Origin of the sequence: Chitinibacter sp. ZOR0017, assembly GCF_000799095.1 — a bacterium.
GTDB classification, from domain to species: Bacteria; Pseudomonadota; Gammaproteobacteria; order Burkholderiales; family Chitinibacteraceae; genus Chitinibacter; species Chitinibacter tainanensis.
This window is the reverse complement of sequence record NZ_JTLG01000021.1, coordinates 113,395-228,737: the sequence shown is the minus strand read 5'-3', so window position 1 is coordinate 228,737 and position 115,343 is coordinate 113,395. Positions and strand designations below refer to the sequence as shown.

Sequence of the window (115,343 nt, the reverse complement as noted above, 5' to 3'; positions counted from 1 at the left end):
GCCGCTACACCGGGCGAGTAGGCGAGCGCCAGATCACGCTGGCTGGAGAGCGCCTTGGTGGGCATAACCTGAATTTTGCCCGGCTTGGGAAAGCGGTGGTATTCGAGTGCTTTTTTACGAAGTTCTTCATCCATGCTGCACCTGCGCCCCTGAGTGGTGATGGCTTCATTCTAGACGCAGTGAGGGATGAGCGTATTGCCGAAATGCTTTATTTCGCAGCGCAGCAATTCACGGCAGTGCGGCCGTGAATCCAGCTGACCTTATGTCGTGCGATGCAAATAGCCCGTGAGAATGTCTGGAGTGATTTTGACCGGTGATTTGCCACCTTCACTGATAATCCGCCCAATTTGCCCGCGGTGGTAGCTGGCGTGGGTCAGAACATGCAGCAAGATGTCGCCCACCGTCATCCGCGCCGGCTTGCCGTCGGTGAAGACAAATTCAATCACCCGGCTGAGATCTTGGCAGGCGGGCTGGACAAGTAGCGCGAGCCAGGCTTGATCCAGCTGGGTTTGTAGAGCGATGAGTTCGGCTAAGGTTGGTGTTGCGGGGGTGTTGGTGGCGGTAAATCCATGTTCCTCGCTGCGCAAATGCGCCAAGAAAATCTGATCGATCACCGCCAGATGATTGAGTAGCCGCGTAGCAAGGTGCAGATTTTTGGGCGGCAGTTGCTCGCCATGCTGTTGCAATTGCGCCAATAATTCTTGGGTGGCAGCCGCTTTGTGGGCGAACGCCGCATGCATAAAGTGTGTGCTCATCTCTTTGCCTTGGTGTATGGGCTGAAAGCCTATTATTTGTATGATCTGCTGGCAGATACCGGCATGGGTATCTGCACAAAAGCTATTCTTGCCACAACATGCTACTCAGCAATTAAAAGTAGTACATGCCCATGGCTGTTTTAACTTTATGCAGTGTCAACACTGCGGTTTGCCGCGCCTTGGCCGAGCCGCACAGTAGCATCGACAAAATCGCATCCGGCTCTTTGGCAAGCTCTTGGCGGCGGGCGCGTATCGGCGCCAGCAGGGCTTGCAGTACCTCATTCAAGCGTGCCTTCACCACGCTATCGGCCAGCCCACCATGTTGATAATGCGCTTTGAGCTCGGCCACTTTGGCGTTATCCGGGTCAAAAGCATCGAGGAAGCTAAATACCACATTGCCCTCGACCTGCCCGGGGCTGCCCACGGTGAGATGCTGCGCATCGGTGTACATGCGATTGACGGCTGTGGTGATCTCATCGGCGCTGGCCGAGAGCGATAGATGGTTGCCCGCCGCACGGCTCATTTTGCCTTTGCCATCCAGCCCCGGCAGGCGGGTGGTGTTCGACAACAGCGCTTCGCATTCGCGCAAAATCGGTTCGCCAACCATGCGATTAAAGCGACGCACGATTTCATTGGTTTGCTCAATCATCGGCAGCTGATCTTCGCCCACCGGAATTAAGGTGCCACGCAAGGCGGTGATATCGGCAGCCTGGCTAATCGGGTAGGTGAGAAAACCGGCGGCTACATCACGTTCTTGCCCCTTGTGGCGAAGTTCGTTTTTAACCGTAGGGTTACGCTCCAGCCGCGCCACGGTGACCAGATTCATCAGGTAAAACGAGAGCTCGGCCAGCTCGGGCACCATTGATTGGATCAGGATGGTAGATTTTTGTGGATCGATCCCCACGGCAAGATAATCCAGCGCAATATCAATCACAGCCTGGCGCACGCCATGGTAATCACCCTGATGATCAGCCAGTGCCTGAGTGTCGGCCAACAGGATAAATTGCTGGTGCTGATCTTGCAGTTGCAAGCGGGTTTGCAATGAGCCGGCAAAGTGGCCCAAATGCAAAGGGCCGGTGGTGCGATCACCGGTGACCACAACGGTCGATTGGGGGGTAGTCATGATGCAGCTCCTGGATTTTGCTGAGCCGCCGGAAGATGGTGGGGTAGAAAACAAAAAACCTGTCACCGTTTCCGGCGGCAGGTTTTGTCTGGACGAACAAAACTAGTGCCGCCTAAGGGCGCCACCAGTAATAATACGCAAATGAAAAGGTGCGAATGTTCGTATTCATAAATCAATGATGCACCAGCTCGCGTTAAGTCGTCAAGTTAGCGCTGTCATGCAGCTAATGCGCAAGGGCGCCACATTGAGAATGGACATAAATCAATGCAACAAGGCTGACAGCTTGTTAGTGCCGCCTTTTGTGTTCTTGTATGATGGCTTATTTGCTTTGCAATCCGGTGGCTTTCTCTGTCGCTTGGGTATTGCTGAATGAGTCAAATTTAAAGAAGTATTTATGTCGAAATCCAGTTGGGTACTCTTGGTGGGTACAAGTTTTAGTGCGGTACCCATTTTGCACACGCTGCAGGCTGCTGGTTGGGCAGTCGCTGTTTGTGGCAACCATCCTAGCGATCCCTGTGTGGCGCAGGCCGATGCGTATTATCAGCTTGATTATTCAAACCACGAGCAGTTACTAGCCTTAGTCAAGCGAGAGGGCTTTGGCTATCTGTGCCCTAGTTGTAATGACTATGCTTATTTGTCAGCAGCCTATGTCGCAAATAGTTTAGGGCTGCCGGGATTTGATGCGCCTAATAACATTGAGGTGATTGCAAATAAGGCCAGTTTTCGTTCTTTTGCCCATGCTGCGGGCCTACCAGTCCCGCGTGTTTGGCAGCTAGAGTTTGAACGCGAGCTGATCCAATACCCAGTGTTAGTTAAACCAGTGGATAGCTTCAGTGGTCGCGGCGTCACTAAGGTGCTTAGTTCGCTTGGTTTAGACGTGGCCATCGCGGAGGCGCAAGAAGAGTCTCGGAGTCAACGCTATGTAGTCGAGCAATTTATTGAGGGTAGCTTGCATAGCCATTCGGCGTTCATACAAGAAGGCAAAATCGCATTTGATTTCTTTGTTGATGAATACTGCCAAGCATACCCCTATCAGGTAGATTGCTCTCACCATCCGTCGCAATTGCCACAAGAAGCACGAGGGCAGCTGCGCGCGCTTATCCAACAGATGGTGCAAAGTTTAGGCTTAGTCGACGGATTACTGCATACCCAATTTATGTTTAGTCCCGATGGGCCGATATTAATAGAGAGTATGCGCCGCTGCCCTGGCGACCTTTACTATCACTTAATCCACCTTTCGACCGGGCAAGCCTATCTTCAACACTATGTTGCCCCCTTTCTTGGGCAAACAACCCGTGTTGTGCCTTCAGCTGTTGAGCGATTCTGGATGCGTCATACGCTCAGCCAGGCAAAGGATAGTATTTATATAGGCGTGAATACTCAGTTAGATGGGTGGAAAGGATTTAAAGTTTTTCCACTGCTCGAAGCTGGGCAGATTGTGAAGGCAGCCCCATTTGGTAAGGCAGCTATTGCTTTTATTGAAGTGAGTAGCTTTGCCGAGATGGTAGAACAAACCCCGCGGTTGGCGGATCGATTTCAAGGAAGTTTCATGAGCCCTGAGCTAGGAATGCAACTAGACGCTGGAGACTGCTGATGAGCCGATTAAAGCTTGCTTTTGTTGGCGGTGGTGTGAATTCTGCGGTTGGGCGTGCTCACTTTGCTGCTTTAAATATGGATGGGGTTTTTGAACTGGTAGCTGGTTGCTTTAGTAAAAACCCGCAGATTAACCTACAAAGCGCACAGGCGTACGGAGTAAGTCAAGATCGCATCTACTCTGACTTTGCGGATCTCTATCGTTTAGAAAAGGGAAAAATTGACGCTGTTGTTATTTTGACGCCCACTTCAGCCCATTTTGAACCCGTAATGGCAGCAATTCAGGCTGAGATCCCGGTGATCTGTGAAAAAGCGCTAGTGAGTACAGTTGCCGATGCTGAAACTATACGCGCGGCGGTAGTGGAAAAGAATGGATTTCTGGTTACAACTTATAACTACACTGGATATCCAGCCTTGCGCGAGATGAGGCAACGTATTCAAAACGGTCTATTAGGTCGCTTGTGTCACTTTAATGCAGAAATGCCACAAGAAGGGTATGTACGTGTAACTGCTGATGGTAAAACGATTCAGCCTCAGCCATGGCGATTGAGCGATGGGGAAATTCCAACTATCTATTTGGATTTGGGCTCGCATTTGCACCAGATTTCGCATTATTTACTGGGGTTGGCACCTGAAGAAATAACTGCACATCATCAATCATTTGGTCATTTTACGGATGTAATTGATTATGTGGACGGTTCTGTGATTTATAAAGATAAGGTGTTTGGTAAATTCATCTTTGGCAAATCGTTTTTAGGTAAGCGGAATGGTCTAAAGATTAGTATTTACGGGTCTGATGCCAGCATTGAGTGGGTTCAAACTGATCCAGAGCAGTTAAAAATCGCATATCGTGACGGACGGATTGAGTTTATTGATCGCGCCTATGACATGGATGCAGGAGCTGCGATTGAAAATTGTCGATTCAAAGCCGGGCACCCTGCGGGTTACGTAGAGGCTTTCGCAAACTTGTATTTGAATATTGCTGTGGCGTTGAAAGACTATAAGAAACAAGGTTGCTGGAGTAGTTATGAGCTATTTGGGGCTGACTACTCGGTAGAAAATTTGCAGTTTCTGAGTGCAATGGCGAAAGCTGCTGCAAAAGTGAATACTAAGCTAGAGTCAAGTGGAGCTTGAATCTGCTGGTGCTGTGAAAATAGCTTTCCAAAAAGGCGTGCGAATGAAAGTTACTACTGTTGATTTGCAAGTGCATGGTGATGAGCGCGGGTCTTTGGTTGCCTTAGAGGACCAAAAAAATATTCCTTTCGCAATACGGCGGGTTTATTACTTATTTGCGACTAAGCCAGGAGTTCGCCGCGGCATGCATGCGCACAGAAATCTTCAGCAGCTTGTAGTTGCGGTGCGAGGGTCGTGCCACTTTTTGCTTGACGATGGCAAAGAGCGTATTAAGTTATTGCTCGATGATCCAGAAAAAGGCCTACTTGTCGATTCCATGGTGTGGCGGGAGATGTACGACTTTTCGACCGATTGTGTTTTGATGGTGCTAGCAAGTGCACACTATGATGCCAATGATTATATCCGCGATTATGATCAATTCAGACGGGAAATAGATGCAGAGGCCAATCGATAAATTGATCAAGTTTCTTGATTTGCAAAAAATTAATGCCCCCTATGCCGATGATTTTAAGATGGCAAGTGGTCGGGTGATTGACCGTGGCTGGTATCTTCTCGGTGAGGAACTCGAATCTTTTGAAGCTCAGTTTGCCGATTATGTTGGCGCCCAGTTTGCGATTGGTGTTAGTAACGGGTTTGATGCTCTAGTTTTGGTCCTGCAAGCCTGGGGCATCAAGCCTGGCGACGAAGTAATTGTACCTGCGCATACATTCATAGCTACATGGTTGGCTGTTTCAGAGCTTGGCGCGACGCCTATACCCGTTGATGTTTGCCCCGATACCTATTGCATAGACGTCAATAAAATTGAGGGTGCGATAAACGCAAAGACTAAAGCAATTATACCCGTCCATCTGTATGGCCAGCCTGCAGATATGCAGGCGATTTTAGCGCTGTCCAGTAAATATGGCATACCTGTTTTAGAGGATGCAGCGCAGGCACACGGTGCAAAATGGTTTGAGCATAAAGTGGGCTCTATCGGCACCGCGACTGCTTTTAGTTTTTATCCAGGGAAAAATCTTGGGGCCTTAGGTGATGCAGGGGCGGTGACTACAAATGATGCTCAATTAGCATTTCGCTTGAAGTCATTAAGAAATTACGGCTCGATCAAGAAGTATCAGCATGATGATTTGGGTCGAAATTGTCGAATGGATGAGCTGCAAGCAGCTTTTCTTAAAGTAAAGTTACCTTTTTTGCAAAAGGAAATTGAAGCTAGATCTCGCCAAATTAGAATTTATGAAAGCCGTTTAAGTGGCTTAGCTATTCGCTTGCCTTTGATCCGAGAAAATTGTACCCCTGTATGGCATTTGTATGTTGTGCAATGTGAATGTCGTGATGATTTGCAGCAATTTTTGTTTGAGCAAGGTATTGAAACATTGGTGCATTATCCGACGCCGCCACATTTGCAAACGGCTTATCACTGCTTAGGCTATAAGGTAGGTGACTTTCCTATGGCTGAGCAGTTGGCGCGTAGGGTGATCAGTTTGCCAATTGGGTCGCATTTACTTGATTCTGATATAGAGTTTATTTGTCAAAAGATTGCGCTTTTTTTTAATGGTATTGTCGCTAGTTCAGCATGGGTGAGTGGTCGTGGATCTTGAGTGGCTTGAAAGCCTAAATGACTATGTTTGGAGCGATGCAGCAAAGAAATTTTGTGCTGATTTCTGCTCTGATGGCGCACAACAGCGATTTGTGTTTGGTCGCAACATTTATACAAAGAGTTTGATTGATACTTTTGATATAGATGGTGTTATTGATGATTTCTGTTTAGATGAATTTTATGAGGGTGTACCTATCATCAGAGCGGAGGAAATTCCCAGTGGCGCTTTGGTGATTAATGCGGTTGGTGGAAGGGTGCTTACGGCTCAGAAGCGATTAGCTGAGCTGGGAGTTCGTAATTTAGATTTTTTTGCTTTCTCTGTGATGGCTAATAAACCTTTGCCTGAAATTAGGTTTAATGAAGGTTTTGTTGCCGACTTTCTCAGTCATACATCTAGATATCTTGAAGTCTACCATGCTTTAGCTGATGCTGAGTCTAAAGCAGTTTTTCAAAAGGTAATTCAGTTTCGTGTGACCAAAGATATTCAGTATTTGAGTGGATTTAAGTCGCGTGAAGAACGTCAATATTTTGAAGACTTTTTAAATTTGAAACCGGCAGGCGAAGTATTTGTTGATGTTGGTGGTTACGACGGCTTTACTACCCAAGAGTTTATACAGCGATGTCCAGAGTATTCAGCTATCTATTTGTTTGAGCCTGATGCTGCGAATATGCAGAAGTGTCGTGAACGATTAAAATCGACGCAGAGAATTTATTTTAATCAATGTGGCTTGTCAGATTTTGTAGGTGAACTTAGATCGGATTCCGCAGGCTCCGAAACAAAACTAGGCAATGCAGGTTGTTGGGTGGTTGAGGTCAAGTGCTTAGATTCATTTTCAACGGAGATACCTAGTTTTATTAAAATTGATGTAGAGGGTTCGGAAAAAGAAGTTTTGCTGGGTGCGCGAGATGTTATCACAAAATATCACCCACGGATTGCAGTGGCGATCTATCATTGTGCCGGAGATTTTTGGAAAATACCTGCTCTAATTCAGTCCTTTGGCGTTCAATATAGGATCTATATTCGCCATTACACCGAATCTATTTATGAAACGGTGATGTTTTTTGTTCCCGAGGCTTCTGCGCAGACTTTATCATGAGGTTTTGTGATGTTTTATAGCTTTAATCCAGTAAAATTAATCCATGGTGAGGGCGCGCTAGCGCGAATCGGGTATGAACTCCCTTCTTCGGGTAACGTGCTGGTGATACATGGCCTGACATTTTCAAGTTATGAAGATGCGTTCCTATCAGCCATTAAAACGGCACATCAAGATCTACGTTTAAGTTTTCTACAGCTCGACGAGGGGGAGCCAACCTTTAGCTCTGTTGAGCATGGCGCGCAAACAATTGATTCACGACCAGATTTTATTCTTGGCTTTGGTGGTGGTCGGATATTGGATGCTACAAAAGCATTGGCGGTTTGTATTGGCAATCAGCTTTCGGTCGAGCAACTGCCATCAATACCCCCAAATCAATGGCAACAAACAATACCGTTCGGCTTGATATGTACTAAGCCAGGTTCTGGATCAGAAGGAAATAATGCTTTCGTGCTTATGGAGCAAGACAGCTTTAAAAAATTATCATTTTTTAGTATTCATAGTTATCCTAGGTTTGCAGTTCATGATCCTATTTTGTTTTCGTCATTGAGTTCCCATGATTATCGGGCTGGTATTGCAGATGTAGTCTCGCATATTATTGATCAGTATTTAGTTGAACGGACACCAAGCCTGATTCAAGATTCGATGAGTTTGAATTATCTGCGCATTGCTGCAGAGTTAAGTTTGCATGCTGTTGCCCCAAGTCACCAAAATTTCTCGGATTTAGCTTGGTTAGGTAGTCTAAGCTCATCGGGTATTTTGTCCCGAGGTGTAAAAACTAGCTGGCTTGTACATGAAGTCGCACATGCACTAGCCAGCTTAAATGGAACCTCTCATGCCATCAGTATTGCAACGGTTATGGGGGTTGTGCTGTCTTTTAATCGGCATCCACTTGATCGTCTTGTCATGGTGGCTAGGTGCTTGAACGTTCGGCCTGAACAAGAGGATTTGTCTCGAGAGCAGGCTGTTTCAGCGATCACTGAATTTTATCGAAATCTTGAACTTGTGAACGAACCTATCTGCAACTTAATCCCTCAATTAGCAGAGCTTAAAAATCAGCTTCAAGAATATTGCCCTAATCTCAATCCAGAAGAAGTAAATGTGCTATGCAAATTCCTCTTAAAGTGATTCAGAGTTCGGGCATGGTTTTGCGTGATGATGCCAAGATTGAATCAGCACCAGTTAGTAGCGATGATTTTTTAAAATTAGCTGCTGGCAAAAGAATCTTTTTGCTTTCAGTAAATCTAGAGGGGATCGGGCTTTCGCGTCGTTTGTCCGCTTTGGGAATGAAGGTCGCCGCATTTTTAGATTCAAGGTTTGCTGGGCAAAAAAGGCATGGTGTCGATGTCATTGATCCAAACCAGTATTTTCAAATGTTGGATTTAAATAATGATTTACTCATTATCTGCACAAAAGATCGACAGTGGAAGAGAGTGTTTTTAGAGCGAGCGGCGAATTCAGGGTTGCAACGATATGTTAATCTATTTACGCCGCTGGATATTTGCCGATTTTTTCCAACAATAGAAATTGAGGGAAAATGTAATCTTCAGTGTAAGACTTGTGACATGGGTTTACCAAGCGCCAATAAAGGGCGAGGGCATATGAGTCATGGCTTGTTCACTGAAGTGCTCAGCAAGATGTTGACTGAGATTCCATTAATGAACTCACTGGCGTTATATACGTGGGGGGAACCATTGCTTAACCCCGATATCGCTAAAATTGTTCGTTCATGTCGTGAGCATGGTGTCGCTTGTGAAGTTTCAACTAACCTTGATTTTCACAAGTATTTGGATGAATTTCTGCTTGCAGAGCCGGATCAGATTGTTGCGCCCTGTGCAGGTGTCGGCGCCCGCTATGAGCGCGGCAGGACTGGTGGGAGTTGGGATAATTATTTAGCAGGTTTGTATCGAATTGCAGAGATTAAACGCAAGCATAACCTCGACTACAATGTTCGGATTATGTATCACTTATATAATGACAACTTGTATGAAGACTTGGATTACATGTTGCAATTGTCTAAAGAGTTGGGGTTTTCGCTAATTCCAATTGTTGCACATATATTCCCAGGGCAGGTTTATCAGTATGCCGTCAATGGGCAAGAAATTCCTGAGGTGATGCGACAGGCATCTGAACATTTGATTTTTTCCTTAGATGATCAGTTGGCATATTGCCAAACAATCAAGGATAGCAAATGTCATATTATTAATGCGTTTCCAACTGTGACTTGGGATGCAAAGGTTTTGCACTGCTGTAATATGCAACGCCCATTAGTAGGCGGTGGAGTAGATTTTCGTCAAACGTCGCTTGAAGATTTAATCGCTATGCGTAATGGTTCACCATTTTGTACAAAGTGTATGAATCATGGGGTTCATCGTTTTTTCGATGTGAATGTGAAAATCGATGAGGAAAGTGGAGACCGTCGTGTTGTACGACTCTGACTTTGCCGCTTTCTCAAGCCCTATTGATCTGTCTTGGTTGCAATATTTGGCCCAAATTCAGCTAGAGAAGTGCATTTATGTAGTGGGTTCTGGCGTCACGGCAAGCGAATATGCTTTTATTCTTCTGCGAGCCGGTATTCGGCATGATCTTGTTGACGTTGAAGAATTAGAAAATATTTTATTGGTTAAGCAGAACATCTTTGTGCTGGTGGCAAGCCCAGGTGCGCGGAAAGAAATTGAGGCAATGCTAATTGCTCATGGCGTCCAAAAAGATATCGATTATTTAAATCATCTACACGCGTTACGTAACCGTGCGGTAATCGATTTTCGTGGCTGGACCTATTTTGATGCGGGTTTTTTGGCCTTAGTTTTAAGTCGTTTGATCAAGATGCCAACAGTTGGTGGTGTTGACTTCTTGATCGATGAGCCTCTTCTTGTGGATAAAATTGAATCGGTACTTGCGGGGGCTGTATATGGTATTCATACCAAAGTCACTTACTATCCCCGCAATTTAGAAAGTTGGGATTTCTCTGGTATTAAAAAGCTACAATCGCTAGAGATAAATTTGCTTGATTTTCCAAATCCGACTGTACACGAATTTGTCGCTAGCACTGAAGCTCGCATAGTTCTCAGTCGTTCTGAAAAAATCTATCTAATGTTATCTCGGGAAATGGTCATGGATGATCTGCAAATGCAGCGAGTGTATTTTGAGAATAAATATCCGTGGTATTTTGATCGGGAACTAACTGGCGCTGCGGTTGAGGTAGATTCGGCGTCATATGCAGATCATCAGCGCTGTCTTTCGCGGCGAATGTTTCCAATCTTTGCTGGTGATTTTTCATTGAAGCTGTGTTCGCTTTATGATGAACTGGCTAAAACAAGCATAAGTTTTGATCGATGTTTTTCTGCTGAATATGTCGCAGCACGCAATGCACTTTGTGTTCGATGTGCACAAAAAGGATTACATCGATTGTCGTAGTGGTGCTGAAACAAAGATTATATGACTTTGCTTTATTTTGACAAAGTAGAATGCCCATCTTGAGAATACAATGACTACTGAACATACGCTTAACAATACCAGTTTGGATCCGGCATCAGTTCCGCTAGTGACTGTGACCATTATGTCGTACAACAATGCACAGTTTATTGTTGAAACAGTAAAGTCAGTCCTAGCGCAAGAAGGGGTTTCTTTTGAATTAATTGTTCATGATGATTGTTCGACTGATCAAAGTGTGGCGCTCTTGCAGCAATTTAGTGTCGATCCACGCTTCAAACTGTCAGTTAATCCAAAAAACTTGGGGCAAAATGAAAATGGCAATCGTTGTTTTCATTCTGCGCGAGGAAAATACTATGTTGTGATGGGCTCGGACGATATTTTATATCCCGGGCATTTAGCTAAGCTAACAGCCGCTCTTGAGGCTAACCCGCAGTGTGCATTGGCTTTCTCGCAGTGCAATTGGATCGATGCCAACAATCATATTCTGCAATATGCAATCCATCCTGGCCATAAACAATCAAGCTATGTTGGTGGGAGAGATGAAGTTATCGACTTGTTGAGCTTTGATAACTACATCACGCCTTCGGCAGTGATGTTGCGTCTTAGTATGGCCAAACAAGTCTGCTTAGCTGATGGTAATTTAGCTCGCCTTGATATGCAGGCTAGTGATTGGGAAATGTGGATCCGTGTGGCACGTAGTTTCCCTGACTTTGTCTTTTTATGCGAAGCAACTGTGGGTTATCGGGTTCATGGTGGCCAGGTATCGCAAAATTTTTATACTTCAGAGCGCCCTTTAGTTGAGCACCTTGAAATCTTGGAAATGAATATGTCATTTCCAGATGTTTGGGCACGAATGCGTAAAGCCGCAGTCGATATTTGGCAATTATTTGAAGGCAGATTGGCTCAGTATCCAGTCGAGGTGGTTGAACGTTTCCGTGACCGAATTGAAGGTGTCCGCCATAAACTCTTTGCACCCGAGCAAAGCAATGGTTTTGCATCGCTCGTGCGCTCGCAAACCGAACAGGCGCCTTTTTTCTCGGTTGTTTTAACCACTTACAATCGTCCGGCCATGCTGCGCGATACATTGCATAGTTTAGCGCAACAAACCATGCCAGAGTTTGAGGTGGTCTTGGTTAATGACTGCGGCTCGCTCGTTGAAGATGTTCTGGCAGATTTTCCGAGCTTAACTATTGCATATCAGCGCTTAGCAAAAAATAGTGGTCTCTCTGCTGCGCGAAATGCGGGCTTGATGGTTGCTCGTGGGCGCTACATTACCTATTTGGATGATGATGATTTTTATCTACCAGATCATCTAGCGGTATTGCGCCAACAGTTTGAAAAGACACCGCAGGCTTTGGTGTATACCGATTCGATTACGGTCCAGGAGGATTTGATTGATGGGGTTCGCTATCCACTAGGGGGCCAAAATCTATATGCCCATCAAGGATTTTCGCGCGAACGTCTCTTGGTGCATAACTATATCCCGGTGAATACCTGGAGCCATCCCGCCGAATTGATTTCGCAGGTGGGCGGATTTGATATATCGCTGCCTTCGTTTGAAGATTGGGATATGTTACTGCGGCTCACTGAACGCACTGAGGTTGTGCACATTGAGCAAGTGACTGCCGAAGTGCGGCAGCGCCGCCAGCGCTCGTCTGATCAGATGACGAGTCAAAACCGTTCCAAATTCCCTCTCTTGTATCGGCGGATTTATGGTCGCTATCCAGTTGAGCAGGCTGATATTAAGGCGCAGCGACAAGCTCAGCTGGCTGCTTTGGAAGTGCCGCCGCAGCCGACTGTAGAAGAAGTCTATCGAGAGTTTCTCAGTAAACGTAAGCTAAATCAGGCTGAGCTTGATGCATATGCTGATAGCTTGCGCGGCTATGTATTGCCGCAGTTTACGGTCGTGATCACGGATAGTGAGTTGAATGATCAGGCCTTGGTTGCAAGTTTGAAATCGATTACGGCGCAGTATTATCAGCAGCATCAAGTTTGGGTGGTGAGCGCGCGCGATGCTACGCCAGCTAATTCTGTGCAAATCCGTTGGCTGAAATGGGCTGAACTCGATGCGGCCTTGGCGGCACTACCTGCTGAAGGGCTGGTAGGGGTGTTCACTGCGGGCGATACATTTGAGCAGCACGCCTTGCTGTTGCTGGCGCATCAGCACCTCACGCAATCCAAATCGCTGCTGACTTTCGATGCTGACCAAATTGACGCGACGGGCCGTTGCCATTCGCCGCAGTTCCGGGCGCAATTTGATGCAGTATTGCAGCTCGGTACGGCGTATCTTGGCCGCTCATTGATTGTGCCAAGCGACGTCTTGCAAAGCCTGGCGCTAGATACGCAGCTGTTACAGGCCCCGCACCTTGGCTGGTGGCAGTTGGTGGTGTTGTCGGTCTTTTTACAGCATGGGGCGCAGGCGATTGCCCACTTGCCATTTGTGCTGCATCACCAAGCACGCGTGCTAGAGGCTGATGCGGACTACAGCCAGTTATTGCAGCAAGACTATTATCAGCTGCGCAATAAACCCGGCCAGCCGTTGAATCACAATGGCGTGCAGCGCATGGTGGCGAAGTCGCTTGATAGTCAGACCTTGATTGCGATCGAAGCTGGGCTTGAGTCTGAACGCTTGCTCACTAGCATTGAAAATCTATTAACTGGTATCGCTGGCTTGCCCGCAGTTGTAGTGGTGCTGGATCGGGGTGCTGATGCGGTGGCGCCGGCAGTGCAGTCCTTGAGCGATATTGCCCATCCGCAGCTGCAAATTTTATCGTGTCCGGCTGAATTTGATGTCTTAACGTGGTTGCGCAGCATGGCGAGCCAGGTTGAGTGGCTGGCCTATATTGCCGGTGACGTGTGTATCAATCAGCCAGAATGCATGCCGATGTTACTCTCGACCATGGCAATGAATGATGCGCAGTGGGTCGCGCCTCGGCTGGTAGATGGGCAGGGGCGGAATACGGGTGCCCCGCTGGTGGCGGGATTTGATGACGGTATCAAATCGCCACTGCAAGCGCTGCCAGTGGCTGAAGTAGGTTATCAGCAGCGTAATCAAGCTTTGCAACAATCACTGCTGCTCGATCCGCGTTGCGTGTTAATGCACCGCGACGTGTTGTTTGCGGATGTGCTCAGTGGTGCGGCAGGCTGGTCCTTGCAGTTGATTGAATTGCAATTGGCGAGTTTTGCTAATGGGGGTATGACTCTGTGGGAGCCGGTTGCTATAGCTTCTGTGGATATACCCTTTGCACTTGAGTTGAATGATGTCGCGTCACTCATTCCGCGCTATCGCGATTTATTCGCTAACGACCCATTCTATAGTCCAAACTTTCAGCGCACTGGGCAATTCCTGCTTGAGCGCAATCGTTTGGCTGGCCCCGATCTATTGGCCTGGAGTCGCTTGCCGAAGGTCTTGGTCTTTCCGGCCGATGAGTTTGGCTGCGGCTATTATCGCTTGATTCATCCTTACCATGTGATGGAGCAGGCGGGCTTCATTCGTGGTGGTGTCGGTTTTGAGCACTTCTCGGTCTGTGATCTGCAACGGATCAAACCCGATCTAATACTGGTGCAGCGCCAAATCTCGCCCGAGCAGATTGCTAGTCTGGCGCGCTATAAAGCCTGGGCCAACTGCCCGATCGTATTCGAGCTAGATGACTACATTCTTAACTTACCAGTGAAGAGCCTGCATCGGGATGAAATGCCGCAAGGCATGGCCGCAAGTTTGCGCAAAGCCCTGTCGTATTGTGATCGCTTGGTGGTTAGTACGCCGCCGCTGGCCGAGGCATTGCAAGGTTTTCATTCTGACATCCGGGTGGCAACCAATCGATTGCCGCCTAGCTGGTGGAGTTTTGCGGCAACGCCTAAATTGCTGGGTGAGGGTAAACCACGCGTGGGTTGGGCTGGTGGCGTGGGGCATACGGGTGATTTGCTCTTGGTGGCGGATGTGGTGGCAGAGCTGGCCAACGAAGTGGATTGGGTTTTCTTCGGTCATTGTCCCGAGGCGCTGCAGCCATATGTGAAAGAGTTTCACCCCGGGGTTGAAATCACTCAATATCCGGCCAAGCTCGCTGCGCTGAATCTGGATCTGGCGATTGCGCCACTAGAAGAAAATTTATTCAACCGCTGCAAAAGCAATCTGAAGCTACTGGAGTACGGTGCTTGCGGATATCCAGTGGTCTGTACGGACTTTGGTCCTTATCAAGGTGATATGCCCGTAGTGCGGGTGAAAAATCGCTTCAAAGACTGGGTGGATGCGATCCGCTTGATGCTGGCAAATCACGACTTACGCCTGGATATGGCACAACGCTTGCAGACTGAAGTGCGCGCCAACTGGATGTTGGATCAGGCTGCTGCTGCGGCATGGTGTCGCGCTTGGTTTGGACAATAATTTTTCATTTTTTTCCTAAAGTTATCCGGAGCAGGGACGATAGATGCTACAAGGACGCGGCGGTGCGTCCGTAAGCGAAAGCAATAACGCTCTCCAAGGAGAACAATCATGCAAGTAATCAACACCAACGTACCGTCGCTCAATTCGCAGCGTAATCTGGCGCAAACTGGTACTGCGCTTTCAACCTCGCTGACTCGCCTGTCTTCAGGTCTGCGCATTAACTCTGCTAAAGATGATGCTGCTGGTCTGGCGATTTCTGAACGGATGACGAGCCAGATCAAAGGTCTGGACCAAGCCCGTCGTAATGCCAATGACGGTATCTCACTCTCGCAAACTGCCGAGGGTGCACTGCAATCATCAGGCGACATCCTGCAACGTATTCGTGAGCTGGCTGTTCAGTCTGTGAATGGTTCGAACTCGGGTTCAGACCGTCAGGCACTGAATTCTGAAGTGTCTCAGCTGGTTACCGAGCTGGATCGTATTTCTAATACCACTGAGTTCAACGGCTTGAAATTGTTGAATGGCTCTTTTGGCTCAATGTCATTCCAAGTGGGTGCCAATGCCAATCAAACCATCAACGTGGGCACTGCTGACGTTCGTACCGATAAATACGGTCTGAGTACTTTTGCCTCTGCTTCTGCAGCTGCTCCAACCAGTGCCACAGCCTATACTTCGGGCACCGTAACCGTCGGTGGTATTAAATCTAAAGACGTTGCCGTTACTGCAACTGATACAGCTAAAACACTGGCTGACAAAATCAACGCAGTGAATGGTGAAACCGGCGTTAGTGCATCGGCTCGTACCTTGGCGACTCTGGATTTTAGTGCCTCTGGTGCTTACAGCTTGGAAGTAACTTCAAGCAATACTTCAGCAGTAACTGTGTCGTTCTCTGTGAGCAATACCAATACTTCTGAAGGTCTGGCGCAAGCGGTTTCTGAAATCAATAAAGTTTCTTCACAAACTGGTGTGACTGCAAAAGTTTCTGAAGATGGCACTGAGATTCGTCTGGAAAACTCGACTGGTGCTAATCTGCAGATTGGTAGCAAAGCCAGCAGTGCATCTGGCCTGGTGTTCTCAGCTGACCGTATTCAAAACGATGGTACCTACCAGAAAGGCGCTTCAGCATCGATTGCAGCAGGTACTTCAGGTACCGCAGGTCTGAAAGCTATGGGTTATGTGGCACTGGATTCTGCAAACGGCTTCAGTATCACCGATGCTGCGACCGGCATTTTTGGTACCGGTGTTGCGGATCAAACGAACAAAGTGAATACACTGGATATCTCTACCGCAGAAAAAGCGACTAGCGCGATCCGGATTGTCGATGCGGCGATTCAAACGATCAATAGTAGTCGTGCCACCTACGGTGCAGCCCAGTCTCGCTTTGAAACTACCATCAAAAACCTGCAGACTACTTCTGAAAACTTGTCAGCATCTCGCAGCCGGATTCGTGATACCGACTTCGCGAATGAGACCGCCAATCTGACTCGTGCTCAGGTGCTGCAACAGGCCGGTACTGCAATGCTGGCACAGGCAAATGCCTTGCCGAACCAGGTGCTGAGCTTGCTGCGTGGCTAATCAGCCCTGAGTATGCTGTGAAGTAGTACGCTGCGTGCCCCGGGATTTCGGTCTCGGGGCATATCCGCATAAGGAGTGATGATCATGCAAATCAATTCTGTGAACGGCTTAAGCCAAACACCCGGAATGCTTAAAGACGAAGGTCAGCGCCAGGTGGCTGTATCTGGACTACGCTCGGAGTCTGCCGCACCTGCAGTTGCAGTCGCTTCCGATGCGGTGCAAGCCCTAGATCCTAAGCAACAAGCCAAGCAACTGGATGACGCGGTTAAAAAAATCAATGAGACGATTAGCTCAATGAATCGCGATGTTGGCTTGGAATTCTCAACTGACGAAGCAACCAAGATGCGGACGGTCAAAATTATTGACATTGCCTCGAAAGAAATTCTGCGGCAAATTCCGTCTGAAGAAGTTTTAAATATCGCCAAAGCAATTGATCGTTTGCAGGGTTTATTAGTTCGCGATAAAGCCTAATGCAAACCAGCTCAGCAGGAGACTAAATCATGGCTATTACCACGGGTGGTATGAGCGGGATTGATATCAACGGCCTTGTGAGTCAGTTGATGTCGATTGAGCGGCAGCCGCTGCAGAAAATGACAGTCAAAGAGGTCGGCCTGCAAGCAAAACTGAGTGCTTATGGCACCATTAAAGGTTCTCTTTCCAGCTTTCAAACTTCGCTGGGCAAACTGAATAATATTGCCTCCTACACCGGTTCGACCTCCGCCAGTTCATCTGATGACGCATCAGTTAAGATTTCGGCGGGTAACACTGCGCAAGCGAGTAAATACGATATCGAAGTTAGCCAACTGGCAACTTCGCAAAAGCTGGCTAGCCAGATTTACGGTAAAGCCACCGATGTGGTGGGTGAAGGCGTTTTGACCTTTGATTTTGGCTCGTATAGCAGTGGTTTTTCACCAAATACTAAACGCACTTCTTTTTCGGTGACGATTGACGCTACCAATAACACCCTCGAAGGGGTGCGTGATGCGATCAATAAGGCCAAAGGCGGTGTCACAGCCAGTATTGTTAATGATGGCACCGGCTATCGCTTGGCTTTATCAAGTAACGAAAGTGGTTCGGCAAATAGCATGCGCATTACCGTGGCTGAAGCGGGTGGTGCTCCCACCAATACGGATGCTACGGGCTTATCCGCGCTAGCCTACAACCCAGCCGCCACTGTGCCAGTCAATAATATGACGCAAAATCAGGCGGCTAAAGATTCGATTTTTAAGCTGGATGGCATTACCATCACCAAGCCTGGCAATAGTATTACTGATGCCATTGATGGCATCACCCTCACGCTGCAAAAAGTAACCACCGCGCCAGTGCGGCTAGAAGTGAATAAATCCGCAGCCTCAATCAGCGCACCGCTGAAAGAGATGGTTAAGTCTTACAATGATCTCATCAAGACCATGCGGGATTTGACCAAAGCTGATACCTCTAAGACTCAAGTCGGGCAGTCGAATAACGCCCAAGTGCTCAATGGTGAATCTACTCCGCGCCTCATCGAGATGGAATTGCGTGAGGTGATGAATCAAGTCTTGGAATTCACTGGCGGTGATATGAAGCGCCTGAGTCAGGTTGGGATTTCAATCGACAAAAATGGGGTGATGCAGCTGGATGAAACCAAGCTAAATAAAGCCATGGCAGATGATCCGGAAGGGGTGACTAGCCTGTTTGCTACCAATGGGCGCTTGTCAGATAGCCAGATTAAGGTCGACTCACTGGGCAAATATGCCGCTGGTAATTACGACCTGAAAATCACTAGCCTTGCGACTCAGGGCAAGTTTGTGGGTGCTAGCCCAGTGAATCTTACCGCTGGATCCATTGCGATTACCAGTGCGAATAAATCCATTTCGCTGCAAGTTGATGATAAGTCGGTTAGCGTCGATTTGGCAGAAGGTACCTATACTGCTGCACAATTGCAGGCAGAAATCCAGACGCGGATTAACTCTGATGCGACTTTAAAAGCGGCCAGTGCTTCGGTGGTGGTCTCGATGGATGCGAGTAATCAGCTTAGCATTACGTCCAACCGCTATGGCCAAAGCTCGAAAGTACTAGTGACGACGGCTAGTAGTGATCTGGGGCTAGCCACAGGTGCGAGTACCCAGGGTACGGATGTCGCTGGTACCGTAAATGGGGTTGTGCTGAAAGGGGATGGCCAAAAGCTGTATAACGATGATGGTTTTAAGCTCACCGTGCTGGGTGGTGCAATCGGTGAGCGTGGCTCCTTATCAATATCGCAAGGTTTTGCTGCCCAGTTAAGCCAGGCAGTGACCAAAATGCTAGATGGTAAAGGCACCATTGGCACTAAGCTGGATGCTTTGAATAAATCAGTCAAAGACGTGCAGACTCAAAAAGTAGCTTTTGAGCGACGCATGACTGCTATTGAGGCGCGTTATCGGGCACAATATGTAGCGCTGGATACCATGCTGACTCAAATGCAGCAAACCAGTAGCTCGCTGGCCCAGCAATTGGCCAATTTGCCAAAGTTTAGTTAAAGCAGGAGGCCTTGCATGAGTGCCAATATGCGCCGGGCCATGATGGCCTATGGCAGTCAAAGCTTGGATGCGGATGTGAATACGGCCTCGCCGCATCGCCTCATCGTGCTGTTATTTGAAGGGGCCATCAAAGCAATTCATTTGGCGAAATTGCATCTGAATAATAAAGACATTGCCGCCAAAGGGGCATCGATATCTAAAGCCATCGCCATTATCGAAGATGGCCTGCGCCTTAGTTTGGATCGCGAAGCGGGTGGCGAAATGGCGGCTAATTTAGATGCGCTCTACGAGTTCATCGCCTACAGTCTGCTCGAAGCCAATTTGCACAATGATGTAGAAAAACTCGATCTGTCAGCCCAGCTACTCAGTGATTTGAAAGAGTCATGGGAAAAAATTGGCAACGACCCGGCCTTAAACCAGCAAACCACGACGCCTGATGTGCAATATGGCCGTGTTTGAACAAACCATCGCGGCGCACTACGCACTGCAGCAGCAGTTGGAACACACCTTAACCTTGGCACTTACAGAGCAATGGGATGAGCTGCATGAGCGCGTGCCTGGACTCGTCGCGCAAATGCAATCCCTGCCGGTAGCATTGGGTGGACTCAATCCTGCGCAACAGCAAGAGCTGGCTGTTTGCATCCAACGAACCGACGAGCTTATTCAAGCTCTACAGCCCGTCTTGCAAAATTGGCAAACCGAATTAGCTCGTCTACTGTCTAATCTGAACACGGAACAAAAAGTCCACAACGCCTATCAAGTCCGATTCTGAGGCTGTCATGACCACTATCACTCTTGATCTGCCCAGTGCTGCACTGTTACTCCTGTTAGTGGTTCTGGTGTATACGGCAGAGGTGCTGTGGTTTTGGTGGAAGTTGCGGCGACAAACTAGCTGGCAAGAGCTGGCTGGCCAAGTGCAAGAGCTGCAAGAAGAAGTGCAGTTTCTTAAAGTCCGATTAAGTGCCATGCAGGCCGCCGCATCGCCGCTTGCAGAACCTGAGCTCGCCCCTGCTCCCACAGCTCAGGCGGAGTCCAGTTACAACCAGGCGATCCGCATGGCCCAGCTTGGCGCCGATGCGGATGCCTTGATGGTTGAATGCCAACTGTCACGGGCCGAGGCAGATTTAATTGTGGCCATTTACCGAGGCGTTTATAAGGGCTGATTATGTTCCCGGCTAACGCAGCCTCAACTCTGGTTGGCAATTATCTCCGCGCTCAGCAGGGGGTGCTGGAGTCTGTTCAGGTCGCGCCAGATGATATTCGCCTCAGCGTCGGCGAAAAAGTGCAGGCCTTAGTCACCAATCAGCTCAATAATGGCCGTTTTGCTGTGCTGATTAAAAATCAGCTGCTCGATCTGAATCTCCCCCGCAATACCCAACCCGGCCAGCAGTTTGAACTCACGGTACTGGCAAAGAGCCCCGAGCTGACTTTTCGTCTTGAAGCCCAGCAATTAGCCAAACCGATATTAGAGCAGCCCGCTAATGTAGCGCTTAGCAAAGGGGCCACGCTGATCAGTAGCCTATTTGCGCAGTCTGGGGGCGGAGCGCAAGCGGCCGCATTGATTGAAGGTGCGGACCCTTTGTTTACACAGGCGCCCGACCCCAAAGCCCTGGCAGGGCAACTGGCGCAGCGCTTAGCAACAAGCGGTTTGTTTTATGAATCACATCAGGCGCAATGGGTGAATGGTGAGCGTGCTTTGCCGCAGATCTTGGCGGAGCCCCAAGCACGGTTGCATAGTATGGCCTCAGCGGACCCAGCCCAGCCCGTTGCGACCAAAGAAACGCTGACCATACCTGCCGCCAACAACCCACAATCCAGACCCGAGGCCATGGCCGCGAGTGCTGGTTCGCCAAGCGATAAGGTCGCGGAAGCGAATTTGCAGCAACTCGTGCGGCAGCAGCTCGAGCTAGTCGAAAACAAGCCTTTGATTTGGCAAGGCGCAGCTTGGCCCGGTCAGCCGCTACGTTGGGAGCTGGAGCTGGCAAACGACAAAGAAGCGCAAGGTGCCGCGGCAGCTAGCCGGCAATGGCAAACCCGTCTGCAACTGGATTTACCACGCCTTGGCAGTGTAACGGTCATCGCACAATTGCAAGATGGTCAGTTTAATTTGCGCTTTCAGGCGGAAAACCCTGCAACTTTGCAATTACTCCGTGCACAGCAACCGGAAGTGATGCGCCGTTTTGCCGCAGCGGGCTTAAGCTTGGCTGCGGCTCAATATCAGGCGTGGGAGGCAAGCAATGAAGAAGCCTCCTGAACGATTGGCGCGCGCAGTAGCCCTGGCATATCGCGAAGGGCAGAGCGCCCCACGTGTGGTGGCCAAGGGTAATGGGCTGTTGGCCGAGCGTATCATTGCCAAAGCCAAAGAGGCCGGTGTATTTGTCCATGATTCGCCAGAAATGGTAGCGCTGCTGATGCAGGTGGATCTGGATAGCCAGATTCCTCCGCAACTGTATCGGGCTGTGGCAGAATTACTGGCTTTTATTTACATGCTGGAGCGGGGTGAAGACATCCTGCCGCCAGATTTTAGCCATTTAGCTGAGCAAAACCAGGCCGAGCCACCTGCGGCTGGAGCCGCATCTCAATCAACGGATCATTCGTGACTCATTCCCCTCTCGCTGCACACAGCGGCAATCTTCGTCGCAGCCAGCTGGCTGTCGCTACCTTATTTCTGGTGTTGGGTTTCAACTTTGGCACTTGGGCCTCGCGGATTCCCGATCTGAAATTACAATTGGGCCTCACTACGGCCGAAGTCGGCTTTTTGCTGCTAGCCAGTGGCTTAGGAGCGGTGTTTTCCTTTCCGCTTACTGCCAAAATTTTGCAACGCTATGGTGCGAAAACCGCCTGCCTCATTAGCGGCACTCTGATTCCATTGGTGTTGCTGGGTTTAGCGGCGGCGCCAAGCTACCCCTTGGCGATTGCCGTGATGGCGGTAGAAGGCGTGTTGGCAAGCTTGCTGAATGTCGGGATGAATGCACAAGGCGTGCTGCTGGAAGCCAGTGGCAAGCAAGCGATTATGTCGCGGCTGCATGCGGTGTTTAGCCTCGGTGGTTTGCTGGCGGCACTGTTTGCCAGTGGTCTGAGTAAATTTGGCGCTGGGGTGTGGCCCCATTTTCTGGCTGGGGCGCTTATTTTATGGGCGGCTGTAGCGGTATCGATTCCGCATCTGCATCCGGATCAAGCGCAAGCACAGCAAGGTGGCAAGCGTTTTGCCTTACCCACCGGGATTGCACTATGGCTGGGTTTGATGGCGCTGTTTGGCACCATCGTGGAGGGGTCGATGTCTGATTGGTCGGCCTTGTATCTGAAAGAAGAAACCGGAGCATCGGCCCAATGGGCGCCATTGGGCATCGCCTTTTTTTCGGTCACGATGTTTATTGCTCGCTGGTTCGGTGATCAGTGGCGCACGCAATTTGGTGCGGCCCGACTGTTGCTCTGGGGAGGCTCATTGGCCGGCGGCGGCCTATTAGTGGCGCTGTTGATCGGTGGTATGGTGCCCGCGCTGCTGGGCTTTGCCTTGGTCGGCATCGGCATGGCGGCCGTTTCGCCGTGCGTGTACGCCGCGGCCGCGCAACAAGGGGCGGTATCTCTCGCTGCTGTGACGACGATGGGCTCAATTGGTGCGCTGATGGGGCCGCCAGTGATTGGTTTTGTGGCCCATCATTCCAGCATGGCGTGGGGGATGGCGGTGGTTGGCGTGGCAGCGCTGCTCATCGCGGTGCTAACACCCCGGATTCGTTGGTAATCTAGTGGCTTAGTTTTGGGTATTGGGCTGCAAGCTTGGGATAATATGGCTTGCAGCGCTATACCTGCTGTACTGATCGGTGGTTGGGGTGCGATAGTTTAAGTCGCCCCCATTAACCGAGCAGGGCTTTTTTCTCTCGTTCCAGCTGGACCATTAGCCGCTGCAAGGCTGATTCCTGTCCGCGGCTTAATTCCATAAAGCTCACGCCCAGCATCCAGCGTGGCGCGCCTTGGCGCAATTGCACCGGGTGCAGATTGCGCACTAGCAAATCAGCTGGAAAGCGGCCAGTGGGGCCTAAGTCGATACTGGCTTGCTGCAAAATCTGCCCAGTTTCAAATAGCCCCACCTGATCATCTTTTAGCCAGATACCCATCCCACCCAGTGAGATATCATGCAGCTCAAGCGTGAGGGCATTGCCGGCCCGATTAAGGCTCACGGTATACGGGCTAGTAATCGGCGTGGTGAGACGGAAATACTCGCGCCGCTGCAGTTTGATCATGTCGGCCGGGAAATGTAGCTGCAGCGCTGGTTTGCCTTCAAAATTCACCCGGCGCGGGGTATCAGTGCTGAATTGGATTTTCACCCCATCCAGGTCGGTGACAAACAGCACTTTGGTGGTGCCTAACAAAGCCTGATTGGTCGGTTCGTGGCTGCCAATATCAATGATGAAGACTTTCTCTTTTACATCAACCTGCAGCACACGGCTAATCATCATGTCTCGGCCGGCATTGAAATACAGGCCAACATTGGTTTTGGCTTGAATCAGGGCGCGGAATACATGCGCAATTTCCAGCGGCGTGCGCAACAGAAACTGGGCGATGTCTTCTTTGTCGCTAATCGGCTGATGGACGATGGGTTCTTGTTCGCTCATGGCTTACTGTTCCAGCAGCTGGCGGATATCGTGGGTAAAGACGGCGGCACCCGCACCATAATTGACCAGTACGCGCGTCTGGCCATTGCGATCGATCAGATAAGTGCCGGCGGTATGGTCCACAGTGTAATGCGGGCCGTTACCTTGTTTTTGATAGACCGCACGAAAGGCTTTGACGGTCTCATCAATCTGCGCCTTACTGCCGGTTAAACCAATAAAACTGGGGTTAAATGCCGGCACATATTGCGCCAGCAGTTGCGGCGTATCGCGTTCGGGGTCAACGCTCACAAACAAGACCTGGACTTCTTTGGCGGCATCACCCAGTTGCTGCATGCTGGTGCGCAGCTCGGCCAGCGTAGTGGGGCAGACATCCGGGCAGGAGGTATAGCCAAAAAACAGCACCACCACTTTGCCTTGAAAGTCGCTCAGTTGACGCGGCTTGCCGTGCTGATCTTGCAGGGTGAAATTTTGGCCGATTTGCGAGTCGCTAATGTCGCTCCCCTGAAAGGTGAGTTTTTTAGCACAGGCGCTGAGCAGCAAAGCCGCAGCCAGCAAGGAAAACAGAGACAACAAACGGCGCATGTAAACAGTCATCGGTAAGGCGTTAAATTGATGGTAAGCGAGCTTTACAGCTTGTGCAATTTTAGTCGGTCGATTGCTTGTGGATTGAGACAAGCCTGCGCCGCCATTGGGCTGTGCTCGATTTCGGCCAGCAGCGGGGAGGCGATATTTGCCTGCAAATAGGCCAGATTATCGCTATAGCGCTGCATGTTGGGATCGACCCGATTGGCAATCCAGCCGGCGAGCGGCAAACCGCTGGCCGCAATCGCAGCTTGGCTGAGCAGGGCATGATTAATACAGCCCAGCCGCATACCCACCACCAGAATCACCGGCGCCTTGAGGGCCACGGCCAGATCGGCGATGCGCGCCTGCGTGCTCAGTGGTGCAAACCAGCCCCCCGCACCTTCAATCAGTACCGTGTGGGCGTAGGTTTGCAGTTGCTCAGCGCAGGCCAAGAGATGAGCTAGATCGATATTCACGCCGGCTTCGGCCGCCGCCAAATGCGGCGAAATCGGTGGCACAAAACGATAGGGGTTGCTGAGCTCGGCCGGCGCTGCAATAGGGCTGGCGGCGCGGTGTAGTTCAACATCTTCATTGACCAGTATGTCGCCCTGAGGCACACAGCCTGAGGCGACTGGCTTCATACCTACCGCAGGTATATTGGCCTGATTGAGTGCGCGCAAGAGTTGCGCGGTGGCCACGGTTTTACCCACTTCAGTGTCGGTGCCGGTGATGAAATAGCGAGGAGCAATAGCCATGATCGATGGTGGGGGCAAGTAATAAACCCGAGCGCCGTTTAGCGCGGCGGGCGGGGACGAAATTCGATGATTTGGCTGCCGTCGGCGCGCTGACCTTGTGGCCGTTGGCGTTCGTTTTTCCAGGCGTGACCGTAAACCACTTCATAGGTGCAAGGCAGTTTGCCATCGCGGCGCAGCGGCTCGTACTGCGCTTGTACGCGCTGCCAGGCGGTTTTGCCCAGCAGGCCGCTACGACGGCCTAGCATGTGATTGCTAGCGCCAATGCTCTTGAGGTCTTGCATCACCGATTTGGCGTCTTGGTAGGTGAGGGTGAGGTATTCCATATCCATCACCGGGGTGGCAAAGCCTTGCTGCACCAGCGCATCACCCAAATCATGCATATCGATAAAGCGATTCACATGTTCATGGCCATCAATGCCGGCAAAGGCGGTGCGCAACTCTTTGAGCGTATCGGGGCCCAGCGTGGCAAACATCAGCAGGCCACCGGGTTTGAGTACGCGCTGAAATTCGGCAAAGGCCTGATCCGGTGTATTGCACCATTGCAGCGTGAGGCTAGACCAGATCAGATCGACCGAATTATCTGCCAGCGGCAGTCGTTCGATATCGGCGCAGAGAGGCCAAGGCCGCTGTTTATCCAAAAGGCCAAACAGGCTGCTCAGGCCCGTCTGGCTGTGTTTGTTCAGTGCCGTGCGCACCATAGCGGGAGCGAGATCCAGGGCCAGGGTATGGGCTTGAGGATATTGCTGTTTAAGACCTGTCAGGGCATACCCCGTGCCGCAGCCGGCATCCACGACGATGTTGGGTTGCAAGCGGATCAGCGCCAGCCGCTCCAGCATGCGTTCAACCACTTCACGCTGCAATACGGCGGCCGCGTCATAGGTGGCCGCAGCTTTGTCAAAGGCGGCGCGTACGGCCGCCTTATCGGTGTAAAAGTCTTCAGCCATAGTTCTCGTCAAGCTTGGGCTTTACCCAGCTTGTGTTTTGCGATTTCAATCAGACCCGGCAAGATGGAGACGAAAATAATCCCCAAGATGATGATGGTCAGATTTTTTTGGATGAACTGAATACTGCCCAGCAAATACCCCGCGTAGCTGAGCGAGCCCACCCACAGTGCCGCCCCAATCACGTTGTAGGCAAAGAACTTGCGGTAGGTCATCTCTGCCATGCCGGCTACAAATGGGGCAAAGGTGCGCACGATCGGCACAAAGCGGGCAATGATAATGGTTTTGCCGCCATATTTTTCAAAGAATTCATGCGTTTTGTGCAGGTATTCCTGCCGGAAAATCTTCGAGTTTGGCCGGGCGAATAATTTATGCCCGAAATAGCGGCCAATGGTGTAGTTGAGTGCATCACCGAGTACTGCGGCGATAAACAGCAACACGACCATAAAGTGAATATTCATGGCGCCAGTGCCGGCCAGCATGCCAGCCACAAACAGCAGTGAATCTCCGGGCAGAAATGGTGTTACCACTAAGCCGGTTTCGCAGAAAATCACCGCAAACAGAATGGCGTAAATCCAAGGGCCGTATTGCTGGGCAAGCTGGGCTAGGTACACATCCAGATGCAGGAAGATATCGATAAAGTGTTCCATCATTGATCCTTGTGCGATACATAAACAAAACGCCGACCACAGCCGGCGTTCGGTCTATTAAATCAGCTGCAGATTAAACGACTGCTTCTTCTTTTACGGTCACTGGCTTCACCATGCTATCGCGGGTTACACCAAACATCAGCAGCAGAGGCGAGGCCACCAGTACGGATGAATAAATCCCGAAGACGATACCAATGGTCAGGGCCATTGCAAAGCCATGCAGCGCAGCGCCACCAAACAGCAACATCGCCAGTACCATGGCCTCGGTTGAGCCGTGGGTAATGATGGTCCGGCTCATAGTGGCGGTAATGGCGTTGTCGATAATTTCGGGTACGGTTTTGCCGCGTAGATTCGGTTTGCGGAAATTCTCGCGAATCCGGTCAAACACCACCACCGACTCATTCACCGAATAGCCCAATACCGCCAGAATCCCGGCCAGTACGGTCAGGCTGAACTCCCACTGGAAGAAGGCAAACACGCCCAGAATAATCACCACGTCGTGCATATTGGCGATGATGGCCGAGAAGGCAAAGCGCCATTCAAAGCGGATCATCAGATAGGCAATAATGCCCACGCACACCAGCGCCAGCGCAGTCAGACCGTGGCTAAACAGCTCGTCACCCACTGATGGGCCAATAAACTCGACTTTGCGCAGCTCGACATCTGGACGCTCTTTTTTCAAGGAATTGAGTACTTCGTTTGAAAGCTGAGCGCTGGATTTGTCTTTGATATTGGGGATGCGCACCATCACGTCTTTGGTGGTACCCAGCGATTGCACCTGTACTTCACCGTATTTCAGCGCTTCTACCCCATGGCGTACTTGCTGGATCTCCACGGATTGCTGATAGCGCAGCTCCATCACCGTGCCGCCGGTGAATTCCACCCCGAAATTCAGACCCTTGGTGATCAAAAAGAACACCGCCACTACAAAAGTCGCCAGAGAAATCGCCGTGGTGAGCTTGCCATAGCTCATAAACGGGATGTCGCGTTTTACATGGAAAAATTCAATCATGATGCTTTCCCGTCCTTACACAGCCAGCGTAGCCAGGCGGCGACGATAACCATAAATCAGATTCACCAGTGCGCGTGATACAAATACGGCACTAAACATGGAAGTCAGAATCCCTAGGCAATGCACCCAGGCGAAGCCGCGCACCGCGCCCGAACCGAAGATCAGCAAGGCCAAGCCGGCAATCAGCGTGGTGATGTTGGAATCCAGAATCGTATCCCAAGCGTGCTTGTAGCCGTTGGTGATTGCCGCTTGTGGGCTCTGGCCTTCACGCAATTCTTCACGTACCCGTTCGTTAATCAGTACGTTCGAGTCAATCGCCATGCCGAGGGTCAGTGCAATCGCGGCAATCCCAGGCAAGGTGAGCGTTACGCCCAGCAGTGACAGCAACGCAATCAGGAACAACAAGTTCGCGCCCAGCGCCAGTACCGATACCACCCCAAACACGCGATAGTAGATCACCATGAAGACGGCAATCGCTAGGAAACCATACAGCGTGGAGTTAAAGCCTTTGCTGATGTTTTCTTTACCCAGTGATGGGCCGATGGTGCGCTCTTCAACGATATTCATTGGCGCAGCCAGCGAGCCCGCGCGCAGCAGCAGGGCGGTATCGTTGGCTTCGGCAGTATTCATCGATCCGGAAATCTGTACGCGGCCACCACCAATCTCGCCGCGCACCACTGGCGCTGTCACCACTTCACCCACGCCTTTTTCTACCAAGATCATCGCGATGCGTTTGTTCACGTTTTCACGGGTCAGGTCTTTAAAGATGCGGGCGCCGGTTGAATCCAGATTCAAATGCACAGCAGCGCCGTTGTTTTCATCAAAGCCGGCTTGCGCGTCATTGATGTTTTCACCAGTTAGCTCAACTTCTTTGCGCACCAGGATTGGGGTGCTTTTGCCTTCACCGCGACGCTCTGTCATCAGCTCGAAACCGGCAGGTACATTGCCATTCAGGGCTTCGGTCAGCTTGGCTTGATCGTCTTCAACCAGACGCACTTCCAGTGTGGCGGTGCGGCCGAGAATGTCTTTGGCCTTGGCGGTGTCTTGCACGCCCGGCAGCTGCACCACGATCCGGCCTTCGCCTTGCTGTTGGATCACTGGCTCAGCGACGCCCAGCTCATTTACCCGATTGTGCAGGGTGGTGATATTTTGTTTAACCGCGTCGTTTTTCAGTTGCAGCAGGGTTGCGGCTGGATAGCTAATCACCAGTTTGTAATTGCCATCGGCGCTAACTGGGCTCACCGTCAGATTGGCCAATACCGGCGTCAGCGCTTTATTGGCGGCCACCAGCGTTTCGGCATCGCGTAATTGCACTTCCACCCGATCACGCTCTTTGCTGATTTTGCCGTAGCGGATTTTCTTGTCTTTCAACTCGCGGCGCACATCGCCGGCGGTTTTTTCCAGCGCTTTATCCACGGCGGCTTTCATGTCTACTTCCAGCAGGAAGTGCACCCCGCCGCGCAAGTCCAGGCCGAGTACCATCGGTTTGGCGTGCAGTTTGCTCAGCCAGGCCGGAGTGTCCGATACCAGATTGAGCGCAATCACATAATCGTTGCCCAGTTTGGCTTGAATCGCATCCTTGGCCTTGATCTGGCTGTCGGTGTCTTTAAAGCGCAACTTGACCGAGCCAGCTTCAAAGTAGGCATCGATCGGTTTAACCCCGGCGGCGGTGGCGATCTCGGTAGCCTGCTGGATCATCGCGTCGGTGACTTTGACGGTCACGCGGGCGCTAGAGACCTGTACGGCAGGGCTTTCACCAAAGAAGTTGGGGAGGGTATAGAGCGTTGCGGCAATAAGCGTAACGACGAGGAGGATATACTTCCAGAGCGGATAGCGATTCATGCTGTGCCCCTGCGCGGCAGCAGGGCGCTGCCGCGTTGGTTGGTATTATTGTTTTTCGGTATTACTTGCTGTTTTTCAGCGTGCCTTTTTCCACGCGCAAGGCGATGGCAGCACGTTGAATCACAATCTCAACGCCGTCAGCGATTTCGATGCTGAGGTATTGCTCTTGTTCTTTGATTTTGACGATGCGGCCAACAATCCCGCCATTGGTCACAACTTCATCGCCTTTTTGCAGGGCGGTGAGCATGGCTTGGTGCTCTTTGGCCTTTTTCTGCTGAGGGCGGATCATCAGGAACCAGAAAATCACGAAGATCACGATCATTGGCAAGAATGACATGAAAGCGCTTGGTTCTGCCGGCGCAGCAGCGGCGTATGCAGGAGTGATAAACATAGGTTTATTTCGTTTCCGTGTGTAAAGCCCAACAAAGGCGGATCATTCTAGCCTTTGAGCCAGCGAAAATCTACCAGCCGGCCGCCTTTTGTCCGTCCGAAGTGATGTGGGCTTGATTTGTGATAAAGGCGAACCGCCTCTGAGTCGCTTGGCGCGAAAAAGGTTCCCGCGCTCAGCGGCGGCTGCGGGCTGGCAATGCAGCTATGGCGCGGCGGAGTGCGCCTAGTTTCTCGGCTTGCTCGGCATAGCGGCAAGCCAGATACAGCGCGCCGATTTGCTGCAGCCTGCGCGCTAGGCTGGGTCGCTGGCGGCTGGCTCGGGCCAGATAGTCACTCACGGTTTCGCTGGGCTCGCGTGGTAGTTGCAGTTTACGCTCGAGCTGGCGCAAGGCGCGGCTAGGGGCATCAAGCCGTGCCGGGCGGTGTTTGTAGAGTAACCAGCCGGCAAAGCCGCCCAAGGTCAGCAGCAATCCGCCAAATAGCCAGGCGAGAAAACTGAGCGACAGAAAATCCTCAATCCCCAGTTTTTTCAGCAAATCTTGCTGCTTTTGCTGATCAAAGCCGACCACCCATTGATTCCAGTGATTGACCAGTACATCCAGCCGTAAGCGGGCCAGCCGCAGCCAGGCATTGTCATTGCGCAGCATAAACGGCAGCTCGGCGGTATTGACGGCATTGGCTAGCCCCTCGTTAATCCGGCTAGGGGCCACGACAAATGTGGGGTCGACCCGCTGCCAGCCTTGCTCGGCCAGCCATACTTCCACCCAGGCATGGGCTTCGGCTTGGCGCACAATCCAGTAATCACCATTGGCTTTACCGCCCTGATAACCGGTCACCACCCGTGCTGGTACTTGTGCGGCGCGCATTAAAAAGGCAAAAGCACTAGCGTAATGCTCGCAAAACCCCAGTTTGCTCTGAAATAAAAATTCATCCACCCGGTCGCGACTTTGCAACAGTGGTGGGCTGAGCGTGTAGCGATAACCCTGCGTTTGCAGCCATTGCAAACCGGCCTGCACCCGCGCGGCGGGCGGTAAGCTGGCCCAGCGACTGGCCAGCGCGCGTGCTTGCGGGTTACCCGCCACCGGCAGGGTGAGGCTGCGCATGATTTGCTCGTCAGTATCGTGCCGGGTTTGCCAGCGCAGCAATGAGGTGGCGGTATAGCGCTTACGTTCGGTGATCGGGGTGGGGTTGATCAGCTGCAGGCGATTACTCAGCGCCGTGCCCGCAGGAATCTGCACCGGCATATCCAGCGCGAGCAACCATGGCTGCTGATTGGGCTCGAGCGTAATGGTGTACTGAATGGCGGGGCCTTCACCGCTGATTTGTGGCACCTGGGTAAAGCGAATCGCCGCCTGCGGGGCGGTCTCGGCGTAGGCGGGTTTCCACTGTTCGCCATCAAAATCATCAAAAACCGGGCCGCGCCAATACAGGGCGGCACTATCCGGGGCTGGGCCTTGAAAACTCACCCTGAAAGCAATGCTGTCGTCTTGTATCAGATTGGCAATATTACCCGGGGTCATTGCTTCGCCAGATAGACCGGTGCGCGCTTGCTGGCTATCGGGTACGGCCCACAGTGGCGAAGGCAGGCGTGGAAATAATACGAACAGTAAGATGGCGATGGGTATGCCCTCCAGGAGTATTCTGCCTGAGGCTTTTAGATTATTACCCAGTGGGAGTATCTGGTTTTCAATGTGTTGCGCACAGGCAATGATCGCCACGCTGGCCAAGAGGGCATAGGCAGCTTGCCACGGCTCTTGCCCGTGCAAAAAAGCCACTCCCGTCAGTAAAAACATCAGTAGCAATAAAGCCCGCGCATCGCGCCGTGTGCGGGTCTCGAGGAGCTTGACGATGGCCAGTGCTAATAGCACGGCCACACCGCCTTCACGCCCCACGAGTGTGTTGTGCGCCTGCCAAACCAGGGTGGCAACTACCCCGGCCAGTAGCCAGGTGCTCCAGCGTGGAATGCGGCTGCGCCAATCGGGACTGAGGCTGCTGAATACCAATAACACCAGCGTCAGGCAAGCGGCTAGCCACGGTGGCTGTTGCGCCAGATGCGGCAAGCTACAAATAGCCAGGGTGATACTCAGCCATTGTTGTTGTTGCAACGTGAGCAGGGTGTGCGCTTTGGCCATGGCTTACCCCGCGTACTCGGCCAGCGCGCGCAGGCATTGATGTAAATGGGCGTGGCCATGCCCGGGCGGGATTTGCTGGCTACCTAGCTTTAAGCCGTAGCTGCGCCCGGCGGCATGCGCCTGCATGGCCCAGGCGCACAGTCGGGACAGCCGCCCCTCAAGCGGGAGCTGGGTGAGCGCCGATAGCGACAGCCATAGCTGTTCGCTTTGCGGGCTTTGATACTGGCGAATCAGCAGCTCATTACTGCGGGCGGATTGTTTCCAGGCGATGTCATGCAGCGCATCGCCGCGCTGAAAACTGCGCAGCCCGGCAAAATCATCCTGCCCGGCCGCGACCAACTGTTGCCCGTCACCTTGCTGGCCACCCACGGGTAGTGGCGGTGGGTTTTCTTCCGGTTGAGGGTATACCAGCACTTGGCTGGTCACTTCGGCGTAAGTCCAGCAGCGAAACAAGCCCAGCGGGGCGCTGCTGGCGATAGTAAAACGCGGCAGGCTCAGCCAGCCACGCTGGCGCGTGGCCAGAGGTAACAGGAGTTGCTGATGGCTTTGGCCGGCCAGCAGCGCGCACTGCACCGGCTCACCTTGGCCTAGCTGCAAGGTAATGCCCAAGCGCGGCTGGGTTTTGTCGTTATGCAGCAAAATCGGAAACAGCGCATCTTCGCCGGCAAAGACCGCTTGCGCTTCACCCGCGCTGATCGCCATGCCGAGCAAATTGGCATAGCTGCGCAGCAAAATAGCGTGGGCAATACCCAGCAATAAAAAGCAGAAAAAAAAGCCCAGGCTCAATTGATAATTCAGCGCCCCCACCAGCATGGTCAGCGCCACCAGCCCATAGCCCACACCATACACGCTGGGCAGGATATAAAGCCGCTGGTGGCGAATGATCAGCCGGCCGGCCTGTGCGGGGTGCTGGCGGCTCAAAAAACGCTGCCAGTAAGCCAGCAGGGCGGCTTTTAGATTGGCCCACATCAGGGAATGGCTACCGCACGCAGTAATTGCAAGGCGCAATGCGGATCAGCGCGGCCGCTTTGCCGCAGCAGCAGGCGATGGCCGGCCAGAGCAGGGAAGACCTGCTGCACATCTTCCGGGATAACCATGCTGCGGTTGGCAAGCCATGCTGCGGCTTTGCACGCTTGCACCAAGCCCAGCGCCGCCCGTGGCGAAAGCCCGCAGCTAAAGCGTTGGTCTTCGCGAGTGGCAGCGATCAAGGCCTGAATATAATCGAGCACCGGCTCGGCCAGTTTGATGTCTTCAATGGTGCGCTGGGCGGCCAACAGCTGCGCTGGTGTCAGCGCTGGCTGCAAGCCGGCGAGCAGATCGCGGCGGCTTTGGCCGGTAAGCAAGGCGCGTTCGGCCCGCGCATCGGGATAGCCTAATTCCAGCCGCAGCAAAAACCGATCCAGCTGCGATTCGGGCAGGGCGAAAGTGCCGATCTGGTTTTGCGGGTTCTGGGTGGCGATGACAAAAAACGGCTTGGGTAGCGGATTGCTTTGCCCATCGATCGTGACTTGCTGTTCGGCCATGGCTTCCAGTAGCGCCGATTGGGTTTTGGGCGTAGCGCGGTTGATTTCATCCGCCAGCAGCACCTGGGTAAATATCGGGCCCGGGTGAAAGCGAAACTGCTCGGTTTGCCGCTCATATACCGATACGCCCAGCAAATCTGCCGGCAGCAGATCGCTGGTAAATTGCACCCGGGCAAATTTCAGCCCCAGTACCGTCGCCAGCGCGTGGGCCAGTGTGGTTTTGCCTACGCCGGGCACATCTTCGATCAGTAAATGCCCTTGCGCCAGCAGGCACACCAGCGCCAGCCGCAAGGTAGGCGCTTTGCCCAGAATAATGTCATTGAGCTGTTGTTCGGCGGCGTGTAGCCGTTGTAATAATTCGCGACTTTGCGGGCTCATTCTTTTCCTTGCTGGCGCTGAGGCGTAAACTTTTGCAACAGAATAGTTTCAATCATAGGTAAACCGATTGTACGGGTCTAGCGGCGCAACGGCATTAATTGGGCATCCAGCGTGCAGTTTGCACGATATGGGCAAGGGGCATCCGGAGTGTCCGGAGCGGATTGCCGCGATTCAAGATCGGCTGATGGCCTCGGGTATCTGGGATTACCTCTTGCATGTGCAGGCCCAGCCGGCCGAACGCGAGCAATTATTGCGCGTGCATCCGGCCGAATATCTCGACAAGCTGGCGCTGATGAGTCCGGCGCAAGGCCATGTCCACCTCGAGCCCGACACCGCCATGAATCCGTATTCGCTCAATGCGGCCTATTATGCGGCCGGCGCTGGCGTGCAGGCGGTAGATATGCTGATGCAAGGGCGGGCGGGGAATGTGTTTTGTCTGGTGCGCCCGCCAGGCCACCATGCCGAGCGCTGCCGCGGAATGGGGTTTTGTTTTTTGAATAATATCGCTGTCGCCGCCCGGCATGCACTGGAGCACTACGGCCTGAGTCGAGTGGCGATTGTGGATTTTGACGTTCACCACGGCAATGGCACCGAAGACGCTTTTTTTGATGAGCCGCGAGTGCAGATGGTCAGCATCTTCCAGCACCCGTTTTTTCCCTATTCGGGTGATGTACCCAAAGGCTCGAATATGCTGAATGTGCCGATGCCGCGCGCCAGCCGCGGGGCTGAGTTTCGCGAAGTCGTGACGGAGCAATGGTTGCCGGCCTTGAATGCCTTTGCGCCCGAATTAATTTTTATCTCGGCCGGCTTTGATGCGCATTTAGAAGACGATATGGGCTCAATGGGGCTGGTGGAAGCCGATTATGCGTGGGTCACCCGCCAGCTGATGAAAGTGGCTGCCACGCATGCGCAGGGGCGGATTGTGTCGATGCTGGAAGGTGGCTACGAGCTATCGGCGCTGGCCCGAAGCGTGACCGAACATATTAAGGTGTTGGCCGATGCTTAAATTGCTGCGGCCGCACCAATCGGCGGTCATCATCATTGCAATCCTCGCCATACTGGGTGGGTGTACCTCAACCAAGCCTAATACCAGTAAGCCTTCTGGCTCAATACCCGCCAAACCATCATTGAGTAAAATCGAAGTGTCGGGTGACGCTCGCGAAGTGGTGATGGTGGCGCTGGGCTTACTGGATACCGGCTACCAGTTCGGCGGCAACAATCCCGAAGCCGGGCTCGATTGCAGTGGCTTGGTGCGTTATGTGTACCAAAATGCGCTGAATGTCTTGCTGCCCCGCACCGCGGCCGAAATGGCGCAGGCCGCACGGCCAGTGAGCCGGCAGCAGCTGCAGGCCGGTGACTTGGTGTTTTTTAATACCCTAGGCACGCCGTTTTCGCATGTGGGCATTTATCTGGGGGATGGGCAATTTATCCATGCGCCGTCCAGCAAAGGGCGAGTGCGGATCGAATCACTGGATAAAGCCTATTTCGCCACCCGATTTGAAGGTGGCCGCTCTCTGTTTGCCACACGCTAAGCCACTGATCGGCCGCTAAACCGCACGGCGGCTGGGGATAGACCCAATACGTTTTGCCATAACCCTTTGCTACATTGAAAAAGTCGTTTGTTGCCCTGCGGGCAAAGGCTTGGCCAATGTTGATTCGTCCTACCCGATTAGCCGATCTTGAGGCGATTCTGGCGCTGGCCAGTTCGGCCGGTGTCGGGGTTACTACTTTGCAACCTGATCCGGCGCGCTTTACCCGCCGGATTGAGGCCAGCCTTAATAGCTTGGTGGCCGAATTGCCGCTGGGGCAGGCCAGCTATCTCTTTGCGCTGGAAGACGATACCACCGGGGCGCTGGCCGGTATTTGCGGCATTGAAGGCGCCGTGGGCATGGATGACACCTGGTACAACTACCGGGTGGGCCTATCGGTGCATGCTTCGCGCGAGCTGGATATCTACAAACAGCTTCCCACGCTGTTTCTAACCTCCGATCTAACCGGCGCCAGTGAGCTGTGTACGCTATTTCTGAATCCCGAATACCGTAAAAACGGCAATGGGGCGCTGCTGTCCAAATCGCGTTTTCTGTTTATGGCGGAGCACCCACAGCGCTTTAGCCCGCAGGTGATCGCCGAAATGCGTGGGGTGTCGGATGAAGCCGGCCGCTCGCCGTTCTGGGAAAGCCTGGGCCGGCATTTCTTTAAGATGGATTTCGCGCAGGCCGATTTCCTTTCCTACGTCGGCAGTAAATCGTTTATTGCCGAATTAATGCCCAAATACCCGATTTACACCTGCTTGCTCTCGGATGAGGCGCAGGCCGTGATTGGCCACGTGCATCCGGCCACTGCGCCCGCGCGCGCCATGCTGGAAAGCGAAGGCTTTGCCTACCAGGGCTATATCGATATTTTTGATGCCGGCCCAAGTCTGGCCTGCCAGCGCGACAATATCCGCGCGGTACGCGAAAGCCGTATCTATCAAACGCTCACGGTGGCGGCCGAGCCGAAAAATGGCACGCCATGGCTAGTCAGTAACGGTGGCTTGGCCGATTTTCGCGCCACCATCGCCATCACCCGCCCACTGGAAGACAGCTTGCCGCTGACCAGTGCCGTGCTGGCCCGATTGAATCTTGACGACGGCGCCAGCGTGCGCGCCGTTCCATTGTCTGCAAAGGGGTAATTCATGAATGTGATTCACGGCAACCTGATTGATGGTCAGTGGCAACCGGGGCAGGGCGCGGCATTTGCTTCGCGCAATCCGGTCACCCAGGCGCCGGTCTGGGAAGGGCAAGCGGCCACCGCCGCGGATATTGATGCCGCCGTGGCCAGTGCCCGCCGCGCTTTTGCGGGCTGGCGCGATCTGGATCTGGCCGCGCGGCTGGCGATTATTCGCAATTTTGCCGAGCTACTTAAAGCCAATCAGGCGGAGCTGGCGGCCACCATCGGGCGCGAAACCGGCAAGCCACGCTGGGAAGCGCTGACCGAAGTCACCACCATGGTGAATAAGATCGATATTTCGATCAAAAGCTACGAAGAGCGCACCGGCTACAAAGAAGCGCCGCAAGGCGATGCGCTGGCGGTGCTGCGCCATCGCCCTCACGGCGTGGTAGCAGTATTTGGCCCGTATAACTTCCCCGGCCATTTGCCCAACGGCCATATCGTGCCGGCACTGATCGCCGGCAACTGTGTGGTGTTTAAGCCCTCGGAGCTGGCACCACTGACCGCACAAAAAACCGCCGAGCTGTGGCTGGCCGCCGGTCTGCCTGCCGGGGTATTGAATGTGGTGCAAGGCGCACGCGACACCGGTGTGGCGCTGGCGGCGCATAAGCAAGTTGATGGCCTGTATTTCACCGGCAGCGCGGCAACGGGCTATGCGCTGCATCAGCAGTTCGCCGGGCAGCCGGATAAAATCCTGGCGCTGGAAATGGGCGGCAATAATCCGCTGATCGTACGCGAAGTGGCCGATATCAACGCCGCTTTGCATCATGTGATTCAATCGGCCTTTATTTCCGCCGGTCAGCGCTGCACCTGCTCGCGTCGCCTGTTGGTGCCGGTTGGCGAGTGGGGCGATGCCTTCTTGGCACGCCTGGTGCAAGTAGCCGATGCGCTGCAAGTGGGCGCGTGGGATGCCGAGCCGCAGCCGTTTATGGGCGCGGTGGTATCGCTGCAGGCTGCCGAGCAACTATTGCGCGCGCAAGAGCGGCTGTTGGCGGCGGGCGCGACTACGCTGCTACCGCTGCGCCGCTTGCAGCCGGATACCGCCTTGCTCTCAGCCGGGATTTTGGATGTGAGCGCTGTGCGTGAGTTGCCCGATGAAGAATACTTCGGCCCCTTGCTGCAAGTGCAACGTTATGGCGAATTCACCGAGGCCATCACTCTGGCCAATGCCACCCGCTTTGGGCTGGCGGCAGGGCTATTGAGCGATGCGCGTGCTGATTATGATTATTTCTGGCGCGAAGCCCGTGCCGGCATCGTGAACTGGAATAAACCGCTGACCGGTGCCTCCAGCGCCGCACCATTTGGCGGCGTGGGCGCTTCGGGTAATCACCGCGCCAGTGCCTATTACGCTGCGGATTATTGCGCCTATCCGGTCGCCTCGATCGAAGCCGAACAACTGAGCTGCCCAAGTCAGCTACCACCTGGGATGACCCTGTAAATGAGCGAGCAAACAAGTCGCCTCGCCGGCGCCACCGCGCCCGGCGTTGAAGCCAATTTTGACGGGCTGGTCGGCCCCACGCACCATTACGGTGGACATTCTTTTGGTAATGTCGCCTCCACCGGTAATGCCAAGCAATTGGCGAATCCCCGCGAAGCTGCTTTGCAGGGGCTGGCGAAAATGAAAGCGCTGGCCGATCTGGGCTACCGGCAGGGCGTGTTTCCGCCGCAAGAGCGCCCAGCCGTGTGGATGTTGCGTGAGCTGGGGTATAGCGGTAGCGATAGCGAAATCATTGCCGCTGTGGGCAATACGCAACCCGGGTATCTGTCGGCCATGTGTTCGGCTTCGTCCATGTGGACGGCCAATGCCGCCACCGTGAGCCCCTCGGGCGATACCGCCGATGGCCGGGTGCATTTCACCGTAGCCAATTTGCAGAATAAATTTCACCGCGCTCTTGAGCACCGCCAAACGGCCCGCACGCTGCGCGCGATGTTTCCCGACAGTAGCCGCTTTGCGGTGCACGAAGCCTTGCCAATGCTGGCGGCGCTGGGCGATGAAGGCGCGGCCAATCACACCCGCTTTTGCCGCGACTATGCCGGCGCGGGGGTCGAATTTTTTGTTTATGGTCGTCAGCACTGGGGGGGCCGGCATGAGCCAAGCCGTTTCCCCGCGCGCCATACGCTGGAAGCGAGCCAGGCCGTCGCGCGTCGGCATGGCCTGACTGCAGCGGGCACGGTGTTTGCCCAACAAAATCCGGCGGTGATCGATGCCGGCGTGTTTCACAATGACGTGATTTCGGTCGGCAATCAGCAGGTGCTGTTTACCCATCAGGATGCGTTTTTGGATAGCGCCAGCGTGTATGCCGAGCTGCGCGCCAAATGCGGGCCTGATTTTCAGATTATCGAAGTGCCCCGCAGCGCCGTGAGCGTGGCCGAGGCGGTGAAATCGTATTTGTTTAATAGCCAGCTGTTGGCCAAAGGCGATGGTCGCCAGCGCTTGGTGGTGCCGGAAGAGTGCCGCAATACGCCGGCGGTGTGGGCGTATCTGCAAGATTTGCTGAGCCGCAATACCGCGATTGATGAAGTACTGGTGTTCGATCTTAAGCAAAGTATGCAAAACGGCGGCGGCCCCGCGTGCTTACGCTTGCGCGTGGCACTGAACGAGGCTGAAATCGCCGCAGTCAACCCCGCGCTGTGGATGAACGATGCGCTGTATACCCGACTAACGGGCTGGGTGCAGCAGCATTACCGCGATCGCCTGGGCGAGGCGGATTTGGTCGATCCACAGCTGGTGGTGGAAGTGCGCACGGCGCTGGATGAGCTGACGCAAATCCTGCAGCTGGGCTCGATTTATCCATTCCAGCGTGCTGGTTCCGATCTGTAAACAGCGCTTGGCCGCCGGTGAATGCGTGTTGCGGCGGGTAGGGCGACGCTGAGTCGCTGCCTGCCGCTACATACCGGCGCGGTTGCCGCTCTGAGCGTCGCTTTTGCGCTGCGTGGCAGGTCAGCCCAAGCTGGCTTGGATGTAAGCCACCGCGCAGCCTGCTACACTGGCGGGCTTTCCCGCGTCACCTATCATCAGTAGGTGCCCTGTATTTGAGAATTGAGGCCCGCCATGTCGACCTTCTTGCAAAAAACTCTGGCCGGTGAAACCGCACTGGCGCTGCCCTATTGTTTGCCCCACGGGCCATCGGTGCAGGTGCTGGATGAAGGGGTGATCCGCTTTGAGCCAAGCCAGCAGCCGCATAATCCGCTCGATCTGGTGATTTCTTGCGGCATTCATGGCAATGAAACTGCGCCGGTCGAGCTGGTGGAAGCGCTGATCGAGCGCATTATGGCCGGCAGCCTGAAAGTTAAAGCGCGGGTGTTGTTTATCTTTGGCAATGTGGCGGCGCTGCGTAGCGGTAAACGCTTTGTTGAAGAAGACATGAATCGCCTGTTTAACCGCGCCCCGCAAGTGGAAGACGGGCTGGAAAAACGCCGCGCGCTGATGCTGGAAATGCACGTAGGCCGCTTTTTTAGCGATTCCACCGCGCCACGCCTGCACTATGATTTGCACACCGCCATTCATGGCTCGCTGATCGAAAAATTCGCGATTTACCCGCTGCCCAAACCGGGTAAGCGTTTTGAAGCGCAAGCCATTGCCCGCCTCAGCCTTGCTGGCGTGGATACCGTGCTGCTGCAGTCCACCAGCTCCAGCACGTTTTCGTATTCATCCAGCTTTAAATATGATGCCGAAGCCTTTACCGTCGAGCTGGGTAGCGCGCGGCCATTTGGGCACAATCAGGGGATCGATCTCTCCAAACTCGATGGCTACCTTAGTGCGCTGATTGCGGGCGAGCTGCCCCAGCCTGAGCTGGTGCCACCGCAGGTGCAGATTTTCCGCGTATCGCGCGAAATCCCCAAAACCAGCCATGATTTCAGCTTTGCCATTGATGGCAAAACCGATAACTTCACGCCACTGACCCAAGGCATGACATTGGCCGTCGATGCCGGTGTGCCCTTTGTGATTGATGAAGCGCAGGCGCGGATTATTTTTCCCAACCCCGATGTGCCGCCCGGCCAGCGGGCAGGGCTGATTATTGTGCCCGCACGCGACTTTCTGGCAGAGATTAAATAGGGGTATTGGCCTTTAGGCATTGATTTAAAAGCCATATAGGCTGATACATCGATAGGGTACACAAACACAGGCAGTGTTGAGCTGCCTGTGTGCTTTTGGGCGGGCGCAAATTCTGTCGCAAATGACAAAAGCATGACAAATCACCCGTAAATGCTGATAGCCCACCCCGGCAAACTGCGGTGAGCTGACATCAGCCTGCAAATGCCCAGCGTTAGCATCCGCTCCATCGCCCGTATGTGGGCGCATTTTCCCCAAAAATCGATGGAGCAAGACCCGATGTGGCAACCTAAAACCCCCACTTTGCTGTTGCAGGCGCTGTGCCTGGCCATCAGCAGTGGCACTGTGTTCGCGGCCGAGCCTTGGCAAGAAGGCGTGACTTACCCGGCGGGTAGCACGGTGCAGTATGGCAACCGCGAATACACCGCTTTGCTGACGCACACTGCATTTCATGGCGCAAACTGGAATCCGGCCGCAACCCCTGTGCTGTGGCAAACCAAAGCCGGCACGCCAACCTTGCCGCCTAGCCCACAGCCGAGCTTGAATCCGACTGCACAGCCGACGCTGAGCCCCACTCAGCCCCCGGCTGCGGGTGAATGTGCCGCCCCTTGGCTCGCCAGCAGCGTTTATACCGCTGGCCAGCGCGTAGTCGTTGGTGGGCAAGTATACGAAGCCAAGTGGTGGACGCGTGGCGATCAGCCAGCGACCAGCGGCCAATGGGGCCCGTGGCGCGCGCTGGGGCCTTGCGCGACGCCTAGCCCGACGGTAAACCCGACTGCCACCCCGGCATTAACGCCAAGCCCAACGCTGGCGCCGACCGCGACGCCAGCACCAAGTGCGACTCCGGTGCCAACGGCGACTCCGACTGCCGTACCAACCGTAGCCCCAACGGCCGCCCCCACCATCGCACCGACGCCAACTGCCACGCCCGTCGTCACCCCGGTGGTTACGCCAAACCCAACCCCGGCCCCAACGCCAAGCCTGCCGCCGCTGACCCCACCGCTGGCATCGCTCACGCAAGGCTTGGTGCATTACTATCCGCTGGAGCAGGGCGCAGGCGATAGCGTCGCCGGCATTACCTTGCAAGCGGTAGGCCCGCAGCAGCGTAGCACCGGCCGCTTTGCCAATGGTGTGTTGCTCGATGCCAAGCAAGGTGCAGCGCTCTTTTTGCCGCGTGCTTTGAGCGGCACTTACACTATCGGTTTCTGGTTGCGCATGCCGGAAGACATGGGCAATAAGCTGGCTAGCATCCTGACCAATAAAGATTGGGAAACCGGCCTCAACCCCGGGGTTTCGATTGGCCGCAATAATGATGGCCGACTGAAAATCAATATTGGCGATGGCAGCAAGCGACTGGATGGCTATCTGCCCGGCGCCGGCAAAGGCTGGGCCTATATTGCGCTCACCGTCGATGAGCAGGCCAAGGTGCTGACTGCCGCCGCTACCGACGACAAAGGCTTTGTGAATCGCATCAAGCTCAATTTCGCGGCGCTGGGAAATATCTTGCCAAGCTTCAATCGCTGGGCGCTGAATGAAGATGCGCGCGGTGATTATTACAGCCGCTATCCGGCCGAACGTTTTGCGCTGGAATACGACGAGCTGGCGGTGTGGCAGCGCGCATTGTCGGATGCCGAGGTGCAAAGTCTGGCCAAGGCCGAAGCGCCGCTGGCCGTGCTGAAACCGCAGCCGACCACCTTGCCACCAAGCCCAACGCCGAGCGTGACCCCAAGCCCAACGGCCACCCCGCAGCCAAGCGTTACGCCCCAACCTACTGTCACGCCAAGCCCCGATCCTCAGCAGCCACCGAGCGGCGCCGGCGTGCCAACCTTCAGCATCGCGCCATCACTGCAAGGCCCCGGCCCCGATCGCATGACGGTGATGTTTGAAAGCGCGCAAGTGCAGGGCGAAGTCTGGGTGCGGCCATTTGGCAGTGGCGAAGTATTCCGCCGCTTTGCCGCCGTGCCACATCCCAAAGACGCCACCGTGCAGCATGCGGCGCTCACCGAGCTCAAATCAAATACCCTGTATGAGTATTACGTGAGAACGCATAGCGCGGATGGCCTAACAGCCTATACCTCGCAGCGGTACGCCTTCAAAACCTGGCCGAAAGCGGGTGATGGCGTGGAGCAGGCCAAGTTTGTGCTGTTTAGCGATACCCAGGATGGCCGTGGCACAATCTTTACCGATATCGTGAACAAAGGCGTGATTCCGCTTGAATGTGAAAGCACCGATCCGGTGCAATGTAGCGAGAAAATCGCCGGCATTATCCACCATGGCGATATTGTGGCCAGTGGCGGTTCGCGCGATCAGTGGCGCAATCAGTTCTTTGGCCGTATGCAGGCGCTCAGCCCGTACGTGCCGATTATTCCGGCGCCGGGTAATCATGAATATTTCGCCGAAGAGATGGGCAACCCGGCCAAGGTCACCCAGCCAGATCTGAATAAGGCCATGCAAAGCTATCGCAAATACTTTGCTGGCGTGCCGGATAATGGCTCGGCGCTGTATCGCGGCTTCTGGTACAGCACCGATTATCTGGGCCTGAAATTGATTAGTCTGGATACCACGCCGATTTCTGGCCGCCATGCCCATGGCAACTGGACGCCGATGTCGATGTATTGGGATCAATTCCGTGTGGCACAGCTTGATTGGTTCAAGCAGCAAATCGCCAGCGCCGAGCAGCAAGCCAAGCCGTATGTCTTCAGCATCAACCACGGCCCGTGTCTGTCGGAAAAATGGCGCAATGGCGAAGTGATGGCCACCTGCGAGTTTGTGTCCGAGCTGGATGACTACAGCCGCCGCACACAGGCCATCACCGGTAATCTGTTCGGCCACGTGCATAGCTATGCGCGCGGGCATTCGATGGATGTCAAACACCTGTGGTTGAATGCCGCCAGCGCCAGTGGCGGGCTGGAAGGGGGCGGTAATCAAGGGAGTGATGGCAAAGATCTCGATATCTTCACCATTACCCGCGATGAATTTGGCTACAACACGCTCACTTTCCGCTTCGGGCCGCAGCAAAGCCTGGCCGTGGTACGGCGTTCCAGCGGTGTGAGTGGCACCAATACCACCTTCCCGGTGACCGATCAGGCGCAGATTACCCAGCAGCCGCTGGTGGTGCCACCAAGCCTGCCGCAACGTGATCTGGGCGAAGTGGCGCTAGCGGATCTAACGCTGCAATTTGTGCCACCAGCAGGGCTGGATGGGCTGGAAGCGCATTGGCAACTGGCGAAAAATGCCGACTTTAGCGATGCCTTTGACATCTGGGGCAACCAGACGCGCAAAGAAAACTGGTTCTACACCGGCAGTACTGAGGCTAGCTTCACCAATACCCGCGCCGGTAAGTCGATTACTGAGCTTGCACTCGCGAATGCCCTGCAAGCACGCGAGATCTTGCAAGACGGTGGCAATGAAGCCTTCGAGCGCTGGTCGCTCTCCAAAGGCGCTAGTTGCACCACACTCACCGGCCCACGTGGCGGGCAGTGTACGCATGTATCAAGCTACGATCGCTTCGCCAGCAAACCAGCCGCCTTGCAGCTGGCCAGTGGTGAAACCTGGTACTACCGCGTGCGCGTGCGCGATAGCGGTCTGAACTGGACACCGTGGAGTATGACAGGCAGCGTGAAAATCAAATAAGCCCCAGCCCACGGTACTGCCGTGGGCATAAATGGGCATTGCAGTACACCACGCCGGGCAATGCCCGGCGTTTGTTTTTCTGAGGCTTGGGCTGCGGAGTTAGGCAAGGCGAATTTGGGGCGAAACTCAAAGGTTGCACCGCGCTGATTGGGGCGCTAGGTGGGTATAGTTTTAGGCCTTCGCCGTTACAGCTGCTTGCGGAAGCAACTGCAAAAAGCTGCGAATCGCGCGCATTTCGGCGCGCTGGCGCAGCAGATATAGATATTCATGCACCGCCACCTGACTATCGCTGAGCTGCAGTGCGCGCAGGCGCGGATGTTCGCCCACTTCGCCGGCGGCCATCAAGGCCCAGCCCAGACCCTGCGCTACGCCTTCGCGCACGGCTTCGCGGCTACCGAGCTGCAGCCGGCGTTGCAGGCGGATTTGATGATCGGTCAGCAAGGTATCGACGGCCTGCTGGGTGACCGAGCCGGCTTCCCGCGTGAGCAGGGTGGCGCCGTGTAATTGCTGGCAAAGCACTGACTTGTGATGAGCGAGCGGATCGCTACTGGGCACCAGCAATACCAGCGGGCTGCTGGCCAGCGGGCGACACATCAGACGGGGATCGTCTAGCGTTTGCGAGGTGACGGCCAGATCAACCTGATAATTCAGCAGGGCTTCGAGCATTACCGCCGAATTGCCAAACTGCACATCCACTTGCAGCGCTGGCTGAGCGGTGCGCAGGCGGGCGAGTAGCGGCAGCAGATAAAATGGCCCGGTGGCGCCAATGCGCAGCTGGCCGGCTTGGCGTTCGCTTTGCTGGCGCAGCTCGAATTCCAGCTCGGCTTCTTGCTGGAGTAGGCGCTCTACTTTGGGGAGTAGCTGGATGGCGGTGTCGGTGAGCACCAGCCGCCCATTGCGGCGGCTGAAAAGCTCAATCTGGTAGTGTTCTTCCAGCTTGCGCAGCTGGCTGGTAATGCTGGGCTGGCTAAGATTCAGATGCCGAGCGGCAGCCATGACGCCGCCTTGGCGGGTGACTTCAAAAAAAACACGTAGCCACGTGGTGAGCATAAATCTTCCGGCAAGCAGCACAACAGCCGGCACAATACCGGCGCATTGCTACAAGCCGATGGCAGTGCGATGAAAGATCTAGACTTGTTGGCGCTCGCCAGTGGCTAAACCCTTGGTTTATTCATCCAGAAACGCCAGCAGCTCATCAAAGCGATGAATGATGGCATCGGCGCCGATCCCCTCCAGATTATCGCCATAGCCATAGCTCACCAGGATATTCGGGGCGCCGGCGGCGCGGGCGGCCAGGATATCGTTTTTCGAGTCGCCCACCATCAGCAGCTGTTCCACCGCCACGCCCAGCCGTTCGGCGGTGTAGTTCAGGGGCAGAGCCGACGGTTTACGCTCGGGCAGGGTATCGCCGGCGACAATCACTTCAAAATGCTCGAATACCCCGAGCTCGCGCAGTAGGGGCAGGGTAAAGCGCTCGGGCTTATTGGTGATAATCGCCAGTGGCAGGCCTCGTTCGTGCAGCGCATGCAGGGTTTCCTGCACTTTGGGGTAAAAGCGGGTAGCCACTGTCAGCCCGGCGCGATAGTGCTGGTTGAATAATTCCATGCCTTGCTGCTGCAGCGGGCTGCCGGTGAATTCGGCGGCGTGATCATCGGCCAGTACCCGGGCCACCAGGCTGGCGGCGCCATCGCCGACATAGCTTTCCACCACGGCGGCGGCCAGTGGGGCCAGCTGCAGATCGCCGCGCACGGCATTGGCGGCGCGGGCCAGATCTTGGAGTGAATCGACAAGGGTGCCATCGAGATCAAAAGCCAGCGCTTGAATCGTCATGGGGGTCTCCGGTAAAGGGGTATGTATCGCTAAGGCATAATCATAAAGCCTTAGCGGGTGATACGGCAGTGGGTATCTGCTTGAATGCTTGAATGAGGCCTGCGCGTGGTTTAGTCCAGTAGCGCCAGGATTTGCCCCAGGGGGCGGCCGATGGCGGCGCGGCCTTGATGAATTAGCACCGGGCGTTCAATCAGCTTTGGGTGGGCGGCCAGTAGGGCGATGATGCCCGCCTCATCAGGTACGCCGTCGCGGGTGAGCTCGGCCCACAGTGCCTCTTTCTGGCGCACCAGCCCCAAGGCCGGCAGGCCCAATTGTGCTAAGAGAGAGCCGACTTCCGCCGCACTGAGCGGCTCTTGCAAGTACAGCCGCACTTGCGGTTGCTGCCCCGCCGCTTCCAGAGCGGCGAGGGCTTCACGACTTTTGCTGCAGCGTGGATTGTGCAGTAGTTGCATGGCGCGTATCCAAAGCAGGGAAACGCTTATTTTACCTTGGCCAGCTCTGAGCGCATCTGGTCAATCACGGCTTTGTAATCCGGCTGGCTGTAAATGGCAGAACCGGCCACAAAGGTATCGACCCCTGCGGCTGCGATTTGCGCGATATTATCTACTTTGACCCCGCCGTCGATTTCCAGCCAGATTTCGCGCCCGGTGCGAGCGGTGTAGGCATCAATCAGTGCGCGCGCCTGGCGGGCTTTATCTAGCGTAGCCGGAATAAATGCCTGCCCGCCAAAGCCCGGGTTTACCGACATCAGCAAAATCATGTCGATTTTATCCATCACGTAATCAAGGTAATGCAGCGGAGTGGCGGGGTTAAACACCAGGCCCGCTTTGCAGCCGCAATCTTTAATCAGGCCCAGCGAGCGGTCGATGTGCTCGGAGGCCTCAGGGTGAAAAGTGATGATATTGGCGCCGGCTTTGGCAAAATCAGGGATGATGCGATCTACGGGTTTAACCATCAGATGCACATCAATCGGTGCGTCGGTCCACGGGCGGATTGCATCACAGACTAGCGGGCCGATGGTGAGATTGGGGACGTAGTGATTATCCATCACGTCAAAGTGCACAATGTCGGCACCGGCGGCGATCACGTTTTTCACCTCTTCACCCAGACGGGCGAAATCGGCAGACAAGATGCTGGGGGCGATGCGATAAGTCATGACGAGCTCCGTAAATAGCTTGCAGGTATTATGCCAGTTTGCCGCCCAGTGTAGCGCGCTGGCTCGTAGCTGCCCTGATACGGCGCAAATTTGCGAAAAAAAGCCGGGCAGGGAGTGGCAAAATGCCAGCTTGCCCTCATCTGTCTGACAAAACAAATGCGCTGGAGATGCCGCATGGAACACAGTTATCAGATCAAAGTAGTGGCCCGGCCGTTTTATCTGGCCGAGCAGTCGGATGAAAAAGAAGAGCAATACACCTTTGCTTATCAGATCACCATCGAAAACACCGGCTCAATTACGGCCAAGCTCATCGCCCGACACTGGATTATTGAAGACGCCAGCGGCAAGCAGCAGGAAGTGCGCGGTCTGGGCGTAGTGGGTGAGCACCCAGAGCTCGCCCCCGGCGAAACTTTCGAATACACCAGCGGCGTGACGCTGAATACACCAGTGGGCACCATGCGTGGCACTTATCAGATGATCGCCGCCGATGGCACCGAGTTTGAGGCCGAAATCCCCTCATTTGTGTTGGCCATGCCACGGACTTTGCATTAATGCGCCCGGCTAGTGCCGCGGCAGCGGATGTCGCCCCAGCCCAGACTGCCTCCGCGCAGCGTAATCAATTGGCCACTTTGCGCTCTTTATTGCCTTATCTGTGGCAATACAAATTGCGGGTGATTTTGGCACTGAGCCTTTTGGTGGCGGCTAAGCTTGCCAATGTGGCAGTGCCTTTGGTACTGAAAGACATTGTTGATCAGCTGGGCCCAGAGCAGCAGGCGCTGGTGCTGCCGGTGACATTGATCTTGGGCTATGGCGCCTTGCGGCTGGCCTCGTCGGTATTGGGCGAGATGCGCGATGCGGTGTTTGCCAAAGTCACCCAAGGCGCGATCCGTAAAATTGCGCTGCAGGTCTTCGAGCATTTGCATCGCCTCTCGCTGCGCTTTCATCTTGAGCGGCAAACCGGCGGTATGAGCCGCGATATTGATCGCGGCACCAAGGGCATCGCCTTTTTGCTCAATTTCACCCTATTCAATATTTTGCCCACCCTGGTGGAGATTGGCCTCGTGGCGGCAATCTTGCTGGGCAAATATCATTGGACCTTCGCCGCGGTGACCTTTGGCACCATCGTGCTCTACATCGGCTTTACCTTGGGCGTGACCGAGTGGCGTATGCACTTTCGCCGAGAAATGAATGATCTGGATTCCAAGGCCAACACCCGGGCGATTGATAGCCTGATCAATTACGAAACGGTGAAATACTTTGGCAATGAGCGCTGGGAAGCCGAGCGCTATGACCGTAGCCTGGCCAAGTGGGAATCGGCCGCAGTAAAAAATCAGGTCTCGCTGTCGTTTCTGAATGCCGGCCAGGCCTCGATTATTGCGCTGGGCGTGACTGCGCTGGTGTGGATGGCGGCCGATGGCGTGGTACAGGGCACGATGACGCTGGGCGATCTGGTGTTGGTGAACGCGTTTTTGCTGCAGCTGTATGCGCCGCTCAATTTCCTGGGTTTTGTCTATCGCGAAATCAAAAATTCGCTGGCCGATATGGAAAAAATGTTTGGCCTGCTCAACCGTAATGCCGAAGTCACCGATGCGCCCAATGCCCAAGTGCTGGATCTGGCGCCGGCGCAAGTGGCATTTAAAGGCGTTTCGTTTGCTTACGACCCTGAACGCCCGATTTTGCACGATATTAATTTCAGCATTCCGGCTGGCCATACGGTAGCGGTGGTTGGGGCCAGCGGCGCGGGTAAATCAACGCTGTCGCGGCTGCTGTACCGGTTTTATGATGTGCAAAGCGGCAGGATTGAAATCAATGGTGTGCCGCTGCCGGCGCTGCAGCAAGACTGCCTGCGCGCGCAGATCGGCATCGTGCCGCAAGATACGGTGCTGTTTAACGACACCATCTATTACAACATCGCCTACGGCAAGCCGGGTGCGAGTCGGGATGAAGTGATCGAGGCGGCCAAATCGGCGCATATTTACGATTTCATCATGGGCTTGCCGGCTGGTTTTGACACCACGGTGGGCGAGCGCGGGCTGAAGCTCTCCGGTGGGGAAAAACAGCGGGTGGCGATCGCGCGCACCATCTTGAAAAACCCGCCGATCCTGATTTTTGATGAAGCCACCAGCGCGCTGGATTCACAAACCGAAAAGGCCATTCAGGCTGAACTGAAAGCCATTTCAGCCAATCGCACCACGCTGATTGTGGCCCACCGGCTCTCGACCATTGCCGATGCGGATGAGATTCTGGTGATGCAGGGCGGGCAAATTATCGAGCGTGGTACGCATCGTGACTTGCTGGCGGCGCAGGGGCAATATGCCCGCATGTGGGCGCTGCAGCAAAGTGAGGAGCAGACTTAAGCGAGGTATAGCTTACTAGCCAAGCTCTAGTTTGGCTTGGCGCTAGATACAGGCCCGGGTATTTGCGCGGACAGATTGATGACAAACCCCACTCGCAAAGCGAGGCTCCCCTCAAGGAGGGGACGGGAGGGGTGGGAATAAAACATAAAGGCTGTAGATTTGAGCCCTTATTTCCTAGGCTCGGCTTTGCCGAGACTTGAAAATCGTGGCTTCCACTTTGTCAGCAGCCTGGGCCCGGGTATTTGCCCGGGCTTTGTCTATGCGGGCTTGACTGTATAAATGCCGTTCAGCGGTGTGATTTGTGCGCAGAAAATCGCGCGAGGCTGCGCTCTAATCAGGTGTATTCGATCCGCATAGACCGTGAGGCGCCACATGCAGTTAAACCGTCGCGATTGGGAGTGGGTACTGACCTGCTTTGGTACCGCCGTTGGGGCCGGTATTTTATATTTGCCGATCCGCGCCGGGCTGGGTGGGCCGTGGCCGCTGCTGATCCTGACTGCGCTGATTCTGCCGGTGACATGGCTCGCGCATCGCGGCATCACGCGCGTGGTGGCGTCCTGCCCGCAGCCCACCGATATTGTCGGCGCCGTGGAGCATGATCTGGGGCGCAATGTCGGTTTTGCGGTGTCAGTGCTGTATTTTCTGTCGATTGTGACTATTTGCGTGGGTTATGCCACCGGTGTCACCAATATCGTGCAGTCTTTCCTCACCCACCAGTTGGGCATTGAGGGTTTCTCGCGGCCGCTGCTCACCTTTGTGTTGCTGGTGGGGCTAACGTCGGTAGTGTTGGCGGGTGAGCGCATTATGGTGCGGATAACCTCATTGCTGACTTTTCCGCTGATCATTCTGCTGGCCGGTTTATCGCTGTATATGATCCCGCAGTGGAATCTGAGCTTTTTTAGCGCCGAAAGCCATTTGGATGAGGTGCTGCGCAATCTCTTGCTGCTGTTTCCGGTACTGGTGTTTGCGATGAACTTCTCGCCGGTATGTTCAACGCTGGCCGCGAGCTATCGCCAGCAATATCCGGTGGCAGAGGCGGTGGCCCGCACCGATGGCATCATCAAATGGACTTCGCTGGTGCTGCTGGTGTTTGTGATGTTTTTTGTGCTTTCGATGGTGCTGGCTACTTCGCCCGAAGTGCTGCAGCGCGCCCAGGCCAATAATGTCGATATCCTCACTACCATGTCCTTGGTGGTGCACGAACCATTCCTGAAATACCTGATCCCGGTGATTGCATTTTTGGCAATTGCCAGCTCTTACTTCGGCCATTTTGTCGGCACGCGGGAAGGGGCAGTGGGCATCGTGACGCGCCTACTCACTTGGCGTAATCCTGCCACCGCGGCGCAGCTGAATCTGCCACGCATCAATACCTGGATCACCGTGGTGATGATGGCCGGGCTGTGGGTTTTGGCGGTGTATAACCCGCCGGTGCTGAAAATCATTGGCGCGCTCTCGGCCCCGATTATTGCGATTTATGCCTATCTATTGCCCGTGATGCTGATGAAGCGGGTGCCACGGCTGCTGGTATATCGCTCAAGCTTAGCGAGCTTTGTGTTTGTGATGGGTTTACTGGGGATTGCCGGTGATCTGGTTGGCAGCTATCTGTAATTGCCACCGCCACTAATTGCGCTGGGGCGGCCGTATCTTGCGCTGCCCGAGTGGGGATAGACGGTATTGCCGCACCAGGTGGCGCTGGCTATCAATAGCGCATCACTGCTTTTCTCTCAAGGCTCGCCATGCTCAGCGTGTTTGATCTCTTTAAAATCGGTATCGGCCCCTCCAGCTCGCATACCGTGGGCCCCATGGTGGCGGCGCGCCAGTTTGCGCTGCAGCTGCACACGGCGGGCTTGCTGGCGCAGTGCGCGCGGGTTTCGGTGGAGTTGTATGGTTCGCTGGCGCTGACTGGGGAGGGGCATGGCTCGGTAAGCGCCGTACTGCTTGGTCTGGAAGGCTATACCCCTAAAGACATCGATCCAACACTGATCGCGCCACGCCGCACCGCCTTGCAGCAGGGCGCGGCACTGCGGCTGGCTGGCCTACACGAAGTGCCATTTGTGTTTGCCCGTGATGTGGTGCTGCATAAGCATTTGTTCTTGCCCGAGCACGCCAATGGCCTGCAGTTCACGGCGCTGAATGCCGCGGGCGAGGTGCTACAGCGTGAGCGCTATTTTTCGGTGGGCGGCGGGTTTGTACTCAGTGCCGCCGAGTTGGCAGCGCAAAGCACCAGTACCCAAAATACGACCGCCGCGGTGCCGTATCCATTTCAAAATGCGCTTGAACTCTTGGCGCACTGCCAGCAACAGCAGCTGAGCATGGCGCAGGTGATGCTGGCCAATGAGCGGGTGTGGCGTAGCGAGCTGCAAATTCGTGAGGGGCTGCTAGAAATTGCCGCGGTGATGCAGCGCTGTGTGCTTACCGGTTGTCAGCAGGAAGGGCTATTGCCCGGCCCGTTTGCGGTGAAACGCCGTGCGCCGGCGCTGTATCGCCGGCTGGAGGCGCTGCAGCTGGAAGGCCGCGCCGACATCATGCTGTGGCCGATGCTGTTTGCCATGGCGGTCTCCGAAGAAAACGCCAGCGGCGGGCGGATTGTCACGGCGCCTACCAATGGCGCGGCCGGGATTATCCCCGCCGTGTTGCAGTACTATCGCGATTTTGCGCCCGATGCCAGCGAAGACGGTATTGTCGAATTTTTACTCACTGCCGCAGCGATTGGTCTGTTGTACAAAATGAATGCCTCGATTTCCGGCGCCGAAGTCGGCTGTCAAGGCGAGGTGGGCGTGGCTTGCTCGATGGCTGCCGGCGCGTATTGCGCTGTGTTGGGCGGTAGCCTAGCGCAGGTTGAAAATGCGGCTGAAATCGCCATGGAGCATCATCTGGGGCTTACTTGCGATCCGGTTGGTGGGCAGGTGCAAGTGCCCTGTGTGGAGCGCAACGGCGTCGCCGCGGAAAAAGCCATCAAAATTGCTCAGCTGGCCTTGCTGGAAGACGGCAGGCATTTGGTGAGCCTCGATAAAGTCATCGAGACCATGTATCGCACCGGGCTGGATATGAAAAACAGCTACAAGGAAACCTCGCTCGGCGGCCTGGCGCTGACGGTGGCGCAGCCAGAATGTTAGTTGCGGTAATTTGCAGACATGAAAAAGCCCGCAGGTGCGGGCTGGAGTGTACTCAAACGGGGCGGGGTTAACGTTCGGCGAGATAATCCTGTTCGCGTTCGGCGCGCTCGGCGGCGAGATCGGACAGCGCATTACGGATTTGGCGTTTGGTTTCAAATTGCTTGCGATAGGTGCTCATCACGGCGATTTCCATATTACGCTGGGCTTCTTCGATCGAACGACGCTGGCGAGAGGTTTTGAACGTAGACGGCAGAGACATGGTGATTCCTCATGGTGAAGGTGAAAACCAATACATCATGGCTGGAACAGCCCCGAGTACAGCTCAGTTAGCATGGCAATTATGGATGTCATTGCGATGACAGAACATCTTTTTTTGCTGGCTTTTTGTTCTGTGCAACAATCTTTGCGTAAGGTTTTGTTTTTGGCTGTAAGTGTTGTGCGTGGCTAGACCACTGCAGCTAAACATCCGGCCGCAAAAGAAAAACCCCGTTGCCGAGGCGAACGGGGTTTTTGATGGGTATTGCTCTCTAGGGCTTTTTCAGCTTGGCTTGGCGAGCAATACATGTGGCGGTATTGCAAGTGCTTAACGCAGGCTTTCCAGGAAGCGATCCGCATCCAGTGCTGCTTGGCAGCCGCTGGCGGCAGACGTCACCGCTTGGCGATAGATGTGGTCTTGCACATCGCCGGCCGCAAATACACCCGCTACGCTGGTGGCTGTGGCATTGCCATCGCGGCCGCCTTTGGTGATGATGTAACCAGTTTGGTCCATCTCCAGCTGGCCTTTGAAGATATCGGTGTTGGGCTTGTGACCAATCGCGATAAAGACGCCATCAACGGCGATCTCTTTGGTGGCTTCGCCGCCAAATTGTTTCAGCCGTGCGCCGGTTACCCCTGAGGCGTCGCCAAGGACTTCATCCAAGACTTGGTTCAGTTCCAGCGAGATTTTGCCTTCGGCCACTTTTTCCATCAGGTGATCGATCAGGATTTTCTCAGCGCGGAAGGTGTCGCGACGGTGAATCAGCGTGACGTGGCTGGCGATATTGGCCAGATACAGCGCTTCTTCCACCGCGGTATTGCCACCACCGACCACGGCAACCGGTTTGCCGCGATAGAAGAAACCATCGCAGGTGGCGCAAGCCGATACGCCGCGGCCTGCAAAGGCTTCTTCGGAGGGCAGGCCCAGATATTGCGCCGAAGCGCCGGTGGCGATAATCAGCGCATCGCAAGTGTATTCGCCCGAATCGCCAACGAGGCGGATCGGTTTTTCGCTCAGGTGTGTGGTGTGAATATGATCAAAGATCATTTCGGTACCAAAACGCTCGGCGTGCTTTTGAAAGCGGCTCATCAATTCCGGGCCCATTACGCCATCGGCATCTGCTGGCCAGTTGTCCACATCGGTGGTGGTCATCAATTGGCCGCCCTGGGCGATCCCGGTGATCAAAACCGGTTTCAGGTTGGCGCGGGCCGCATAGACGGCGGCGGTGTAGCCGGCCGGGCCAGAGCCAAGAATCAGCAGGCGATGGTGTTGTGTTGCCATGATGGTGTCCTTGTGTGTTGGTTCAATCGCTTCAGGTTTATAGTGGCACAGCGCGTTCAGCCTAGCGATGGCTAAGGGCGCAAGACCGCAAAAATGCGCATAGTGTAAAGCTTTGCGCGGTGACGTTCTATTCGTTTCTTGCTATCGTGCCGATAGTTTGCACGGCGGGCGCTGCGTGCGCCCAATAGCACTGAAGTGGGGATGAGGTGATGGTTTGAAAAGGTGGTATCGGCATTATTTACCCGCTTTTGGCGCATTAAGCCGGGCACCAGTGCGCTGTGTGTTGGCCAAACAGGTGTATTTCACCGCCAATGAGGCCGCGTGGCTGATGTTTTTGATTGGCTTTGCGCTGGGGGCGATTGTAGTTACCCAGCTGCATGGCCAGTATGGGCAAAGCCGCGATGCGGCCTTGCGCCTCTTGGGTTCGCTAACGTTTGGCGAGCTGGCGCCCTTGCTGACGGTCTTGATTGTGATGGCGCGTTCGGCGTCGGCGATTGCCATTGAGCTGGCCAGTATGCGGGTGAATGGTGAAGTGCGCGAGCTGGAGCGCATGGGTATTCCGATTCATGGCTATCTGGTCTTGCCCCGCGTGTTGGGGATGATGATTTCAGCCGTGTTGCTCACCGCCTGTATGGCGCTGGGGAGTATGCTGGGCGGGATGCTGGTGATCTCGGGTTGGGATGCCAGCTATCAGGTACTGGCGCTGGAGCGGATTGTGCGCTTTGGCGAGCTGGCGCTGTGCGTGGCCAAGGCGGCGAGTTTTGGTCTGGCGGGCGGTATTTTGGCCTGCCATGCGGGTTTGCGGGTGCAGCTTAATGCGACGGAAATCCCGCGTGCGGCATCACGGGCGGTGATGCGCGGCTTGTTTGCTTTATTTGTGCTGGATTTATGCTGGGTGGTGTTTAAATGAGCCGGCTATTTACTGGGCACGCCACGCATTGCTGGCAGTTTGCCCCCAATTTGCCGGAGGCGCGGGGGCATTATGCTTTTATCCTGCCCGAAGAAGATCAACATCCGGCACTGATTGATGCGCTGTGCCGCCACTATACAAACCTGTGGCGTGCGCCTTTGGCCTTGCTGGAAGCGCGGCCAGTGTTTGTCAGCAATTTACGGGTGTGGGAGAACATTATCCTGCCCACCTGGTATCACGCAGGTGCCCCGCTGGGCGAGCTGGATGCGCGGATGCAGGCGATGCTGGCCGGGCTGCAGTATGATGAGGCGGCGCTGCAGCGTGCTTTAGCGCAGCTGCCGGCCCAGCTCGATACCCCGCACCGGCGGCTGGCGGCTTTGCTGCGGGCCTTATTGCAGCATCCGCAGGCGGTTTTACTGGATGAGGCGTGGCTGGCGTGGTTAGCGCAATCGCGCGCGCGCGGCAGCTTATTATCGCAATTGTATGATCGGTATACGGCATTGGAGTATGTGTTTGTACTTTCCAATCATGAAGCCCCAGAGGGCTATACCCCCATTAGCTGTCGCTGGGTAAGTGAAGAATCGGCATGAAAAATCATCAATACTTAAAAGACAATGACCCTCGTTTTCACTGGCTGGGCTGGCGGGTGGGCGTGTTTGCGCTTGGCATCGCCATCTTGATCATTACGCTCTTGGCGGTATTGGCCGAGCGGCAAGGTTTATTTAACGCCAAAGACCGGCTGCATTTTGTGGCAGAAAGCGGCGCCGGGCTCACGCCTGGTATGCAGGTGCGCCTGTCCGGGTTTCGGATTGGTGTGGTCGATGAAGTGGCCCTGAATGAGCAAGCCAAGGTCGATGTCGAGCTCTTGATCGAGCAACGCTATATGAAATGGATTAAGACCGACTCGATTGCCATCTTGCAGCAAGATGGGCTCATTGGGGATCACTTTATCGAAATTAGCGGCGGCGGCGCCAAAACCCCGGCGATGCAGGAAGGCGGCGTGCTCAGCTTTGCGCCCGCGCTGGGTATTGCCGATATCGCGCTGGATCTGCGCAATCGGACCATGCCGATTTTTGAGTCGGTGCAGCAAACACTCGATTACATCAATGACCCCAAAGGGGATCTACGCCAAACCGTCCACAATGTGCAGCAGCTGACGGCGGAAGTGCGACAAACCCGGGAAAAGCTTGATCAAATTCTGGCGCATACCGACACCTTGCTGGATGGCGAGGCACGGCAAACCCTGCGTTCGGCCGATCAGCTCTTGCAGCGGGCGGATCAAATTGCCAGCGAAGTCGCGCAGCGCACGCCGCAGTTGCTGACGCAAACCGCTTCGCTGGTCGCTACCGCCAATGCTATCGCCCAAGATGCCAGTGCCACCATGAGTCAGGTGCGCCGCGTTACCGAACAGGCCGCACCGCAAATCCCGGGCTTGGTGCGCAACACCGATGGCCTGGTTCGCCGCAGTGAGCAAACGCTGCGCGCTGTGCAGCGAATCTGGCCACTGAGCCGTACGATAGAACAGGCACCCGTGGTGGTGCCCGCACCGGAGAGCCGCTAATGAACTCACGCTTGATGCGCCGAATGGGCGGCGCTTTGCTCGTTTCGGTATTATTGGCGGCTTGTGCGAGCAAGCCCGTGGCTGAATTACCCCCGCTACGTATGGCCGCACAAACGGCTCATCAAAAGGCTCTGGAGGCGATACGGCAGGGTGATCAACCCACTGCGGCTGAATTTTGGCAGCAGGCCTTAAGCTTGTATCAGGCGCAGGATGATTGGAGCGGGCAGGGCGCAGCGCGCTTGGGGTTGGCGCAGATTGCCTTGCGCAATCAAGCGCCGACTGAGGCGCGCGATTGGTTGGCGCCGATGCTGGTGCAAACGCAGTTTGACCCCGCGCTGCAGGCGCAGGCCCAGCTGCAAATGGTGCAAAGCTGGCTAAAGGCCGATGCCGGCGTGGCCGCCATGCATTTAATGGCAGCCGAGCAATGGTGCAAAAGCCAGTGTAGCTGGCGCTGGGCGGTGGCCAATCTGGCCACGCAAATTGCCTTGGCCAAGCAAGATTTCATGCGCGCCCGCAGCTTGGCTGAGGCCACTTTGGCGGCGATCCCCGCGAGCGAAACCGCCGAGCGTAGCCATGCGCACCGTTTGTTGGCCCAGGCCTGGTTGCCAAGTAATGCCACTCAGGCGCTGGCGCAGATTGAGGCGGCTTTGGTCTTGGATCGCAGCTTGGCGCGACCGGACTGGTTGCGTGAAGATTTGCTGCTGCGTTTACAGATTGCCAGCCAGCTTGAGCAGGCCGAGTTGATTAAAGACACGCAGGCGAGGCTCGATAGCCTTTGCGCCGCGGTGGTTTGCCGCTAAGCGGCTTGCCCGGCGCTGCAGTTAGCGGCTATAATCGTCGACTAGCTGTACAAATGGTTGTGCAGTAAATCTCCCGTTCGCGGCTCAGAGGTGTTTGTTGGGGTGTAAACCCTTAGCAAATTCCAGCGAACGGTAAGACCTTAACCCCTGAGACTTTGGAGAAATCAATGTCTGTTAGCATGCGCGATATGCTGGAAGCCGGCGTACACTTCGGCCACCAAACCCGTTACTGGAACCCGAAAATGGGCAAATACATTTTCGGCGCTCGCAACAAGATTCACATCATCAACCTCGAAAAAACTCTGCCAATGTTTGAAGATGCACTGAAATTCGTGCGTCAACTGTCTGCAAACAAAGGCAACGTTCTGTTCGTGGGTACTAAACGCGCTGCTCGCGAAATCATCGCTGAAGAAGCTGCTCGCGCTAACGCGCCTTACGTTGATCACCGCTGGTTGGGCGGTATGCTGACGAACTACAAAACCGTTAAGCAATCGATCAAACGCATGAACGACATGAAAGCTGTGCTGGAAAATGCTGAAGGCACTGGCTACGGCAAGAAAGAACTGCTGGACATGAAACGTGAAGTTGAGAAACTGGAGCGTTCACTGGGCGGTATCAAAGAGATGGGCGGTCTGCCAGACGCGATTTTCGTGGTTGATACCGGCTATCAAGCTGGTACTGTGGTTGAAGCCAAAAAACTGGGTATTCCAGTGATTGGTGTGGTTGATACCAACAACAGCCCAGACGGCATCGATTACGTTATCCCTGGTAACGATGACTCTTCTCGCGCCATCCGCCTGTACGCTCGTGCAGTGGCTGATGCTGTGCTGGAAGGCCGTAACCAAGCGACTCAAGCTCTGGTTGCTGCAGTTAGCGAAGCTGCTGCTGAGTAATCTAGCGCTAAAGCTAAACTCGCAAAAAGGGGCGTTTCGCCCCTTTTTTGTAACAATATTCCAATAGACTGAAATCCTCATTCAGGAGAAATTCATGGCTGCGATTACTGCAAAAATGGTCAGCGAACTGCGCGAAATGACCGGCTTGGGCATGATGGAGTGCAAAAAAGCACTGGTAGAAGCCGATGGCGACATCAAGAAAGCTGAAGAAGCGCTGCGTATCAAGTCAGGCGCTAAAGCGTCTAAGATGGCTGGCCGTACCGCTGCTGAAGGCGTGGTTAAAGCATTTATCGCTGATGACAAGAAAGTGGGCGCAATCATCGAAGTTAACTGCGAAACCGACTTCGTAGGTAAAGATGAGAGCTTCGGTGCGTTCGTGACTGCTTGTGCTAAAGCCGTTGTCGTTGGCAATCCAGCTAACGTAGAAGAATTGGCCGCTGTAGTGACCGATTCTGGCGAAACCGTAGAAGATCTGCGCAAAGCTATCGTGGCAAAACTGGGCGAGAACATGACTCTGCGTCGTTTCGTGCGCTACCAGACCGAAGGCCAACTGGCCGCTTACATCCACGGCGCGAAAGTGGGCGTACTGGTTGATCTGACCGGTGGCGACGAGCAACTGGGCAAAGACATCGCTATGCACATCGCTGCAGCGAAACCAAAAGCACTGGATGCTTCAGGTGTTGACGCAGAAGCGATCGAAACCGAGCGTCGTGTTGCGATCGAGCGCGCGAAAGAAGCTGGCAAGCCAGAAGCGATGCTGGAAAAAATCGCTGAAGGTACTGTGCAGAAATTCCTGAAAGACGTGACTCTGTTGTCACAGCCTTTCGTGAAAGATGACAAAGTAACCATCGAGCAACTGCTGAAATCAAACTCAGCCGCTGTAAATGCATTCGCAACTTTTGTAGTTGGCGAAGGCATTGAGAAGAAAGTGGTAGATTACGCCGCTGAAGTTGCTGCTGCTGCACAACTGTAAGTCTGTACTAGACTGAAATGAACGCCGCGCCCTTGGTGCGGCGTTTGCACGACCACGCCCGAGTTAACACTACATAGGAACAAGATATGAGCCTGCCTAAAAAATATAACCGTATTCTGTTGAAACTCTCCGGCGAAGCTTTGATGGGGGATGATAGCTACGGCATTAACCGTGCCACCATCGACCGGATCGTGCAAGAAATCAAAGAAGTGGTTGATCTGGGTGTGCAGGTGGCGGTGGTGATTGGCGGCGGGAATATTTTCCGTGGCGTAGCGCCTGCAGCCTCAGGTATGGATCGTGCCACAGCCGATTATATGGGTATGCTGGCCACCGTGATGAACGCGCTGGCCCTGCAAGACGCAATGCGTCACGCTGGGATTGTTTCGCGCGTACAGTCTGCCCTGACTATCCAGCAAGTGGCGGAGCCTTATATCCGCGGTAAAGCGATTCGTTACCTCGAAGAAGGTAAAGTGGTGATTTTTGGTGCCGGTACTGGTAATCCGTTCTTTACCACCGATACTGCCGCCGCCCTGCGCGGGATGGAAGTCGGTGCAGATATCGTGCTGAAAGCCACCAAAGTCGATGGCGTTTACACTGATGATCCGAAGAAAAACCCGGATGCGGTGCGTTATCACACAGTGACGTTTGATGAGGCAATTGGTCGCAATCTGAAGGTAATGGATGCCACTGCCTTTGCCTTGTGCCGCGATCAGAAGATGAATATTTGTGTGCTGAGCATCTTTAAGCAAGGCGCGCTTAAGCGTGTGGTGCTTGGGGAAGACGAGGGTACACTGGTACACTGCTAAGATTGTATCGAACTCATTGCAACGGGCGGGTATAATCCCGCCTGTTTTTTTATTGCCGCCTTAACTGAAGACGTGTTGTAGAGGTAAGTTGACATGATTGCTGATCTGAAAAAAACCACCGAAGAAAAAATGCAGAAAACCGCCGAGAAATTGCGGACGGATTTGGCGAAAGTACGAACTGGCCGCGCGACCACTGGCCTCTTGGATCACATTCAGGTTGAATACTATGGCAGCCCCGTACCGGTGAATCAGGTAGCCAATATCACCTTGATCGATTCGCGTACGATTGGTGTGCAGCCATATGAAAAAACCATGGTATCGAAAGTCGAAAAAGCGATCCGTGATAGCGATCTGGGGCTGAACCCAGCTTCTCAGGGCGATGTGATTCGCGTGCCGATGCCCATGCTGACCGAAGAGCGCCGTAAAGACCTGATCAAAGTGGTGCGTAGCGAAACGGAAGACGCGCGCGTTGCCGTGCGTAATGTCCGCCGTGATGCCAATGATCAACTCAAACGTGCCGTGAAAGATAAAGAAGTGTCGGAAGATGATGAGCGTCGCGCACAAGACGAAATCCAGAAGCTGACCGACAAATACATCGCCGAGCTGGATCGTCAACTGGCCGATAAAGAAAAAGAGCTGATGACTATCTAAGAAAGGCAGTAAACGTGGCTTTGTTTAATCGCGCAAGCGAGCAGGAACCTGTCGATATCCGGCAGGGCAAGCTACCCCAGCACATTGCCATCATCATGGATGGCAATGGCCGCTGGGCCAAAAAACGCATGATGCCCCGGGTGTATGGACACAAAAAAGGCGTCGATGCGCTGCGGGAAGTAATTCGGGCTTGTGATGAGCTGAAAGTCGGTTATCTGACCGTATTTGCGTTTTCGAGCGAGAACTGGCGCCGACCGGCCGAAGAAGTTTCCTTCCTGATGGGGCTCTTCTTGCAGGTGCTCAATAGCGAAATCGAGCGCATGCAGCGCAACAATATCCGCCTCAAGATCATTGGCAGTCGTGAGAAGTTCTCAGCCGAGCTGGTGGCCATGATTGACGATGCTGAGCGCAAAACCGCCGCTAATACCGGCCTTTGCCTAACTATTGCCGCCGATTATGGTGGCCAGTGGGATATTACTCAGGCAACCAAAGCGCTGCTACGCCACGCCCCGGAAAAGCTGGAAAGCTATACCCCCGAAGATCTGATTCCGTATTTGGCGATGAATTATGCCCCGGATCCTGATCTCTTTATTCGCACCGGTGGTGAGCAGCGGATCAGTAATTTCCTGCTCTGGCAGCTAGCTTATACCGAACTCTTCTTTACTGATTTGGCCTGGCCAGAATTTGGCCGCGCCGAGCTATTTGATTCGATTGCCTGGTATCAGCAGCGCGAGCGCCGTTTTGGGCGAATCAGTGAGCAATTGAGCGAAGACAATGCTTAAATCTCGTATTTTAACGGCCTGTGTACTATTTCCATTGGTGGCGGCGGCGCTGTTCTGGCTGCCTCCACAGGGTTGGAATTTGTTTTGCGCAGGTTTGTTGGCGGTGGCCGCTTGGGAGTGGCAGTCGCTCTCTGGGATGAAAGGCTGGTTGGCTCGCATCTATCCGGCCTTGGTGCCGCTGGTGTTTTTGCTGGCATGGTATGGCCTACCAGGCATGATGCGGGTGGGGCTCTTGTATGCCGCTGCGGGCTTCTGGGTGCTGATCGTGCCGGTATGGCTGCGCAAAAAATGGGTATTGCAACAGGCGGGTAACCTCAATGCTTTGCTGGGTATGGCGCTGCTAGTACCGGCGGCAATGGCAATGATTGTCTTGCACCCAGACGGTATTACTTTGTTGGCCGTATTCATGGTGGCTTGGATTGCCGATACCTTTGCGTATTTTAGTGGTAAGGCATTTGGCAAACACAAACTGGCGCCGACCATCAGCCCCGGTAAAAGCTGGGAAGGGGTAGTGGGCGGTACGCTGGCGGTGATTGTGTATGTACAACTCTTGCCTAAGCCATTTGCCTTGTTGGTGGGCTCGCCTGAGTTTGATTCCCCATTGTCGCAAGCCGCGCTCTGGCTCTTGATTGCACTCCTGCTGACCGCAGTAAGCGTCATGGGTGATTTGCTAGAGTCACTCTTTAAGCGCCAAGCGGGCATTAAAGATAGCAGCCGTCTACTGCCAGGGCACGGCGGCGTGCTGGATCGTATTGATAGCTTGCTGGCGATATTGCCGGTTAGTGCCGCTATCTACTTATTAAGTTCTATTTGAAATTTGCCTTAGTAGGAACGCTATGTCCGTCGGACCGCAGAATGTTTGCATTCTTGGTGCAACTGGCAGCATCGGTCAAAGTACCCTTGATGTTATTGCCCGTCATCCAGAGCGCTATCGTGTGTTTGCGATTAGTGGCGCCACGCAGGTAGAAAAACTCATCCAAATTGCGTTACAGCATCATCCTCGTTATCTGGTGGTGCTGGATGCCGCTGCTGCCACCAGCATTGCAGCTGCACTGAAGGCGGCGCACTGCCTCACTGAGGTGTTGTGCGGGGCAGATGCCTTGATTGCGATTGCTACTGCGCCCGAAGTTGACGCAGTGATGGCTGCGATCGTTGGCGCGGCCGGTATGCCAGCAACCTTAGCAGCGGCCAAAGCTGGCAAGCGCATTTTGCTGGCCAATAAAGAGACTTTGGTCTTGGCTGGTCGTCTGTTTATGCAGGCCGCTTCCGCCTCGGGAGCGGTACTGCTGCCGATTGATAGTGAGCACAACGCTATATTCCAGTCTTTGCCAGAAAGCTACCGCGAGCATCCCTACCAGCAGTCTTTGACTACTGCCGGAGTCGATAAACTTATCCTGACGGCTTCTGGCGGGCCGTTCCGCACCCGGCCTGCAGAAACGCTGGCGAGTATTACACCAGCAGAAGCGGTAAAACACCCAAATTGGTCCATGGGGCGGAAAATCTCGGTGGATTCCGCCAGCCTGATGAATAAAGGCTTGGAAGTTATCGAGGCGCACTGGTTGTTTAATGCGCCGGTAGCCCAGATTGAGGTGATTGTGCACCCACAAAGCGTCATTCACTCCATGGTGCAATATCGCGATGGCTCGGTAATGGCCCAGCTGGGCACGCCGGATATGCGTACACCGATTGCCTATGGCCTAGCCTACCCTGAGCGGATCGCAGCCGGCGTGAAGCCACTGGATTTACTCAGTATTGCCCGTTTGGAATTTGAAGCGCCAGATCTAGAGCGCTTCCCCTGCTTGGCCCATGCGTTTGCTGCCATTGCGCAAGGTGGCGCAACTCCGGCCGTACTGAATGCGGCCAATGAGGTGGCAGTGGAGTATTTCCTTGCGGGTGCCATCCGCTTTACGCAGATCCCTGAGCTGATTGCCGCCACGGTGGAACAGTGCCACGCCGTGAGTGATGAATCACTAGAAGCCTTGCTGGCGGCCGATCAACTGGCGCGTAGCACTGCGCTGCAGCTGATTGGACGCTGGAGCTAAGTATGATTACCCTGCTTTCCTTTGTTCTGGCAATTGGTCTACTGGTATTTGTCCATGAGTACGGTCATTATTGGGTTGCCAAGCGATGCGGGGTGGGGGTATTAACTTTTTCGATTGGTTTTGGGCGTCCAATTTGGCAGTGGCAGCGTGGTGAAACCACTTGGCAGATTGCTTTAATCCCATTGGGTGGTTTTGTCCGGCTGATGGATGAGCGTGAAGCGCCGGTCGAGGCCGGTCAACGCCAGCGCGCCTTTAATCGGCAGGCGCCTTGGAAAAAAATCGCTGTCGTGGCCGCTGGGCCGCTGGCAAATTTGATTTTTGCGGTACTGGCTTTTTCGCTCTGCTATTGGCATGGTGTGCCGACCATGCAGGCGCGAGTTGCCATGGTGACACCTGCCAGTATTGCCGCGCAGGCGGGCTTAGTCAGCGGCGATAAGGTGCTGGCCGTGGCCGACCAGCCGGTGGCCACATGGGAGCAATTACAAATTGCGCTGTTTGCCGAGGCGGGGAATGAATCGGTTGCGCTTAAAGTGCAATCACGAGCAGGTGGCGAGCGAATGATCGACTTGCAGCTCAGCAAACTGCCCCGCGAAGAGTTCGATCAGCAACTATTACTGCGCTTGGGTTTGAGCCCATTTGCACTCTTGCCGGTGATTGAAGAAGTGCAGGCTGGGAGTGCCGCGGCACAAGCTGGATTGCAAGCCGGTGATCGTATCGTGCAGATTAATGGACATCTGGTTGCAGATTGGTCTGCCGTGCAATCGGCAGTGAAATCCAGCGCTGGACGCCCTTTGAACCTGCGCGTTGACCGCCAAGATCGGCAATTGCAATTTCAAGTGACGCCGGCCATGGCGACCCAGGCCGATGGCTCGTCGCAGCCAAGACTGGGGATCTCGCCGCGGGCAGATGCAGCCTTTAATCAGCAGCAACTGGTGCAGGAGCAATACGCTATGCCCGCCGTGCTGTGGGTGGGCGCTGAAAAAACCTGGCAAATGTCACTGATGACGGTGCAGATGTTCGGCAAAATGCTGGTGGGCACGCTTTCTCCAAAGCAAATCAGCGGCCCGCTTGGGATTGCCGAATACGCCGGCCTAAGTGCGCAGCTAGGGTGGCTGGCCTATTTACAGTTTTTGGCGCTGATTAGCATAAGCCTTGGCGTATTGAATCTGCTGCCCGTGCCAATACTGGACGGTGGGCATTTGCTGTATCATAGCTACGAATTACTAACGGGTAAGACTGTGTCTGTAGCGCTCACGGAATGGCTGCAGCGCATTGGTCTTGCCTTGTTACTCACCCTTATGGCCGTGGCATTGTTTAATGATGTCACTCGGTTGTTGCTTCATTGATCTGCTTGCATAGACGATAAACATGAAATTGAAACCGATGTATATGCTGCTCACCGCGGCACTCACTACTGTGTCGCTGAATGCTTGGGCATTTGATGCCTTCACTGTGCGAGATATCCGCGTAGAAGGTCTGCAGCGCACTGATGCCGGTACGGTATTCAATTACTTAGGCGTTAAAGTGGGCGAGCGCTTTGATGATGCAAAAGCCAGCGAAGCCATTCGCAGCCTGTTTGCGACCGGTTTTTTTGATGATGTCCGGATCGAAGCCGAGCAAGATGTGCTGGTAGTGACCGTGGATGAACGGCCTACGATTTCACAGATCAATATCAATGGCGCCAAACTGATCGAAAAAGACCAGGTTAAAACCGCCTTCAAATCACAAAATCTAGCTGAGGGTAAGATTTTTCAGCAAGAAGTGCTGACTAACGCCATCAATGAATTAAAGCAGCAATACTACGCACGCGGGCGCTATACCGTTGAGCTTGTGCCGACGGTAACCAAGTTGGACCGTAATCGAGTTGGCATTCAGATCGACATCAAAGAAGGCGATGTCGCCCGCATTAAAGGGATCAACTTTGTTGGCAACACCGTTTATACCGACAGCGACTTGCAGAACGCGATGTCACTGACCCTGGGTGGTTGGATGACGTGGTATACCAAAACCGACCAATACTCCAAGCAAAAGTTCGGCGCAGATCTCGAAGCCATTAAGTCCTTATATCTTAACAATGGCTATCTGAAATTCAATATCGAATCAACTAATGTCTCTTTGTCTGAAGACAAGATGGATGTGTTCCTCACCGTAAATATTCGTGAAGGTGAGCAGTATAAGGTGGCCGGCTCAGGTTTGATCGTAACGGCGCCGGAGTTTCAAGAGGCTCTCAAACCAGCTTTGGCGCAACTCACCGCTGGTGCAATCTATTCGCGAGAATCGGTCAATAAGGTAGCTGCTGAGATTTCAAATCAACTTGCCAATCAGGGCTATGCGTTTGCCAATATAAACCCTGTCCCTGAAGTGGATGATGAGAAGAAAACGGTCCAGATTAACTTTATGGTAGACCCAGGTAAGAAAACCACGGTGCGCCGAATTAATATTTCCGGCAATACGATGACACGGGATGAGGTTATTCGTCGTGAATTACGACAGATGGAGTCTGCTGAGTATGATCAGTCCAAAATCAAACGTTCCAAGGAACGTTTGCAACAATTGGGCTTTTTTTCCGAAGTAAATATTGAAACTCCGATTGTACCTGATGCGGTTGATCAGGTTGATATGAATGTCATTGTTGCAGAACAGAAAACTGGTAATTTCAACTTCGGTGTAGGCTATGGCCAGTCGGATGGGTTGTTATTGCAGGTGGCGGTGGCCCAAAATAATTTCTTAGGTACTGGTAAGCGTTTTTCTATTGAAATGAATACCAGTAAGTCACAGCAAGCATATTCAGCTTCAATGAAGAATCCATATGCGACTACGGATGGTGTGAGTTTTGGTTGGAGTCTTTATCAGCGTAAAACAAACCCAGATGAGCTTGATTTAGGTGATTATTCAACCGATGCCAAAGGTCTGAACTTAAGCTTTGGGATGCCAACTAGTGATTATAATTCGATTGGTTTGGGCGTTGGTTATGAAAACCTTAAGATTATGACCAATTCAAATTCACCTCAGTACGTGCATGATCATGTCAAGAAATATGGTTCAACATCGGATACATACTCATTAACTGCCAGTTGGGCTGCAGATGGACGTGATTCGGCGATATTTCCTTCTTCCGGTTGGTATCGCCGTGTGAATCTGGAGCTATCTACTCCTATTTCTGATATTGCTTACTATAAATCAACGGCGCAAAGCCAATTCTTTTACTCTTTCGGTGCAAAAAGTCCTGTGACATTCATGTGGAATGTCGAGTTAGGTTATGGTGATGGCTATGCTGGTGATGAGTTGCCATTCTATAAAAACTATTATGCCGGCGGTGTGAATTCGGTGAGGGGCTTTAAGTCATCTTCATTAGGTCCTAAGGATGAAAATGGTGACGCGTTGGGTGGGACTTCCCGATTTGTGAATAACTTTGAGTTCTACGCGCCGCTTCCAGGGATGAAAGATGATCGTTCAATGCGGCTTAGTGCATTCTTTGATGTGGGTAATGTATGGGATGATGCTCATGCGTTTGACTTTGGCGATTTAAAGTATTCAGCGGGTATTGGCTTTACCTGGATTGCACCTGTTGGACCTATTAAGCTGATTTGGGCAAAACCAATCAATGCTAAAGATGGTGATAAGACCCAGTCTATTCAATTCCAGCTTGGGCAGGTGTTTTAAGGATTGTGACTATGAAAATGTTTAAAGTACTCATTGCTACTCTTATGGCAATCTTTGCTACTTCAGCTATGGCTGATGTTAAAATAGGTTTTGTTGACACCCAAAGAATCTTGCGCGAAGCCTCTCCGGCCGTGCGGGCGGCAAAAAAAATTGAAAAAGAGTTTGAGCCTCGCCGAGTAGAGCTGCAAAAAATTTCAGTTCAGGGCAAGGCGCTGCAACAGTTGCTCGACAAAGGGGCTTTGCCTGAAGCAGAGAGAAGAGTTAAAGAACGTGAACTTTTAAAGCTAAATCAAGATTTTCAGCGGATGCAGCGTGAAATTAATGAAGACTTGAATGCAAGAAGAAACGAAGAATTGTCAGGCTTGCAAGATCGGGTCAATTCAGCTATCCGATCTATTGCAGAGTCTGAGAAGTTTGATGCTGTTTTCCAAGATGCAGTTTACAGAAATCCACGCTTGGATATTACTGACAAGGTATTGAAGCTGCTGGTAGATAAATAATCATGAGTTTAATTAGATTGTCCGCGTTAGCTCAAATGATTGGTGGCGTATTGGTAGGGGCTGATAGGGAAGTTACGGGTGTGGCCTCCTTGAAAAGCGCAGATTTACAGCGTTTAGTGTTTTTGTCTGACCTTAGAAAGAAACAAGAATTAATTGCGTCTAAAAGTAAAGCGGTGATCGTTAAAACTAACGAAGGCTTGCCGGTAGATGTTAGCTATATTGTTTGCTCTAACCCTGCGTTAGCTTTTGCTAGAGCCTCGGCCTACTTTAACCCACTGCCAATCAGTAATAATCGCGTTCATCCTAGTGCAGTGATTGCCGAAGATGTTGTGCTTCCAGTTGGTGTAGAGGTTGGTCCGCATGTAGTTGTTGAGCCCGGTGTCAAACTCGGAGAGTTTGTCCAACTGAAAGCTGGGGTGTTTATCGGTTCTAACTCCAAAATTGGGTCTAATACAATAATCTACCCACGAGCAGTCATTTACGCTGACTCGGAGATTGGTGAACATTGTGTGATTCACTCCGGTGCAGTAATTGGCGCAGATGGCTTCGGTAATGCTTGGGCTGGAGATCATTGGGAGCGTATTCCCCAGATCGGTAGAGTCATTATTGGGGACAATGTAGAAATTGGTGCTAACACAACAATTGATCGCGGTGCACTTGATGATACGGTGATTGAATCAGGCGTGCGTTTAGATAACCAAATTCAGGTCGCACACAATGTCAAGATTGGGCGAAACACTGCGATTGCTGCTTGTACTGCTATCGCGGGTTCTGCCGAGATAGGCCGTAATTGTATGATTGGTGGTGGTGCTCTCATTGCTGGGCATCTCAAAATTGCGGATGGCGTTACTCTTCTTGGTGGGAGCGGTGTGCCATCGAGCATTCACGAGCCTGGCGTGTATGCTTCAGGTGTGCCCGTCGTGCCGCATGCCGATTGGCTGAAAAATATGGTGCATCTACGTAAGTTAGATGGAATTGCAAAACGCTTAAAACAACTTGAGAAACAGGTTGCAAAACAGGGACAGGAAGAACAAAGTGACTCCAATTGAAATCAATGAAATTATGCAGCATTTGCCACATCGTTATCCATTTCTGTTAGTGGATCGCGTGCTGGAATTGGAGCCAGGCAAGTCGGTTAAGGCAATTAAAAATGTGACGATTAATGAGCCATTTTTTCAGGGGCATTTTCCAGGTTACCCGGTAATGCCTGGTGTGCTAATTCTGGAAGCCTTGGCTCAGGCCGCTGGCGTTTTGACTTTCAAAACGATTCAGCCGCCGCCTTCGGCGAATACCATTCTGTTTTATGCTGGCATTGACAATGCACGATTCAAACGCCAAGTGGTGCCTGGCGATCAGTTGATCCTGACTGCTGAGATTACCAAATCAATGCGTGGTATTTGGAAGTACACAGCGAAGGCCTATGTGGGTGACGAGCTAGCTTGTGAAGCTGACTTGATGTGCGCACAACGCGAAGTTTAATGAGTGGGTATGCAGAATAACAGTTTGATTCATCCACTGGCCTTGGTTGACCCCGCGGCGCAAATTGATCCAAGTGTCCGGATTGGCCCTTTTACGACGATTGGTCCCAACGTAAAAATTGGTGCCAATACGATTATTGATTCGCATTGCAATATTGCGGGATACACAACTATTGGTGAAGGCAACCGGTTTTATTCATTTGCTGCGATCGGTTGTGACCCGCAAGACAAAAAATTCGCTGGTGAACCCACCCAGCTAGTGATCGGTGATAAGAACACCTTTTTCCAGAGCGTCACTGTTTCGACTGGGACAGCTCAGGATTCAGGTGTAACTACCGTTGGTAGTCATAATTGGGTGATGGCCTATGCCCACATCGCCCATGATTGTGTGGTTGGCGATCACGTAATTCTTGCGAATGGTGCAACGTTGGCCGGTCATGTGCATCTAGGTAATCACGTTATTCTGGGTGGGCTCACTGCGGTTCACCAATTCTGCACGATTGGTGCCCATGCCATGGCTGGTGGCGGTTCGATTATTGTGCAGGATTTACCTCCATTTGTGATGTGCGAGGGTAATCGTGCTGTCGCACGAGCCTTCAATCTAGAAGGTATGAAGCGTCGCGGTTTCACCGAAGCAGGCATGAAAGCAGTCAAGGCAGCTTATAAGCTCTTGTATCGCAGTGGTTTGGCTTATGATGAGGCCGTCTCGCAAATCACTCTGTTGGCTGAGAGCGAACCTGCTCTCAAAGACTTCATTGACTTTTTTGCGCGTTCAAAACGCGGCATTGTTCGTTAATCTATGTCAGAGTTTCAATTCAGCCCTGGTGCGTGGCCCAAAATTGCAATTGTTGCTGGCGAGGCATCAGGCGATACCCTTGGTGCATCTTTAATTGATGAAATAAAAGCACTTTACCCAAATGCTGAATTTTGGGGAGTGGCGGGTCCGAAGATGCAATCCTACGGCGCCCGAACGATTGAGCCGCTCGAGACTCTGTCGGTAGGTGGCATTGTCGAGGTTTTGAAGCATTTGCCTGAATTGCTGCGCTTACGCAAGCGCCTTGTTAAATCCTGTCTTCATGCTCGGCCCGATTTATTTATCGGGATTGATGCGCCTGATTTTAATATCGGCTTGGCGCGGCGCCTAAAAGCGCGTGGCATTAAAACAATGCATTATGTCAGCCCTTCGATCTGGGCATGGCGCCCTGAACGCATTAAAAAGATCAAGGCGGCAATTGATCATATTTTATTGTTACTGCCCTTTGAAAAAGAGATCTACGATCAAGCTGGTGTTGCCTCTACTTATGTTGGCCATCCTTTGGCTGACCAAATGGCAGTGCAGATCAACGTGCCAAATGTTCGCGAAGTACTGAATTTGCCAGCCGTTGGTGAAGTTATAGCAATTCTGCCGGGTAGTCGGCAGCGCGAAGTTGCCGCGCTAGCAGAATTGTTTATCGATACCGCGCTTGTTTTGGCCGAACGCTTTCCCAAGATTACGTTTCTGGTGCCATTTGTTAGTCGTGAAACTCGGTTGATTTTTGAGCAGACGATGTGGCGAAAAGGGGCGCAAGAGCTGAATTGGCGTCTTATGTTTGGTCACTCGCATGAAGCGATGGTGGCTGCTGATGCAGTTTTATTGGCTTCAGGCACCGCTGCGCTTGAAGCGATGTTGGCGAAAAAGCCAACCGTTGTGGCATATCGGCTTTCTAATTTAACTTACAAGCTGGTGAAGCGGAAGTACCTACTACCCTATGTCAGCTTGCCCAATATCATTACCAAACGATTTGTCATTCCAGAGTTTTTACAGGATGAAGCCACGGTAGAGAATCTAGCTCAATCGATGAGTAATTATCTTTTGGATAAGTCCCTTAGACAGCAAGTTGAGCAAGCATTCACCGATTTACACGTGGGCATGCGCTGCAATGCTGGCGCTAAAGCCGCCGCCGCAGTTTATAAAATGTTAGGTAACCGTTAATGCTCTGCGGTGTGGACGAAGCAGGCCGTGGACCATTAGCAGGCTCCGTGTTTGCTGCGGCGGTTATTTTGCCGGATGGTTTGCAAATTTCAGGGCTAACCGATTCTAAAAAGCTAAGTGCTTCAAAACGCGAAGCATTGGCAGTTCAGATCAAAACGCAGGCCGTTGCTTGGTGTGTTGCAGAGGCCTCGGTGGCCGAAATTGTTGAGCTTAATATTCTGCAGGCCACGATGCTGGCTATGCAGCGCGCCGTGGCAGGTCTGGGTGTTTTACCGTCAAAGGTGCTGATCGACGGAAATCGTGTACCTAAACTAACCATGCCCGCCGAAGCTATTGTGCAAGGCGATGCTAAAGTGCAAGCCATTTCTGCGGCCTCGGTATTAGCCAAAGTGGCCAAAGACAGCGAAGCGTTAGCGCTTGAGCAGCAATTTCCCGGTTATGGCTTTGCTAAGCACAAAGGCTATGGCACCGCCGCGCATCTAGCTGCGCTCAGTCGGCTTGGTGCCTGCCCCGCACATCGCTCCTCATTTGCGCCTGTGCGTGCACTATTGCGACAGGGTGTCTTGTTTTAACGGAGTAGGGCTTGTTCACTGCAATGCACAACTCTAATATGAAGATGCAGTAAAACTATAACCTCGGCAAGGGCAAAATCGGATGTTTGTAATTCTCGGTTATGTATTCATGTGTACCTGTATTCTGGGTGCATATGCATGGCATGGGGGCCACTTGGGGGTTCTATGGCAGCCATCGGAAATCGTGATCATTTTTGGTGGTGCGATCGGTGGGATGATTGCCGCTCAGGGTGGTAAAGGGATGAAAGCCTTCGTAAAAGCCCTGCCAACCGTATTTAAAGGCTCGGCATACTCCAAGGCCTTTTATATGGATTTATTTGCCTGCATGTTTGAGTTGCTGGCAAAAGTTCGTAAAGAAGGTCTGATGTCGATTGAGGGTGATGTTGAAGACCCCCATGCGAGCCCCATCTTTTCCAAATACCCCAAAGTTTCGCACGATCATCATGTCACTGAGTTTATTTGCGATTACCTACGCTTAATGGTCGGCGGAAATCTGAATCCGTTTGAAATTGAAAATCTAATGGATGTCGAGATCGATACTCACCATCATGAAGCGGAAGGTCCGGCCTCGGCGATGGCGAAGTTGGCCGATGGTTTGCCGGCATTCGGTATCGTAGCCGCGGTAATGGGGGTAGTACACGTAATGGGCTCCCTGCACTTGCCACCTTCTGAGCTGGGTAAATTGATTGGTGCCGCGCTGGTGGGGACATTTATGGGGATTTGGCTGGCCTACGGTTTCGTCGGCCCATTGGCGACGGTGCTTGAAGGCAAAAATGCTGAAATGCACCAGGTACTGGTCACAATCAAAACGACCTTGCTCGCCAGTCTGAACGGCTACGCACCACAGGTGGCTGTTGAGTTTGGCCGTAAAGCACTAAGTTCAACCGAGCGGCCATCATTCAAAGAGCTGGAAGAGTTTGTTAAAAACGCCAAAGGCAAGTAACGAGCGAAATAGGTTGCAAGCATGAGCGATGATTCCCAGCGCCCCATAGTTGTAAAAAAAATCAAAAAAGGCGGTCACGGGCACCACGGTGGGGCCTGGAAGATCGCCTATGCCGACTTTGTAACCGCAATGATGGCCTTCTTTCTGCTGATGTGGCTACTGGGATCGGTATCGAAGGGTAATCTTAAAGGCGTATCAGATTACTTTGCGAATCCCTTAAAAGTAGCCAATGCGGGTGGTGAAGGCTCTGGTTCATCCGATAGCGTAATCCAAGGTGGCGGCAATGACCTCACCAAGCAAGCAGGTCAGGTCAAGAAAGGCGATCCACCATCGCAGACTGAGGCCGCTAAAGATAAGCGCCGGCTGAATGAGTTGAAACAGAAATTCGAAGCCTTGATGGATAATAAAATCAAGGAAAACTCCGAGCTTGCCAAATACAAAAATCAGCTCAAATTAGATATGGTGGCCGAGGGGCTACGCATTCAGATTGTGGATGAGCAAAATCGCCCCATGTTTAAATCGGGCAGCTCTGAGCTTGAAACCTTTGCCCACGGCATTTTGCAAGAAATCGCCCAGCTGCTCAATGAAGTGCCTAATGCAGTTTCTTTATCCGGGCATACTGATAGCAGTAAATTTGCCGGTGGCGCCGCGGGGTTTACCAATTGGGAACTCTCGTCTGAGCGCGCAAATGCCTCCCGCCGCGAATTGATTATTGGTGGTTTAGATCCGGCGAAAATTCTGCGGGTGAACGGCTACGGGGATGTCATTCCGCTGGATAAAGACAATATCTATAATCCGATCAACCGGCGCATCAGCATTGTGGTGCTCAATAAAGAGGCGGAAACCAATATCCGTGAACAAGCCGGTGATCAGGCCGAGGCACCTGGCGAAGCTGCTCCTGCGCCGCAATAAACATGCGCAATCTTCTTACTAATCGCTGGGCGCGTTTCGTCATCATCCAGCTGATTACCTATTTGTGCCTGCTTGTATTGCTGGCTGCGCATTTGCCAAGCCTATTGGCACTCGGGCTCGCCCTGGTGGTGGCGTATTTCCTTGCCAGCCGCTATTACGCTGAACCTTGGTGGCGCTGGATACACCTGCTGTTTTTACCGCTCATATTCATAGCCCAATTACTGGAGTTGCCAGCCTACATGTACTTGCTGGCTTTGGCGGTGAGCTGGTTTTTATTTGGAATGGCGGCGCGTACCCGAGTGCCGGTGTTTCTGAGTGAACAAGCGGTGCTGCAAACCTTGGCGCAAGAGCTGGCGCTCAATAGCCGTTTTCTGGATATAGGCGCAGGCAATGGCCGCGTACTGGCCTTTCTGGCTAAAGAGCGCCCTGATTTACAGTTATTTGGTACCGAGATTGCCTGGCCCTTATGGTTATTTGGCAAGCTCACGCTGCCCAGTCGCGTGAAATGGTGGCGTCGGGATTATCGCCAGCTCGACCTTTCTGACTATGATTATGTGTACGCCTATCTTTCACCGGCGGTGATGGATGACGTCTGGCAACAAGCACAAGAGCAAATGCAGCCGGGTAGCTGTTTGCTCAGTAATTCATTTAGCACGGCGTATGCCGAGCCAAGCCGCACTATCCCGCTTAACGACTGGAAAGATGGATCATTATTGATATGGCAACTGTAGCCGCTGCTACCAGTGCTTGGTTTGCCAAGCCACTGCCCATTATGCAAGCCTCGCGCAATCAGATTGCCGGGATGGCCAAGCGCGCTGATCGGGTCAAGCCGGCGGAGCTCGCCGATGTCGTCTTGCAAGATCCACTGTTTACTGCGCAGTTATTACGTCTGGTTAATGATCGGGTGAAGGGCGGCTTAACTGCCGATATCGCTTCCGTTGAGAGTGCTATCTTGCTGGTTGGGGTTGAGCCATTTCTGGAGCGTTTTAGCCGCCACGCCACTCTCGAAAGTGTCTTGCTGCCAGATGGCCAGCAAGAATATGCCTTACTGCAAAAATGGGTGTTTCATGCCCAATTGCTGCGCCGGGTAGCCCGCGATCTGGCAGATCAGCGCTATGACGCCAAAGTGCATGAGGTGCAGGCCGCTGCGCTATTACTCACTTTGCGCGCTATTTTGCCTTTAATGGCCAAAGTGCTCGATCCGCAGCACAGCCAGCAAGCGGTCGATATTCCGGCGTTATTACAACATTGGCAATTTCCGCCGGTGGTGATTGAGCTTGTTGGTGAAATGACTGCACCAACGCCACGCTATGTTTTGTTCAAAGCCATGATTCCAGTGCTCGAAAAGCTCGAGAACGGATGGTGGGATCCGGATATCCAGTCCCAGCTCGCGACAATGGCGACGGTATTGGGACAGGAAATCGGCGAAGTTTGGAATACCTTGTGCAAATGTATCGTGCGGCAAACTCGGCGGTTGCCGGCCAATGCCCCGTTTTATTCTTCAGCCCGTTGGCTGGTGATGCAGCCGGGTGAATGGCCGCAAGCTGCGCAGGCGGCTGCACCGGCAAGCGCAGAGCAGGGCAAAGATATCCTAGTAGAGCGCATGCAGGCGCTGCATCTGGCAGGTTTGCAAGGTGCACCGACCAATCAAGTGATGTCGCTGGCGATCCGCGCCTTGGCCGAAGGGCTGGGTTTGCGGCGGATCGCTTTTGCTTTGTTTGTGGCGGCGGAAAATAATCTGCGCATGCGCTATGTGCAGGGCGAGCATACCGAAGGGCTGCGTCAGCTGGTGATCCCCTTGCAGGAGCAACATCTGTTTACCCGTCTGCTGCAAAAACCCGCTTCAATCTGGCTCAACAGTGGCAACTTGGCGCAGTATGTGCCGCTGTTGCCTATCCAGTTTAGCGAGCAGCTGGGGGCTGATCAGTTTGTGGCGATGTCGATTTTCGTGAGCGATAAGCCCGTTGGGTTGCTGTATGCCGATGCTGGCGGCAATCAGCCGGTGAGCGACTTTCAATATCAGCACTTTAAACAAATTAGTACCCTCACCAGCCGGGCTTTGGCGCATAATGCCCGCCGTCGTCACACCGCGTAATTCTGCATGGAACTGATCACCTCGGCCCAAAATGGCCAGCTCAAACAATTGGGCAAACTCATCCAATCCCGGCGCGAACGTAGCCAAACCGGCTTGATGGTACTGGATGGTACGCATCTGGTCGCGGCTTGGCTCGACGCGGGGCAGACGCTGTCTTTGCTGGTACTGAGTCAGTCGGCCCAGGCATCTGCCGAGATTGTACAGCTCGCGCAGCGCGCCGATTGTCGCATCCTGCTGGTGCCCGATGCACTGTTTGCCAAATTAAGCGATTTACCCAGCGCGACCGGGATTTTGGCCTTAACCGCCATCCCGACGACCCCCGCCGCGTTGCCGAGTGGTTTTGTCTTGGCGCTGGATGGGGTGCAAGACCCGGGCAATGTCGGGGCGATCTTGCGCACGGCCTATGCCGCCGGCGTAGAGCAGGTGTGGCTATCCGCGCAATGTGCGGATATTTGGTCGCCCAAGGTCTTGCGTGCCGGGATGGGGGCGCAGGCGGTGTTGCCTTGCGTAACGCAGGCCGATTTACCGGCGCTAGTTGCCGCGTATGACGGCAGCAAAGTTGCGACGTTGCTAGACCCTAGTGCGCGGGATTTGTACAGCAATCATTATCGCGGCTCGGTGCTACTGATGATGGGTTCGGAGGGCGCGGGCTTAAGTGCGGGCTTAGCGGGCTTGGCAACACATAAGATTTTGATTCCGATGCAGGCCGGGATTGAGTCACTCAACGTGGGCCATGCCACCGCCATTTGCCTCTATGAGATGCGCCGGCAACGGGCTTGGGGTGGGGTATATGCTTGAGGTCTTTTATTTCTAATATCTTCAAACATATACCTTGATGTGTGTCTTAATCGACTAAACGCCCGTCCTGCATTTTCACCACCCGCTGACAGCGGCTGGCCAGCTCTTGATCATGTGTAACGATCACAAAGCCGGTGCCGGTGTCGCGGGCTAATTCCAGCATCAAATCAAAAATCGCGCCGGCGTTTTGGCGATCCAGATTGCCGGTTGGCTCATCCGCCAGCACGCAAGCCGGCTGGGTAACCAGAGCCCGTGCCATCGCGGCACGTTGGCGCTCGCCCCCTGATAGCTCGCCCGGTTGATGATGCAGCCGGTGGCCCAAGCCCACGCGTTCCAGCATTTGCTGCGCGGCGGCTTGCGCTTCGCGGCGCGGCAGTCGACGAATCATGAGCGGCATGGCCACATTTTCTAGCGCGGTAAATTCAGGCAGCAAGTGATGAAACTGATACACAAAGCCCAGCGCCTGATTACGTAACTGCCCGCGAGCCGCCTCGCCCAGCACAAATGGATCTTGCCCATTCAGCAAGACCTGGCCGCTATCCGGCTGATCAAGCGTGCCTAGGCAATGCAGCAGGGTCGATTTGCCCGAGCCCGAGGCGCCAACCAGTGCCACGACTTCGCCACGGGCGAGGCGAAAATCGATGTTATGCAGCACCGGCGTGCTCAATTTGCCACTGCGATAGCTTTTACTAAGGCAGCTGGCCTGTAATACCCACTCGGGGTTGCTTTGGGGGTGCTTATTCATAACGCAAGGCCTCCGCCGGATTCACCCGCGATGCTCGCCAGCTTGGATACAGCGTGGCCAGCAAAGACAGCAGCAGCGAAATCACGCCAATGCTGATGACATCGCCAGGAATGACTTTGCTCGGTAATTCGGTAATCAAATACACATCGGCCGAGAGAAAGCGCACGCCGAGCATGCGCTCGATAAAGGGCACAATGGTGCCAATATTCAGCGCAACCAGCACGCCACTCACTACACCCGTGAACGTGCCAATAAAGCCCGACATTGCGCCCTGCACCAGAAAGATCTTCATAATCGAGCCGGGCGCTGCGCCCAAGGTGCGCAAGATGGCAATATCGGCTTGTTTATCAGTCACCACCATCACCAGCGTCGAGACGAGATTAAAGGCCGCTACGGCCACAATCAGCGTCAGAATAATAAACATCATGCGTTTTTCGATTTCCACCGCGCGAAAATAGGTGGGGTTTTCTTGGCTCCAGTCCGCCACCATCAGCGTGGGCAGCTGCTGGCTCAGGGCTTGCGCCACGCGGCGGGCGGCAAATAGGTCATCCAGTTTCACCCGCACGCCGGTTACGCCATCGCCGGTGCGATAGAGGCGCTGCGCATCTTGTAGGTGGATTAGCGCCAGATTGGCGTCATAGGGATAGTAATCGGCTTTAAACACGCCGGTAATCGTAAACTGGCGCAGGCGCGGGATCAGCCCGGCGGGGGTAACCTGGCCTTGCGGGGTAATCAGCGTGACTTTGTCACCCAAGGTCACGCCTAACTCTTGCGCCAGATTCCAGCCCAAGATGACCGAGTACTCACCGGCGCGCAGGCTGTCGGCGCTGCCGGCGACCATTTTTTGCGTCACTTCGCTCACCCGGCCTTCTTGGGCGGGGTCAATGCCCCGTACCAACACTCCTTTGACTTGCGAGCCATTGGTGAATAAGCCCTGGCCCAGCACATACGGCGCGGTGCCGATCACTTGCGGGTGTTGTTGCGCGACTTGAGCGGCATTTTGCCAATCGACCAAGGCGCTGCCACCGCTACTAATCGTGATATGCGAGGCCATGCCCAAAATGCGGTTGCGGACTTCTTCCTGAAACCCATTCATCACCGACAGCACAATAATCAGTGCTGCGACGCCCAGCGCGATGCCGATCATTGAAACCAGTGAAATAAAGGAAATAAAGCCGTTGCGGCGTTTGGTGCGGGTGTAGCGCAGGCCAATCAGAAATTCGTACATGGTGGCGGCCGTGATTCAGATGGCGCGAGTTTAGCACAGGCGGCTGGCCGGCTTGGCGCGCGCAGGGTGGCATTTTTACGCCGCGGTGTCGTGAGCTGTAACAGTATTTGTTCAATTACCTTTCTGGCCGTTTTTGCGCTGCAAAAACTGGATGGAGAGTACACAGGAGGCCGCCAGCCTAATGCTGTACTGGTTTCGGCTTTGGTGCGTGGCAAGCGAGGTGATTGTGGGTGCTGAATTTGCTGCTTTGCAGCAGACTACTTGCTCGTGTGTTGCAAGTTTGTGCGTGTATTGGCTTGAAATGCTTATTTGATAAGGGCTATAGATCAATACAAGCGGGGGGTATCGGTGGTGGCGATTTTGGCTGTAGTGGTCGTCCGGCATAAGTGTGGCAACTCTGTGACGGTGGCTTAAGCAATTACCCCTATTTCAGGGTTTGCTACTTGACAAGCGTGCTGGCGAGTTTTAATTTTCAAACACTCGTTTGAAATTGATTTAGATCAACTACAGGAAACTGGAGTCCCAAGATGGAAAGCAGCAAAACGCTGGATACCGCGACCCGTATTTTAAATGCGGCCGAGCTTTTGTTCATTGAACACGGTTTTGCTGGTACGTCGATGCGACAGATCACCGCAGCGGCCGAGGTCAATATCGCCGCGGTGAATTATTACTTTGGTTCCAAAGATGGGCTGTTTCAGGCGGTGTTCGAGCGCCGTGCCGAGCCTTTTGTGCGTCTGTCGCTGGGCAAGCTCACCGAGCTAGAAAAAACGCCAGCGATCAAAGACCCGATGGCGATCGCCAGTAGTTTTCTGTCGGCGGCGCTAGAAATGGGGCGCAATCCCGAGCATGGCGGCTTGGTGTTTGTGCGCCTGCTGGCCCGCAGCTATGTGGAGCCGAATTCGGTGTTGAAAGAAAAAATGCCACAACGCTATGGCGATCTTACGCGCCGCTACCAGCTGGCGCTGGAAGGTGCGCTGCCGCATCTCAGTAGCGCAGAAGTGGCCTGGCGTTTTCATTTTGTGACCAGTGCGATGTTTAACGCGTTTGCCGGCAATCACGTGCTGCGTCTGTTTATGGCGCAGCCCATGGTGAATTCGCGTGATCCGCAGCTGGTGGCGGATATGTTGTTGCCGTTTATTACTGCGGGCCTGACTGGCCCCAGCCATTTGTAAGCCAAGGAGCGCATCATGTCGGTGTTAGTGTGTGTGTTGACTGTCGTGCTGTTGTTGGGTGTGCTGGCCTATTGCCAGGCCCCCTTGTGGTTAAGCTCGCTCCTCGTGATTTTGGGGACGGGCTATGCCGTCTTTACTGGCCATGCGGCGGCAGGCTGGTTGTATGGACTGCTGGCTTTGGCCGTACTGCTGAATGTGGCGCCAGTGCGCCGCTTGCTGCTGACGGGGCCGCTGTTTGGCGTGTTCCGCAAGATTACACCGCCGATGTCGCAAACCGAGCAAGAGGCCATTGATGCCGGCACGGTGTGGTGGGATCGTGAGCTCTTTAGCGGCAAGCCCGACTTTAAAGAGCTGCATAGCTACCCAGCCCCGAAGCTCTCTGCTGAGGAAGAGGCCTTTCTGAACGGCCCGACCGAAGATTTGTGCCGCATGCTCAATGATTGGGAAATCACCCAAGAGCAAAAAGATCTGCCGCCCGCGGTGTGGCAGTTCATTAAAGAGCAGGGCTTCTTGGGCATGATTATCAAGAAGCAATATGGCGGCAAAGAGTTTTCCAATTACGCTCATGCACGAGTGGTGACCAAGATCGCCACTCGTTCAGGCAGCGCGGCCGTGACCGTGATGGTGCCCAATTCACTGGGGCCAGGCGAACTGCTGCAACACTATGGCACCGAGGCGCAGAAAAACTACTATCTGCCGCGGCTAGCCAAGGGTGAGGAAATTCCATGCTTTGCCCTTACCAGCCCAGAAGCTGGCTCGGATGCTGGCGGGATTCCTGATTATGGTGTGGTGTGCCATGGTAGCTATACCGATCCACGTACTGGCGAGCAGCATGAAAATGTACTGGGTATTCGCCTAACCTGGGAAAAACGCTATATCACGCTGGGGCCGGTGGCCACCATTCTTGGGCTGGCGTTCAAATTGTACGACCCCGATCATCTGGTCGGCACCAAGGACGATGTGGGTATTACCTGCGCACTGATTCCCACCAATCACCAAGGCGTGAACATTGGCCGTCGTCATTATCCGGGCACTAGCACTTTCCAGAATGGCCCGAACTGGGGGAAGGACGTCTTTATCCCGATGGATTGGGTTATCGGAGGACAATCTTATATTGGCCAAGGCTGGCGCATGCTGGTGGAGTGTTTGTCAGTTGGGCGCTGTATCTCGCTGCCGGCCATGTCAGTGGCTTCGGGCAAGCTCGCTGCTTACACCACCGGTGCATATGCCCGCATCCGTAGCCAATTTGGTTTGTCGATCGGTCGCTTTGAAGGGGTAGATGAAGCCCTTGGGCGGATTGGTGGCTACACCTATCAAATGGATGCTGCGCAACGTCTCGCGCTGACGGCATTGGATTTAGGTGAAAAACCTTCGGTGCTCTCCGGTATTTTGAAATATCACAATACCGAACGTATGCGCAAAACCATCAATGATGCGATGGATGTGCATGCCGGCAAAGCGGTGTGTATTGGCCCGCGCAACTACTTGGCCTTGGGCTATCAGGCTGTGCCCGTTGCAATCACCGTCGAAGGTGCGAATATCCTGACGCGCAGCATGATCATCTTTGGTCAAGGCGCGATTCGCTGCCATCCCTTTGTACTCAAAGAGCTGCGCGCGGCAATGAATAAAGATCTAGCCGCATTTGATGCCGCGGTGATCGGGCATATTGGCTTTGCAATCTCGAATGCCGTGCGTGCCTGCTGGATGGGCTTGACCGGAGCGCGGCTGGTGTCGGCGCCCAAGGATGGCCCGACCGCCCAAAATTACCGCGATATTGTCCGGCTTTCCAGTGCCTTTGCCTTCCTGGCTGACCTCGGAATGGGCACTTTGGGTGGCAGCCTGAAATTCAAAGAAAAGCTCTCGGCGCGATTGGGCGATATGCTCTCCAACCTGTATATCGCTACCGCAGCGCTGAAGAAATTCCATGATGACGGTGAGCCGAAAGAAGATCGTCCGTTTGTACGCTGGGCAGTGGAAATGGCGCTGTATGACTGCCAAGAAGCAATGAATGGGTTTTTGGCCAATCACCCCAATCGCTTGGTGGCATGGCTGGCTCGGCGCGTGGTGTTTCCGCTGGGGATGAGCATGAAAGCGCCGGCCGATCGGGTAGGTACGCGTATTGCCCGTAGCCTGATGGAGCCATCAAGCGCCCGCGATCGTCTGGTGCAATACATGTATCGCCCAGCTGATGAAGCTGATTCAGTCGGGGTGCTGGAATACGCCTTGCAAGCCGTGATTGAAACCGAAGGCATCGAGAGCAAATTGCGCCGGGCCGGCCGCGAAGGGCAGCTTAAAACCCTGACCAGTAGCGAGCGTTTGCAAGAAGCCCTCAGCAAAGGGCTGATTACCGAGGCCGAGTTTACGCAAGTCAGCCGTGCCCGCCGGCTGAAACGCGAGGTGATCATGGTGGATGATTTTGATGCGCATCTACAACACGCAGACCCAGATGCGATCAAGCGAACGATTGTTTGAGCCGCGTTGCCTATATTAGCAGCGTCATCCAATTGCAATCTTCGCGTGGATGTTTTGAATAAATAGAAGCTCTGCCAGTACAACTGGCGGGAATGTGCGTACCACACACTGGAGAAACAACATGAAAACGATTTGCCGCTCACTGCAACTGATTGGCGTCGGCTCGGCGCTGCTGGCTGGCCAAGCGCTGGCTTCGGGCTACAACTTTGGCACGCAAAGCGCATCCAACCAGGGCTTTGCCAATGCCGGTGCCGCCGGCCTGACCGATGCTTCCGTGTTGTTTTATAACCCGGCCGGCATGTCGCAAGTTGAAGGCACGCAAGTATCTGGGGTGCTCAACTACATCATTCCGGATGGTAATTTTACTAACACCAATTCCACCAATGCAGCGGGGATGGCGGTGACGGGCAGCAATGGCGGCAGCTTTGGTGTTGCCACGCCAGTACCGCATATGTATCTGACGCATCAGATTGATGATCGCTGGACGGTCGGGGTAGGGATGTTTGTACCGTTTGGTTCGCACACCGATTACAGCAAAGATTGGGTGGGCCGCTACAACACCACCGAAAGCTCACTGATGACGTTCAATCTGAACCCGAGCGTGGCCTATAAGTTTAACGATATGGTGACCGTCGGGGCTGGCGTGAGCGTGCAGTACATCGAAGGTAAGCTCGCTAAACAGCTTGATCTGGGCCTCTCGGCCGCCTCAACCGCGTGTAAATCGGTGCCTGCCGCAACTTGTAGTGCGCTGATGCGGGCGCTGGCCAGCAAAACGCAATATGACGGCAGCTCGGAAGTCACCGGCGACGATATCGGCTACGGCTTCAATCTGGGCGCTACGTTTAAATTGTCAGACGCAACTCGCGTGGGTGTGGCCTATCGCTCGGCGATCAAGCATAAGCTGGAAGGGGATGCCAAATTCACGGTGCCGCAGAATTTTGCCAGCAGTGCTCTGGGTGCTGCCGCCGGCGGGCAGATTCAGGCAGGCCTGAATGCCCAGCTGAAAAACAAAGCCGCCACGCTGGAAGTCGAAACACCTGAGTCGTTCTCGCTCAATGCCTTCCATCAAATCAATGAGCAATGGGCGGTAATGGCTGACTACACCTGGACCCGTCATTCACGCTTTGATGAAATCCGCATCAAGCTTGATGGTGCCGCTGATTCGGTGACCCCAACCAACTGGAACGACACCAGCCGTTACTCGGTGGGCGTAAGCTACAAACCGACCGAGAAATGGACTTTGCGCGGCGGTTTGGCCTATGACAACGCGCCAGAAAATGATCAAAACCGCATCGCTAGTATTCCCGATAGCGATCGGGTCTGGGTGGCGCTGGGGGCTAACTATGCCTTCACTCCAACCCAATCGGTGGATCTCACCGCGATTTATGTCGATCTGAAAAACTCAACCATCGCCCAGAAAGACCAAAACGGGGCGACGGTACGCGGTAATTACGACATCAGCTCAGTAACGCTGGGTGTGCAATACAACCATCGTTTCTAAGCCCATTGCTCTTTGCGTAGCCGGGAAAATCCGGCAGGTGGTGGCTGCAGCAGCAGCCACCTGATGCTTTCGCTGCGGGTGCGCTCTGCACCCAATAGAGGTTCCAACAATGACTGCTGTTTTGTCACCCAAAGGCGCGGCGCCCATTCGCCGGGTTGCGGTTCTGGGCGCGGGTGTGATGGGGGCGCAAATTGCTGCCCATCTGGCCAATGCCTCCATTCCCACCATTTTGTTTGATTTGCCGGCCCCGCAGGGCGATCCAAACGGGATCGTGCTCAAAGCGCTGGAGAATCTGAAAAAACTCAAGCCGGCTCCCTTAATGTCGGCAGGGCGGGTTGATGCGATTGAAGCCGCAAATTACGGCAGTGATCTGGCACGGCTGGCAGAGTGTGATCTGGTGATCGAAGCGATTGCCGAGCGGCTGGATTGGAAAGCCGATCTGTATGCCAAGATTGCACCGCATCTGGCTCCACATGCGATCTTGGCCAGCAATACCTCGGGCCTGTCGATTGAAAGCCTGGCCGCCAGTGTGCCGGCTGAAGTGCGCCCACGCTTTTGCGGAATTCACTTCTTTAATCCACCCCGCTATATGTATCTGGTGGAACTCATTGCGACACAAGGCTCGCAGGCCGATACCCTGGATGCCCTTGAATCTTTCCTGACGATGCGCCTAGGTAAAGGCGTGGTGCGTGCCAAAGACACGCCGAACTTTATCGCCAACCGCATTGGCGTCTTTTCCATGCTGGCCACCATCCATCATGCGCAAGCCTTCGGCATTCGCTTTGATGTGGTCGATGATCTAACTGGCCCACGGCTGGGGCGGCCCAAATCAGCCACTTTCCGTACCGCCGATGTGGTCGGCCTTGATACCTTTGCCCATGTAGTCAAAACCATGACCGACACCTTGGGTAATGATCCTTGGCATGGCCTGTTTAAAACGCCAGATTGGCTGCAAGGCCTGATCGCCAATGGCGCGCTGGGGCAAAAAACCAAGGCAGGTATTTACAAAAAGAATGGCAAAGAGCTGCTGATGCTCGACCCAAGCGCGGGCGAGTACATCCCCGCCGGTCAAAAAGCCAGCGATGCCGTGAAGGCGCTGCTGAAAATCGAAGACCCTGCTGCGCGGCTTGCGGCGCTACGCGCCTCCGAGCTACCTGAGGCCCAATTCTTGTGGGCCTGCTTGCGTGATGTATGGCATTACATCGCTGTGCAGCTGGAGCACATTGCCGACAATGCGCGTGATGTGGATTTTGCGATCCGCTGGGGTTTTGGCTGGCAGCAAGGCCCATTTGAAATGTGGCAAGCGGCTGGCTGGCAAGCTGTTGCGGCGGCCATTGCCGCTGACATAAGTGCGGGCAAAACGCTGTCGGCCACGCCGCTGCCGGCTTGGGTTATGCAGCGCGAGGGGGTCCATGCTGCGGCTGGCTCCTACAGTGCGGCAGCGAATACTTTGCAGGCGCGCTCGAATCTGCCGGTGTATCAGCGCCAGCTTTATCCACCACGTTTGCTGGGCGAGGCGGCGCCAGATTATGGCCAAACCCTGTATGAAAATGACAGCGTACGGATGTGGTTGCCACCCACCGCAACAGGTGGCCAAGATGTGCCAGTGCTCAGCTTTAAAACCAAAGCCCATTGCATCGGGGCCGGGGTATTGGCTGGAGTGCAAGAAGCGATCAAGCTTGCCGAGCAATACCACCCAGGTTTGGTGATCTGGCACCCTGAGGCGCCATTCTCGGTGGGCGCCGATTTGCTCAGTATGGGTCCGGCCTTTATGACCGGTGATTTTGCGGCAATTGAGCACATGGTGGCCGAGTTTCAGGCTACTTCGCAGGCCATCAAATACGCCAAAGTACCGGTGGTTGGCGCAGCGCAAGGCTATGCGTTTGGCGGTGGCTGCGAATTCCTCATGCATTGCGCCCGCGTCGTAGCCCATGTGGAAACCTATATCGGGCTCGTTGAGGTTGGGGTTGGCCTGCTACCAGCTGGTGGCGGGTGCAAAGAATTCGCCCAGCGTGCGGCCAAGCTGGCGCGCAATGGCAATATCCTGGAAACACTGAAAGATTTTTACCTGGCGATGGCAACGGCCAAAGTCGGCACCAGTGCCGAAGAAGGCCAGCAAATCGGCTATTTGCGCGAGTCCGACATCGTGGTGATGAATGCCAACGAGTTGCTGTATGTCGCTCAAGCGCAGGTGCGGGCACTGGCGGCCTCGGGCTATCGGGCGCCAATGCCACCCAAAGCCTTCCCAGTGGCCGGCCGCTCAGGCGCGGCAACCATTCGTGGGCAGCTGGTCAATATGCTCGAAGGTGGTTTCATTTCCAAATACGATTTCCATATCGGCATGCAAATCGCCGAAGTGGTGACCGGTGGCGATGTTGAAGCCGGCACCTTGGTGAATGAAGACTGGATTCTGAAACTGGAGCGTGAGCGCTTTATGGGGCTCTTGAAAAAGGGCAAAACCCAGGAACGCATCATGCACATGATCGAATTTAACAAACCACTGCGCAATTAAGGTGGGGCTGGCGGCCTATACGCGCGGTCTTTGCTGGGGTTGGGGAATATCCTGCAGCCCTAGCAAGCGAAAACGCGTTTGGTAGTGCTGCTACGCAGTACCCAACCCAAGCTGGCTTAGACGTATTTATTTGAGGAGCTCGTAATGAGCAAACAAATTCAGGAAGCTTATGTGGTCGCCGCCGTGCGCAGCCCGGTGGGCAAAGCGCCACGCGGCATGCTTAAAAATGTTCGGCCCGACGATTTGCTGGCCCATGTGATCCGCGCCGCGATGGCCAAAGTGCCGGCGCTAGATCCGGCGCGAGTGGAAGATGTGGTGGTCGGTTGCGCCATGCCCGAAGGTGAGCAGGGCATGAATGTGGCGCGGATTGGCGCCTTGCTGGCGGGCCTGCCCAATACCGTTGGCGGCATTACCATCAATCGCTTTTGCTCTAGCGGAATTAATGCGCTGGCGCTGGCGGCCGACAAAATCCGCCTCGGTGAAGCCGATGTCATGATCGCCGCGGGTACCGAATCGATGTCGATGGTGCCGATGGGCGGTAATAAGCTCTCACTCGGTAGCTCGATTTACGAGCGGGATGAAAATGTAGCTATCGCCTACGGCATGGGGCTGACCGCGGAAAAAGTGGCTACCCAGTGGGGGATTAGCCGTGAAGACCAAGACGCCTTTGCCCTGGCTTCACATACCCGTGCTTTAGCGGCCACCGCCAATGGGGCATTTGCCGATGAAATCGCACCGCTGGAAGTTACCTATCGGGTGCCCAATCTGGCCACCGGTGAAGTTGAAACTTTCACCAAGGTACTGAGTGCTGACGAAGGCCCGCGCGCCGACACTAGCCTTGAAGGACTGGGCAAACTCAAACCAGTATTTGCTAGCCCGCAAAAAAATGGCTCGGTCACCGCTGGTAATAGCTCGCAAATGTCGGATGGGGCGGCTGCGCTGATTGTGGTGTCAGAGAAAATCCTGAAGGAGTACAACCTGACCCCGCTGGCCCGCTATGTGACCTTTGCCGTCAAAGGTGTGCCACCAGAAATCATGGGGATTGGCCCGAAAGAAGCCATTCCGGCCGCCTTGAAACTTGCTGGTCTGCAGCAAGATCAACTGGAATGGATTGAGCTGAATGAAGCATTTGCTGCTCAGGCGCTGGCGGTGAGCCGCGATCTGGGGCTGGATATGAGCAAGGTGAATCCCAACGGCGGCGCGATCGCGCTCGGCCACCCGCTGGGCGCCACCGGCGCCATTCGTGCCGCCACCCTGATCCACGGCCTGCGCCGCCAGGGTAAAGCCGGCAGCTATGGCATGGTGACGATGTGTATCGGCACAGGCATGGGGGCTGCGGGTATTTTGCAGGTGCTGTAATCAGGTCTTATTTATCTAGCCCGCCTTGGCGGGCTCAGGCTGCTGACCAAGTGGAAGAGCAATACTTTTCAAGTCTCGGCAAAGCCGAGCCTAAGGGCGAAGGCTTTGAATCTGCAGCCTTGATGTTCTATACCCACCCCTCCCGTCCCCTCCTTGAGGGGAGCCTCGCTTCGCGAGTGGGGTTTGTCATCAATCTGAGCCCGCCTTGGTGGGCTTTTTTGTCGCTGGAGTAAAGCCATGAAAAAACAAATTCTAACGGTCTTGCTGGCTTGCGCGATGCAGCCACTGTGGGCGGCTGAAGTGGCCGGGATTATCTTGCCCGATCAGGTGGAGCTGGCGGGCAAAAGCCTGCAGCTCAATGGCGCCGGGGTGCGTAAAAAACTGATGTTCGAGGTGTATGTGGCGGCGCTTTATACCCCGGCCAAACTCAATGACCCCGCGGCGGTGCTGGCCTTGCGCCAGCCGCGGCGCTTGCAGCTGAATATGCTGCGCGATGTGGATGGTAAAACCTTGGCCGAGGCGCTGAGCGAAGGGCTGAAAGACAATCTGAGCGCCGTGCAATACACCGCCCATGCGGCGCGGATTGCCGAGCTGGAAAAACTACTGCTCTCGGCCAAAGAAGCCAAAATCGGGGATGTGATTCAGCTTGATCTACTGCCAGGCGAAGGCGTACGGGTGCAGTTTCGCGGCAAATTACTGGGGGTGATTGCCGGAGATGAATTTGCGCGCGATTTACTCACGATCTGGCTGGGCAATAAACCCGTGCAAGAGAGCCTGAAGCAGAAATTGTTAGCGCGCTAATCAGGGTTTTTACGTAGTTTAGCTACGCTGTGAATTTTCACCTATTTGTCATTATTACAAAATAGTTCTTAAAAAACAGGGGTTGATAGGGGTTGTTTGTAGTTTTTGTTGGTTGTTGTTACAAATCTGTACGTAGTAAAGCTACAAAAATACTTGCACTGATTTCGTAGTTTTGATAAAGTTCACTCATCGAATGAGCAAGCGGTTCTTCGCGGTGAAGGGCCACTAGACAAGGAGAAGTATCATGCGTTCGCTGATTAAATTTTCCAAAACTGTCGAGTCTTTCCAGCAACTGCTGGTTAAATCTTACGGTTGGCAGCTGACCCTGCCTCGCTAAGAGCCCGACTCGCCGCTTTGGCCGAGTGTTTTGTAGTGTGTGTGTTGTAGCAGTAAGTAGTACCCGCGTGACTTAGGTTGCGCAATCGACTCCATCCTCCTGTGCCCGATTCCGTGCCCCCGCACGAATCGGGTTTTTTTTGCCCATTTTTTCCGTGTTGGCTGCCGCCGGGCGGGGATTTTGGTAGAGTTGCCCTTTTGCAAAGGAGTGGCTGATTTGCGCTGGATCGTTCCCTGGACTGCCGTGCTACTGTGCGCCCCGGTGTGTGCGCAGGAAAGCTCATTGCACTACAAAATCCAGCTGGAAGCCCCCGGTGAAGTCAGCGATGTGCTGCAATATCTGAATTTATTTCAGTGGCAAAAGAAAAACCGCCTGACCCCTGAGCTACTTGCGCGTGAAGTCAGTGGCTTGCCGGCGGCCGCGACCGAATTGCTAGCCACTGCCGGCTACTTTGCCCCGACCATCGAAAGCGAATTACGCCAAGAGCAAAATACCCCTGTAGTGTATCTGCGAGTAACGCCCGGCCCGCAAACGCTGGTGAAACATACCTCTGTTGATCTACAGGGCGAGATTAACCATGATCTGGAAAAGCTGGCCCGCGTGAACGAGCGCCTTGGCCGCCGTGGGCAAAATCTGGAAAACCAGCCCTTTAGCCAAAGCAGCTGGGATGAATACAAAAAGCGCAGCCTGCAGATTTTGCAAAATCGGGATTTTCCTGCCGCCAGCCTGCTGAGCAGTGAAGCCAGCATCGACCCGGTCACCGCTGAGGCCAGCTATCAATTGGTGCTCGATAGTGGCCCGGCCTATGTCTTTGGCCCATACACCATCCATGGCCTGTCGCGTTACCCTGAGTTTTTGATCCACGATCGGGTGAAGATCCCGGCAGGTACCCCCTATAGCCGCAGCGAGTTGCTGGAGTTACAAACCGAGCTACAAAATCTGCCGCAATTTGCTACCGCCTTGGTCGATGTCGAGCTCAGCGGTGAAGAGCCCTACACCGCGCCGATTCGCATTGATGTGCAAGAAGTACCGCTGCATCGAGTGAATGGCAGTGTGGGTTACAGCACCAATACCTTGCTGAAATCAGAGCTGGCCTACCGCTATTTGAATTTATTCAATCGTGGCTGGGTAGCGGATAGCCGTATCCGGCTAGAGCAGCGTGAGCAAGCGTTTGAGCAATCGGTCACCTTGCCGCAAAGCCGCAGTGATTGGGAACATCGGGTGTGGCTGAGCTATCTGCATCAGGATCTACAGGGGTTGGATTCGCAACTGTATAAAACCGGTGTTTCCCGGCTGAAAAAGGGCGAAGAAATCGAGCGCACTTTTGATCTGCAATATCAGATTGAAAATCGCCGCTTTAATGATGGCAGCGAAGAGCGTCCGCAAACCCTGACCCTCAATCACATCTGGACCCAGCGCAAACTGGATAACCGTCGCAACCCGCGCAATGGTTATTTGGCTCAGCTCGAGATTGGCGGTGCGTCGGCGTATTTACTCAGTGATGCGACCTTTTTACGGCTGTACGGCCGCGGGGCGTATTACCACCGGATAGGCCAGGATGGGCAGGTGATTTTGCAAGGTGCGCTGGGTGAGACCTTTACTAAATCGCCCGAAGGCATTACCTCGGATTGGCTGTTTCGTGCCGGCGGCTCGGGCAGTGTCCGCGGTTATGACTATCAATCGTTGGGAGTGAAGAGCAATGGCTCGGTGATTGGCGGTCAGGTTCTGGCCACGGCCTCGGTCGAATATCAGCACCCGATTGTCAAAAACTGGAAAGCCGCGCTGTTTGTCGATCATGGCGGGGCCGGCGAGGCCTGGCATAACCTTGAGACGGTGACCGGGGTCGGCGTCGGTGGGCGCTGGAATAGCCCGGTGGGGCAAATTGGCTTTGATTTGGCGTATGGCGTTGACCTGCAGCAGATCCGCTTTCACTTTGCCATGGGGTTGGTGTTTTGAGCACGCCTGAGCCGCAGTTAAATCAGCCTGAGCTATCAGGGGCCGATGCAGCAACTCCGCCGCAGCCAGCGCTGAAGCCTCGCTATGGCTTGGTGCGCCGCGTACTGCGGGCGCTAGTGTGGAGCACGCTGCTGTCCTTCGGGCTCTTAAGCTTGCTGGCAGCGCTGGCCTTAAGCTGGGTGGATTCGGCGCGTGGCCGTTACTGGCTGGTGGATCTGATCAACCACAGTGATGTGGCGCAGGTGCAGAGTATCGAAGGCTCATTCTGGTCAGAAATCACCATCAAACAGCTCAAAGTGAAAACGGCCGATTTAAAACTGGAGCTGGACTACGGGGTATTGTCCTGGGAGCCATATCTATTGCTGGTGCGCGACCTAAGCCTGCCTAGGGTATCGCTCGGGCAGCTGACAATACAGACCGCCCCCAAGCCACCGCAAGCGCCACCGTCGCCACCGCCCACTGATTTAACCTTGCCTTTGGGTATTCATCTGGACCAGTTGCGGATTGTCAAACTGGATGTCGATGGCGTGGTCCTGCGCGATCTGGCCGCCAGTGTGTCCAGTAATGGCCGCTTTCACCGGCTGACCCTAAGCCAGTTGCAATTGCCGCAAGGGCAAGTGAACGCGAAGCTGAGTATCGAAGGCAAAGCACCGTTTTATAGCGGCGGCAGTGTGCAATTTGCCGGGGTGGTGGAAGAGCAGGCATTTAGCGCCCAAGGCCAGCTGAGCGGGCCGCTGCGCGATTTGCAGCTTAAGTTGCAGCTCAAACACGCCAAAGTCAGTGCACAGGGCAATGTGCAAATCGATGCCTTTGCGCCCTATGCCTATCAAATGGTACGCCATGGTGATGTGCAGCTGGCGGGGTTTAATCCGGCCGCATGGGTGCCGGCAGCACCGCAGGCCGATTTACTGTTACAAGCGAATTTTAAGCCTACGCCCACTGGCGTTGAGGCGAAAATTGAAGTGCATAATCGCCAACCCGGCGCGCTGGATCAGCAGCGCTTACCGCTCGAGCGTCTGCTAGCTCAACTGCAGGTGCAGGGTGAGCGCTTGCGGGTGCAAGAGCTGGCGCTGAATGTGCCGGGCAAAGGCCATCTCCTGGCGCAAGGTGAAGTTGAGCAGGGCAAAATGGCGCTCAAGCTGCAGGTGAAACAGCTGGATGCCCAGGCGCTGTGGAGCTCCCAACCCAAAACTGCGCTACAAGGGCAGCTCAAATTGCTGGGGCCATGGCTCAGCCCCGGTGTGCAGGGGCAAATTGAAGACAGCAGCCGTCAAGTGGCGCTGCAACTTGATTTAGGCTGGATCAAGCCCGAAACCCAGCGGCGGCTGGCGATCCGGCAGGCTGAAGTGCGCCACGGCGCCAGCCAGCTAGCGGCCAAGGGCGAGTTCAACCTCAATGCCCCGAATGATTTTCAACTGGAGCTCGCAGCCCGCAGCTGGAATCCCGCCGAATGGCTGCAGGGGATACCCGCGGGGCGTATTGGCCTGCAGGCCAAATTAAAAGGCGCTTTGCAGCCTAAACCCCAGCTGGATTTGCAATATCAATTAGCCGAGAGTGTGTTTAATGGCCAGGCTTTGGCGGGCAACGGCGTGCTTAAACTCACGCCTGAGCGCCTCACGCAAAGTGATTTCTGGCTTAGCCTCGGCAGCAATCGCCTTAACGCCCAAGGCGCGCTAGGCGCGGCAGGTGATGAACTTGATTGGCGGCTGGAGCTACCCAATCTGGCGCAAGTTGGCTTTGGCCTCGCCGGCAAAGCCAGCGGGCAAGGCCAGCTGCGCGGGCGCTTTGCCCAGCCGCAATTAGATGCCAATTTGCAGGCGCAAGGCGTGCAAGTGGCAGGGCTGCAGCTAGAGCAAGCGCGGCTGCAACTGAGTACCAGCATGCAAAACAATAGTCCGGTGAATGGGCAGCTGAATCTAAGCGGTTTGCAGCTGGGCGAAACGCGCATTCAACAGGTGGCGCTCACGCTACAAGGTGTGTTGCAGCAGCATCAGCTCAATCTCAGTGCCAGCGGCCAACATGGCGCGCAAGCCATCAATCTGCAGCTGGCCGCTCATGGCGGGCTGCAAAATCAGCAATGGCAGGGCGTACTCGATCGCCTTAGTGGGCAATTTGGCTTGCCCTTTAAGCTGACCAATAGCCCGAGTTTGCAGCTAAGCGCGCAGCGGGTGAATCTGGGGGCCGCGAATTTGCAAGTGGGGCAAAGTCTGCTTGGCCTGCAGCAAACCCAATGGCAAAACGGTGCATTGGACAGTAGTGGGCAGCTGCAAAAAGGGGTGTTGGCCGAATGGCTGCAGCTGGCCAGGCTCAATAACCCACGCACCGATCTCATTTTGGCTGGCCAGTGGCAGCTGCACTACAGCGGGGTCTTAAATGGGCAATTCAATTTGGCCCGGCAAGCCGGTGATCTGGCCTGGCTGGAAGAAAATGGCCAGCGCCTGCCGCTGACGCTGCAAAATCTGCAACTGAATGGCAATCTGCAGATGAATCGCCTGAATGGCCAGCTGCAAATCCAGACCCAGCGCTTTGGCAGCATCAGTGCCAGCACGCAGGCCCAGCTGGATCTGGAAGCCGGCCGCCTAGCCCAGCACGCGCCTTTGGATGTACGCCTGAATGGCCAGCTACCTGATCTGAGTGTGTTCAATCCTTTCCTTGGCGGGGCCAAGCTGCAGGGTAAGGCGCGGCTGGATGTGCATCGCAGTGGTACGCTGACTCTGCCGGTGCTCGACGGGGTAGCGCGGGCAGATGGCCTGGCTTTTGACGACCCGGCCAGCGGCGCCAAACTCAGTGATGGGGTGATTGAATTAGGCCTCGTGGGCCAGCAGGTAAAAGTAAACGCCTTTAATTTTAAGGGCGGCAAAGGCAGCCTCACCGGCAGCGGTGCAGTGGATTTTCGGGGTGGTAAAGCCAATGGCGGGCTTAAGCTGACCGCGAGCCGCTTTACGGCCATGAGCCGAAGTGATTTGTTCTTGGTGTTATCCGGCAACGGCGCACTGAATTTCAAAGACAATATCATGGATATTACCGGCCAGTTCCGTGCGGATGAGGCCGATGTAGGCTTGCCGCAAATGGCGGGGGATGCGCCAAAATTGGGCGCGGATGTGGTGATCAAAGGGCGCAAAGCCGAGCGGCAGCGCGCCGAAGTGACGCCGTTTTCGCTGCAGGTGGATTTCGATCTGGGCGAGCAGTTTATGTTCCGTGGCGCCGGGCTCGATACCCGCCTGCAAGGCAAGATCAGGGTGCGGGCCGACGCCAAACAAACCCTCAAAGCCGTCGGCACCATCAACACCGAAGGCGGTGAGTACAAAGCCTACGGGCAAAAGCTGGCGATTGAGCGCGGTATTCTGTCCTTTAATGGGCCTTTGGATAACCCAACTTTGGATATCTTGGCCATTCGCCGTGATCAGGCCGTAGAAGCGGGGGTGGAAGTGCGCGGCACGGCCAATTCGCCGCGCGTATCGCTATATTCCGAGCCCAATGTACCCGATGCGGAAAAAATCGCCTGGTTGCTGTTCGGGCATGGCACCGAGAGTATGGAGAAATCCGATGGCGCGCTGGTGTTGCAATTGCTGAATGCCATGGCCAGCAATGGCGGGGCTGGCTCATCGCTCACCGATGACCTGCTGGGGAACTTTGGGATTGATGAAGTGGGCTACAAATCCAAAGAAGAAAGCGATGGCACAACCACGCAGATTGTGACGGTGAGCAAGCGCCTTACCCGCAATCTGAAAGTCGGGCTGGAAAAAAGCTTTAATGGCCTGAGCGATGCGGTGAATTTCACCCTGCAGCTTTCGCGAAATTGGTCGATCGTTTCGCGAATCGGCGTGGATGATAGCTCGGTGGATGTGAAATACACGCTGAGTTTTGATTAGGCATACGTGATTGAGTTTATGGCTTGCGCGATAAGCCCTCGGGCGTGCGGCTCAGCACCAAAGTCCACACCTCGCTGGCCCCCGCAGCCAGTAGCGTGCGGCTGGCCTCATGCAGGCTGGCGCCACTGGTCATTACATCATCAATGAGCAGCACGCGTTGCCCGGTTAGATCACCATGCGCCGCAAAAGCACGGCGGACGTTTTTCCAGCGCGCCCGCGCGCTCAAACGGGCTTGATGCTCGGTATCGCGCTGGCGGCTAAGGGCGTGGGCGTGAATGGGGAGGTGCAGCTGGCTGGCCAGCCCGAGGGTCAGCTCCATAGCCTGATTAAAGCCGCGTTCGCGCAAACGCTGTGGGTGTAGTGGTAGCGGGATTAGGGCATCGATGCCACTCAGCTCGTGCTGCCACGCGGGGATGCTGAGTGGCAGTAGGCTCCGCAGATGTTGCCACTGCCCGGCAAATTTCGCGGCCTGAATCAACTCTTTGATGGGTGAGTTATAGAGATACAAGGCATAGCTGCGCGTAAAGGCGGGCGGATGGCGCTGGCACTGGCCGCATAATTCGCCTGTCGTGGCGGGGCGGGCGCAGCGCGGGCAGCTGCTGGTTTGCTCCCAGCGCGGCAGCTGCACTTGGCAAGCCGGGCAGCAGGCGTGCGCTGGCCCCAGGTGCAGGCTGCGGCAGAGCAAACATTGTTGCGGGATAAAGTTGTTCAAAAAATGTGTGAATAAATTTGACAATGCCAGCGCTCATTCGGACAATCCAGCTTCAAGCTTAGAACCAAACAGGAATTGCCACCGCATGAGCCAATGTCAAACCATCGAATTCAAGCGCCATACCCCGCATCCAGAACAAGCTTTGTGGAGCCGGGAAGCGGTGGCCGAGCTGTTTGCCCTGCCGTTTAATGATTTGCTGTTTCAAGCGCAGCAAGTGCATCGCGCCAATTTTGATGCCAATAAAGTGCAGCTCTCGACACTCTTGTCGGTCAAAACCGGCGGCTGTTCGGAAGACTGTGGCTATTGCTCGCAATCCAAGCGCTATGACACCGGTCTGGAAGCGCAAAAGCTGATGGACGCCGACGAAGTCATTGCCGTAGCTGCGGTGGCCAAAGAAAACGGCGCCTCACGCTTCTGTATGGGCGCGGCGTGGCGCGGCCCGAAAAACCGCGATCTGGATGAAGTAAAGAAAATGATTGCCGGTGTAAAGGCGCTGGGGCTAGAAACCTGTGCCACTTTCGGCATGCTCAAAGAAGGGCAGGCCGAGCAGCTTAAAGACGCGGGGCTGGATTACTACAACCACAATCTCGATACCTCGGAAGAAAAATACAGCGATATCGTCAGCACCCATAGCTACGCCGATCGGCTCGATACCCTCGGTAAAGCGCGCCAAGCCGGGCTGAATGTCTGCACCGGCGGGATTGTTGGCCTGGGTGAAACACGGCTGGATCGGGTGGGGCTGCTCACCCAGCTGGCCAATCTTGATCCGCAACCGGATTCGGTGCCGATCAATAATCTGGTGCAGATTGATGGCACGCCGCTTGATGGCTCGGAAAAAGTCGATTGGACCGAGTTCGTGCGCACGATTGCCGTGGCGCGGATTATCATGCCAAAAACCTATGTGCGCCTCTCGGCCGGCCGTCAGCAAATGCCTGAGCAAATGCAGGCGCTGTGTTTCTTGGCGGGAGCGAATTCGATTTTCTACGGCGACAAACTGCTGACCACCGGTAACCCGGATGTGGAAGGCGATAAGGCGCTGTTTAAAAAACTGAATCTGCAGCCGCTGTAATGCCTGCTGCAATACCTGTCTGGGTATGTTGCTCTAGATCTTATTAATATTGGCTTAGCGCTATATACGTATTGGTGTGGCGCTAGTCATAGCCAGAAAAAACCACGCCGCGGCGTGGTTTTTTGCTGGATGCGGCATCAGGGCTTAGCCACGTACTTTCTTAATCACTTGCAAGAGATCCGCCACTGCAGCGTCGGCTTTGCCGGCTTTCAGCGCTTGGGCGATGCAGTCTTGAGTTTGTTGCTCAAGCAGAATCAGGGCCAGGGCATCCAGCGCAGAGCGTGCGGCAGCCACTTGATTCAGCACTTCGCTGCTGGTGCGATCTTCTTCGATCATGCGGGTAATGCCAGACACCTGACCGACAATGCGGTTCAGGCGTTTGATCAGTTGATCTTTGTTTTCACGCTCTTGCTTCAGGGATGATGTCATATCCAGCTTCCTCTATGGTGGTTTCCAGCGCCGCGCGGCTGGTTTGCGTGGCATCGAACACGATGTGTGCCTTGCCGGGGTTTAAGGTCACGGTGGTTGAAATCACCCCCGCAACGGCTTCCAATGCACGCGTGACCGCTGCGCTACAGCCGCCGCAACTCATGCCCGCAATGTTGATTTCAATACTGCTGTGCGTACTCATCTTGATTCCTCACCAGCGCATTCGTTTCAGCAGCAAGGCGTTGCCAATCACGGATAGTGATGACAGCGCCATTGCTGCGCCGGCCAGCATCGGGTTGAGCCAACCCAAGGCCGCCAGCGGAATGCCCAGAATGTTGTAAATAAAAGCAAAAAACAGGTTTTGCCGGATCTTGCGCAAGGTGGCTTGCGAGAGCACGATGGCGCTACTGATCTGACGTAAATCATTGTGCATCAGCGTGATATCGGCGGTTTCCAATGCCACGCTGGCGCCGGACTGCATGGCAAAGCTGACGTCGGCAGCGGCGAGGGCGGGCGCATCATTAATCCCATCGCCGACCATCCCCACGCGCTGCCCGCTGGCTTGCAGACGGGTGACAGCGGCGTGTTTGTCGGCCGGGGTGCTACGCCCATGCGCGGCCGTGATATTGAGTTGCTGCGCGATGGCCGCCACCGCGGCGGGTTGATCGCCACTCCAGATTTCCAAGGCCACCCCGTGCGCCCGCAGCGTCTGCACGGCTTCGGGGGTGCTAGCGCGTAAAGTGTCTTGCAATAAAATCAGGCCGGCAGGGTGGGTATTGATCGCAATGCCAACTAGCGTAAAGCCGCTGGCTAGATACGACTGGTAGGTATCGATATGCTGGCCAGCAAACGCCCACTCAGGCTTGCCCACTTGAATTTGCAGCCCATTTACTGTGCCGCTTAAACCCGCGCCAGCTTCCTGCTGCAAGTTGCTGACCGGCCACAACGCCATGGCGGGCAGATCCGCCAAAATAGCGCGCGCCAGCGGGTGCTGGCTGTGTTGTTCCAGGCTAGCGGCCAGGCGCTGCAGTTCGGCGGCGCTGTAGTTAGTATCCAGCACGACCAGCTCTTGCAGGCGAGGCTCACCGGTCGTCAGGGTGCCGGTTTTATCCACCAATAGGGTATTGAGCTGGCTGGTGGTTTCGAGGGCGCTGGCATCGCGAAATAGAATACCGCGCTGCGCCCCCAGGCCCAGCCCGACCATCACCGCAGTCGGTGTTGCTAAGCCGAGTGCGCAAGGGCAGGCAATCACCAGCACGGCGACCGCGCGCAAGATGGCGGCGTCGGCTGCGGGCAGGAAATATAGATTGCCAAGCAAAGTGAGTGTGGCAATTAGCAAAATCGCCGGTACAAACCAAGCCGAAACGCGATCAGCCAGCTGCTGAATCGGCGCTTTACTGCCTTGGGCGGCTTGCACCAATTGAATAATCTGATTGAGCTGTGTGTCGACCCCCAGTGCGGTAACACGGATTTGCGCGCTACCAAGCTGATTGCGCGTGCCGGCATATACGTTGTCGCCACTGGTTTTTTCTTGTAGTTGCGCTTCGCCAGTCAGCATGGCTTCTTCCACGCTGAGCGTGCCAAGCAGCAGTTCGCCATCAATCGGGATGGTTTCACCGGCCCGCACTTGCACGATATCGTTGAGCTGCAATACGGCGATCGGTAACTCTTGCCATTGTTCAGCGCGTAGCACGCGGGCGGTAGTCGGTTGCAGCGTGAGCAAAGCACGGATTGCGGCCCCGGTTTGGCGCTTGGCCCGCTCTTCCAGCCATTTACCCAGCCAGACCAGCGCAATTACCGTGACGCTGGCTTCAAAATACAAGGCTGGGTTGTGCGCAAAAAGATGCCAAACACTCAGCCCCCAAGCTGCCGTGGTGCCGAGAGCCACCAGCACATCCATATTCGCCGCGCCGCCACGCAACGCCTGCCAGGCGCCGCGATAAAAACGCCTACCGGCGATGGTTTGAACCAATGTGGCTAAGATCAGCTGCGACCATGCTGGTATGGCTAGCGTATGCACACCGGCAAGCATCAGCACCATGTCCAGCCAGAACGGCACAGCACAAAGCAAAGCCAAGATCAGTGGGAGTGGGGCGCGTGTTGTGATGCTGCTTCGTGTGGGTTCAGTTTGTGCCGTGTTAGCAGTAAACCCTGCTTGACTAATCCAGTTTTGTAGCTGGCTAATGCTATACAGCCCTTGCGGCGTAGTGAGGATTGCGGATTCGCTCGCGAAATTAACTGTCGCGCTCATGAGCGGCTTTTTATTCAGTACTTTTTCCAGCCGCGTCGCGCAGGCCGCGCAGCTCATGCCGCCAATCTTGAACTGAATTGTCTGCATGCGGGCCTGAAAGCCACTGGCGCTGATTTGCGCCAGCACAGCAGGCCACTGCGCTGGGTCGGTGCTAATGCTGGCGGTCTCGGTGGCGAAGTTCACCTGCGCGGCAACGCCGTCCAGCCGATTGAGTTGTTTTTCCAAACGCTGCGCACAGGCAGCACAACTCATTCCCTCGATAGGTATCTGCAGGGAATGATTGCTGGCTGATGTGTGCGAGGAAGTACCCATAGGGGTATCTTAGTGGCTATACCTGATACCCGCAAGGGGTATATAGAATGTGCATCATTGATTTACAACACTTTTTTTGCGCTGCTGCGGTACAATTACCGATTGCGCGCGAATGCAGGCCGTGCGGCACATAGCTTTCGTTGCGCTCGTGTTAGCTGTCGGCTAGTGGCGTAAAGACTTGCAATGTTGGTGAGATGTCGCTTTATCGCGGTTGCGCTGACGATCAGACTTGTTTCCTTACAAAGCTGCGTTTATTCTGAATCCAGCACGATGTTTCAAATGAATTAATCAGGTGTCCACTTAGGTGTTTTCTCAATTTTTCCACCGCATCGGCCGTTTTTACACCGCAAACCGTTTAGCCTGGCACCTGATTATTGCGGTGTTTGCCTCGGGGTTGGTGGTAACCGTTGCGATGACACTTTTCTTGCTCAAGCTCGAATATGATCGCAGCCTGGCGCAGACCCAATCCGATCTGCAGACCTTGGGGCGAAGCGTAACGCCGCAATTAGCCTCCAATCTATGGCTCGTGAATACTGAGGCAATTCGTGGCCAGCTTGATTCGCTACTGCAAACCCGCGTGGTGAAGCATGTCGTGTTGGTCGAAAGTGATGGTCAGCAGTATGTCGCGGGGGAGTCGCAGGATCTCAAGCACAATGTGGTAACGGCCAAATTCCCTGTGGTGTACCAGCACCCGTTGAATAATAAAGAGGTGGTGCTTGGTGAATTGCAGCTGAGCAGCACTTTGAATGAGCTGGAAAGCCGTCTATACGCCCAGTTTATCCGCTTGCTCATCTTGCAAGGGATTGGCATGGGCTGTGCAGCGATCTTCTTTTTATTTCTATATCATCGTTTAATCGCGCGGCATTTAAGCCAGATCGCTGATTACACTCGGCGCTTTAATTATCAACATTTATCCGAGCCCTTAAAAATCCTCCGCAGCCACGCGAAGCCGGATGAAATGCAGACGCTGGTTGATGCAATCAATGAAATGCGCCGCAATATTCGCAGCGGGCACGAAGAGCGGGAATTGGCGCAGCGGGCACTGTATGTTGAAAAAGAGCTGGCGGAAGTGACGCTGATTTCGATCACCGACGCCATCATCACCACCGATAGCGAATTTAGAATCAAGCTGATTAACCCTGCGGCCGAATCACTGTGCGGCTGGTCTAGTCAAGATGCTCGTGAACGTTATGTTGCCGATATCCTCTGTTTAGGGGGCGACCTTACTCCCGACGATTTGTATCGCGTGCTCCTGGCGGCGCGCGACAAACTCAAGCCGCAAAATGGCCTGAAAGCGACGCTACTTAATCGCGATGGTCATCAGTTACATGTGGAATATGCCGTGGCGCCGATCTCCGATCAGGACGGTCAGGTGGTTGGGCTGGTGCTAGTGTTGCACGATGTGACCGAATCGCAAGCCCTGACCGAGAAACTTGCCTATCAGGCCGAACATGATTACCTAACAGGCCTAACCAATCGGCGCGGGTTTGAAGCGGCATTGGCGCGTGCGCATGAGGCGGCGCTGAAGGGGCAAACCCAGCAATACTTGATGCTGCTGGATCTGGATCAATTCAAAGTAGTTAACGACACCTGCGGCCATTTGGCTGGGGATGAGCTGCTGAAAAATGTCACTGCGCTATTGCAAGGTTTGATGCTGCCGGGGCGCTCGTTACTGGGGCGTTTAGGTGGCGATGAATTTGGCGTACTTTTGAATTCGGCAACGCGCGAAGAGGCTGAACTCCTGGCCGAGCGGATTCTGCATGCGCTGATGCAATTTCGTTTTGTCTGGCAGGATCGCCCGCATGGCGTCACGGTAAGTATTGGCTTGGTGCAGTTGGATGAAGAATGCGCCAGCCCGCAAGAGGCCATGAGCCAGGCCGATGTGGCCTGTTTTGCCGCGAAAGATGCCGGGCGGAATCAGCTCAGTTGGTACAGCCACGAAGATGGTAGCCTGCAAGAGCGGCACAATGAAATCCAGCTCTTGGCCACACTAAAAGAGGCCTTCGAGCAAAATCGCTTCCTGCTTTACTATCAGGCCATCATGCCGATGAATCAGCTCGATCAGTCCGCACATCATCTGGAAGTATTGTTGCGGATGATTGATCAGCAGGGGCGGGTGATTGCGCCTGGGGCATTTATTCCGGCCGCCGAGCGTTATGACATGATGGCGCAAGTGGATCGTTGGGTGGTGGAAAACAGTATCCGCTATCTAGCCGATTGCCAAAGTCGCAATGAAGATTTGCCGCATATTGCGATTAATCTTTCGGGCAAATCGCTCACCAAGCAAACGCTGGCCTTTATTCTGGCGCAATTGGATCAGGCACAGGTGCCGCCGTATCTGATCTGTTTTGAGATTACCGAGACGGCAGCGATTGCCAATCTCAAAGAGTCGTCGATCTTTATCGAAACCTTGCGCACCCGTGGTTGCAAATTTGCACTTGATGATTTCGGCAGCGGCTTCTCTTCGTTTAATTATCTGAAATCGCTACCGGTGGATTACCTGAAGATTGATGGCTCACTGGTGACGGATATTGCGCATGATAAAGTCAGCCGGCAAATGGTGATTGCCGTGAACGACATTGCCCACAGCCTGGGCTGTAAAACGATCGCCGAATTCGTAGAAAACGAGGCTATCCTGCAAGAGCTGGCCGCGATTGGGGTGGATTATGCGCAGGGGTATTTCTTTGGAAAGCCCGCGCAGCTTGCACCATCACTGCATACTGCATAGGGTATATCTGAATAATTAAAAACCCCGCTTCGGCGGGGTTTTTAATTGGGCAAGTCTTTGCTTGAGTTTGCCGAGAAGAGCTTGCTCAGGGCTAGAACTTCACTTCCACCGCCTGCGGCCCCAGCCATTCTTTGAGCTCAAGCAGCAATTCATCGCGCAGCACCGCGCGCCAGTTCTGTCCCAGCCGCACGGTACAACGCGCCGTGCTGTTTTGATAATCCACCTCGACCGCGCAACCTTCATCGGCACAATGCGCTGACAGCACTTGCCGTAGCCGGGCTTCATCGGCCTGCATGCCCAGGTTGAGGCGCAATACGCGGGCAAAATGGCTGCGGGTTTCGGCGATATCGAATACCCGCTCGGCCACGATCCGTTGCCCGCCGGAGAAGCGGTCTTCCGACACTTTAGCTTCCACCACGATCAAAGCATCATCTTTGACCTTAGTGCGGTTGGCTTCAAATACGTCGGAAAACAGCGCCACTTCAACTTTGCCATTGCCGTCATCCAGCTGCACAAAGCCCATGCGGCCACGTTCACCGTTTTTAACCCGCATCCCAGCCACAATCCCGGCAATAAATTGCGGTTCGCGCTGGTTTTGTAGCCGATCGAGCCGAGTTTTGATCAGGCCTTTGATGGCTTTGGCGTGGGCGTCAAACGGATGGCCCGACAGATAAAAACCAATCGCGGTTTTTTCTTCGGCGAGCTTGACCTTGTCATCCCAGCGCGGCGCTTCGATCATTTCGATTTGCGGCGCCGCCGCTGGCTCGAGCATATCGAACAAGCTGATCTGATTGGCGTTGGCCGCTTCGGCATCGGCCACGGCCATGGCTTGCTCAACATTGGCCATCAAGCGGGCGCGATGGTCGTCGATGGCATCAAAAGCCCCACCACGGATCAGCGCTTCCAGTACCCGTTTATTGACCTCTTTTTTATCGGTGCGGCGGCACAGATCGTACAGATCGGTGAACGGGCCGTTTTTCTCGCGCTCGGCCACGATCATATTCACGGCGCTCTCGCCCACACCTTTGATGGCGCCCAGTGCATAGCGAATTTGCCGTTTGCCTACCGGCACAAAGCGATAGAAGCTTTGATTGACATCCGGCGGCAGAAGTTCGAGTCTGTTTTTTTCGAGGCAGTCATCGTAAAAAACTTTCAGCTGATCGGTGTTATCCAGCTCGGATGACATCGTGGCAGCCATAAAGGCGGCGGTGTGATGGGCTTTGAGCCAGGCGGTGTGGTACGACACCACTGCATAGGCGGCCGTGTGCGATTTATTAAAACCGTACTCGGCAAACTTGGTCATCAGGTCGAACAGCTGCTCGGCCAGTGCCGGATCGTAGCCTTTCTTGGCCGCACCTTCGGCAATGGTCGCCCGGTGCTTGGCCATTTCTTCCGGCTTTTTCTTACCCATCGCGCGACGTAGCATATCGGCGCCACCGAGGGTATAGCCACCAATAATCTGTGAAATCTGCATCACCTGCTCTTGATACACGATCACGCCGTAGGTGGGCTCAAGGCATTTTTCCAAGTCTGGGTGGAAATAGTCGGGCTGCTCGATGCCTTTTTTACGGTTGATAAAGGTGTCCACCATCCCCGAGCCCAGCGGGCCCGGGCGATAAAGGGCCAAGACCGCAATAATGTCCTCGAAACGGTCAGGGGCGAGCTTTTCCAGCAGGCGTTTCATCCCGTCCGACTCGACCTGGAATACGCCGGTGGTATTGGCATCGCGGAACACCTGATAGGCGGCCTGATCTTCAAAGCCCAAGCTCATTAAATCGAGGTATTCGCCGGTTTGCTCTTTTATGTATTGCAGCGCTAATTCGATAATCGTTAAGTTGCGCAGGCCCAAGAAGTCAAACTTCACCAAGCCGACTTGCTCAACGTCGTCTTTATCCAGCATCGACACGGGCGAGGCGTCTTCGCCCGCAGCCTGATACACCGGGCAGAAATCGGTAATTTGCCCGGGGGCAATCAATACGCCACCTGCGTGCATACCGATATTACGGGTGAGGCCCTCGAGTTTTTTCGCTAGCTCCCACAGCTCTTTGAGTTCTTCTTCGCGCTCGATCCGCTCGGCAAGCTCAGGCACCATCTCCACCGCATCATCAAGGCTATATTGCTTGCCCGGAGCGGCGGGGATCAGTTTTGACACGCCATCGCAAAACATATACGGCAGATCCAGCACCCGACCCACATCGCGCACCACGGCTTTGGCGGCCATCGTACCAAAAGTGGCAATCTGGCTGACCGCTTCGGCGCCGTATTTTTCCCGCACGTATTCGATCACGCGCCAGCGGTTTTCCTGACAGAAGTCGATATCGAAGTCGGGCATCGATACCCGCTCGGGGTTCAGGAAACGCTCGAACAGCAGGGCGTAGGCGGTTGGGTCGATGTCGGTAATGCCGAGGCTATAGGCAACCAGCGAGCCCGCACCCGAGCCACGGCCCGGGCCAACCGGGCAGCCGTTGACCTTGCCCCAGGCAATGAAGTCCGCCACGATCAGGAAGTAACCCGGAAACCCCATCTGAATAATGGTGTCGGTTTCAAACTTCAGCCGTTCGTAATAGCGTGGGCGCTCGGCTTCGCGTTTAGACTCATCGGGGTATAGCTGCGCAAGGCGCATTTCCAAGCCGCGTTTGGCCTCATACACCAGAAAATCATCCAGCGTCATGCCATCGGGGGTAGGGAAGAGAGGCAGATAGTTTTTGCCTAATACCACATTCAGATTGCAGCTCTGCGCAATCACCGTGGTATTGGCCAGGGCTTCGGGCAAGTCCGCAAACAGGGTTTGCATTTCGCTGACCGATTTGAAATATTGCTCTTCGGTAAAGCGTTTGGGCCGGCGTTTGTCGGCCATGACATAGCCTTCGGCAATGCAGGTACGTGCTTCGTGGGCTTTAAAGTCATCCCGATCCATAAATTGAATCGGATGGGTGGCCACCACCGGTAAATCGAGTTGGGCAGCTAAATCGAGATGCCCTTGCAGACTATTTTCGCTACTCGGATTGCCAGTGCGCTGAATTTCCAAATAGTAGTTACCGGCGAACTGCGCCTGCCACCATTGCGCCGCCGCTAGTGCCGCTGCATCGTTATTGGCAAGGATGTATTGCCCAACTTCGCCCAGCTCCGCCCCTGAGAGGCAAATCAGGCTGCTGTTATCGCCGGCGGCCAGCCAGGCCTTTTTCAGCTCGGCACGGCCACGGTATTGATTGTGCTTGTAGGCTTCGGTGAGAAGCTCACAAAGGCGACCATAGCCGGCACGGTTTTTACAAATTAGTAAAATGCGGTAAGGCTTATCCCGGTCGTCTTCATTTTCGACCCAGGCATCAACGCCAACAATCGGTTTCAGGCCGGCATTGCGACAAGCTTTGTAATGCTTGACCATGCCAAACAAGTTCATTAAATCCGAAACGCCCAAGGCCGGCATTTGCTCGGTCTTGGCGCGTTTAACCGCGTCGTCCAGGCGGACGATACCGTCGGTCACAGAAAATTCGGAATGGAGGCGTAAATGGATAAAGGGAGGCGCTTTCATGCCGATAGTGTAACATCAGCGCTGTTTTACTGCGCCGATTCCGCCGCCTTGGGCGGGTGAAGTCAATGTACGGGAGGTCCTATGGACGCAGGCTTGGTAAATGCCGCTAGTAATGCGGCGCCCAGTGATGTGGCACCGTTAATGGTGCTGAAAAAAGCCATGGATCTGCAAGCCAACACCACACTCAGCCTGCTGGCGGCATTACCGGCGCCAGCCACGGTAAACCCCGCTCATCTGGGGCAGAATGTGGATGTACGTGCCTGAACGGTTTGCAATCCGGCAACAAAAAACCGCCCCGTGGGGCGGTTTTTTTATTAAACCAACGGGCTTAGCGTTGGCGACGACGGCTGCGGGCATATAGTGCGGCGAGCCCCAGTCCCAGCAAGGCATAGCTTTCTGGCTCGGGCACTGGTGCAACTTGTACACCCGTGGCATGGTCTTGCTGTAGCTGGCCGGGCAAGGCATTGAACTGCAGCGCGGCTAAGCCGGCCTGATTGGTTTTGAGCAGATTGAAGTCTTTATCGAGTAGCTGCAAGCTAAAGCTCATGCCGTCTGAGCTAGGCTGAGTTAGCCAGTCGCCCGCGAAGTCGAGCACAAAGTGCAATTGATGACCATAGATGATGGATTGGGTCCAGCTAGCTAAGGCTTGGGCACCTTGGCTATTGAGTTGCAATTGCTGGCCAAGCTGGCCTTGCTGCTGACTTTGATCCAGCACATCACCCAGCTGAGCACCGGTAAAGCGGCTGATGGTGGCTAAAACGCCAGGACGATTGGCATCGCCACCCAGTTGAAACGATAAGACGCCATCCATGCCTTGCAAGGCTTGGGTATCGATATTTACCGAAAAAAGTTGGGCTTGGGCCGCCTGTGTGGCCAAAAAGAGCGCCATGGCACTGGCGAAATGGTGAATAGTTAAACGCATAATCTTTCTCTCTGAATTAGTAATTAAATACCGCTTGTTCAACGGCTAGCTCGTAGCCAAAAGCTTGTTTGCTTGGGTTGCTGAACTGTAGTTGCACGGTATTTCCAGCAGTAAAGCTGATGTATGGGCCGTTAGCGCTTGTTGCTGTTGCATTTGCGAGAGATACCCCGGCAGGTAAACCTTTAACCACCAAGCGATAATTACCAGCAGCAGCCGTCACCGCCCGGGTGATCACTTGGCTGCGGTATTGTTTGGTTTTCAGATCGAGCACGAGGCCAGATTTGCTGAGGCTAAATTGTGCCGTGACGTCTTGGATGCTTTGCGGAAGGCGAATGCGAGCTACTTCAGGGTCGTGGTCACTCACTTGATCGGCAAATTCGGCGTTGGTATGCACGACATCATATTCAGCGAACCGCGCGAGATTTTCAGACAGCAGGATATGATCGAGCACTTGGCTATTACCTTCAAACACATAGCTATAGCGCTCGCTCTCCGGCAATTGCTCTACCATATCCACCATGCCGGCCGCCTTAAGTTTGGCCAGCGGCGCTGAGAACTGATAGTCATTCAAATCACCCATGACCGCGATCTTGGCATTTGGATTTAGGATTTTTAGGTCACGAACAAAATCGGCCACAATCTGCGCTTGCTGATTGCGCTGCACCTCGCTGCTCAAGGTCGGTGGCTGGAAGCGGCCTGCTACCGGCTGATCACCTCCTTTAGAGTTGAAGTGATTGGCGATCACAAACAGTTTATGCCCGTTGAACATAAACTCGCCCACCAAAGGCTTGCGGCTGTTATTGAAGGCGCTGCTGGCCGGCTGGATGCGACCCGGGCTGTGGGTCAGGCAGGCAATCTCTGCACAAGCCACGCTGTTAACCGCGGTATTGGCAGTCGCACCCGAGCGGTCAATGAAACTGACGCGTGCTGGATTAAACATCAGCACTTGGCGGATATTGCCGCCTGGCTCGCCGCCATCCTGATTGCGAGCGGGATCAATTTGCCGATAGCTGTAATTTGGTCCACCAGCTTGGCGAATAGCATTCAGCAACACCTCCATGGTGGCGGCTGCACTTACCAATTCAGTATCGGTGGCGCCGTTACCATCTTGCACTTCCATCAGCCCCACCACATCCGGGCTGCGTAGATTAGTGACAATCTGGCTCGCTAGGCGATTGATTTTGGCCGGATCGTCTTTCGGGTCGAGGTTTTCCACATTGAATGAAGCCAGTGTCAGCTCATCGGCAGCGGCTGCACGTGTGATTTCGGCCTGCAAATTGCCGCGGCTTAGCGGGGCCAGATCGCTGGCAATGAGGCGGAAATTCGCAAAGTTATAGTCCAGCACGCCGACTGCATACTGGAAGCTATCGCCAACATTGGCCTCAGGCACTACCGCGTTGCCACTCACCAGTATCAGACGGCCCGAATTTCGCTCATCTTCCGTGATGGTAATGCCGCCTCGTTGATTGGGTAGTGTGGTTTGCTGGCGATAGTTCGCAACGATCGCCGTATCGTGGGCGGCGTAGCTTTGAGTTGGGCCAACGACTTGGGCGCCGGTGACGCTAACTCGCATGCCTTCGAGTGACTCGAGGAAATCGAGCGCGTTTTTAAGATCGAGTTGCGGGCTAGTTTCTACATCGCCGGCCGCACCTTGCCAGTAGCGCGCGGGGATTTTACCCGTGATCTCGATCGGCGCTGGCAGTGCTTGTTTTTGGGCCGTGATCTTAATCTGCGCCATACTGCTTTCTAGCTCGGTGACAGTGAGTTGGGCACTGTCTACACCACCCGGGCGGTATTCTTTAACTTTGCCGCTAACTTCAACGGCATCGCCAATCGCGACCGTGGGGGCCGTTTTGGTGAAGACATAAATGCCTTCTGATGTGAGCGGATTATTATCTGGCAGAGTGTCTTGCATGAAGAAACCACCTGCCGTCACTTGGGTGACAACCCCAGGAATGCGGCTAACGCTTTGCCCATTCAAGCTCGAAAGATGTCGCTGCCCTTGGATGTCGTGAATCCGGATTGCCGAAGGTGGCTGGCTTGGCTCGCTGGGATCAGTGGGTTTGCTGGGGTCAGTTGGATTGTTGCTGCAAGTGACCGATTGGCTGGCGCTGTTGCGCGGATTGACGCTACCCACGGCAAAATCGGAGCTATTACTTTGGCTGTCTTGGCAGCCATTGAGTTTGCGGCTAATTGATTGGGTATTGGAAGGGGCGGGGGCCGGTTTATCTTCGCTGGCGTTCGCGCTACCAAAGCCAACAAAATCAGCAACCTCAGCCGCGCCAGCGCAGTTGCTGCCACAGGCGAGTGCGGTTTGATTGCGTACCAAGGCCACTTTCCCGGCGCTAGCACTCATCGCGATATTGCCGCTAAAGTCTGGTGTCGGTAGTGCTTGGCTGCCGCCCTGGCCAGTTGCTTGCCAGATTAGCAAATATTGCCCCGCCGCGAGCGTGCCGCTTAATGGGGTGACCTGCCAGCTGCCACCAGTTGCCGAGGCGTATTGCACTGACCAGTTGTTTAATTCGACCGGCTGGTTGCTGGTGTTCAGAAGCTCGATAAAATCATTACGATAAGTGGCGCCATTATTGCCACCGCCGCCATAAATCTGGCTAATGACTACTGAACTGGCAGCTAAGCTCGGGCCTGCCATAGCCAATGCAATCGCTGCCACTAGCGTTTTGCAGTGTGGTGTTGTGTGTTTCATCCCTGTTTCTCATTCTTGTGATGGCGAAATGCCAGCCGAGCAATGTAAGGGGCGAAGATGAAACGTTTATGTGTTTGGCATGAAGTTGGTGTTTCAAATTGATGTCGCGCCCCGATTGCTTAATCATAAAAAAGCCCCGTATGAACGGGGCTTGGGGTTTGACCTAAGGGGGTATTACTTGCTGGGCTTTAATTCTAAAGGCTCACCGGGCAATACCTGCCATTGTTTTTCAAGACGCCAGTGTTTTTGCTGATCGGATAGTTCAAACACCCAGCGCTCGGCCAGTAAGGCCCGCGGGAGGCTGCCGGCAAATAGATTGCCGCCCTGGGGCTTGAGTGTGATCTGCTGATCTAGCCCGGTGCGGGTCGGGTGGCTAACTTGTAAAACCAGATCGCCGGCCACCGCTTGATTCATGATCACCCGTACTTGCTGTAGATTGTCACTGAGCAAGACCTGCGCGCCCAGCCCCAGTTGCCCGGCTTGTTGGTCAAGCGCGAGCTTTTGGTTGATTTGCTGGCCTTCTTTGTAATAGCTGTCACTGACCAGGCTATCTTGGTTGGTATTGACGAGATAAATCATCAATATGCCACCCAGAATAGCCAGGACTGGAAACAGAATCAGTAGCCAGACATGGCCATAGTTGTACCAAGGTTTTACGTCTTCTTGCATTAATCTCGTCCGATGAAAGTGGCCTTTTCCGTGGTTTTAATCGCGGGCTCATCAATCGACTGAATAATCAGTTGAATTGGATGGCTGCCCGCTTTAGCGTGCTGTGGTGCAACTTGTATTCGTACAGAGACTTCAGTGGTGCCGGTTGGTTCCAATGTATAGCGATTGTGCTGCTCGGCAATCACTTTAATGCCCTCCAGCCCGCTAGCGCTGATCTGGTAGGTATGGGCTTTTTCGCTGGCATTTTGAATCTGCACCCGATAGGTATTTTCCAGCCAGCCGTCTTCCACTTCGCGCACCAAAGCCACACGATCACGCTCGATATTGACTTTGATCGGTTGCCGCGTTGCCAGTGAGTAGACGGTAATGCCCATAATCACACTCAAAATTACCGCATAAACGATCACCCGAGGCCGTTTCAGGCGCGAGATGATCTCATTTTCTGGGTATTTGTGCTCAAGTGCGTTTTCGGTGGTGTAGCGAATCAACCCACGCGGATAATTCATTTTATCCATCACTTCATCACAGGCATCAATACAGGCGGCACAGCCAATGCACTCGTATTGCAAACCGTCGCGAATATCAATCCCTACGGGGCAAACCTGCACGCAGATCGAGCAATCGATACAGTCGCCCAGGCCTTGTGCTTTGTAATCGGAGCCTTTTTTTCGTGTGCCGCGCTGCTCGCCGCGTTCCTGGTCGTAGCTGATAATCAGCGTGTCGGCATCAAACATGGCGCTTTGAAAGCGTGCATACGGGCACATGTATTTGCACACTTGCTCGCGCATCCAGCCAGCATTGCCATAGGTGGCAAAGCCATACAGCCCCACCCAGAATAGCTCGGTGCTGCTCATGCTCAACGTGCTGAATTCAGTCCAAAGCTCGCGAATAGGAGTGAAGTAACCGACGAAAGTAAAGCCTGTCCATGCCGCCAGCAGTAGCCAGAGGGTATGTTTGCTGGCTTTGAGGCGGATTTTGCGGGCGCTGAGCGGGGCATTGTCGAGTTTAATGCGCTGCGCGCGATCACCCTCAACCCACTTTTCAATCCAGAGGAAAATTTCGGTGTATACCGTTTGCGGACAGGCATAACCACACCAGAGCCGGCCGCCGATCGTGGTCCAGGCGAAGAGGCCGAACGCCGATAGCAGTAGTAGGGCGGTGAGGTAGATAAAATCTTGCGGCAGAAACACAAAGCCGAAGATGTAGAATTTGCGTTGAACTAAGTCGAATAACAGCGCTTGCCGTTCATTGATTTGTAGCCAAGGTACACAGTAGAAGAATAACTGTGTAGCGATAACGAAGAAAATCCGCCATTTATTCCAGAAGCCATTGATCCAGCGCGGATAGATTTTTTTATGCGCGGCATACAACATGACTTCTTCAACTTCGCCGTCGTCCTTTACATTAACGACATTGACTGGAATATCTTTTAGCTTTTGGCTCATGTGAACGCTCCCTGCCTTGAGCTCGTCAGTGAGTGACGAGTATGGCAATTCGCCGGTGAGAAAAAACGGGCAGGTGATGCCTGCCCGTTCTGGTATTGCTGCAGTTTAATTACTTATTGCTATCGCGCAGGCTGTAAACATAGGCTGCCAGCAAATGTACTTTGCCGTCGCCTAGGAATTCTTTCCACGCTGGCATCACGTTATCGCGACCATTGGTGATGGTCTCAACAATCGTGGCTTCTGAGCCACCGTATAACCAAGTTTTGTCGGTCAGGTTAGGTGCACCGATGCTCTGGTTGCCTTTACCATCGGCGCCATGACAAGCCGCGCACACTTGTTTGAAAGTTTCTGCGCCGCGCTCAGCACGCACATCGTTGAAAGCCGGGCTGCCAGAGATTTTCAGGACGTAGTTCGCGGCATCGCGCACTTTTTCTTCACCAAAAGCCGCACCAAACGCGGGCATCTGGCCATGACGACCTTTGTTCAGCGTTTCCAGAATATTCTCTGGTTTGCCGCCATACAGCCAATCACCGTCAGTCAGGTTTGGGAAGCCTTTGGCGCCGCGAGCGTCTGCACCATGACACTGCACGCAGTAAGTCATAAACAGGCGTTTGCCCATGGCATTGGCTTCTTTGTCCTGCGCCACCGCAGGGATGTCCAGCTTGGCGTACTTATCGTACAGCGCTTGGTACTTGGCATCCGCTTTGGCTACTTCTTCCTTATGCTGGCCTTCTTGCGACCAGCCTTTGGCGTTACCCATCACCACCAGGCCTGGGTAGAGCCAGAAGTAGCCCACGGCAAAGACCAGCGTCAGCACGAACATACCGACCCACCAGCCTGGCAGGGGGTTGTTGTACTCTTCCAGATCGCCATCCCATTTGTGGCCGGTTACTTCGGCTTTTTCACCTTTCTGAAGCTTCACCTTCATTTGGCTCAGCAGGAGGTAGGCACAGAAAACCACCCCTAGAATGGCTACGGTTGCAATGAAATAGCCCCAGAATCCGCTTGTAAAGTCTGTCATTCTTTATTCTCCGTTAGCCGATGAGGACTGCTTGCCCGACGATGGCAGATCATCGTCGAGGAACGGTTGTTGAGCGGCATTATCAAAGTGCTGCTTGCTGTTTTTGCTGTAAGCCCAGAGGCAAATAGCAACAAACAGAATAAACCCCAGCACGGTCACGAGAATGCGCACGTCGTTCTGCAGATCCATCGTGCTTACCTTTTATTTTTCAGCGCAAGACCCAGGCCTTGCAGATAGGCGATTACCGCTTCCATTTCGGTTTTACCTTCAACTTCTTTGCTGGCATTGGCGATATCAGCATCGGTATAAGGTACGCCCAGCTTGCGCAGCGCTTCCATTTTCTTCGGCGTAACAGTCGAATCAATGGTATTGGCCGCGAGCCATGGGAAGGCAGGCATATTCGATTCAGGTACAACATCACGTGGGTTCATCAAGTGCACGCGATGCCATTCATCTGAGTAACGACCACCCACACGGGCCAGATCAGGGCCTGTGCGTTTTGAACCCCATTGGAATGGATGGTCGTAGACAGATTCACCCGCAACCGAATAATGGCCGTAACGCTCAGTTTCAGAGCGGAAAGGGCGGATCATTTGTGAGTGACAGTTGTAGCAACCTTCACGGATGTAGATGTCACGACCTTCAAGGCGCAGTGCGCTGTAAGGTTTAACACCGGCAATCGGCTGGGTTACTGATTTACTGAACATCAGCGGCAAGATCTCGACCAGCATCGCGATACTGATGGTGATGAAGGTCAGGATGATCAAGGCAGCTACGTTTTCCTCGATCAGTTTTTGGATTTTATTCATCGTTATTGTCCCTTACCCAATCAGGCGTGTGCAGACACGGCTGGAATTTTTGCGTCAACCGCTTTGCCTTCAAACACGGTGCGCAGTACGTTGTACAGCATCAAGATCATGCCAGACAGGTACAGCAGGCCACCCAGGAAACGGATGAAGTAGTATGGGTAAGACGCTTTAACCGCATCGATGAAGGCGTAAGTCAGTGTGCCGTCGCTATTGATGGCGCGCCACATCAGGCCTTGAGTTACACCCGAAATCCACATTGAAGCGATGTACAGTACAACGCCCAAAGTAGCCATCCAGAAGTGGGTCTCGATCAGTTTTACCGACCACATTTGCTCACGACCAAACAGACGTGGGATCAGATAGTAGATCGAACCAATCGAAATCATCGCAACCCAGCCCAGAGCGCCAGAGTGTACGTGACCTACAGTCCAGTCGGTGTAGTGGCTCAGTGCATTCACCGATTTGATGGCCATCATCGGGCCTTCAAAGGTAGACATGCCGTAGAACGACAGCGCAGTCACCATGAATTTTAGGATCGGGTCAGTGCGCAGTTTGTGCCATGCGCCAGACAGCGTCATGATGCCGTTGATCATGCCACCCCAGCTTGGTGCCAGCAGAATCAGCGAGAACACCATGCCCAGCGATTGAGTCCAATCAGGCAGTGCGGTGTAGTGCAGGTGGTGCGGGCCGGCCCACATGTATGTGAAGATCAGCGCCCAGAAGTGCACGACAGACAAGCGGTATGAATAAACCGGACGACCCGCTTGTTTTGGTACGAAGTAGTACATCATGCCGAGGAAGGCGGCAGTCAGGAAGAAGCCTACGGCATTATGGCCATACCACCATTGCACCATGGCATCAACGGCGCCAGAGTAAGCTGAGTATGACTTCATGGCGGTCACTGGCATCGCGGCACTGTTTACCAGGTGCAGCAAGGCTACGGCCAAGATGAAGGCACCATAGAACCAGTTAGCAACGTAGATGTGCTTGATCTTGCGGATGGCGATCGTGCCAAAGAACACGATGGCATAAGCGACCCAAACCACAGTGATCAGAATATCGATGGGCCATTCCAACTCAGCGTATTCTTTACCGCTGGTGTAGCCCAGTGGCAAAGTGATGGCGGCCAGCACGATTACCAGTTGCCAACCCCAGAAGGTGAAGGCAGCCAGCTTATCGCTGATCAGTCGGACATTACAGGTGCGCTGTACGACATAGTATGAGGTTGCGAACAGTGCACAACCACCGAATGCAAAAATCACTGCATTGGTGTGAAGTGGACGCAGGCGACCAAAGTGTAGATAAGGTCCGATGTTCAGTTCCGGCCAGAACATCTGGGCCGCACAAATCACCCCGACCAGCATGCCGACAATGCCCCAGACGACCGTCATGATGGCAAATTGCCGCACCACTGTGTAATTGTATGTGGCTTGGTTTTCCATTACAGCGCTCCGATTGATCTCCAACTGCTTGGAATTAAAATTAAAATAAAGGCTTGAAAATTAAAAGCTAAACCTCATCTCTGTTTGGGTAAACGTTGATAAGGCTTATTCCACCTGGAAGAGAGCGCTCCCAGATGAGGTACAAAAAGTGCCTACTGGACTATACGCAGCGCCTGCGCCGCGCCACTTGATTTACATCAAGCGCACCCATCGACAATCAATGTTTATTTTACCTTGTTGTTTCAGGTCAGTCAGGGTTTTTTTCGCCGCCAGCTTGGCTTTGCGGCGCGCTCGGGTGGATCTGATCGTCGTCCTGCACGATGCGCCAACCTGGCCCTTCCAGATCATCAGATTGCCCGCTTTTAATAAACCACCAGAAAATCACGCCAATTCCGAGTGCAATTAATAGCGAGAGTGGAATTAGCAAATACAAGCTTTCCATTTGAATTTACTCGATTTTTTTCGCAGAGTTTGGCCGCACCAGGCGCAGTGCATTGCTCACCACCAGGAGTGAGCTCAGCGCCATGCCAAGACTGGCTAGCCATGGCGTCACGTAGCCGGCCACCGCTAAAGGCAGTGCAGCTAAATTGTAAAGCAGAGCCCAGGCTAGATTTT

101 protein-coding genes and 1 pseudogene (2 of these 102 only partly in view) are annotated in these 115,343 nt (G+C 54.1%); 65 read left to right on the top strand and 37 right to left on the bottom strand.

All coding sequences use genetic code 11. The features are described from left to right. From L991_RS08050 to trpS, 3 genes are all read right to left on the bottom strand, one after another. A protein-coding gene (locus L991_RS08050; protein WP_028448891.1) for an NADP-dependent malic enzyme crosses the window boundary here: on the bottom strand, positions 1 to 134 show its 5' end (the start). Its footprint begins 2,152 nt before the window's first position; 134 of the gene's 2,286 nt are visible here — the first part of the coding sequence; the start codon lies at positions 132 to 134; its stop codon lies beyond the left edge, outside the window. 126 nt (positions 135 to 260) lie between these two features. Further along, entirely contained in the window at positions 261 to 755 is a 495-nt protein-coding gene (locus tag L991_RS08045) for a DinB family protein (protein ID WP_047393863.1), read from the bottom strand. Positions 756 to 867: 112 nt separating this feature from the next. Next, positions 868 to 1,878: a tryptophan--tRNA ligase gene (trpS, locus tag L991_RS08040; protein WP_047393862.1), complete on the bottom strand. Its 1,011-nt coding sequence runs from the start codon at positions 1,876 to 1,878 to the stop codon at positions 868 to 870. Positions 1,879 to 2,272: 394 nt separating this feature from the next. Between trpS and L991_RS08030 the strand changes: the two genes are divergently transcribed. The 19 genes and pseudogenes from L991_RS08030 (at position 2,273) to L991_RS07950 (ending at position 22,927) form a co-directional block, all read left to right on the top strand. Beyond that, on the top strand, positions 2,273 to 3,472 hold the full coding sequence (locus L991_RS08030; protein ID WP_052190733.1) for an acetyl-CoA carboxylase biotin carboxylase subunit family protein: 1,200 nt from the start codon (positions 2,273 to 2,275) through the stop codon (positions 3,470 to 3,472). Beyond that, positions 3,472 to 4,605, top strand: coding sequence for a Gfo/Idh/MocA family protein (locus L991_RS08025; RefSeq protein WP_047393856.1), 1,134 nt, complete (start codon positions 3,472 to 3,474; stop codon positions 4,603 to 4,605). Before L991_RS08030 ends, L991_RS08025 begins: the two co-directional genes overlap by 1 nt. Positions 4,606 to 4,648: 43 nt before the next feature. Further along, complete coding sequence (locus tag L991_RS08020; protein WP_047394235.1) at positions 4,649 to 5,059, top strand: FdtA/QdtA family cupin domain-containing protein; 411 nt, start codon at positions 4,649 to 4,651, stop codon at positions 5,057 to 5,059. Then, a complete protein-coding gene (locus tag L991_RS08015; protein ID WP_052190732.1) occupies positions 5,040 to 6,200 on the top strand; it encodes a DegT/DnrJ/EryC1/StrS aminotransferase family protein in 1,161 nt (386 codons plus the stop codon). Before L991_RS08020 ends, L991_RS08015 begins: the two co-directional genes overlap by 20 nt. Next, positions 6,190 to 7,296 (top strand): FkbM family methyltransferase, encoded by a 1,107-nt coding sequence (locus tag L991_RS08010; protein ID WP_047393853.1) that lies wholly within the window; start codon positions 6,190 to 6,192, stop codon positions 7,294 to 7,296. The genes L991_RS08015 and L991_RS08010 overlap by 11 nt, the downstream gene beginning before the upstream one ends. 9 nt (positions 7,297 to 7,305) lie before the next feature. Next, complete coding sequence (locus tag L991_RS16925) at positions 7,306 to 8,421, top strand: iron-containing alcohol dehydrogenase (protein WP_081986584.1); 1,116 nt, start codon at positions 7,306 to 7,308, stop codon at positions 8,419 to 8,421. Next, positions 8,400 to 9,731, top strand: coding sequence for a radical SAM protein (locus L991_RS08005; protein WP_156129024.1), 1,332 nt, complete (start codon positions 8,400 to 8,402; stop codon positions 9,729 to 9,731). Before L991_RS16925 ends, L991_RS08005 begins: the two co-directional genes overlap by 22 nt. Continuing rightward, entirely contained in the window at positions 9,715 to 10,710 is a 996-nt protein-coding gene (locus L991_RS08000; protein ID WP_156129023.1) for a hypothetical protein, read from the top strand. The genes L991_RS08005 and L991_RS08000 overlap by 17 nt, the downstream gene beginning before the upstream one ends. A 70-nt stretch (positions 10,711 to 10,780) precedes the next feature. After that, positions 10,781 to 11,155 (top strand): annotated as a pseudogene (locus L991_RS18030) (glycosyltransferase family 2 protein); the annotation flags it as partial. Between the two features lie 399 nt (positions 11,156 to 11,554). Then, a complete protein-coding gene (locus L991_RS07995; protein ID WP_231550509.1) occupies positions 11,555 to 15,112 on the top strand; it encodes a glycosyltransferase in 3,558 nt (1,185 codons plus the stop codon). A 108-nt stretch (positions 15,113 to 15,220) separates the two neighbouring features. Next, positions 15,221 to 16,687, top strand: a complete 1,467-nt coding sequence (locus L991_RS07990; protein ID WP_034618684.1) for a flagellin — start codon at positions 15,221 to 15,223, stop codon at positions 16,685 to 16,687. An 84-nt stretch (positions 16,688 to 16,771) separates the two neighbouring features. After that, positions 16,772 to 17,158, top strand: a complete 387-nt coding sequence (locus L991_RS07985; RefSeq protein WP_028448902.1) for a flagellar protein FlaG — start codon at positions 16,772 to 16,774, stop codon at positions 17,156 to 17,158. Positions 17,159 to 17,187: 29 nt separating this feature from the next. Continuing rightward, on the top strand, positions 17,188 to 19,185 hold the full coding sequence (fliD, locus tag L991_RS07980) for a flagellar filament capping protein FliD (RefSeq protein ID WP_047393844.1): 1,998 nt from the start codon (positions 17,188 to 17,190) through the stop codon (positions 19,183 to 19,185). A gap of 15 nt (positions 19,186 to 19,200) precedes the next feature. Beyond that, on the top strand, positions 19,201 to 19,644 hold the full coding sequence (gene fliS, locus L991_RS07975; RefSeq protein WP_028448904.1) for a flagellar export chaperone FliS: 444 nt from the start codon (positions 19,201 to 19,203) through the stop codon (positions 19,642 to 19,644). Beyond that, entirely contained in the window at positions 19,637 to 19,957 is a 321-nt protein-coding gene (locus L991_RS07970; protein WP_197053838.1) for a flagellar protein FliT, read from the top strand. Before fliS ends, L991_RS07970 begins: the two co-directional genes overlap by 8 nt. Positions 19,958 to 19,964: 7 nt before the next feature. Beyond that, entirely contained in the window at positions 19,965 to 20,348 is a 384-nt protein-coding gene (locus L991_RS16505) for a DUF2802 domain-containing protein (protein WP_052190730.1), read from the top strand. Positions 20,349 to 20,350: 2 nt separating this feature from the next. Further along, on the top strand, positions 20,351 to 21,439 hold the full coding sequence (locus L991_RS07960) for a flagellar hook-length control protein FliK (RefSeq protein ID WP_047393840.1): 1,089 nt from the start codon (positions 20,351 to 20,353) through the stop codon (positions 21,437 to 21,439). Next, positions 21,423 to 21,785, top strand: coding sequence for an EscU/YscU/HrcU family type III secretion system export apparatus switch protein (locus tag L991_RS07955; protein WP_081986581.1), 363 nt, complete (start codon positions 21,423 to 21,425; stop codon positions 21,783 to 21,785). The genes L991_RS07960 and L991_RS07955 overlap by 17 nt, the downstream gene beginning before the upstream one ends. Continuing rightward, a complete protein-coding gene (locus L991_RS07950) occupies positions 21,782 to 22,927 on the top strand; it encodes an MFS transporter (protein ID WP_047393837.1) in 1,146 nt (381 codons plus the stop codon). The genes L991_RS07955 and L991_RS07950 overlap by 4 nt, the downstream gene beginning before the upstream one ends. A 112-nt stretch (positions 22,928 to 23,039) precedes the next feature. Here the strand turns inward: L991_RS07950 and L991_RS07945 are convergent, their stop codons facing one another. The 11 genes from L991_RS07945 to L991_RS07895 all read right to left on the bottom strand — a co-directional run bounded on the left by L991_RS07945 (position 23,040) and on the right by L991_RS07895 (position 33,985). Continuing rightward, a complete protein-coding gene (locus L991_RS07945; RefSeq protein WP_047393834.1) occupies positions 23,040 to 23,798 on the bottom strand; it encodes a flagellar brake protein in 759 nt (252 codons plus the stop codon). Positions 23,799 to 23,801: 3 nt separating this feature from the next. Continuing rightward, positions 23,802 to 24,380 (bottom strand): SCO family protein, encoded by a 579-nt coding sequence (locus L991_RS07940; RefSeq protein WP_231550508.1) that lies wholly within the window; start codon positions 24,378 to 24,380, stop codon positions 23,802 to 23,804. Between the two features lie 44 nt (positions 24,381 to 24,424). Further along, positions 24,425 to 25,117 carry a dethiobiotin synthase gene (gene bioD / locus L991_RS07935; RefSeq protein WP_047393830.1) on the bottom strand — a complete coding sequence of 231 codons (693 nt, stop codon included), beginning with the start codon at positions 25,115 to 25,117 and terminating at the stop codon, positions 24,425 to 24,427. 38 nt (positions 25,118 to 25,155) lie between these two features. Further along, positions 25,156 to 26,061, bottom strand: a complete 906-nt coding sequence (gene bioC / locus L991_RS07930; RefSeq protein ID WP_028448913.1) for a malonyl-ACP O-methyltransferase BioC — start codon at positions 26,059 to 26,061, stop codon at positions 25,156 to 25,158. Positions 26,062 to 26,069: 8 nt separating this feature from the next. Next, positions 26,070 to 26,711 carry a DedA family protein gene (locus L991_RS07925; protein WP_047393828.1) on the bottom strand — a complete coding sequence of 214 codons (642 nt, stop codon included), beginning with the start codon at positions 26,709 to 26,711 and terminating at the stop codon, positions 26,070 to 26,072. A gap of 70 nt (positions 26,712 to 26,781) precedes the next feature. Further along, complete coding sequence (gene secF / locus L991_RS07920) at positions 26,782 to 27,717, bottom strand: protein translocase subunit SecF (RefSeq protein WP_028448915.1); 936 nt, start codon at positions 27,715 to 27,717, stop codon at positions 26,782 to 26,784. 18 nt (positions 27,718 to 27,735) lie between these two features. Continuing rightward, entirely contained in the window at positions 27,736 to 29,562 is a 1,827-nt protein-coding gene (secD, locus tag L991_RS07915) for a protein translocase subunit SecD (protein WP_047393827.1), read from the bottom strand. A 61-nt stretch (positions 29,563 to 29,623) separates the two neighbouring features. After that, entirely contained in the window at positions 29,624 to 29,899 is a 276-nt protein-coding gene (yajC, locus tag L991_RS07910) for a preprotein translocase subunit YajC (RefSeq protein WP_373277555.1), read from the bottom strand. A 226-nt stretch (positions 29,900 to 30,125) separates the two neighbouring features. Beyond that, entirely contained in the window at positions 30,126 to 32,084 is a 1,959-nt protein-coding gene (locus tag L991_RS07905) for a DUF3488 and transglutaminase-like domain-containing protein (protein ID WP_052190729.1), read from the bottom strand. A gap of 3 nt (positions 32,085 to 32,087) precedes the next feature. After that, positions 32,088 to 33,053, bottom strand: coding sequence for a DUF58 domain-containing protein (locus L991_RS07900; RefSeq protein ID WP_052190728.1), 966 nt, complete (start codon positions 33,051 to 33,053; stop codon positions 32,088 to 32,090). Beyond that, positions 33,053 to 33,985, bottom strand: coding sequence for a MoxR family ATPase (locus tag L991_RS07895; protein ID WP_047393825.1), 933 nt, complete (start codon positions 33,983 to 33,985; stop codon positions 33,053 to 33,055). The genes L991_RS07900 and L991_RS07895 overlap by 1 nt, the downstream gene beginning before the upstream one ends. A 127-nt stretch (positions 33,986 to 34,112) precedes the next feature. On the opposite strand from L991_RS07895, the gene L991_RS07890 reads away from it, so the two are divergent. The 7 genes from L991_RS07890 (at position 34,113) to L991_RS17920 (ending at position 44,381) form a co-directional block, all read left to right on the top strand. Then, positions 34,113 to 34,991, top strand: a complete 879-nt coding sequence (locus L991_RS07890) for a histone deacetylase family protein (protein WP_047393824.1) — start codon at positions 34,113 to 34,115, stop codon at positions 34,989 to 34,991. Then, on the top strand, positions 34,984 to 35,517 hold the full coding sequence (locus tag L991_RS07885; RefSeq protein WP_047393822.1) for a C40 family peptidase: 534 nt from the start codon (positions 34,984 to 34,986) through the stop codon (positions 35,515 to 35,517). The genes L991_RS07890 and L991_RS07885 overlap by 8 nt, the downstream gene beginning before the upstream one ends. A gap of 116 nt (positions 35,518 to 35,633) precedes the next feature. Continuing rightward, positions 35,634 to 36,656, top strand: a complete 1,023-nt coding sequence (gene astA, locus L991_RS07880) for an arginine N-succinyltransferase (protein WP_047393820.1) — start codon at positions 35,634 to 35,636, stop codon at positions 36,654 to 36,656. A 3-nt stretch (positions 36,657 to 36,659) separates the two neighbouring features. Continuing rightward, positions 36,660 to 38,132, top strand: coding sequence for a succinylglutamate-semialdehyde dehydrogenase (astD, locus tag L991_RS07875; RefSeq protein ID WP_047393819.1), 1,473 nt, complete (start codon positions 36,660 to 36,662; stop codon positions 38,130 to 38,132). Next, positions 38,133 to 39,515, top strand: a complete 1,383-nt coding sequence (gene astB, locus L991_RS07870; RefSeq protein ID WP_052190727.1) for an N-succinylarginine dihydrolase — start codon at positions 38,133 to 38,135, stop codon at positions 39,513 to 39,515. A gap of 231 nt (positions 39,516 to 39,746) precedes the next feature. After that, the gene (gene astE, locus L991_RS07865; protein WP_052190726.1) at positions 39,747 to 40,751 is read left to right on the top strand and encodes a succinylglutamate desuccinylase; all 1,005 of its coding nucleotides are present in this window, start codon (positions 39,747 to 39,749) and stop codon (positions 40,749 to 40,751) included. Between the two features lie 201 nt (positions 40,752 to 40,952). Next, positions 40,953 to 44,381, top strand: coding sequence for a carbohydrate-binding protein (locus L991_RS17920; protein WP_081986579.1), 3,429 nt, complete (start codon positions 40,953 to 40,955; stop codon positions 44,379 to 44,381). 171 nt (positions 44,382 to 44,552) lie between these two features. On the opposite strand, the gene L991_RS07850 is transcribed toward L991_RS17920, so the two are convergent. The 4 genes from L991_RS07850 to rpe form a co-directional block, all read right to left on the bottom strand. Further along, positions 44,553 to 45,431 carry a LysR family transcriptional regulator gene (locus tag L991_RS07850; protein ID WP_047393817.1) on the bottom strand — a complete coding sequence of 293 codons (879 nt, stop codon included), beginning with the start codon at positions 45,429 to 45,431 and terminating at the stop codon, positions 44,553 to 44,555. A gap of 117 nt (positions 45,432 to 45,548) precedes the next feature. Further along, the gene (locus L991_RS07845) at positions 45,549 to 46,211 is read right to left on the bottom strand and encodes a phosphoglycolate phosphatase (protein ID WP_047393815.1); all 663 of its coding nucleotides are present in this window, start codon (positions 46,209 to 46,211) and stop codon (positions 45,549 to 45,551) included. Between the two features lie 110 nt (positions 46,212 to 46,321). Next, positions 46,322 to 46,663 (bottom strand): ArsC/Spx/MgsR family protein, encoded by a 342-nt coding sequence (locus tag L991_RS07840; RefSeq protein WP_047393814.1) that lies wholly within the window; start codon positions 46,661 to 46,663, stop codon positions 46,322 to 46,324. A 26-nt stretch (positions 46,664 to 46,689) separates the two neighbouring features. Continuing rightward, the gene (rpe, locus tag L991_RS07835; RefSeq protein ID WP_047393812.1) at positions 46,690 to 47,367 is read right to left on the bottom strand and encodes a ribulose-phosphate 3-epimerase; all 678 of its coding nucleotides are present in this window, start codon (positions 47,365 to 47,367) and stop codon (positions 46,690 to 46,692) included. Between the two features lie 174 nt (positions 47,368 to 47,541). Between rpe and apaG the strand changes: the two genes are divergently transcribed. The 4 genes from apaG to L991_RS07815 all read left to right on the top strand — a co-directional run bounded on the left by apaG (position 47,542) and on the right by L991_RS07815 (position 52,840). Next, positions 47,542 to 47,919 (top strand): Co2+/Mg2+ efflux protein ApaG, encoded by a 378-nt coding sequence (apaG, locus tag L991_RS07830; RefSeq protein ID WP_047393811.1) that lies wholly within the window; start codon positions 47,542 to 47,544, stop codon positions 47,917 to 47,919. Further along, positions 47,919 to 49,724: an ABC transporter ATP-binding protein/permease gene (locus tag L991_RS07825; RefSeq protein WP_052190724.1), complete on the top strand. Its 1,806-nt coding sequence runs from the start codon at positions 47,919 to 47,921 to the stop codon at positions 49,722 to 49,724. The genes apaG and L991_RS07825 overlap by 1 nt, the downstream gene beginning before the upstream one ends. 372 nt (positions 49,725 to 50,096) lie before the next feature. Beyond that, positions 50,097 to 51,332, top strand: coding sequence for an amino acid permease (locus L991_RS07820; protein WP_047393809.1), 1,236 nt, complete (start codon positions 50,097 to 50,099; stop codon positions 51,330 to 51,332). Positions 51,333 to 51,460: 128 nt separating this feature from the next. After that, complete coding sequence (locus tag L991_RS07815; protein ID WP_047393807.1) at positions 51,461 to 52,840, top strand: L-serine ammonia-lyase; 1,380 nt, start codon at positions 51,461 to 51,463, stop codon at positions 52,838 to 52,840. A gap of 67 nt (positions 52,841 to 52,907) precedes the next feature. Here L991_RS07815 and L991_RS07810 read toward each other — a convergent pair whose 3' ends face one another. Next, the gene (locus tag L991_RS07810; protein ID WP_028448930.1) at positions 52,908 to 53,099 is read right to left on the bottom strand and encodes a hypothetical protein; all 192 of its coding nucleotides are present in this window, start codon (positions 53,097 to 53,099) and stop codon (positions 52,908 to 52,910) included. Positions 53,100 to 53,423: 324 nt separating this feature from the next. Next, a complete protein-coding gene (trxB, locus tag L991_RS07805) occupies positions 53,424 to 54,377 on the bottom strand; it encodes a thioredoxin-disulfide reductase (protein WP_047393805.1) in 954 nt (317 codons plus the stop codon). Between the two features lie 214 nt (positions 54,378 to 54,591). Here trxB and L991_RS07800 point away from each other — a divergent pair, with 214 nt between their 5' ends. The 24 genes from L991_RS07800 (at position 54,592) to L991_RS07685 (ending at position 76,728) form a co-directional block, all read left to right on the top strand. Continuing rightward, positions 54,592 to 55,287 carry an ABC transporter permease gene (locus L991_RS07800; protein ID WP_156129022.1) on the top strand — a complete coding sequence of 232 codons (696 nt, stop codon included), beginning with the start codon at positions 54,592 to 54,594 and terminating at the stop codon, positions 55,285 to 55,287. Further along, positions 55,284 to 55,877 carry a hypothetical protein gene (locus L991_RS07795; protein WP_047393802.1) on the top strand — a complete coding sequence of 198 codons (594 nt, stop codon included), beginning with the start codon at positions 55,284 to 55,286 and terminating at the stop codon, positions 55,875 to 55,877. Before L991_RS07800 ends, L991_RS07795 begins: the two co-directional genes overlap by 4 nt. Next, complete coding sequence (locus L991_RS07790) at positions 55,874 to 56,848, top strand: MlaD family protein (RefSeq protein WP_047393801.1); 975 nt, start codon at positions 55,874 to 55,876, stop codon at positions 56,846 to 56,848. Before L991_RS07795 ends, L991_RS07790 begins: the two co-directional genes overlap by 4 nt. Next, positions 56,848 to 57,648, top strand: coding sequence for a hypothetical protein (locus L991_RS07785; protein ID WP_047393800.1), 801 nt, complete (start codon positions 56,848 to 56,850; stop codon positions 57,646 to 57,648). Before L991_RS07790 ends, L991_RS07785 begins: the two co-directional genes overlap by 1 nt. A 167-nt stretch (positions 57,649 to 57,815) precedes the next feature. Continuing rightward, positions 57,816 to 58,541, top strand: coding sequence for a 30S ribosomal protein S2 (gene rpsB / locus L991_RS07780; RefSeq protein ID WP_028448935.1), 726 nt, complete (start codon positions 57,816 to 57,818; stop codon positions 58,539 to 58,541). Between the two features lie 94 nt (positions 58,542 to 58,635). Beyond that, positions 58,636 to 59,514, top strand: a complete 879-nt coding sequence (gene tsf, locus L991_RS07775; RefSeq protein ID WP_028448936.1) for a translation elongation factor Ts — start codon at positions 58,636 to 58,638, stop codon at positions 59,512 to 59,514. Positions 59,515 to 59,600: 86 nt separating this feature from the next. Beyond that, positions 59,601 to 60,320 carry a UMP kinase gene (gene pyrH / locus L991_RS07770; protein ID WP_034618698.1) on the top strand — a complete coding sequence of 240 codons (720 nt, stop codon included), beginning with the start codon at positions 59,601 to 59,603 and terminating at the stop codon, positions 60,318 to 60,320. 93 nt (positions 60,321 to 60,413) lie between these two features. Further along, positions 60,414 to 60,971 carry a ribosome recycling factor gene (gene frr / locus L991_RS07765; RefSeq protein ID WP_028448938.1) on the top strand — a complete coding sequence of 186 codons (558 nt, stop codon included), beginning with the start codon at positions 60,414 to 60,416 and terminating at the stop codon, positions 60,969 to 60,971. A gap of 95 nt (positions 60,972 to 61,066) precedes the next feature. Beyond that, positions 61,067 to 61,753, top strand: coding sequence for a polyprenyl diphosphate synthase (uppS, locus tag L991_RS07760; protein WP_197053845.1), 687 nt, complete (start codon positions 61,067 to 61,069; stop codon positions 61,751 to 61,753). After that, entirely contained in the window at positions 61,746 to 62,567 is an 822-nt protein-coding gene (locus tag L991_RS07755; RefSeq protein ID WP_047393796.1) for a phosphatidate cytidylyltransferase, read from the top strand. Before uppS ends, L991_RS07755 begins: the two co-directional genes overlap by 8 nt. Positions 62,568 to 62,589: 22 nt before the next feature. Then, a complete protein-coding gene (ispC, locus tag L991_RS07750) occupies positions 62,590 to 63,795 on the top strand; it encodes a 1-deoxy-D-xylulose-5-phosphate reductoisomerase (RefSeq protein WP_047393794.1) in 1,206 nt (401 codons plus the stop codon). 2 nt (positions 63,796 to 63,797) lie between these two features. Next, positions 63,798 to 65,141, top strand: coding sequence for an RIP metalloprotease RseP (rseP, locus tag L991_RS07745; RefSeq protein WP_047393793.1), 1,344 nt, complete (start codon positions 63,798 to 63,800; stop codon positions 65,139 to 65,141). Between the two features lie 22 nt (positions 65,142 to 65,163). Beyond that, positions 65,164 to 67,458, top strand: a complete 2,295-nt coding sequence (gene bamA, locus L991_RS07740) for an outer membrane protein assembly factor BamA (RefSeq protein ID WP_047393791.1) — start codon at positions 65,164 to 65,166, stop codon at positions 67,456 to 67,458. An 11-nt stretch (positions 67,459 to 67,469) separates the two neighbouring features. Next, positions 67,470 to 67,958 carry an OmpH family outer membrane protein gene (locus L991_RS07735; protein WP_047393790.1) on the top strand — a complete coding sequence of 163 codons (489 nt, stop codon included), beginning with the start codon at positions 67,470 to 67,472 and terminating at the stop codon, positions 67,956 to 67,958. 2 nt (positions 67,959 to 67,960) lie between these two features. After that, positions 67,961 to 69,007: a UDP-3-O-(3-hydroxymyristoyl)glucosamine N-acyltransferase gene (gene lpxD, locus L991_RS07730; protein ID WP_047393788.1), complete on the top strand. Its 1,047-nt coding sequence runs from the start codon at positions 67,961 to 67,963 to the stop codon at positions 69,005 to 69,007. Then, positions 68,994 to 69,437 carry a 3-hydroxyacyl-ACP dehydratase FabZ gene (gene fabZ, locus L991_RS07725; protein WP_255350775.1) on the top strand — a complete coding sequence of 148 codons (444 nt, stop codon included), beginning with the start codon at positions 68,994 to 68,996 and terminating at the stop codon, positions 69,435 to 69,437. The genes lpxD and fabZ overlap by 14 nt, the downstream gene beginning before the upstream one ends. 9 nt (positions 69,438 to 69,446) lie before the next feature. Beyond that, positions 69,447 to 70,232, top strand: coding sequence for an acyl-ACP--UDP-N-acetylglucosamine O-acyltransferase (lpxA, locus tag L991_RS07720; protein WP_047393787.1), 786 nt, complete (start codon positions 69,447 to 69,449; stop codon positions 70,230 to 70,232). A 3-nt stretch (positions 70,233 to 70,235) separates the two neighbouring features. Continuing rightward, positions 70,236 to 71,408: a lipid-A-disaccharide synthase gene (gene lpxB / locus L991_RS07715; protein WP_047393785.1), complete on the top strand. Its 1,173-nt coding sequence runs from the start codon at positions 70,236 to 70,238 to the stop codon at positions 71,406 to 71,408. Then, positions 71,408 to 71,980, top strand: a complete 573-nt coding sequence (gene rnhB, locus L991_RS07710) for a ribonuclease HII (protein WP_047393784.1) — start codon at positions 71,408 to 71,410, stop codon at positions 71,978 to 71,980. The genes lpxB and rnhB overlap by 1 nt, the downstream gene beginning before the upstream one ends. An 82-nt stretch (positions 71,981 to 72,062) precedes the next feature. Continuing rightward, complete coding sequence (gene motA, locus L991_RS07705; protein ID WP_028448949.1) at positions 72,063 to 72,923, top strand: flagellar motor stator protein MotA; 861 nt, start codon at positions 72,063 to 72,065, stop codon at positions 72,921 to 72,923. Positions 72,924 to 72,944: 21 nt separating this feature from the next. After that, positions 72,945 to 73,835, top strand: a complete 891-nt coding sequence (gene motB, locus L991_RS07700) for a flagellar motor protein MotB (RefSeq protein WP_051258697.1) — start codon at positions 72,945 to 72,947, stop codon at positions 73,833 to 73,835. Positions 73,836 to 73,837: 2 nt separating this feature from the next. Beyond that, positions 73,838 to 74,566, top strand: coding sequence for a class I SAM-dependent methyltransferase (locus tag L991_RS07695; protein WP_052190722.1), 729 nt, complete (start codon positions 73,838 to 73,840; stop codon positions 74,564 to 74,566). Continuing rightward, positions 74,554 to 75,930: an HDOD domain-containing protein gene (locus L991_RS07690; RefSeq protein WP_047393783.1), complete on the top strand. Its 1,377-nt coding sequence runs from the start codon at positions 74,554 to 74,556 to the stop codon at positions 75,928 to 75,930. Before L991_RS07695 ends, L991_RS07690 begins: the two co-directional genes overlap by 13 nt. Positions 75,931 to 75,936: 6 nt before the next feature. Then, on the top strand, positions 75,937 to 76,728 hold the full coding sequence (locus tag L991_RS07685) for an RNA methyltransferase (protein ID WP_047393781.1): 792 nt from the start codon (positions 75,937 to 75,939) through the stop codon (positions 76,726 to 76,728). Positions 76,729 to 76,774: 46 nt separating this feature from the next. On the opposite strand, the gene lolD is transcribed toward L991_RS07685, so the two are convergent. Next, positions 76,775 to 77,473, bottom strand: a complete 699-nt coding sequence (lolD, locus tag L991_RS07680) for a lipoprotein-releasing ABC transporter ATP-binding protein LolD (RefSeq protein ID WP_047393779.1) — start codon at positions 77,471 to 77,473, stop codon at positions 76,775 to 76,777. Beyond that, positions 77,466 to 78,701, bottom strand: a complete 1,236-nt coding sequence (locus L991_RS07675) for a lipoprotein-releasing ABC transporter permease subunit (protein ID WP_047393778.1) — start codon at positions 78,699 to 78,701, stop codon at positions 77,466 to 77,468. The genes lolD and L991_RS07675 overlap by 8 nt, the downstream gene beginning before the upstream one ends. Before the next feature lie 527 nt (positions 78,702 to 79,228). On the opposite strand from L991_RS07675, the gene L991_RS17915 reads away from it, so the two are divergent. The 8 genes from L991_RS17915 (at position 79,229) to L991_RS07635 (ending at position 94,683) form a co-directional block, all read left to right on the top strand. Further along, entirely contained in the window at positions 79,229 to 79,873 is a 645-nt protein-coding gene (locus L991_RS17915) for a TetR/AcrR family transcriptional regulator (protein ID WP_028448954.1), read from the top strand. Between the two features lie 15 nt (positions 79,874 to 79,888). Next, positions 79,889 to 82,345 carry an acyl-CoA dehydrogenase gene (locus L991_RS07665; protein WP_047393777.1) on the top strand — a complete coding sequence of 819 codons (2,457 nt, stop codon included), beginning with the start codon at positions 79,889 to 79,891 and terminating at the stop codon, positions 82,343 to 82,345. A 121-nt stretch (positions 82,346 to 82,466) separates the two neighbouring features. Beyond that, positions 82,467 to 83,846 carry an OmpP1/FadL family transporter gene (locus L991_RS07660; RefSeq protein ID WP_047393775.1) on the top strand — a complete coding sequence of 460 codons (1,380 nt, stop codon included), beginning with the start codon at positions 82,467 to 82,469 and terminating at the stop codon, positions 83,844 to 83,846. Between the two features lie 109 nt (positions 83,847 to 83,955). After that, complete coding sequence (locus tag L991_RS07655; protein ID WP_052190721.1) at positions 83,956 to 86,358, top strand: 3-hydroxyacyl-CoA dehydrogenase/enoyl-CoA hydratase family protein; 2,403 nt, start codon at positions 83,956 to 83,958, stop codon at positions 86,356 to 86,358. Between the two features lie 144 nt (positions 86,359 to 86,502). Then, complete coding sequence (locus L991_RS07650) at positions 86,503 to 87,717, top strand: acetyl-CoA C-acyltransferase (RefSeq protein ID WP_028448958.1); 1,215 nt, start codon at positions 86,503 to 86,505, stop codon at positions 87,715 to 87,717. 237 nt (positions 87,718 to 87,954) lie between these two features. Beyond that, positions 87,955 to 88,518: a chalcone isomerase family protein gene (locus L991_RS07645; RefSeq protein ID WP_052190720.1), complete on the top strand. Its 564-nt coding sequence runs from the start codon at positions 87,955 to 87,957 to the stop codon at positions 88,516 to 88,518. Positions 88,519 to 89,071: 553 nt separating this feature from the next. Further along, complete coding sequence (locus tag L991_RS07640) at positions 89,072 to 90,811, top strand: autotransporter assembly complex family protein (protein ID WP_197053837.1); 1,740 nt, start codon at positions 89,072 to 89,074, stop codon at positions 90,809 to 90,811. Further along, positions 90,808 to 94,683, top strand: coding sequence for a translocation/assembly module TamB domain-containing protein (locus L991_RS07635; RefSeq protein ID WP_047393772.1), 3,876 nt, complete (start codon positions 90,808 to 90,810; stop codon positions 94,681 to 94,683). The genes L991_RS07640 and L991_RS07635 overlap by 4 nt, the downstream gene beginning before the upstream one ends. Before the next feature lie 16 nt (positions 94,684 to 94,699). On the opposite strand, the gene L991_RS07630 is transcribed toward L991_RS07635, so the two are convergent. Further along, positions 94,700 to 95,395 (bottom strand): ComF family protein, encoded by a 696-nt coding sequence (locus L991_RS07630; RefSeq protein WP_255350777.1) that lies wholly within the window; start codon positions 95,393 to 95,395, stop codon positions 94,700 to 94,702. A gap of 85 nt (positions 95,396 to 95,480) precedes the next feature. Between L991_RS07630 and bioB the strand changes: the two genes are divergently transcribed. Continuing rightward, entirely contained in the window at positions 95,481 to 96,464 is a 984-nt protein-coding gene (gene bioB, locus L991_RS07625; protein WP_047393768.1) for a biotin synthase BioB, read from the top strand. A gap of 144 nt (positions 96,465 to 96,608) precedes the next feature. Here bioB and L991_RS07620 read toward each other — a convergent pair whose 3' ends face one another. From L991_RS07620 to L991_RS07610, 3 genes are read right to left on the bottom strand one after another with little or no spacing between them, the layout of a single operon-like run. Further along, on the bottom strand, positions 96,609 to 96,893 hold the full coding sequence (locus L991_RS07620) for a metal-sensitive transcriptional regulator (RefSeq protein WP_028448964.1): 285 nt from the start codon (positions 96,891 to 96,893) through the stop codon (positions 96,609 to 96,611). Next, the gene (locus L991_RS07615) at positions 96,865 to 97,095 is read right to left on the bottom strand and encodes a heavy-metal-associated domain-containing protein (RefSeq protein ID WP_028448965.1); all 231 of its coding nucleotides are present in this window, start codon (positions 97,093 to 97,095) and stop codon (positions 96,865 to 96,867) included. Before L991_RS07615 ends, L991_RS07620 begins: the two co-directional genes overlap by 29 nt. A gap of 9 nt (positions 97,096 to 97,104) precedes the next feature. Then, positions 97,105 to 99,396: a heavy metal translocating P-type ATPase gene (locus L991_RS07610; protein ID WP_052190718.1), complete on the bottom strand. Its 2,292-nt coding sequence runs from the start codon at positions 99,394 to 99,396 to the stop codon at positions 97,105 to 97,107. Between the two features lie 364 nt (positions 99,397 to 99,760). Here L991_RS07610 and L991_RS07605 point away from each other — a divergent pair, with 364 nt between their 5' ends. Further along, positions 99,761 to 102,184: an EAL domain-containing protein gene (locus L991_RS07605; protein ID WP_081986577.1), complete on the top strand. Its 2,424-nt coding sequence runs from the start codon at positions 99,761 to 99,763 to the stop codon at positions 102,182 to 102,184. 91 nt (positions 102,185 to 102,275) lie between these two features. On the opposite strand, the gene dnaE is transcribed toward L991_RS07605, so the two are convergent. After that, positions 102,276 to 105,716, bottom strand: a complete 3,441-nt coding sequence (dnaE, locus tag L991_RS07600) for a DNA polymerase III subunit alpha (RefSeq protein WP_047393765.1) — start codon at positions 105,714 to 105,716, stop codon at positions 102,276 to 102,278. Positions 105,717 to 105,797: 81 nt separating this feature from the next. Here dnaE and L991_RS07595 point away from each other — a divergent pair, with 81 nt between their 5' ends. After that, positions 105,798 to 105,980, top strand: a complete 183-nt coding sequence (locus L991_RS07595; RefSeq protein WP_028448968.1) for a YjfB family protein — start codon at positions 105,798 to 105,800, stop codon at positions 105,978 to 105,980. 64 nt (positions 105,981 to 106,044) lie between these two features. Here the strand turns inward: L991_RS07595 and L991_RS07590 are convergent, their stop codons facing one another. The 10 genes from L991_RS07590 to L991_RS07545 form a co-directional block, all read right to left on the bottom strand. Next, positions 106,045 to 106,638, bottom strand: a complete 594-nt coding sequence (locus L991_RS07590; protein ID WP_081986576.1) for an NF038129 family PEP-CTERM protein — start codon at positions 106,636 to 106,638, stop codon at positions 106,045 to 106,047. 16 nt (positions 106,639 to 106,654) lie between these two features. After that, complete coding sequence (locus tag L991_RS07585; RefSeq protein ID WP_081986575.1) at positions 106,655 to 109,342, bottom strand: lamin tail domain-containing protein; 2,688 nt, start codon at positions 109,340 to 109,342, stop codon at positions 106,655 to 106,657. Between the two features lie 174 nt (positions 109,343 to 109,516). Then, positions 109,517 to 110,011, bottom strand: a complete 495-nt coding sequence (locus tag L991_RS07580; RefSeq protein WP_047393762.1) for a FixH family protein — start codon at positions 110,009 to 110,011, stop codon at positions 109,517 to 109,519. Further along, positions 110,011 to 111,456: a cytochrome c oxidase accessory protein CcoG gene (gene ccoG / locus L991_RS07575; RefSeq protein WP_047393761.1), complete on the bottom strand. Its 1,446-nt coding sequence runs from the start codon at positions 111,454 to 111,456 to the stop codon at positions 110,011 to 110,013. The genes L991_RS07580 and ccoG overlap by 1 nt, the downstream gene beginning before the upstream one ends. Positions 111,457 to 111,565: 109 nt before the next feature. Further along, a complete protein-coding gene (gene ccoP / locus L991_RS07570; protein WP_047393759.1) occupies positions 111,566 to 112,477 on the bottom strand; it encodes a cytochrome-c oxidase, cbb3-type subunit III in 912 nt (303 codons plus the stop codon). A gap of 3 nt (positions 112,478 to 112,480) precedes the next feature. Further along, on the bottom strand, positions 112,481 to 112,666 hold the full coding sequence (locus L991_RS07565; RefSeq protein WP_028448973.1) for a CcoQ/FixQ family Cbb3-type cytochrome c oxidase assembly chaperone: 186 nt from the start codon (positions 112,664 to 112,666) through the stop codon (positions 112,481 to 112,483). A 5-nt stretch (positions 112,667 to 112,671) separates the two neighbouring features. After that, positions 112,672 to 113,286 (bottom strand): cytochrome-c oxidase, cbb3-type subunit II, encoded by a 615-nt coding sequence (gene ccoO / locus L991_RS07560; protein WP_028448974.1) that lies wholly within the window; start codon positions 113,284 to 113,286, stop codon positions 112,672 to 112,674. A gap of 20 nt (positions 113,287 to 113,306) precedes the next feature. Next, positions 113,307 to 114,728: a cytochrome-c oxidase, cbb3-type subunit I gene (gene ccoN / locus L991_RS07555; protein WP_028448975.1), complete on the bottom strand. Its 1,422-nt coding sequence runs from the start codon at positions 114,726 to 114,728 to the stop codon at positions 113,307 to 113,309. Between the two features lie 247 nt (positions 114,729 to 114,975). Continuing rightward, positions 114,976 to 115,170, bottom strand: a complete 195-nt coding sequence (ccoS, locus tag L991_RS07550; RefSeq protein WP_028448976.1) for a cbb3-type cytochrome oxidase assembly protein CcoS — start codon at positions 115,168 to 115,170, stop codon at positions 114,976 to 114,978. A 6-nt stretch (positions 115,171 to 115,176) separates the two neighbouring features. After that, positions 115,177 to 115,343 carry the 3' portion of a heavy metal translocating P-type ATPase gene (locus L991_RS07545; protein WP_047393758.1) on the bottom strand. Its footprint extends 2,266 nt past the window's final position, so 167 of the gene's 2,433 nt are visible here — the last part of the coding sequence; its start codon lies off the right edge, out of view; it ends in the stop codon at positions 115,177 to 115,179.

Coding starts and splice junctions, on each gene's coding strand:
- fliS (WP_028448904.1), top strand. CDS start 19,201: ATGAGTGCCAATATGCGCCGGGCCATGATGGCCTATGGCAGTCAAAGC.
- lpxA (WP_047393787.1), top strand. CDS start 69,447: ATGCAGAATAACAGTTTGATTCATCCACTGGCCTTGGTTGACCCCGCG.
- L991_RS07755 (WP_047393796.1), top strand. CDS start 61,746: ATGCTTAAATCTCGTATTTTAACGGCCTGTGTACTATTTCCATTGGTG.
- apaG (WP_047393811.1), top strand. CDS start 47,542: ATGGAACACAGTTATCAGATCAAAGTAGTGGCCCGGCCGTTTTATCTG.
- L991_RS07580 (WP_047393762.1), bottom strand. CDS start 110,011: ATGCAAGAAGACGTAAAACCTTGGTACAACTATGGCCATGTCTGGCTA.
- dnaE (WP_047393765.1), bottom strand. CDS start 105,716: ATGAAAGCGCCTCCCTTTATCCATTTACGCCTCCATTCCGAATTTTCT.
- L991_RS08020 (WP_047394235.1), top strand. CDS start 4,649: ATGAAAGTTACTACTGTTGATTTGCAAGTGCATGGTGATGAGCGCGGG.
- rpsB (WP_028448935.1), top strand. CDS start 57,816: ATGTCTGTTAGCATGCGCGATATGCTGGAAGCCGGCGTACACTTCGGC.
- L991_RS07825 (WP_052190724.1), top strand. CDS start 47,919: ATGCGCCCGGCTAGTGCCGCGGCAGCGGATGTCGCCCCAGCCCAGACT.
- ispC (WP_047393794.1), top strand. CDS start 62,590: ATGTCCGTCGGACCGCAGAATGTTTGCATTCTTGGTGCAACTGGCAGC.
- L991_RS07610 (WP_052190718.1), bottom strand. CDS start 99,396: ATGAGTTGTGCTGCCTGTGCGCAGCGTTTGGAAAAACAACTCAATCGG.
- L991_RS07615 (WP_028448965.1), bottom strand. CDS start 97,095: ATGAGTACGCACAGCAGTATTGAAATCAACATTGCGGGCATGAGTTGC.
- pyrH (WP_034618698.1), top strand. CDS start 59,601: ATGAGCCTGCCTAAAAAATATAACCGTATTCTGTTGAAACTCTCCGGC.
- L991_RS07890 (WP_047393824.1), top strand. CDS start 34,113: ATGGGCAAGGGGCATCCGGAGTGTCCGGAGCGGATTGCCGCGATTCAA.
- L991_RS07955 (WP_081986581.1), top strand. CDS start 21,423: ATGAAGAAGCCTCCTGAACGATTGGCGCGCGCAGTAGCCCTGGCATAT.
- L991_RS08015 (WP_052190732.1), top strand. CDS start 5,040: ATGCAGAGGCCAATCGATAAATTGATCAAGTTTCTTGATTTGCAAAAA.
- L991_RS07900 (WP_052190728.1), bottom strand. CDS start 33,053: ATGTGGGCCAATCTAAAAGCCGCCCTGCTGGCTTACTGGCAGCGTTTT.
- L991_RS07665 (WP_047393777.1), top strand. CDS start 79,889: ATGTCGGTGTTAGTGTGTGTGTTGACTGTCGTGCTGTTGTTGGGTGTG.
- L991_RS07595 (WP_028448968.1), top strand. CDS start 105,798: ATGGACGCAGGCTTGGTAAATGCCGCTAGTAATGCGGCGCCCAGTGAT.
- ccoN (WP_028448975.1), bottom strand. CDS start 114,728: ATGGAAAACCAAGCCACATACAATTACACAGTGGTGCGGCAATTTGCC.
- L991_RS07785 (WP_047393800.1), top strand. CDS start 56,848: ATGAACTCACGCTTGATGCGCCGAATGGGCGGCGCTTTGCTCGTTTCG.
- L991_RS07925 (WP_047393828.1), bottom strand. CDS start 26,711: ATGATGGAACACTTTATCGATATCTTCCTGCATCTGGATGTGTACCTA.
- ccoP (WP_047393759.1), bottom strand. CDS start 112,477: ATGACAGACTTTACAAGCGGATTCTGGGGCTATTTCATTGCAACCGTA.
- astB (WP_052190727.1), top strand. CDS start 38,133: ATGAGCGAGCAAACAAGTCGCCTCGCCGGCGCCACCGCGCCCGGCGTT.
- L991_RS07840 (WP_047393814.1), bottom strand. CDS start 46,663: ATGCAACTACTGCACAATCCACGCTGCAGCAAAAGTCGTGAAGCCCTC.
- rseP (WP_047393793.1), top strand. CDS start 63,798: ATGATTACCCTGCTTTCCTTTGTTCTGGCAATTGGTCTACTGGTATTT.
- secD (WP_047393827.1), bottom strand. CDS start 29,562: ATGAATCGCTATCCGCTCTGGAAGTATATCCTCCTCGTCGTTACGCTT.
- L991_RS07690 (WP_047393783.1), top strand. CDS start 74,554: ATGGCAACTGTAGCCGCTGCTACCAGTGCTTGGTTTGCCAAGCCACTG.
- lpxB (WP_047393785.1), top strand. CDS start 70,236: ATGTCAGAGTTTCAATTCAGCCCTGGTGCGTGGCCCAAAATTGCAATT.
- ccoO (WP_028448974.1), bottom strand. CDS start 113,286: ATGAATAAAATCCAAAAACTGATCGAGGAAAACGTAGCTGCCTTGATC.
- yajC (WP_373277555.1), bottom strand. CDS start 29,899: ATGTCATTCTTGCCAATGATCGTGATCTTCGTGATTTTCTGGTTCCTG.
- L991_RS16925 (WP_081986584.1), top strand. CDS start 7,306: ATGTTTTATAGCTTTAATCCAGTAAAATTAATCCATGGTGAGGGCGCG.
- L991_RS07895 (WP_047393825.1), bottom strand. CDS start 33,985: ATGAGCCCGCAAAGTCGCGAATTATTACAACGGCTACACGCCGCCGAA.
- L991_RS07655 (WP_052190721.1), top strand. CDS start 83,956: ATGACTGCTGTTTTGTCACCCAAAGGCGCGGCGCCCATTCGCCGGGTT.
- L991_RS07645 (WP_052190720.1), top strand. CDS start 87,955: ATGAAAAAACAAATTCTAACGGTCTTGCTGGCTTGCGCGATGCAGCCA.
- L991_RS07850 (WP_047393817.1), bottom strand. CDS start 45,431: ATGCTCACCACGTGGCTACGTGTTTTTTTTGAAGTCACCCGCCAAGGC.
- L991_RS17915 (WP_028448954.1), top strand. CDS start 79,229: ATGGAAAGCAGCAAAACGCTGGATACCGCGACCCGTATTTTAAATGCG.
- astA (WP_047393820.1), top strand. CDS start 35,634: ATGTTGATTCGTCCTACCCGATTAGCCGATCTTGAGGCGATTCTGGCG.
- L991_RS07660 (WP_047393775.1), top strand. CDS start 82,467: ATGAAAACGATTTGCCGCTCACTGCAACTGATTGGCGTCGGCTCGGCG.
- L991_RS07885 (WP_047393822.1), top strand. CDS start 34,984: ATGCTTAAATTGCTGCGGCCGCACCAATCGGCGGTCATCATCATTGCA.
- L991_RS07990 (WP_034618684.1), top strand. CDS start 15,221: ATGCAAGTAATCAACACCAACGTACCGTCGCTCAATTCGCAGCGTAAT.
- bamA (WP_047393791.1), top strand. CDS start 65,164: ATGAAATTGAAACCGATGTATATGCTGCTCACCGCGGCACTCACTACT.
- L991_RS07960 (WP_047393840.1), top strand. CDS start 20,351: ATGTTCCCGGCTAACGCAGCCTCAACTCTGGTTGGCAATTATCTCCGC.
- L991_RS07995 (WP_231550509.1), top strand. CDS start 11,555: ATGTCATTTCCAGATGTTTGGGCACGAATGCGTAAAGCCGCAGTCGAT.
- L991_RS17920 (WP_081986579.1), top strand. CDS start 40,953: ATGCCCAGCGTTAGCATCCGCTCCATCGCCCGTATGTGGGCGCATTTT.
- L991_RS07620 (WP_028448964.1), bottom strand. CDS start 96,893: ATGACATCATCCCTGAAGCAAGAGCGTGAAAACAAAGATCAACTGATC.
- L991_RS07685 (WP_047393781.1), top strand. CDS start 75,937: ATGGAACTGATCACCTCGGCCCAAAATGGCCAGCTCAAACAATTGGGC.
- L991_RS07940 (WP_231550508.1), bottom strand. CDS start 24,380: ATGCGCCGTTTGTTGTCTCTGTTTTCCTTGCTGGCTGCGGCTTTGCTG.
- L991_RS07820 (WP_047393809.1), top strand. CDS start 50,097: ATGCAGTTAAACCGTCGCGATTGGGAGTGGGTACTGACCTGCTTTGGT.
- L991_RS07565 (WP_028448973.1), bottom strand. CDS start 112,666: ATGGATCTGCAGAACGACGTGCGCATTCTCGTGACCGTGCTGGGGTTT.
- L991_RS08025 (WP_047393856.1), top strand. CDS start 3,472: ATGAGCCGATTAAAGCTTGCTTTTGTTGGCGGTGGTGTGAATTCTGCG.
- L991_RS07845 (WP_047393815.1), bottom strand. CDS start 46,211: ATGACGATTCAAGCGCTGGCTTTTGATCTCGATGGCACCCTTGTCGAT.
- L991_RS07650 (WP_028448958.1), top strand. CDS start 86,503: ATGAGCAAACAAATTCAGGAAGCTTATGTGGTCGCCGCCGTGCGCAGC.
- L991_RS07815 (WP_047393807.1), top strand. CDS start 51,461: ATGCTCAGCGTGTTTGATCTCTTTAAAATCGGTATCGGCCCCTCCAGC.
- bioB (WP_047393768.1), top strand. CDS start 95,481: ATGAGCCAATGTCAAACCATCGAATTCAAGCGCCATACCCCGCATCCA.
- bioC (WP_028448913.1), bottom strand. CDS start 26,061: ATGGCTGAAGACTTTTACACCGATAAGGCGGCCGTACGCGCCGCCTTT.
- uppS (WP_197053845.1), top strand. CDS start 61,067: ATGGATGGCAATGGCCGCTGGGCCAAAAAACGCATGATGCCCCGGGTG.
- L991_RS07585 (WP_081986575.1), bottom strand. CDS start 109,342: ATGAAACACACAACACCACACTGCAAAACGCTAGTGGCAGCGATTGCA.
- bioD (WP_047393830.1), bottom strand. CDS start 25,117: ATGGCTATTGCTCCTCGCTATTTCATCACCGGCACCGACACTGAAGTG.
- astE (WP_052190726.1), top strand. CDS start 39,747: ATGTCGACCTTCTTGCAAAAAACTCTGGCCGGTGAAACCGCACTGGCG.
- L991_RS07790 (WP_047393801.1), top strand. CDS start 55,874: ATGAAAAATCATCAATACTTAAAAGACAATGACCCTCGTTTTCACTGG.
- L991_RS08045 (WP_047393863.1), bottom strand. CDS start 755: ATGAGCACACACTTTATGCATGCGGCGTTCGCCCACAAAGCGGCTGCC.
- L991_RS08030 (WP_052190733.1), top strand. CDS start 2,273: ATGTCGAAATCCAGTTGGGTACTCTTGGTGGGTACAAGTTTTAGTGCG.
- frr (WP_028448938.1), top strand. CDS start 60,414: ATGATTGCTGATCTGAAAAAAACCACCGAAGAAAAAATGCAGAAAACC.
- trxB (WP_047393805.1), bottom strand. CDS start 54,377: ATGGCAACACAACACCATCGCCTGCTGATTCTTGGCTCTGGCCCGGCC.
- tsf (WP_028448936.1), top strand. CDS start 58,636: ATGGCTGCGATTACTGCAAAAATGGTCAGCGAACTGCGCGAAATGACC.
- trpS (WP_047393862.1), bottom strand. CDS start 1,878: ATGACTACCCCCCAATCGACCGTTGTGGTCACCGGTGATCGCACCACC.
- L991_RS07795 (WP_047393802.1), top strand. CDS start 55,284: ATGAGCCGGCTATTTACTGGGCACGCCACGCATTGCTGGCAGTTTGCC.
- lolD (WP_047393779.1), bottom strand. CDS start 77,473: ATGAATAAGCACCCCCAAAGCAACCCCGAGTGGGTATTACAGGCCAGC.
- rnhB (WP_047393784.1), top strand. CDS start 71,408: ATGCTCTGCGGTGTGGACGAAGCAGGCCGTGGACCATTAGCAGGCTCC.
- L991_RS07735 (WP_047393790.1), top strand. CDS start 67,470: ATGAAAATGTTTAAAGTACTCATTGCTACTCTTATGGCAATCTTTGCT.
- L991_RS07905 (WP_052190729.1), bottom strand. CDS start 32,084: ATGGCCAAAGCGCACACCCTGCTCACGTTGCAACAACAACAATGGCTG.
- lpxD (WP_047393788.1), top strand. CDS start 67,961: ATGAGTTTAATTAGATTGTCCGCGTTAGCTCAAATGATTGGTGGCGTA.
- rpe (WP_047393812.1), bottom strand. CDS start 47,367: ATGACTTATCGCATCGCCCCCAGCATCTTGTCTGCCGATTTCGCCCGT.
- ccoS (WP_028448976.1), bottom strand. CDS start 115,170: ATGGAAAGCTTGTATTTGCTAATTCCACTCTCGCTATTAATTGCACTC.
- L991_RS07590 (WP_081986576.1), bottom strand. CDS start 106,638: ATGCGTTTAACTATTCACCATTTCGCCAGTGCCATGGCGCTCTTTTTG.
- astD (WP_047393819.1), top strand. CDS start 36,660: ATGAATGTGATTCACGGCAACCTGATTGATGGTCAGTGGCAACCGGGG.
- L991_RS07985 (WP_028448902.1), top strand. CDS start 16,772: ATGCAAATCAATTCTGTGAACGGCTTAAGCCAAACACCCGGAATGCTT.
- L991_RS07675 (WP_047393778.1), bottom strand. CDS start 78,701: ATGTACGAATTTCTGATTGGCCTGCGCTACACCCGCACCAAACGCCGC.
- fliD (WP_047393844.1), top strand. CDS start 17,188: ATGGCTATTACCACGGGTGGTATGAGCGGGATTGATATCAACGGCCTT.
- L991_RS08005 (WP_156129024.1), top strand. CDS start 8,400: ATGCAAATTCCTCTTAAAGTGATTCAGAGTTCGGGCATGGTTTTGCGT.
- L991_RS07695 (WP_052190722.1), top strand. CDS start 73,838: ATGCGCAATCTTCTTACTAATCGCTGGGCGCGTTTCGTCATCATCCAG.
- L991_RS07945 (WP_047393834.1), bottom strand. CDS start 23,798: ATGAGCGAACAAGAACCCATCGTCCATCAGCCGATTAGCGACAAAGAA.
- ccoG (WP_047393761.1), bottom strand. CDS start 111,456: ATGAGCCAAAAGCTAAAAGATATTCCAGTCAATGTCGTTAATGTAAAG.
- motB (WP_051258697.1), top strand. CDS start 72,945: ATGAGCGATGATTCCCAGCGCCCCATAGTTGTAAAAAAAATCAAAAAA.
- motA (WP_028448949.1), top strand. CDS start 72,063: ATGTTTGTAATTCTCGGTTATGTATTCATGTGTACCTGTATTCTGGGT.
- L991_RS16505 (WP_052190730.1), top strand. CDS start 19,965: ATGACCACTATCACTCTTGATCTGCCCAGTGCTGCACTGTTACTCCTG.
- L991_RS07810 (WP_028448930.1), bottom strand. CDS start 53,099: ATGTCTCTGCCGTCTACGTTCAAAACCTCTCGCCAGCGTCGTTCGATC.